Source organism: Bradyrhizobium sp. HKCCYLRH3099, assembly GCF_051167855.1.
Lineage (GTDB): Bacteria > Pseudomonadota > Alphaproteobacteria > Rhizobiales > Xanthobacteraceae > Bradyrhizobium.
In genome coordinates this window covers 112,673-224,674 of sequence record NZ_JBNPTW010000001.1, presented here as the reverse complement: position 1 = coordinate 224,674, position 112,002 = coordinate 112,673, and the positions used below count along the sequence as shown (strand labels likewise).

At 66.3% G+C, this 112,002-nt stretch carries 106 protein-coding genes and 1 pseudogene (2 of these 107 only partly in view); 62 read left to right on the top strand and 45 right to left on the bottom strand.

All coding sequences use genetic code 11. The features are described from left to right. The 3 genes in view from ACQR1Y_RS01065 to ACQR1Y_RS01055 are tightly spaced (at most 8 nt apart) and all read left to right on the top strand, a layout consistent with a single transcriptional unit that may run on beyond the window. Nucleotides 1–94: the 3' portion of a PilN domain-containing protein gene (locus tag ACQR1Y_RS01065; RefSeq protein ID WP_434878231.1), read on the top strand. Its footprint begins 992 nt before the window's first position; only the last 94 of its 1,086 coding nucleotides appear in the window; its start codon lies beyond the left edge, outside the window; its stop codon occupies nt 92–94. After that, entirely contained in the window at nt 91–645 is a 555-nt protein-coding gene (gene gspM / locus ACQR1Y_RS01060) for a type II secretion system protein GspM (RefSeq protein WP_434878232.1), read from the top strand. Before ACQR1Y_RS01065 ends, gspM begins: the two co-directional genes overlap by 4 nt. 8 nt (nt 646–653) lie before the next feature. Next, nucleotides 654–1,325 (top strand): hypothetical protein, encoded by a 672-nt coding sequence (locus ACQR1Y_RS01055; RefSeq protein ID WP_434878233.1) that lies wholly within the window; start codon nt 654–656, stop codon nt 1,323–1,325. Nucleotides 1,326–1,356: 31 nt separating this feature from the next. On the opposite strand, the gene ACQR1Y_RS01050 is transcribed toward ACQR1Y_RS01055, so the two are convergent. Beyond that, entirely contained in the window at nt 1,357–1,659 is a 303-nt protein-coding gene (locus ACQR1Y_RS01050) for a hypothetical protein (RefSeq protein ID WP_434862221.1), read from the bottom strand. A gap of 592 nt (nt 1,660–2,251) precedes the next feature. Between ACQR1Y_RS01050 and ACQR1Y_RS01045 the strand changes: the two genes are divergently transcribed. The 5 genes and pseudogenes from ACQR1Y_RS01045 to ACQR1Y_RS01025 all read left to right on the top strand — a co-directional run. After that, complete coding sequence (locus ACQR1Y_RS01045; RefSeq protein ID WP_434878248.1) at nt 2,252–4,246, top strand: multicopper oxidase domain-containing protein; 1,995 nt, start codon at nt 2,252–2,254, stop codon at nt 4,244–4,246. Nucleotides 4,247–4,658: 412 nt separating this feature from the next. Continuing rightward, entirely contained in the window at nt 4,659–5,117 is a 459-nt protein-coding gene (locus tag ACQR1Y_RS01040) for an FMN-binding protein (RefSeq protein WP_434878234.1), read from the top strand. Next, on the top strand, nt 5,098–5,970 hold the full coding sequence (locus ACQR1Y_RS01035) for an FAD:protein FMN transferase (protein ID WP_434878235.1): 873 nt from the start codon (nt 5,098–5,100) through the stop codon (nt 5,968–5,970). The genes ACQR1Y_RS01040 and ACQR1Y_RS01035 overlap by 20 nt, the downstream gene beginning before the upstream one ends. Next, complete coding sequence (locus ACQR1Y_RS01030; RefSeq protein ID WP_434878236.1) at nt 5,960–6,490, top strand: hypothetical protein; 531 nt, start codon at nt 5,960–5,962, stop codon at nt 6,488–6,490. Before ACQR1Y_RS01035 ends, ACQR1Y_RS01030 begins: the two co-directional genes overlap by 11 nt. A gap of 36 nt (nt 6,491–6,526) precedes the next feature. Then, nucleotides 6,527–6,637, top strand: a pseudogene (locus ACQR1Y_RS01025) (urea carboxylase); the annotation flags it as partial. Between the two features lie 34 nt (nt 6,638–6,671). Here the strand turns inward: ACQR1Y_RS01025 and ACQR1Y_RS01020 are convergent. The 5 genes from ACQR1Y_RS01020 to ACQR1Y_RS01000 all read right to left on the bottom strand — a co-directional run bounded on the left by ACQR1Y_RS01020 (nt 6,672) and on the right by ACQR1Y_RS01000 (nt 17,181). Then, the gene (locus ACQR1Y_RS01020) at nt 6,672–8,072 is read right to left on the bottom strand and encodes an amidase (protein WP_434878237.1); all 1,401 of its coding nucleotides are present in this window, start codon (nt 8,070–8,072) and stop codon (nt 6,672–6,674) included. 506 nt (nt 8,073–8,578) lie between these two features. Then, a complete protein-coding gene (locus ACQR1Y_RS01015; protein WP_434878238.1) occupies nt 8,579–10,408 on the bottom strand; it encodes a reverse transcriptase domain-containing protein in 1,830 nt (609 codons plus the stop codon). Nucleotides 10,409–10,760: 352 nt separating this feature from the next. Further along, nucleotides 10,761–12,455 (bottom strand): SWIM zinc finger family protein, encoded by a 1,695-nt coding sequence (locus ACQR1Y_RS01010; RefSeq protein ID WP_434878525.1) that lies wholly within the window; start codon nt 12,453–12,455, stop codon nt 10,761–10,763. Beyond that, nucleotides 12,452–15,607: a hypothetical protein gene (locus tag ACQR1Y_RS01005; RefSeq protein ID WP_434878526.1), complete on the bottom strand. Its 3,156-nt coding sequence runs from the start codon at nt 15,605–15,607 to the stop codon at nt 12,452–12,454. The genes ACQR1Y_RS01010 and ACQR1Y_RS01005 overlap by 4 nt, the downstream gene beginning before the upstream one ends. Nucleotides 15,608–16,548: 941 nt before the next feature. Beyond that, complete coding sequence (locus ACQR1Y_RS01000; protein ID WP_434878527.1) at nt 16,549–17,181, bottom strand: RraA family protein; 633 nt, start codon at nt 17,179–17,181, stop codon at nt 16,549–16,551. Between the two features lie 117 nt (nt 17,182–17,298). Between ACQR1Y_RS01000 and ACQR1Y_RS00995 the strand changes: the two genes are divergently transcribed. Both ACQR1Y_RS00995 and ACQR1Y_RS00990 read left to right on the top strand, forming a co-directional pair. Beyond that, the gene (locus ACQR1Y_RS00995) at nt 17,299–18,198 is read left to right on the top strand and encodes a LysR family transcriptional regulator (protein WP_434878528.1); all 900 of its coding nucleotides are present in this window, start codon (nt 17,299–17,301) and stop codon (nt 18,196–18,198) included. Between the two features lie 128 nt (nt 18,199–18,326). Further along, nucleotides 18,327–19,235: an amino acid ABC transporter substrate-binding protein gene (locus ACQR1Y_RS00990; RefSeq protein WP_434878529.1), complete on the top strand. Its 909-nt coding sequence runs from the start codon at nt 18,327–18,329 to the stop codon at nt 19,233–19,235. Nucleotides 19,236–19,277: 42 nt separating this feature from the next. Here the strand turns inward: ACQR1Y_RS00990 and ACQR1Y_RS00985 are convergent, their stop codons facing one another. Genes ACQR1Y_RS00985 through ACQR1Y_RS00975 form a run of 3 tightly spaced genes read right to left on the bottom strand, consistent with a single transcriptional unit; the run spans nt 19,278 to nt 22,456 of the window. Beyond that, nucleotides 19,278–20,303: a class II aldolase/adducin family protein gene (locus ACQR1Y_RS00985; RefSeq protein ID WP_434878530.1), complete on the bottom strand. Its 1,026-nt coding sequence runs from the start codon at nt 20,301–20,303 to the stop codon at nt 19,278–19,280. Nucleotides 20,304–20,315: 12 nt separating this feature from the next. After that, nucleotides 20,316–21,185: a TIGR01459 family HAD-type hydrolase gene (locus tag ACQR1Y_RS00980; RefSeq protein ID WP_434878531.1), complete on the bottom strand. Its 870-nt coding sequence runs from the start codon at nt 21,183–21,185 to the stop codon at nt 20,316–20,318. Continuing rightward, nucleotides 21,182–22,456: an FGGY-family carbohydrate kinase gene (locus tag ACQR1Y_RS00975; protein ID WP_434878532.1), complete on the bottom strand. Its 1,275-nt coding sequence runs from the start codon at nt 22,454–22,456 to the stop codon at nt 21,182–21,184. The genes ACQR1Y_RS00980 and ACQR1Y_RS00975 overlap by 4 nt, the downstream gene beginning before the upstream one ends. Nucleotides 22,457–22,636: 180 nt before the next feature. Between ACQR1Y_RS00975 and ACQR1Y_RS00970 the strand changes: the two genes are divergently transcribed. The 11 genes from ACQR1Y_RS00970 to ACQR1Y_RS00920 all read left to right on the top strand — a co-directional run bounded on the left by ACQR1Y_RS00970 (nt 22,637) and on the right by ACQR1Y_RS00920 (nt 36,986). Beyond that, on the top strand, nt 22,637–23,626 hold the full coding sequence (locus ACQR1Y_RS00970; protein WP_434861720.1) for a sugar-binding transcriptional regulator: 990 nt from the start codon (nt 22,637–22,639) through the stop codon (nt 23,624–23,626). A gap of 38 nt (nt 23,627–23,664) precedes the next feature. Further along, entirely contained in the window at nt 23,665–25,104 is a 1,440-nt protein-coding gene (locus ACQR1Y_RS00965; RefSeq protein ID WP_434861625.1) for an extracellular solute-binding protein, read from the top strand. A 105-nt stretch (nt 25,105–25,209) separates the two neighbouring features. Further along, nucleotides 25,210–26,136: a carbohydrate ABC transporter permease gene (locus ACQR1Y_RS00960; RefSeq protein ID WP_434878656.1), complete on the top strand. Its 927-nt coding sequence runs from the start codon at nt 25,210–25,212 to the stop codon at nt 26,134–26,136. Between the two features lie 12 nt (nt 26,137–26,148). Beyond that, on the top strand, nt 26,149–27,006 hold the full coding sequence (locus ACQR1Y_RS00955; protein ID WP_434878533.1) for a carbohydrate ABC transporter permease: 858 nt from the start codon (nt 26,149–26,151) through the stop codon (nt 27,004–27,006). A 6-nt stretch (nt 27,007–27,012) separates the two neighbouring features. Next, nucleotides 27,013–28,116: an ABC transporter ATP-binding protein gene (locus ACQR1Y_RS00950; RefSeq protein WP_434878534.1), complete on the top strand. Its 1,104-nt coding sequence runs from the start codon at nt 27,013–27,015 to the stop codon at nt 28,114–28,116. 45 nt (nt 28,117–28,161) lie between these two features. Continuing rightward, entirely contained in the window at nt 28,162–29,271 is a 1,110-nt protein-coding gene (locus ACQR1Y_RS00945; RefSeq protein WP_434878657.1) for an ABC transporter ATP-binding protein, read from the top strand. Between the two features lie 2 nt (nt 29,272–29,273). Then, on the top strand, nt 29,274–30,854 hold the full coding sequence (locus ACQR1Y_RS00940) for an FGGY family carbohydrate kinase (protein WP_434878535.1): 1,581 nt from the start codon (nt 29,274–29,276) through the stop codon (nt 30,852–30,854). Further along, nucleotides 30,847–31,887 carry a 2-hydroxyacid dehydrogenase gene (locus tag ACQR1Y_RS00935; RefSeq protein ID WP_434861629.1) on the top strand — a complete coding sequence of 347 codons (1,041 nt, stop codon included), beginning with the start codon at nt 30,847–30,849 and terminating at the stop codon, nt 31,885–31,887. The genes ACQR1Y_RS00940 and ACQR1Y_RS00935 overlap by 8 nt, the downstream gene beginning before the upstream one ends. 15 nt (nt 31,888–31,902) lie before the next feature. Continuing rightward, a complete protein-coding gene (locus ACQR1Y_RS00930; protein WP_434878536.1) occupies nt 31,903–32,679 on the top strand; it encodes a class II aldolase/adducin family protein in 777 nt (258 codons plus the stop codon). Continuing rightward, a complete protein-coding gene (locus tag ACQR1Y_RS00925) occupies nt 32,676–34,184 on the top strand; it encodes a glycerol-3-phosphate dehydrogenase (RefSeq protein ID WP_434878537.1) in 1,509 nt (502 codons plus the stop codon). The genes ACQR1Y_RS00930 and ACQR1Y_RS00925 overlap by 4 nt, the downstream gene beginning before the upstream one ends. A 204-nt stretch (nt 34,185–34,388) precedes the next feature. Beyond that, complete coding sequence (locus ACQR1Y_RS00920; protein WP_434878538.1) at nt 34,389–36,986, top strand: ATP-binding protein; 2,598 nt, start codon at nt 34,389–34,391, stop codon at nt 36,984–36,986. 608 nt (nt 36,987–37,594) lie between these two features. On the opposite strand, the gene ACQR1Y_RS00915 is transcribed toward ACQR1Y_RS00920, so the two are convergent. Next, nucleotides 37,595–38,500: a LysR family transcriptional regulator gene (locus tag ACQR1Y_RS00915; protein ID WP_434878539.1), complete on the bottom strand. Its 906-nt coding sequence runs from the start codon at nt 38,498–38,500 to the stop codon at nt 37,595–37,597. 88 nt (nt 38,501–38,588) lie between these two features. Here ACQR1Y_RS00915 and ACQR1Y_RS00910 point away from each other — a divergent pair, with 88 nt between their 5' ends. Beyond that, complete coding sequence (locus ACQR1Y_RS00910) at nt 38,589–39,581, top strand: NAD-dependent epimerase/dehydratase family protein (protein ID WP_434878540.1); 993 nt, start codon at nt 38,589–38,591, stop codon at nt 39,579–39,581. 293 nt (nt 39,582–39,874) lie between these two features. Here ACQR1Y_RS00910 and ACQR1Y_RS00905 read toward each other — a convergent pair whose 3' ends face one another. Next, a complete protein-coding gene (locus ACQR1Y_RS00905) occupies nt 39,875–40,543 on the bottom strand; it encodes a helix-turn-helix domain-containing protein (protein ID WP_434878541.1) in 669 nt (222 codons plus the stop codon). A 209-nt stretch (nt 40,544–40,752) separates the two neighbouring features. On the opposite strand from ACQR1Y_RS00905, the gene ACQR1Y_RS00900 reads away from it, so the two are divergent. The 4 genes from ACQR1Y_RS00900 to ACQR1Y_RS00885 all read left to right on the top strand — a co-directional run bounded on the left by ACQR1Y_RS00900 (nt 40,753) and on the right by ACQR1Y_RS00885 (nt 44,490). Then, nucleotides 40,753–42,249 carry an amidase gene (locus ACQR1Y_RS00900; RefSeq protein ID WP_434878542.1) on the top strand — a complete coding sequence of 499 codons (1,497 nt, stop codon included), beginning with the start codon at nt 40,753–40,755 and terminating at the stop codon, nt 42,247–42,249. 37 nt (nt 42,250–42,286) lie between these two features. After that, the gene (locus ACQR1Y_RS00895; protein ID WP_434878543.1) at nt 42,287–42,637 is read left to right on the top strand and encodes a RidA family protein; all 351 of its coding nucleotides are present in this window, start codon (nt 42,287–42,289) and stop codon (nt 42,635–42,637) included. 16 nt (nt 42,638–42,653) lie between these two features. After that, nucleotides 42,654–43,892 carry an NAD(P)/FAD-dependent oxidoreductase gene (locus tag ACQR1Y_RS00890; protein WP_434861638.1) on the top strand — a complete coding sequence of 413 codons (1,239 nt, stop codon included), beginning with the start codon at nt 42,654–42,656 and terminating at the stop codon, nt 43,890–43,892. Nucleotides 43,893–44,115: 223 nt separating this feature from the next. Next, the gene (locus tag ACQR1Y_RS00885; protein WP_434861639.1) at nt 44,116–44,490 is read left to right on the top strand and encodes a hypothetical protein; all 375 of its coding nucleotides are present in this window, start codon (nt 44,116–44,118) and stop codon (nt 44,488–44,490) included. Between the two features lie 376 nt (nt 44,491–44,866). Here the strand turns inward: ACQR1Y_RS00885 and ACQR1Y_RS00880 are convergent, their stop codons facing one another. Both ACQR1Y_RS00880 and ACQR1Y_RS00875 read right to left on the bottom strand, forming a co-directional pair. Then, on the bottom strand, nt 44,867–46,045 hold the full coding sequence (locus ACQR1Y_RS00880; RefSeq protein ID WP_434878544.1) for a polysaccharide deacetylase family protein: 1,179 nt from the start codon (nt 46,043–46,045) through the stop codon (nt 44,867–44,869). Between the two features lie 235 nt (nt 46,046–46,280). Then, entirely contained in the window at nt 46,281–47,153 is an 873-nt protein-coding gene (locus tag ACQR1Y_RS00875) for a polysaccharide deacetylase family protein (protein WP_434878545.1), read from the bottom strand. Between the two features lie 82 nt (nt 47,154–47,235). Between ACQR1Y_RS00875 and mgtE the strand changes: the two genes are divergently transcribed. From mgtE to ACQR1Y_RS00835, 8 genes are all read left to right on the top strand, one after another. Beyond that, nucleotides 47,236–48,654, top strand: coding sequence for a magnesium transporter (gene mgtE / locus ACQR1Y_RS00870; RefSeq protein WP_434878546.1), 1,419 nt, complete (start codon nt 47,236–47,238; stop codon nt 48,652–48,654). An 82-nt stretch (nt 48,655–48,736) separates the two neighbouring features. Beyond that, nucleotides 48,737–49,021 (top strand): helix-turn-helix domain-containing protein, encoded by a 285-nt coding sequence (locus ACQR1Y_RS00865; RefSeq protein WP_434861643.1) that lies wholly within the window; start codon nt 48,737–48,739, stop codon nt 49,019–49,021. A gap of 75 nt (nt 49,022–49,096) precedes the next feature. Next, nucleotides 49,097–49,915, top strand: a complete 819-nt coding sequence (locus tag ACQR1Y_RS00860; protein WP_434861644.1) for an aldo/keto reductase — start codon at nt 49,097–49,099, stop codon at nt 49,913–49,915. Nucleotides 49,916–50,061: 146 nt separating this feature from the next. Next, nucleotides 50,062–50,970, top strand: a complete 909-nt coding sequence (locus ACQR1Y_RS00855) for a hypothetical protein (RefSeq protein ID WP_434878547.1) — start codon at nt 50,062–50,064, stop codon at nt 50,968–50,970. Between the two features lie 129 nt (nt 50,971–51,099). Further along, a complete protein-coding gene (locus ACQR1Y_RS00850; protein ID WP_434878548.1) occupies nt 51,100–51,759 on the top strand; it encodes a glutathione S-transferase family protein in 660 nt (219 codons plus the stop codon). Nucleotides 51,760–51,980: 221 nt separating this feature from the next. Next, nucleotides 51,981–52,172 carry a hypothetical protein gene (locus ACQR1Y_RS00845; protein ID WP_434861647.1) on the top strand — a complete coding sequence of 64 codons (192 nt, stop codon included), beginning with the start codon at nt 51,981–51,983 and terminating at the stop codon, nt 52,170–52,172. A 302-nt stretch (nt 52,173–52,474) separates the two neighbouring features. Beyond that, nucleotides 52,475–53,461: a hypothetical protein gene (locus ACQR1Y_RS00840; protein WP_434878549.1), complete on the top strand. Its 987-nt coding sequence runs from the start codon at nt 52,475–52,477 to the stop codon at nt 53,459–53,461. A 22-nt stretch (nt 53,462–53,483) separates the two neighbouring features. Then, nucleotides 53,484–53,924, top strand: a complete 441-nt coding sequence (locus ACQR1Y_RS00835) for a DUF1489 family protein (RefSeq protein ID WP_434878550.1) — start codon at nt 53,484–53,486, stop codon at nt 53,922–53,924. Between the two features lie 148 nt (nt 53,925–54,072). Here ACQR1Y_RS00835 and ACQR1Y_RS00830 read toward each other — a convergent pair whose 3' ends face one another. After that, nucleotides 54,073–54,393, bottom strand: a complete 321-nt coding sequence (locus ACQR1Y_RS00830) for a hypothetical protein (RefSeq protein ID WP_434878551.1) — start codon at nt 54,391–54,393, stop codon at nt 54,073–54,075. Nucleotides 54,394–54,710: 317 nt separating this feature from the next. On the opposite strand from ACQR1Y_RS00830, the gene ACQR1Y_RS00825 reads away from it, so the two are divergent. The 4 genes from ACQR1Y_RS00825 (at nt 54,711) to ACQR1Y_RS00810 (ending at nt 58,674) form a co-directional block, all read left to right on the top strand. Then, nucleotides 54,711–55,634 (top strand): division plane positioning ATPase MipZ, encoded by a 924-nt coding sequence (locus tag ACQR1Y_RS00825; protein WP_434861650.1) that lies wholly within the window; start codon nt 54,711–54,713, stop codon nt 55,632–55,634. Between the two features lie 436 nt (nt 55,635–56,070). Continuing rightward, entirely contained in the window at nt 56,071–56,955 is an 885-nt protein-coding gene (locus tag ACQR1Y_RS00820) for an alpha/beta fold hydrolase (RefSeq protein ID WP_434878552.1), read from the top strand. A gap of 133 nt (nt 56,956–57,088) precedes the next feature. Beyond that, nucleotides 57,089–57,847 (top strand): VWA domain-containing protein, encoded by a 759-nt coding sequence (locus tag ACQR1Y_RS00815; protein ID WP_434878553.1) that lies wholly within the window; start codon nt 57,089–57,091, stop codon nt 57,845–57,847. Nucleotides 57,848–57,957: 110 nt separating this feature from the next. After that, entirely contained in the window at nt 57,958–58,674 is a 717-nt protein-coding gene (locus tag ACQR1Y_RS00810) for a DnaJ domain-containing protein (RefSeq protein ID WP_434861653.1), read from the top strand. A 236-nt stretch (nt 58,675–58,910) separates the two neighbouring features. Here ACQR1Y_RS00810 and ACQR1Y_RS00805 read toward each other — a convergent pair whose 3' ends face one another. Continuing rightward, entirely contained in the window at nt 58,911–60,668 is a 1,758-nt protein-coding gene (locus ACQR1Y_RS00805; protein ID WP_434878554.1) for a serine hydrolase, read from the bottom strand. A 429-nt stretch (nt 60,669–61,097) separates the two neighbouring features. On the opposite strand from ACQR1Y_RS00805, the gene ACQR1Y_RS00800 reads away from it, so the two are divergent. Further along, nucleotides 61,098–61,439 (top strand): phasin family protein, encoded by a 342-nt coding sequence (locus ACQR1Y_RS00800; protein WP_012044785.1) that lies wholly within the window; start codon nt 61,098–61,100, stop codon nt 61,437–61,439. An 82-nt stretch (nt 61,440–61,521) separates the two neighbouring features. On the opposite strand, the gene ACQR1Y_RS00795 is transcribed toward ACQR1Y_RS00800, so the two are convergent. Further along, nucleotides 61,522–63,291, bottom strand: a complete 1,770-nt coding sequence (locus ACQR1Y_RS00795; RefSeq protein WP_434861655.1) for a pilus assembly protein TadG-related protein — start codon at nt 63,289–63,291, stop codon at nt 61,522–61,524. A gap of 485 nt (nt 63,292–63,776) precedes the next feature. Between ACQR1Y_RS00795 and clpS the strand changes: the two genes are divergently transcribed. Together clpS and clpA are read left to right on the top strand one after the other, a co-directional pair. Next, nucleotides 63,777–64,109: an ATP-dependent Clp protease adapter ClpS gene (gene clpS / locus ACQR1Y_RS00790; RefSeq protein WP_434861656.1), complete on the top strand. Its 333-nt coding sequence runs from the start codon at nt 63,777–63,779 to the stop codon at nt 64,107–64,109. A gap of 358 nt (nt 64,110–64,467) precedes the next feature. Further along, nucleotides 64,468–66,858, top strand: a complete 2,391-nt coding sequence (gene clpA / locus ACQR1Y_RS00785; protein WP_434861657.1) for an ATP-dependent Clp protease ATP-binding subunit ClpA — start codon at nt 64,468–64,470, stop codon at nt 66,856–66,858. Nucleotides 66,859–66,978: 120 nt separating this feature from the next. Here the strand turns inward: clpA and ACQR1Y_RS00780 are convergent, their stop codons facing one another. From ACQR1Y_RS00780 to bla, 7 genes are all read right to left on the bottom strand, one after another. Beyond that, entirely contained in the window at nt 66,979–67,287 is a 309-nt protein-coding gene (locus tag ACQR1Y_RS00780; protein WP_434861658.1) for a HigA family addiction module antitoxin, read from the bottom strand. Between the two features lie 107 nt (nt 67,288–67,394). After that, nucleotides 67,395–68,141: a sulfite exporter TauE/SafE family protein gene (locus ACQR1Y_RS00775; RefSeq protein ID WP_434878658.1), complete on the bottom strand. Its 747-nt coding sequence runs from the start codon at nt 68,139–68,141 to the stop codon at nt 67,395–67,397. Between the two features lie 24 nt (nt 68,142–68,165). Beyond that, a complete protein-coding gene (locus ACQR1Y_RS00770) occupies nt 68,166–68,579 on the bottom strand; it encodes a hypothetical protein (protein WP_434878555.1) in 414 nt (137 codons plus the stop codon). Between the two features lie 6 nt (nt 68,580–68,585). Then, entirely contained in the window at nt 68,586–70,010 is a 1,425-nt protein-coding gene (locus ACQR1Y_RS00765; RefSeq protein ID WP_434878556.1) for an MFS transporter, read from the bottom strand. 108 nt (nt 70,011–70,118) lie between these two features. Beyond that, the gene (locus ACQR1Y_RS00760; protein ID WP_434878557.1) at nt 70,119–70,436 is read right to left on the bottom strand and encodes a c-type cytochrome; all 318 of its coding nucleotides are present in this window, start codon (nt 70,434–70,436) and stop codon (nt 70,119–70,121) included. A 45-nt stretch (nt 70,437–70,481) separates the two neighbouring features. Further along, nucleotides 70,482–70,643 (bottom strand): hypothetical protein, encoded by a 162-nt coding sequence (locus ACQR1Y_RS00755; RefSeq protein WP_434861661.1) that lies wholly within the window; start codon nt 70,641–70,643, stop codon nt 70,482–70,484. 136 nt (nt 70,644–70,779) lie between these two features. Next, entirely contained in the window at nt 70,780–71,679 is a 900-nt protein-coding gene (gene bla / locus ACQR1Y_RS00750; RefSeq protein ID WP_434878558.1) for a class A beta-lactamase, read from the bottom strand. Between the two features lie 94 nt (nt 71,680–71,773). On the opposite strand from bla, the gene ACQR1Y_RS00745 reads away from it, so the two are divergent. After that, nucleotides 71,774–72,658: a LysR substrate-binding domain-containing protein gene (locus ACQR1Y_RS00745; protein WP_434878659.1), complete on the top strand. Its 885-nt coding sequence runs from the start codon at nt 71,774–71,776 to the stop codon at nt 72,656–72,658. Between the two features lie 16 nt (nt 72,659–72,674). Here ACQR1Y_RS00745 and ACQR1Y_RS00740 read toward each other — a convergent pair whose 3' ends face one another. Continuing rightward, nucleotides 72,675–73,631: a helix-turn-helix domain-containing protein gene (locus ACQR1Y_RS00740; RefSeq protein WP_434878559.1), complete on the bottom strand. Its 957-nt coding sequence runs from the start codon at nt 73,629–73,631 to the stop codon at nt 72,675–72,677. A 194-nt stretch (nt 73,632–73,825) separates the two neighbouring features. On the opposite strand from ACQR1Y_RS00740, the gene ACQR1Y_RS00735 reads away from it, so the two are divergent. Then, nucleotides 73,826–74,842, top strand: a complete 1,017-nt coding sequence (locus ACQR1Y_RS00735; RefSeq protein ID WP_434878560.1) for a carbon-nitrogen hydrolase family protein — start codon at nt 73,826–73,828, stop codon at nt 74,840–74,842. A 7-nt stretch (nt 74,843–74,849) separates the two neighbouring features. Here the strand turns inward: ACQR1Y_RS00735 and ACQR1Y_RS00730 are convergent, their stop codons facing one another. Both ACQR1Y_RS00730 and ACQR1Y_RS00725 read right to left on the bottom strand, forming a co-directional pair. After that, nucleotides 74,850–75,311, bottom strand: coding sequence for a PEGA domain-containing protein (locus ACQR1Y_RS00730; RefSeq protein ID WP_434878561.1), 462 nt, complete (start codon nt 75,309–75,311; stop codon nt 74,850–74,852). Nucleotides 75,312–75,424: 113 nt separating this feature from the next. Continuing rightward, a complete protein-coding gene (locus ACQR1Y_RS00725; protein ID WP_434878562.1) occupies nt 75,425–76,360 on the bottom strand; it encodes a glycine reductase in 936 nt (311 codons plus the stop codon). A gap of 160 nt (nt 76,361–76,520) precedes the next feature. Between ACQR1Y_RS00725 and ACQR1Y_RS00720 the strand changes: the two genes are divergently transcribed. The 8 genes from ACQR1Y_RS00720 (at nt 76,521) to nadC (ending at nt 83,657) form a co-directional block, all read left to right on the top strand. Beyond that, entirely contained in the window at nt 76,521–77,501 is a 981-nt protein-coding gene (locus tag ACQR1Y_RS00720; protein ID WP_434878563.1) for a transglycosylase SLT domain-containing protein, read from the top strand. A gap of 102 nt (nt 77,502–77,603) precedes the next feature. After that, complete coding sequence (locus ACQR1Y_RS00715; protein WP_434861668.1) at nt 77,604–78,350, top strand: AzlC family ABC transporter permease; 747 nt, start codon at nt 77,604–77,606, stop codon at nt 78,348–78,350. Further along, complete coding sequence (locus ACQR1Y_RS00710; protein WP_434861669.1) at nt 78,347–78,691, top strand: AzlD domain-containing protein; 345 nt, start codon at nt 78,347–78,349, stop codon at nt 78,689–78,691. Before ACQR1Y_RS00715 ends, ACQR1Y_RS00710 begins: the two co-directional genes overlap by 4 nt. A gap of 67 nt (nt 78,692–78,758) precedes the next feature. Further along, a complete protein-coding gene (gene tsaA, locus ACQR1Y_RS00705) occupies nt 78,759–79,235 on the top strand; it encodes a tRNA (N6-threonylcarbamoyladenosine(37)-N6)-methyltransferase TrmO (RefSeq protein WP_434861670.1) in 477 nt (158 codons plus the stop codon). A gap of 15 nt (nt 79,236–79,250) precedes the next feature. Beyond that, complete coding sequence (locus ACQR1Y_RS00700; protein WP_434861671.1) at nt 79,251–80,207, top strand: NUDIX hydrolase; 957 nt, start codon at nt 79,251–79,253, stop codon at nt 80,205–80,207. Nucleotides 80,208–80,275: 68 nt separating this feature from the next. After that, nucleotides 80,276–81,262 (top strand): quinolinate synthase NadA, encoded by a 987-nt coding sequence (gene nadA, locus ACQR1Y_RS00695; protein WP_434878564.1) that lies wholly within the window; start codon nt 80,276–80,278, stop codon nt 81,260–81,262. Continuing rightward, nucleotides 81,259–82,812 carry an L-aspartate oxidase gene (locus ACQR1Y_RS00690; protein WP_434878565.1) on the top strand — a complete coding sequence of 518 codons (1,554 nt, stop codon included), beginning with the start codon at nt 81,259–81,261 and terminating at the stop codon, nt 82,810–82,812. Before nadA ends, ACQR1Y_RS00690 begins: the two co-directional genes overlap by 4 nt. Beyond that, on the top strand, nt 82,809–83,657 hold the full coding sequence (nadC, locus tag ACQR1Y_RS00685) for a carboxylating nicotinate-nucleotide diphosphorylase (protein ID WP_434878566.1): 849 nt from the start codon (nt 82,809–82,811) through the stop codon (nt 83,655–83,657). The genes ACQR1Y_RS00690 and nadC overlap by 4 nt, the downstream gene beginning before the upstream one ends. Here the strand turns inward: nadC and ACQR1Y_RS00680 are convergent, their stop codons facing one another. From ACQR1Y_RS00680 to ACQR1Y_RS00665, 4 genes are all read right to left on the bottom strand, one after another. Next, on the bottom strand, nt 83,658–84,083 hold the full coding sequence (locus ACQR1Y_RS00680) for an HIT family protein (RefSeq protein WP_434878567.1): 426 nt from the start codon (nt 84,081–84,083) through the stop codon (nt 83,658–83,660). It abuts the gene before it with no gap. A 60-nt stretch (nt 84,084–84,143) separates the two neighbouring features. Continuing rightward, nucleotides 84,144–85,352 (bottom strand): GNAT family N-acetyltransferase, encoded by a 1,209-nt coding sequence (locus ACQR1Y_RS00675; protein WP_434861675.1) that lies wholly within the window; start codon nt 85,350–85,352, stop codon nt 84,144–84,146. Nucleotides 85,353–85,451: 99 nt separating this feature from the next. Beyond that, nucleotides 85,452–86,204, bottom strand: coding sequence for a glycerophosphodiester phosphodiesterase (locus ACQR1Y_RS00670; protein WP_434878568.1), 753 nt, complete (start codon nt 86,202–86,204; stop codon nt 85,452–85,454). A 30-nt stretch (nt 86,205–86,234) separates the two neighbouring features. Continuing rightward, nucleotides 86,235–86,702, bottom strand: a complete 468-nt coding sequence (locus ACQR1Y_RS00665) for a RidA family protein (protein WP_434861677.1) — start codon at nt 86,700–86,702, stop codon at nt 86,235–86,237. Nucleotides 86,703–86,907: 205 nt separating this feature from the next. On the opposite strand from ACQR1Y_RS00665, the gene ACQR1Y_RS00660 reads away from it, so the two are divergent. Further along, nucleotides 86,908–87,765, top strand: a complete 858-nt coding sequence (locus tag ACQR1Y_RS00660) for a cell envelope integrity EipB family protein (protein ID WP_434878569.1) — start codon at nt 86,908–86,910, stop codon at nt 87,763–87,765. Nucleotides 87,766–87,773: 8 nt separating this feature from the next. Here ACQR1Y_RS00660 and ACQR1Y_RS00655 read toward each other — a convergent pair whose 3' ends face one another. Next, nucleotides 87,774–89,093, bottom strand: a complete 1,320-nt coding sequence (locus ACQR1Y_RS00655) for a DNA polymerase IV (RefSeq protein ID WP_434878570.1) — start codon at nt 89,091–89,093, stop codon at nt 87,774–87,776. Continuing rightward, nucleotides 89,090–89,389, bottom strand: a complete 300-nt coding sequence (locus ACQR1Y_RS00650; protein WP_434861680.1) for a DUF3572 domain-containing protein — start codon at nt 89,387–89,389, stop codon at nt 89,090–89,092. Before ACQR1Y_RS00650 ends, ACQR1Y_RS00655 begins: the two co-directional genes overlap by 4 nt. 218 nt (nt 89,390–89,607) lie before the next feature. Here ACQR1Y_RS00650 and ACQR1Y_RS00645 point away from each other — a divergent pair, with 218 nt between their 5' ends. The 5 genes from ACQR1Y_RS00645 to ACQR1Y_RS00625 all read left to right on the top strand — a co-directional run bounded on the left by ACQR1Y_RS00645 (nt 89,608) and on the right by ACQR1Y_RS00625 (nt 95,439). Beyond that, nucleotides 89,608–89,973 carry a response regulator gene (locus tag ACQR1Y_RS00645; RefSeq protein ID WP_008964019.1) on the top strand — a complete coding sequence of 122 codons (366 nt, stop codon included), beginning with the start codon at nt 89,608–89,610 and terminating at the stop codon, nt 89,971–89,973. Nucleotides 89,974–89,985: 12 nt separating this feature from the next. Beyond that, the gene (locus ACQR1Y_RS00640) at nt 89,986–91,404 is read left to right on the top strand and encodes a PleD family two-component system response regulator (protein WP_434861681.1); all 1,419 of its coding nucleotides are present in this window, start codon (nt 89,986–89,988) and stop codon (nt 91,402–91,404) included. Nucleotides 91,405–93,167: 1,763 nt separating this feature from the next. Next, entirely contained in the window at nt 93,168–93,779 is a 612-nt protein-coding gene (locus ACQR1Y_RS00635) for an ATP-binding protein (protein ID WP_434878571.1), read from the top strand. A 371-nt stretch (nt 93,780–94,150) separates the two neighbouring features. After that, nucleotides 94,151–94,555: a DUF1127 domain-containing protein gene (locus tag ACQR1Y_RS00630; RefSeq protein WP_434878572.1), complete on the top strand. Its 405-nt coding sequence runs from the start codon at nt 94,151–94,153 to the stop codon at nt 94,553–94,555. Between the two features lie 482 nt (nt 94,556–95,037). Continuing rightward, a complete protein-coding gene (locus ACQR1Y_RS00625; protein ID WP_434878573.1) occupies nt 95,038–95,439 on the top strand; it encodes a DUF1127 domain-containing protein in 402 nt (133 codons plus the stop codon). 122 nt (nt 95,440–95,561) lie between these two features. On the opposite strand, the gene ACQR1Y_RS00620 is transcribed toward ACQR1Y_RS00625, so the two are convergent. Beyond that, nucleotides 95,562–95,846, bottom strand: a complete 285-nt coding sequence (locus ACQR1Y_RS00620) for a type II toxin-antitoxin system RelE/ParE family toxin (RefSeq protein WP_434861685.1) — start codon at nt 95,844–95,846, stop codon at nt 95,562–95,564. Then, complete coding sequence (locus ACQR1Y_RS00615) at nt 95,843–96,178, bottom strand: hypothetical protein (protein ID WP_434878574.1); 336 nt, start codon at nt 96,176–96,178, stop codon at nt 95,843–95,845. The genes ACQR1Y_RS00620 and ACQR1Y_RS00615 overlap by 4 nt, the downstream gene beginning before the upstream one ends. A 102-nt stretch (nt 96,179–96,280) precedes the next feature. Between ACQR1Y_RS00615 and ACQR1Y_RS00610 the strand changes: the two genes are divergently transcribed. After that, on the top strand, nt 96,281–96,511 hold the full coding sequence (locus ACQR1Y_RS00610; RefSeq protein ID WP_434878575.1) for a hypothetical protein: 231 nt from the start codon (nt 96,281–96,283) through the stop codon (nt 96,509–96,511). Nucleotides 96,512–96,578: 67 nt separating this feature from the next. On the opposite strand, the gene ACQR1Y_RS00605 is transcribed toward ACQR1Y_RS00610, so the two are convergent. From ACQR1Y_RS00605 to ACQR1Y_RS00590, 4 genes are all read right to left on the bottom strand, one after another. After that, nucleotides 96,579–97,931: a protoglobin domain-containing protein gene (locus ACQR1Y_RS00605; RefSeq protein ID WP_434878576.1), complete on the bottom strand. Its 1,353-nt coding sequence runs from the start codon at nt 97,929–97,931 to the stop codon at nt 96,579–96,581. A 244-nt stretch (nt 97,932–98,175) separates the two neighbouring features. Then, on the bottom strand, nt 98,176–98,343 hold the full coding sequence (gene rpmG / locus ACQR1Y_RS00600; RefSeq protein ID WP_006611239.1) for a 50S ribosomal protein L33: 168 nt from the start codon (nt 98,341–98,343) through the stop codon (nt 98,176–98,178). Nucleotides 98,344–98,461: 118 nt separating this feature from the next. Further along, nucleotides 98,462–99,787 carry an LLM class flavin-dependent oxidoreductase gene (locus tag ACQR1Y_RS00595; protein WP_434878577.1) on the bottom strand — a complete coding sequence of 442 codons (1,326 nt, stop codon included), beginning with the start codon at nt 99,785–99,787 and terminating at the stop codon, nt 98,462–98,464. Between the two features lie 210 nt (nt 99,788–99,997). Further along, a complete protein-coding gene (locus tag ACQR1Y_RS00590; protein ID WP_434878578.1) occupies nt 99,998–101,335 on the bottom strand; it encodes an amidohydrolase in 1,338 nt (445 codons plus the stop codon). 131 nt (nt 101,336–101,466) lie between these two features. Between ACQR1Y_RS00590 and ACQR1Y_RS00585 the strand changes: the two genes are divergently transcribed. Further along, the gene (locus ACQR1Y_RS00585; protein ID WP_434878579.1) at nt 101,467–101,847 is read left to right on the top strand and encodes a Rid family hydrolase; all 381 of its coding nucleotides are present in this window, start codon (nt 101,467–101,469) and stop codon (nt 101,845–101,847) included. 18 nt (nt 101,848–101,865) lie between these two features. Here ACQR1Y_RS00585 and ACQR1Y_RS00580 read toward each other — a convergent pair whose 3' ends face one another. From ACQR1Y_RS00580 to topA, 4 genes are read right to left on the bottom strand one after another with little or no spacing between them, the layout of a single operon-like run. Continuing rightward, nucleotides 101,866–102,624, bottom strand: coding sequence for an NUDIX hydrolase (locus tag ACQR1Y_RS00580; RefSeq protein ID WP_434878580.1), 759 nt, complete (start codon nt 102,622–102,624; stop codon nt 101,866–101,868). A gap of 35 nt (nt 102,625–102,659) precedes the next feature. Next, nucleotides 102,660–103,115 carry a DUF983 domain-containing protein gene (locus ACQR1Y_RS00575; RefSeq protein WP_434878581.1) on the bottom strand — a complete coding sequence of 152 codons (456 nt, stop codon included), beginning with the start codon at nt 103,113–103,115 and terminating at the stop codon, nt 102,660–102,662. Continuing rightward, nucleotides 103,112–105,499 (bottom strand): ribonuclease R, encoded by a 2,388-nt coding sequence (rnr, locus tag ACQR1Y_RS00570; protein WP_434878582.1) that lies wholly within the window; start codon nt 105,497–105,499, stop codon nt 103,112–103,114. Before rnr ends, ACQR1Y_RS00575 begins: the two co-directional genes overlap by 4 nt. Before the next feature lie 4 nt (nt 105,500–105,503). Further along, the gene (gene topA / locus ACQR1Y_RS00565) at nt 105,504–108,251 is read right to left on the bottom strand and encodes a type I DNA topoisomerase (RefSeq protein WP_434878583.1); all 2,748 of its coding nucleotides are present in this window, start codon (nt 108,249–108,251) and stop codon (nt 105,504–105,506) included. A 224-nt stretch (nt 108,252–108,475) separates the two neighbouring features. Here topA and ACQR1Y_RS00560 point away from each other — a divergent pair, with 224 nt between their 5' ends. Then, nucleotides 108,476–108,685 carry a hypothetical protein gene (locus tag ACQR1Y_RS00560; protein ID WP_434861694.1) on the top strand — a complete coding sequence of 70 codons (210 nt, stop codon included), beginning with the start codon at nt 108,476–108,478 and terminating at the stop codon, nt 108,683–108,685. Nucleotides 108,686–108,728: 43 nt separating this feature from the next. Here the strand turns inward: ACQR1Y_RS00560 and ACQR1Y_RS00555 are convergent, their stop codons facing one another. Next, nucleotides 108,729–109,172 (bottom strand): winged helix-turn-helix transcriptional regulator, encoded by a 444-nt coding sequence (locus tag ACQR1Y_RS00555; RefSeq protein ID WP_434878584.1) that lies wholly within the window; start codon nt 109,170–109,172, stop codon nt 108,729–108,731. 125 nt (nt 109,173–109,297) lie between these two features. Between ACQR1Y_RS00555 and ACQR1Y_RS00550 the strand changes: the two genes are divergently transcribed. Continuing rightward, nucleotides 109,298–110,071: an SDR family NAD(P)-dependent oxidoreductase gene (locus tag ACQR1Y_RS00550; RefSeq protein ID WP_434878585.1), complete on the top strand. Its 774-nt coding sequence runs from the start codon at nt 109,298–109,300 to the stop codon at nt 110,069–110,071. Nucleotides 110,072–110,135: 64 nt separating this feature from the next. Here the strand turns inward: ACQR1Y_RS00550 and ACQR1Y_RS00545 are convergent, their stop codons facing one another. Further along, nucleotides 110,136–110,747, bottom strand: coding sequence for an FMN-dependent NADH-azoreductase (locus ACQR1Y_RS00545; RefSeq protein WP_434878586.1), 612 nt, complete (start codon nt 110,745–110,747; stop codon nt 110,136–110,138). 97 nt (nt 110,748–110,844) lie between these two features. On the opposite strand from ACQR1Y_RS00545, the gene ACQR1Y_RS00540 reads away from it, so the two are divergent. Continuing rightward, entirely contained in the window at nt 110,845–111,243 is a 399-nt protein-coding gene (locus tag ACQR1Y_RS00540; protein ID WP_434878587.1) for a winged helix-turn-helix transcriptional regulator, read from the top strand. Between the two features lie 3 nt (nt 111,244–111,246). Here ACQR1Y_RS00540 and dprA read toward each other — a convergent pair whose 3' ends face one another. Continuing rightward, nucleotides 111,247–112,002 carry the 3' portion of a DNA-processing protein DprA gene (dprA, locus tag ACQR1Y_RS00535; protein WP_434861699.1) on the bottom strand. Its footprint extends 363 nt past the window's final position, so only the last 756 of its 1,119 coding nucleotides appear in the window; the start codon falls outside the window, past its right edge; it ends in the stop codon at nt 111,247–111,249.

Below are 112,002 nucleotides of genomic sequence, written 5' to 3'. Positions count from 1 at the left end.
ATTTTCTGCGCCGACCACACGCTCGGCTGACGAGGCCGGCCAGCGTTTCCATATCGAAGCAGGCATCAAGCCTCATTTCGGACCCGGCACATGAGCATCGGATCGCTGTTCACCGCCACTCCGTCGTCGCCCCGTATCGCGGCTGCCGTCTACGCCGGCCTGCTGCTGATGCTGGGCTCAGCCACGGTGCTGCCGGTCAGGAGCCTGCTGGACCAGCGCACCGAGCTGGTGGCGCTGGCCGATACGCTTCGGCTGCTCGATGCGCATAGCATGGCGGTTGGCCGCGAGGACAGAGGCGGCGGAGCCGTTTCCGGATATGCCTTTCTCGACGGTCCCACCGTGACGGTCGCCGGCGCGGCGCTGCTGCAGCGTCTGAACGAGGTCGTGGGCCGCCATGGCGGCAGCGTGTCGTCCTCGCAGCTCGACGTTCAAGGCCCGCGCGCCAGGGATCGTCAGGTCAGCGTCGGCGCGAGCTTCGAGGCTGACCAGACCGCCTTGCAGCCCATCCTCTACGAGCTGGAGGCCGGCATGCCGTGTCTGTTCATCGACGAGTTGGCTGTCGATGGCGGCGCCCCTGCAGCCATGTCAAACGGAAGGCTGCGCATCACGATCATGGTGTCCGGACAATGGCAGGGCCCGCAATGAACGCTCCGATGAAACTCTGTGCCGTCTTGTCCATCAGCGTTCTCGTCGCGACCTCGCGCGACATGTCCGCCGAGGCTGCCGGCCCGGATCTTGCGCTCACGGCCGCGAACGAGCGCGCGCCGGCGGTGGCGCAAGACACGCCGCTCGCATCGAACGGGCAGGCGCGAACGGGCAACCCGCTCTGGGGCATTCCGCTCGATCAGCTCTCCGCGACGCGCGACCGGCCGATCTTCTCGCCGTCGCGGCGTCCTCCGCCGGAAGAGGCGCCGACGCCGCCTGTTGCTGCCGCGCCGGACATTCAGGAGCCGAGCGGGCCGGAGCGGCCGGCGCTCTCGCTGGTCGGCACCGTGGTCAACGGCGAGCGCGGGCTTGCCATCTTTCTCGAGTCCGGCAGCAATACGCTTCTGCGCGTCCGAACCGGTGCGGACTATCAGGGTTGGACGTTGCGCCATGTCGAGGCGCGATCGGCCACCCTGCAAAAGGGCGGGGAGCTCATCGTGCTCTATTTCGCGCAGCAGACGCCGGGGCAGTCGATCATCCCGGTTGCGACGACCATCGCCGACATGCCGTCGACGCCGACTGCGCCGCCATTGGCGCAATCAGGCGCGCCGTTTCTGTCGCCGGAATCGAGACTGCTCCGCATGCATCAGCGGCAAAGGTCGGGACGCCGCCACTTGTGAGAGGTAAGAAAGCCGCCGCGAGGAACTTCGTTCAGCGCTTGCACAACCCGCTTGTCAGGACCCACCCCTTGTCGGTGAGCGCCGCGGAGACGATGTCGAAATACAGCCGCTTGTCGGGATCGTCCTCGGAGACGAACGAGACCTGGCACAGGAAACGGCCGCTTCCGTCGCCCTTGTCGCAGCTCGCCTCGACGATCTTCAGCCCCTTGTCGTGGCGCACGCCGGACGCCGGCGCTTCCTGCTCGTAGGCCTTCTGAATGGTCTCGACGGTCGGCGTGCCGCAGGCGACGCCGGCCACATTGCACGCCCATGCGAGAGCAACAGCAAGCAGCATTCTCAGGCCTCCTTGGCGTGGTCGAAAGATCTACGGGGATCGTCGCGGTGAATCCTGCCGACTCATCAGATCCCGTCGGAAGCGAACTAAGCGGGGTGGTTGTCGTTTTTGTGTCGCCGCACGTGCGGCCTACGCACAGCACGATTGTTTGTCAGCCTGATTAGATCGATTCTTGAAGATCGGTTTTGCGGGTCTCACAAAGCGAAAGAAACGGTCACAAAGGAGACACCCCCCATCCGTAGCCACGAAGCGGGAGGGTGCGATGGCCTCATCGCCGATCATGGGTGAGGCTTCGCGCAAGCGGCATCCGATGAACTGCATCGCGCCGCAACGATCTTTGTCTCGAGCCGAATGGGGATCAGGGATGTCAGTCGGGTGTCCACGCAAACCAACGAGAAAACCAACAATCAGAACATCGCTCTCCGCAGCCGCGCTGTTGGCAGGTCTCGCAATGACCGGGACCATGGCGAGCGCCCATGATCTGGCTGAGCCCACCGTGTTCAGGAGCTCGCGCGGCGTCCTCGATCTCCTGATGATCGCCAAGGCGAAGCCGATCTCGACGATCAGCTATGCTCCGCCGAGCGGCTCGCCGATGAACCCGACCGGCTGGGTCTACGAGATCTGCCGCAGGCCCGCATGGGGCAACACTTGTCCGGCTCATTCCGCAGTAGCGGACTATGGCGGCGTGCGCCTGGCGCTCCAGAAGGGCGACACGCTCAAGATCAAGCTGGTGAACCAGCTGCCGCAGCTTGATCCGGCCAAGGTGAACCACAACACCGACCCCGGCCAGGCCAACCTGTTTCGCAATCCGACCAACCTGCACACGCACGGGCTGATCGTCGAGCCGCGCGCGCCGACGCTCAATGATCCGACCTTCGGCGACTACGTCTTCGTGCAGATCTTCAACTCCGCCAACGGCATGCCGGTGCCGCAGACGACCCATCAGCACGGCTCCAACAAGATGGACTCTGCGGAGTTCCGCATCAACATTCCGCGCAATCATCCGTCCGGACAGTTCTGGTTTCACCCGCACATCCACGGCATCTCGCTGAACCAGGTGTCTCAGGGGCTGGCGGGCATCATCTCGGTCGGCGAGGTCTCCGACTACGCGCATGGCGACGCCAGGGATACGCCGTTTCCCGACGCCAGCGTGCGCCACCTGATCCTGAAGGATCTCCAGGTCGCGCCCGGTGGTCCGGTGCAGTTCGACAGCGGCCCGGTCAACGTCCAGCCGGGCGAGGTGATCAACCAGCAGGATCCGAACTTCTGCGCGCAGTTTCCGGCGGACAGTTCGGAGGTGCGCGAGGGTTCGTGCCCCGGCGTCGACACCTCGGCCGATGGCGGCACCAATTTCAGCGGCGGCAAGTGGTACTTCACGGTCAACGGGCGGACATTCCCGAAGATCAAGGTGACCGACCCGGACGGTGAGGTCTGGCGTCTGACCAACGCGTCTGGCAGCCTGTCCTACAATCTTCAGCTCACGGATGACGAGACGCAGAAGCCGATGATCATGCAGCTGATCTCGGTGGACGGCGTCAGCGTGAACCTGCCGCAGGATACGACGATGGACACCATGGTCCATCTCGGCGGCGCGCGTTTCCGCGTGGTGCCGTGTCCGCCGCTGCCGACGTCGCGTTTCCATTCCAAGCCGGTCTGTGTCACCCAGATGGTGATGATGCCGAGCTCGCGCACGGAGGTGTTCGTCACCTACCGCGATCCGAACACGGGCGCGATCGCGAGTCCCGGACGCGTCGCCTCCGCGACGTTCAAGATGGCCGGGCTGACGATGGGCAGCGGCGATCAGTGGCCGGCGGTCGATCTCGCCAAGGTGCGCTTCCACCAGCACGGCTCGCGCAACCACATCGCCTACGGCCTGGACATCAGGGGCGATGCGCTGGCGACGATGCAGCCGTCCGGCATTCTCGATGCGAAGGTGCCTTATGCCAGCGCCACGCCGCTGCGCAACGGATGCCGTCCCTTGCCGCCCGGTCATCGCCGGCGGATCTTCTTCGGGCTGGCTGATCTGAACGACGATGGCACCTTCGGCCTCGGCTACGAGGAGGTCGATCAGAACGGCAATCCGGTGCCCGGCACCCAGCTCCCGGTGAGCCAGTTCGATCCGTCGCAGAACATCGTCTGTCTGCCGCTGGCCGCAGGGCAGCGCCCCGTGCACGAGACCTGGGAGCTGGTGCAGCTCTCGACCGAGAACCACAACTTCCACATTCACCAGACGCGGTTCCGGACGGTCAACAGCAAGGCGGGCGAGAACACGCCGCTGGCGGTGTCGTTCAACAAGAACATCGGCGGCGGCATGCTGCAGGACAACGTCCCGTTGGGAGTCGCGACCCCCAACGTGCCGGAGGTGATGGACGCTCAGAACGGCGTCTGTACCATCGAGCAGTGGCGCAGCGGGCAATGCACGTCGAAGCCGGTGGTCGTGGACATCCCGTTCTCGCAGGTCGGCGAGTTCGTCTATCACTGCCACATCCTCGAACATGAGGACGGAGGCATGATGGCGAAGATCAAGGTTGTGCCGTCGCCCTATAACGGATCGCCGTGGGAGGCGATGAACCAGATGCCGTGGTAGGCGCAGCCGCGCCGACCTCGACTGAGGATGTCGGCGTCGCGATCGCGGCGCCGACAACGCGATGGAGAAGGGCGCTCGCGCTTGAGCAGTTCGGTCGGCGTGGCAACGGGACCGTGCGGTCAAAGCACAACCGCCAACATCGTAATTTCGCAGCCGCTCCGGCAAATCGCCAACATCGACGCGGCAATTCGCCGCAATCAAACCACTTAATTCATTCGCACTGACAATCAGTCCGGTTTGCAGAAAGTCGCTTGGGTGCGGTTGACGGAAGCCGAACGGAATGACGAGGCTGGCGGACGATCACGCCAGTGTCGTTTCCGTCGCGAAGCTTGAGGACATGATCGTCCGCAAGACGTCGCTGCCGGCTCGCGAGGGAGGATCGTGACATGACAACAAATACGAGGTGGGCGTGATGAGCGGCTGGCTGAAATGGACGGCGCCCGCCGCCGCGATCGTGTCGATGGCCTCGCCGGGCTACGCCATGCAGTACATGAGCGTCGAAGAGGCGCAGAAGGCTGCATTTCCCGGCGCGAGCTTCACCGAGGTGCAGGCCGGCCGGGTCTGGAAGGCGAGCAATGGCGGCTATTTCTATTACGATCATGTCGTCGGAAAACATCTGCTGATCGACTACTCGGTTGCGATCGGCCCGGACGGGCGCGTCCGCAAGGTCGAAATCCTGAACTACCGCGAATCCTATGGCGGCGAGGTGCATGATGCGAGCTGGCTTGCGCAGTTCGTCGGCAAGAGCAGCCAGAACGAGGTTCGCATCAATTCCGACATCCGCAACATATCCGGCGCGACTCTGTCCTCGACCCACGTGACCGAGGGTGTGAAGAAGGTGCTGACCTATCATGCCAGCCACTTCCGCTAGCTTGCGGCGTGCGCGGCCGCTGCTCGGGACCTACGTCGAGATCCACGTCGATGACGCGCGCGCGCACGGCGCGGAGCAGGCGGTCGAAGCGGCGTTCGCGGCCGTCGCCGACGTGCATCGGCTGATGAGCGTCCACGATCCCGACAGCGACGTCTCGCGTTTGAACCGCGAGGCATGCCGTCGGGCGGTTCAGGTGCATCCCTGGACCACCAAGGTGCTGCAGGCTGCGGTCGATATGGCGCGTCTGTCCGATGGCGCCTTCGATATCGGCGTGTCCAGCTGGGCGCGACAGCCTATCGTCGGGAAGGAGGGCTCCGCGATCGAACTGCTCGCCGGTGATCGCGTCCGCTTCCATCGTGCCGAATACAAGATCGACCTCGGCGGAATCGCAAAGGGTTTTGCCGTCGACTGCGCAATCGCTGCGCTGCGGACATACGACATCGCCACAGCCATGGTGAACGCAGGCGGTGACCTCGCCGCGTTCGGCCCGCGTGCCCGGGTCGTCGATATACGCGATCCGCGCTCACCTTGCGGCATCGTCTGCCAATTGGAATTGCGCGACAAGGCGATGGCTTCGTCGGCGCGCCGCTTCGATCCGTTCAGGTCTGTCGAGACGACGGATACCGCGGTGGTGAATCCGGCAACGGGGCGGCCGGCCCAGAATATCCATGGCGCAACGGTCTGCGCGCCCACCTGCATGGTGGCCGACGCGCTGACCAAGATCGTCATGATCACGGGCGAAGCCGCTGCCGGGCAGCTCTCCCGGTTCGGCGCGAGCGCCATGCTCGTCGCGGCGAACGGCGACATCCTCACGACCCCCGATTGGCAAGGAGATCTGCAGCATGCGGCTTAAGGGTGCGTTTCGCCTCGCTCTCTATACGATTTTCGGTCTCCTGTTTGCCAGCGGAGCGCTGTGGATCTACGCCGATCAGATGAAGACCCGCTCGGAGGCGGACAGCGAGGCTTGGCAGCAGGCCTCCGCCATGCTCCTGAGCACGCATGGCGGCACTGCGATGATCACGCTGATGCTGCTGGGGGCGCTCGGTCCGATGCACGTCCAGCGCGCCTGGCGCGCCAGCAGGAACAGAGCGACGGGGGTGCTCAGCGTCGCGCTGTACGGTCTGCTGATCGCAACCGCGTTCGGGCTTTACTACGTCGGCTCGGAAGCACTGCGTCCCTGGATCAGCACCGTCCACATCGCCTTCGGGCTCGGCGTTCCCGTCGTGCTCACGGCCCATATCGTTGTCGGCCGCTCCAGTGTGGCAGCCGTGAGACCGCCTCTGCCGACACAGCACGCGGTCGCCGCCACTCTGGTGCCCGCCGAGACGCCGGCCGACGCCGAGCTGGTGCCTCTGATGAGCAAGGTCAGCTGACGTCATTCGCTTTGCGAGCGCCGTCGAACAGCGGGTGTGCTGTTCGTGATCTCCAACTGCCCGCAGGTCGACAACCGCTGCAACGGCTTCGATCCGACTCGCATACGGGTCGAGATCAGGGAGGCGGCTGCGGCTGAGAGGTTCTGATTCTGCCTGCGGGCCAATCTGATCGGTGGTTACATCAGATCCCGGGGTGACGTTTGTGCCAGTCGGTGACGCGCTGAAACGCATCGCCTGCGCGCACCAGGCTGGCCTCGTCGAAATGACGGCCGACGAACTGGAATCCGACCGGACCGCCATTCGCAGCAAAGCCCCCCGGCAAGGTCACGGTCGGACTTCCCGTCATGTCGAACGGGCATGTGAAACGAAGCAGGCCACCGATCAGCGAAGCATCCTCGCCAAGGGTCGCCATCTTGGTGAGGCTCGGCGCAGCAAAGGCCTGCGCCGGAACCGCCAGGAGATCGACGGTCTCGAACAACATGCGGACTGCGCCGCGAAACGCTTCGCGCCGAAGCACGATCTTCTGATAGTCCATGCCGGATTGCTGCCGGCCGAGATCCAAGAGACCCGCGAGCCCAGGACCGTACTCGTCCTTGCGCGCAGGATAGGTGTCCTCGTGCGCGACCGCGGCCTCGATGCCGCAAAGCGGGAACCAGTCGTCAATCACCGCCTTGGGATCGGGGAAACTGATCTCCTTGATCTCAGCACCGAGATCGGCTGCCACCCGCAGAGCTTCGGCCAGCACCCCGGATGCATCGTTGTCGGTGCCTTCGCTGGTCCAGCGCCTGTCGATCCCAATCGTCAAACCCCGGAGGTCGCCAGAGAGATTAGCAAGATAGTCAGGTACGGGCAGCGGAACCGAGGTTGTATCCTTGGGATCCGCCCCTGCAATCACGCCGAGCATGGCACCGCAATCGGCTGCGCTCCGTGCCATCGGACCAATATGATCGAGCGTCGCTGCGAGCTCGAATGCGCCGTACCGGCTGACACGCCCCCAGGTCGGCTTGAGCCCGGTGACCCCGTTGGCCGCAGACGGGAAACGGATCGAGCCGCCGGTATCTGTGCCGAGCGAGCCGAAGCAGAGGCCGGCCGCGGTGGCGGCTCCGGACCCGCTCGACGATGCGCCGGGCCAGAGATCGGCATTCCACGGATTCTTCGGCGGATCGATCTTCGGATGATGATCCGCGTACGCGCCTTCGGTCTGCTGCAGCTTGCCGAGGATGACGGCGCCGGCATCCTTGAGCCGGGCGACCACCGTGGCGTCCTCAGAGGGACGAAAGTCACGATGAATGGTCATGCCATGCGCCGCCGGCGCGCCCTTGGCCCAGCAGAGATCCTTCACCGCCACCGGCACGCCGTGCAGCGGCCCCCTGATCTTGCCGGAGGCAATCTCTTTTTTAGCTGCGGCTGCCTCCGCGAGCGCGGAGTCGGGCATCACATGGGCAAAGCTCTTGAGCCTGCCGTCGAGCTGCTCGATCCGCCCGAGCATGGCCTCGGTCACCTCGACCGGCGACAACTCCTTGGCCTGGATTTTTCGTCCGATATCGACGAGGCCGAGATAGTGGACATCTGTTGCTGCCATCGTTCGTCATCCTCTCTCGCGATATGACTCATGCTCCGCACTCGGACCTGCGCTGCCGGTCTGGCGACGCGGACGTGTCTCGATCGACAGATCTTGGGCGGCAAACGAAAAAAGCCACCCGTACCTCCCGAATGAGGCAACGAATGGCTCACATGCCGCGTCCATGATTTGTCGTCGAGGGTCCGTCTTCGAACGAAGCACTCGGTGCAAAGAGCTGGACGACATCGGCCAGTTCAACGCACGCCACGTTCGACAGATACCCTACGAAGAAGGTAGTTAACTCCCCATCGCATTGTCAACGACGGAGTGCAATCTAAGAGGCGCCGCCGTGCCGAAGTTTCCGTCAGAACCAGCTCAGCGGCAGTTCCAGGTCGTGCCCTCGGTGCAAATCGACTTCCCGGATGACGAGACGATGCGGATCAGTCACGAAGCCATGTGCCAGGCGCGTTCTGTTCAGAGCCGACGATCGCTGAAGCGCGAGACGTCCTGATCGGCGGCGCGTCGGTTCAGCGCCTCCACCATGTCCGGTAGTAGAAATACAGCAGACCGCCGGCGATCGCGGCGCCGCCGGGAATGATCGCGACGGAGAGCAGCACGGCCGCCAGGATCACCAGCGCCGTGACGTACCATGGCGGCCGCTGCTTCGTGGGCGTGGTCGACGGATTGGCCGAACCGGCCGCCTGCGGCTCGTTCGCGCGTGTCGCGCCCCAGACCGGTGGCGGCACGATCGGCGGGCGCGACGGGCCGGGCGCGTTGGCGCGCGCCTGTGCGGCCTGCTTCTTCTCCTCCTGCCGCGCCAGCGCGACCAGCACCGGGTCCGGTGCCGGCGGCGGCCGCATCGCGGGAGTCCATTGCCGGCCGGGTGGAATCTGACCCGCGGCCGCGGCCTTGCGGAAGGCGCTGCGCGTCGGGCGCCGCGCCGAGCGCGCGGGCGCGTAGCGTGCGGCGAGTTGCTGCGCACGCGCGAGCAGCGGGCCGCCGCGCTCCGGGTCCACCATGACGGCGAAGTGCCCGAAGCCGAGCAGCGAGCGGATCACGTCCTTGCCGGGGCCGAACTGCTTGCCGGCGGGCCCATGGCGCTCGACCTGCTGCAGCACCGCGCGGAAGCGGCGCATCAGGTCGCGCGGCACGGCGACGGCTTCGTTGACGGTGAGGCCGGTGACCTCCTGGCGCGCCGACCGCCGCATCACGCGCGTCTTGTCCGGATGCACCTTGAAGCCTTCGGCCTCGACGATGCCATGGACGGCCTTGAGCAGAGTGCCGATCTTCTTCACCGCCTCGCCCGAGCCGGAGAAGGTCATGTCGTCGGCATAGCGGCTGTAGACGAAGCCGACCGTGCGCGCGAGGCCTGCGAGGCGCCGGTCGAGCTTGCGGCAGATCAGGTTGGTGATCGCCGGACTCGTCGGCGCGCCCTGCGGCAGCAGCCGCGGACCGTCGGCGATGAAGTGACGCTCGCCGTCGAGCGTGACCTCGTCGACCATCGGCTCGGTGCACAACAGCGCAAGCGGAATCGCGACGGACTCGGCATAGCCGAGCGCCTCGAACAGGCCCTTGACGCGGACATAGGTCAGCGTCGGAAAGAAATCCTTGAGATCGAGATTGATCACCACGTCGCGACCGACATGGTTGCGCGCATTGGTCAGGATCGAGCGCTCCGGCGCGAAGCCGTGCGCGGCCTCGTGCAGCGGCACTCGGCCCAGGATGTTGTCGAGCACCCAGTATTGCGCGCGCTTGAGGCGCGGCATCGGCGCCGAGATCAGCCGCTCGCCGCCGCTCTTCTTCGGGATCGTGAAGCGCTGATAGTGATTGACCGACGCCACCTTCCTGTTGAAGGCGAGGAAGCGCAGCTCGGCGAGCGCAATGCCCATCGCATCGGCCAGCGCCTTGGCGTCCGCGAGTGGGGGCAGGCCATCACGCAAGGGCGTGGCATTCGTTCGGCTATGAAGTCCGGGCGAAACATCCTCGCCGAGATAGAGCACGTCGCGCTTGCGCCGCTCGTACCAGGCAAACGCCCGCGTCTGCCGCGCCTCGGCATGGCGACGCCTGGTCTCCTGGCGCCTCGCCATCGCCTCGGCCTTGCGGCGCTTGTGCATTTCTTTCAATGCGCGCACGGGATCGCCGAGCGCGGCGTTCTGACGCTGCAATTCGGCGAGTTCGCGAATGGCCTCCGCACGGTTGCGGATGGCCTCCGCAGCCGGCGCGGGCGCTGCTTCGCCATCGGGCCAGAATCCGAGCCGGATCATCTCTTCGAGAATGACCTCGTCCTTCGAGGATTCCCGGATTCGGTCGTAGAGCTCCTGGCGCGTGAGCTTGCCCGGCGAAACGGTGTCGGTCACGCGGCCGGCCCTCCGGTCAGGAGGGTCGCTGCAGAGCGGTCAAGAGAGATCGGAAGGAGCGCAGGCCGGTTTGCCTTCGTCTTCTCCAAGAACTGGATCGATCCACTCGAAGCCGGGGCGCCCACCCATCCGCAATTGGGTTCAAAGAACCCATTCTGCGATTGCGGATGGGTGGGCAGCCCCGGCCCAGTGAAGATCGGGCCAGTGACGCATGCATGGTCATGGTGCAAGGACGGCGATACGCCGCCCGGATTGCAAGGTCCTGACCGGCCTGCGCTCTTCCGAAGCCAGTGATACGCGAATTGTCGTTGCCGGTTCAAGCCGGGTGGGTCGATGGCGGCTGTCATGTCGGTCATGCGATGGCCTGTCCGCGGTCTTGTGCGTGAGCCTGTGCATCTTGGGCCACGCCCTCGACCTGCGCATGGACGATGCGGCGCAGGGCCAGCATGTGCTCGCACGGACCGCGCGCCATCTTGTTGTGGATGTAGAAGTGACAGCTGCAGCGTGCCTCGACGAGACGGTCGTCGCCGTCGATCACGAGGCTGACCTGCTCGGTGCGGGCGTTGTCGAGCACGCTGCCGGTGACCGCGCGAGCGCCCTGGTTGCGGTCGATGCTGCTGATCGTGACGAGGTTCGCGGCGATCAGGCGGTCGGCCTTTTCCTCCTGCGGGCTGGCAAAGCGGAGCTGGTCCGGCGACAGCGGCTCGCGCGTCAGCTCGCGCAGGCGGTAGAGCGATTTGTCGAGATCGAACATCACGCGTCCGGCCTGGGTGTAGGCGGTGAGCGCGGCATGCACGAGCGGCTCGCCGGTGCCGGTCTGCCGCGACAGCTCGGCGGCGGTCGCCGCATGCGCGCTGCTGAGCGCCGTAAAGATCCGCTGCGCCGTGTCATCATCGACCTTGTGGCGCGGCGCGAGCAGGTCGAACTGTCCGGCCGAGGACCAGTCGTTCGCTGTCCAGCCGGACAGGCCAAGCGTGAAGCGCAGGCCGCCGAAATCGACGACGAAGAACGAGGGCAGGCCGCTGCCGGTCAGGTGCACGCGCACCGACCGCGCCAGTGCCAGTGTGCGCCCGAGGATCGCGAGCCGGCGCCGGCCCCAGATGCGGATCTCGGCGGCGCTCGGGCCGCGATAGATCGAGCGGCGGAAGCGGAGCCGTTCGTTCCATGGCTCGATCACCACCTCCACCGGCGCATCCGGCGTCAGCACGAAGCGCAGCGAGCGCGGGCCGGCCTTCTCCTTCTTCTGCGCGAGCCGGGTGAGGATGTTGGCCATGTCGACGGGATGCAGGTCGAACACATGCGCCGGCAGGGTCATGGCGCTCGACACCTGCAGGAAGCCGCGCACCCAGCTGTCCGGCAGGTCGATCTTCTCCTCGCGAAAATCGGCGTCGCCGCCGGTCTGCACCTCGAAGCCGGAAGGGTCGATCGTCAGCGTCGTGTCGCGATAGGAGCGGATCTTCTGGAATTCGTCGTAGAGCGCGTGGCTGTAGTCGATGTTGGTGGTACCGAACGCCATCTCGCCGAGGCTTTCGAACACGTCGTGATCGCAGGACAGCCGGCCGTAGCTGGACTCGTCGAGGCTGAAGCACTCGAAGAAGATCTCGTCCGGATGCACCGTGATGACCGGATCGAGCACGATCCAGGCATCGCGATCCCGTTTGTAGAGGTAGTCGAAATAGGCCCGCTGCGCCTTCCAGTAGGGCTGCATCAGGACATTGCGCTGCTGGTCCAATCCGCGAATGCGGGCCTGCAGCTCCGCGATGCGCGGCTTCAGCGCTTCGGACTGCGCGGTCGCCTCGGCGAGGAAGGTGGCCTCGTTCTGCTTCAGCCATTCGAAATAGGCGGTGCGATCGCGCGGCTTGAAGCGCAGGTCGGAGACGACGACGTGATGCAGCGCCGAGATCGCCTCGCGGAAGGCGATGTGGCGCGCGACCTTGCCGGTGAAGAAGGTCGGCTGCCGCAGCGTGTCCGGCGCAAAAGCAAATGACGACGCGGCGGCATCGGATGAGGCGCTGGTGCTGCCGAGAAAACGATAGGCGAAATTCATGCGGCGCTTCCGCTGAGATGCGAGCCGCCCTCGGGGCTGCGCCCGGCGCGGGCCACGGTGACGGGCAGCGTCAGATCCGGCCAGGCGCGGGCGATGTCGCGCAGGATCAGCAGCGCGGGCGCCTTGTCGCGAAGCGTGACGCTCAGGGTGAAGTCGTGCAGCAGCTGCGCGATCTCGGCGGCGCGCTCGCGGTGCGCCAGCGCCTCGTGGCGCAGCGCCGTGAAGATCCGGTCCTTGGCCACGCGGCCGCGGTTGATCTGCATCAGGATGATGCGCGCCTGGGTCATGAACTTGGCGAACACGGCAGGATCCGACAGCGCCGCGCCGGTGAGCAGCTCGGTCACGAAAAGATGGAAGCTGCCCGAGGGATGCTCAAGCACGCGGCCCAGCACGTCGGCGATGTCGCCGTCGGACAGGCTGCGCCGCAGCAGCACGCGGGCGCTGTCCTGCACCGCTGCTACGGTGGAATCCGCCATCACCGCCAGCGCCGAAGCCGGCAGCGCCTCGCTCGGCCAGGCCGTCAGCCGGTTCACTGCGGCGGCTCGGACATCCTCCCACTCGCTCTCGACCAGCAGCACGGCGTTCTCGGGATCGGCGCGGAAGCGGGCTTCGTCGGCGGCGAAGGCCTGCAGCACGAAGCGGCGCACGGCGACCAGTGCATGGTTGCCGAGGCGGGCGAGCTGGCGGACCGAGAACTGCGCGGGATCGCGGCTCCCGAGCAGCTTCGCGCCGAGCATGCGGGCGCCTGTCGCGCGGGCCTGCAGAAGGCGCCACAGCGTGCCGTCATCGACGTCGGCCGCCGCCGGCGGCAGAGCCGTGGTAAACAGCGCGACCATGTCGACGGCATGGCCTTCGACCGGCTCGGAACGAAACAGGATGGCCATCAGCAGGTCGCGCACCCTCATCGCGAACGCCGAATCCGCCGCCGCGAGGCGCGCGAGCAGGGGTCGCGCCGCCGCGCGCAGGCCGGCATGAGTGCCGGTGGCCGCGAGCACGATGCCGTCGCGATGCTCCGCCAGCGCAGCGTCGTCGAGCCGGCCCAGCAGGCTCATCGCGGCGGCGCGGATCTCGGGCGCGTCGGCCAGCAGGATTGCCTGCAGGAAGGCCGGGGGCAGGTCAGCGGGCTTCGTCGGCGTGACGGCGATGAGCTGGATGCTCGCCGCCTGGACCTCAGGGCTGCCATGGCCGGTGAGGCCTTCGATCACCTCCGGCTGCAGCGGGCAGTCGCGATCGGGCCAGAGCTGCGGCAGCAGGGCGACGGCGGCTGACAGGCCGGCGCGCTGGAGGTCGTCGAGCTCTGCCGGCAATTGCGCGAGCCAGGCCGCGAACGCCTCCGTCGCCAGCGCGCGCTGCTCGCGTGACGGCGCACGGTCGCGCAGCCAGGCGCGGGCCCGGCTTTGCACATGCTCGTAGGGGCTCGTCAGCGTAGCCAGCGCAAGGTCTGTGTGGCCCCAAGGCCAGTCGGCGCGATCGTCGATGGCGCGGATGGCGAGGTCGCGCATCTCCTGTGCGCCCGTCGCGAGCAGCGCCGCGATCAGGACCGCATCGGCCTTTCCGGCGTCGATCAGACGCCGCGCGATCCCCGCTGCGAGCGTGGTGACCTCCGGATAGGGCGAGGTCAGCAGGCCGCCGATGGCGGCGATGTCCATCGCTTCCGGCCGTGGCGCACCCTGCTGCAATGCCAGCGCGGCAAAGCGTGCGGCATCGTGGTTGCGCGCCAGCGCCGCGATACGGAGCAGGGATTGCGGCTGGGCATCCCACAGCGCCGGGAAGGCCTCCTGGCGCCGGCCGGCGATGCGCGCGCCGACATGACGATGCGTCAGCGCCTTGTCGTTGAAGCGGCTGGTCTCGGCCGCGCCATACAGCAGATGGCTGGCGCTCCAGACCCGGCTCAGCGCCTCGGTGGCGTGCGGAACGGACTGATAGCGGCCGTCGATGGCGACATAGCCGGTCCATTCCACCGGCTTGCTGCCGTCGGCGTCGGTGAAGGCGAGGAGGAGCTCGCTCGCCATCGCCGTGAAGGCGTCCTGGCCGAGCTCGGCGCGCTTGCGCAGCATGCGCCAGGCGCGCCGCTTGAAGTAGAACAGGGTCTGGTCGGACAGCGCGAGCCGCGGCACGGCGCTGGCTTGCTCCTCGCTGAGCTTCAGCGGCTGGCGCAAGCCGGGCAGCCAGACCTGATCGCGATAGACGTGGTCGCGGCGATACATCGGCGTCGCCAGCTCGAACTGCCGCGCCGTCGCGGCGAACAGCGGGCCGTCGTCGGTGAGATCGGCATATTTGAACAGCCGCCGCAGCACCTGCACGTAAGGTGGACGGGGCGTCATCGCGCGCACGGCCGACAGCAGCGTGCGGCGCGCGGCGGCGTCGGCGAGCGCGTGATGGGCGAGGGCGATCAGGTACTGATTGCCGAAGGTCGGCTGCGATGCGCTCGCCGTCGCCAGCGCCTGCAGCAGCGCCGCGCCATTGCCGCCTGCAAGCGCCGCCTCGATGTCGCCGTTGGCGGCCGCATCGCTGGTGCGCGGCAGCGACGGGCGCGGCGGCGAGCGCTGCGCGCCCATCAGCTCGCTCGCCAGCGCATAGGCCGCGTAGTCGCGGGTCACGGGACTGACATTGGTCTCCGCGCAGCTGCGCAGCAGGTCGGCGGCGCTTCCGCCGCCGCAGCGCGCCAGCGCATAGACCAGGCTGTAGCTCGCATTCGCCGCGCCGGCCTTCTGCGCGAAGGCGGCGAGTTGCGGATAGGCGGCGGCCAGCCGGATCACGCCGAGACGCCAGAACAGCCGGTCGCGCTCCGCGTCGCTCCAGCCGCCGCGGATACAGAGCGCGAGCTGTTTCAGCAACGCCGTATCGCGGCCGTCATTGGTGGTTCCGGCGTTGAGCTCCATCAACGGCGGCGCGTCGCCATCGACGCGGCGATAGCCGCCATTGATCTTGGACACCACGACGCTGTCGAACAGCTTGTCGGCGTTGGCGCGGGTGACCGGCGACGTCGTCTTGGTGCCGTCGCGCAGCGAGCCGCCGCGACGGCCATAGCGGAAATTGACCAGATAGCGCGCGTCGCCGTCGCCGCGTTCGAGATCGACGAGATCGACTTCGTAGACCTTGTCGGACTTGCCCTCCTTCATCCAGAGGCGCACCGAGCGAATGACTTGCATGGACTGCCCCTGGGAGGTTCGGGCGGCCTACATGGCAAGCCGGGCACGCCGCGTCAACGGGCGGGTGCGCCGATGCCACACGAGGGCAATGTGGCATGGCGGTGGCAACGGCATCGCGCCATTGGCGCGTTGAAAGCCGGAGACCGCGCTGTGTCGCCGCAGCCGCCATCGTATCGGCGTCGCCTGATATTGGGGCAATCGGTGCTCTGAGCAAGAGGTTGACGGCGCAGACAATGTTTCGCCCTTTCAGAGCAGCCGGAATCGCTGAACGAAATTCGACTCCGTTTGTGGCTTTTTCTGGCGTGGTTTCATCTGGCGTGACTTCGCAGCCCCGCGGCGCGACGGCGTCCGGGTCGTGCTGGTCATTCGCCCTCGAATCAGGAGAGGGCGCGGGGAATGCCGGGCGCTGGCCGCACCCATGGCCCGCCTGCAGAAAAAAAGCAGGCGGCAGTCACCACAGGTTCAGCCGAGACATCCCGGCATTCCCCGCGCGATGGTTGGGCGGCTTATACGTCCTCTCCCCGGGGACCGGGCTTTTTTGCCCCCGTCACGGACGGATCATCATCACCATCCGCTTGACCTCAGCATCGGGAGGCCAGGACCCTACGATTTCGCCGGCGCATCGGGCTCGTTCGTCCACATGGCCCAAGGCCATGCTGCGAGCCGACACACCCACCGCATCCCACCCCACGCGTCGTGACGATCGCGATGCGCCCCTCTCGGCGAGGCGGGACAGGGGCATCCAAGCAGACTTTCGTAGAAAGCGAAATCGATTTATTTTTTGTGAGACGACTGGACACAGGTCATCTGACTGAGACGACGGAAGAAATCAGTTTTCCGGCGCACGGCTTTGGCTTGCCCGGCGGGTACAGGTGAGAGTCTGCGCGAGGCATGAGTCGCCCGTCGGGCTCGTGTGCAGGCCCGACTGCCGCCGCCCGCGGCTATTTTCCGTAGGCTCCTTGGTAGCGGCCCGCGCGGATGCTCGCCAGGATGTCGGCCTCGCGCTGCTCCTGCGCGCGCGTCATCTCCAACAGCAGCGAAGCGCGTTCCGGCGCGAAGGCCACGACGCCGTCGGCATCGCCCACCACGACGTCGCCGGGTGCCACCACCATGCCGCCGATCGAGACCGGCTCGTTGATGGTGCCCGGCCCGTTCTTGTAGGGGCCGCGATGGTTGGCGGCGCGCGCGAACACCGGAAACGGCGACGCCATCAGCACGGCGGAATCGCGGATGGCGCCGTCGAGCACGATTCCGGCCGCGCCGCGTTGCTCGGCGATCGCGGCGATGATCTCGCCGACGAGGGCGCGCGTCTCGTCGCCGCCGCCATTGATCACGAGCACATCGCCGGGCTTGATCAGATCGAGCGCGCGATGGACGAACAGATTGTCGCCCGGCGCGGTGTCGACCGTGAGCGCGATCCCGGCCATGGGCGTTCCCTTGTAGAACGGCTTGAGGCCGATCGCGCCCGGCAAACGCTCGAGATTGTCGCTGATCACGGCCGTCGGAATCTGCCTGAAGGCGGCAATCCGGCCGGGATCGACTGTCGCAACCGGCGGCCGTTCGGTGTCACTCATTGTCGCTCTCCTCGATGCGTGCCGTCGGATGGCTGCGCAGCCACGGGTGTAGGACTCGCGCTAAATTCAGAAAACAGATAAATGACGATGTCATATCATCGCTTTTGAGAATGTCTTATGATCACGCTGAAGCAGCTCGAGGCGCTGCATTGGATCGCGGAGCTCGGTACGTTCGAGCGCGCCGCGGCGAAGCTCAACACGACGCAGTCGGCGATCTCCAAGCGGGTCCAGGAGCTCGAAGCGTCCGCGCGCGTGCCGCTGTTCGACCGCCGCCAGCGCGGTGCGCGGCTGACCGAGCGGGGCGAGGAGATCCTCGCTCTGGGCCGCCAGATGCTGACGCTGCAGGAGCAGATCCTGGCGCTGAGGGACGGGCGGCAGTCCCCAGCCCGCCGGCTGCGCCTTGGCGCCACGGAACTGTCGGCGCTGACATGGTTGCCGCGCCTCGTCTCGGCCATTCGGGAGCAGCATCCTGCCGTGGTGATCGAGCCTGAAGTGGAGACCACCCGCACGCTCTACGATCGCCTGATGGAAGGCAGCATCGACCTGATCGTGGTCCCTGAGGTGTTTTCCGATCCGGATGTGACCTCGGTCAGGCTCGCGGAAGTACAGAACGTCTGGACCGCGCGCCCTGGTCTGGTTCGGTCGCGGCGGTCGCTCGGCTTCGAGGAACTCGGGGAATACACTCTCCTGATGCAGGGCCGCCGCTCCGGGCAGGGGCTCTACATCAATCGGTGGCTGACGGCGAACGGTGTCGCCTTCAAGCGGGCGATTACGGTCGACAATCTCACCGCTCTCGTCGGTCTCGCCGTGGCCGGCCTCGGCATCAGCTACCTTCCGCAACGTTGCTTCCGGCCGCTTTTTGCCGAGGGAAAATTGTCCGTCGTACCGGTCAAGCCGGCGCTTCCCGCCGTGCCGTATTCGGCGATGTATCGCAACGACAGGCCGTCGGCGCTCACGGCCGTCGTGGCCGAACTGGCGCGCAGGACCTGCGACTTCAGCCGGCAGCTCCAGGGCTAGAGCTCCGAGATAGACATCACTTTTTGGAATGGACCCAGAAGCGTTTTTATCCCTTTTCATCGCAGTCGGCCGAAGCGAGGCTGCGGCCCGCTGCACCATGCAGGGAATGACGACGAGGAGAGGCTTCGATGCGCCGATGGGGATGCGTACTGGCACTGGTTCTGGCGGCACATGCGGCTAGCGCCGAGGAGTTGACCGGCACGCTGCAGAAGATCAAGGAAACCGGCAAGATCGCGGTCGCCTTCCAGGAAGCGGCGGTGCCCTTCAGCTATCTCGACGGCAACCAGAAGCCGGTGGGCTACGCGCTCGACATCTGTGCGCGGATCGCCGACGCCGTGAAGCGGGAGCTCGGGCTGCCCAACCTCGTGGTCGAGACCGTTCCGGTCACCTCGTCCACCCGCATTCCGCTGATGACCAACGGCACCATTGACCTTCTCTGCGCCTCCACCACCAACAACGCGGAGCGCCAGAAGCTCGTCACCTTCACCAACACGCATTTTCTCAGCGCAACGCGGTTCGCCGCCAAGGCGTCGAGCTCGCTGCGGCGGATCGACGATTTGAAGGGCAAAACGGCCGTTGCGATCGCCGGGTCGACCAACATCGCGCAACTGAACAAGGTCAATGTCGAGCGCAAGCTCGGGATCACCATCGTTCCCGCCAAGGACCAGGCCGAGGCGTTCCTGATGCTCGAGACCGACCGGGCGCAGGCCTATGTGCTCGACGACGTCCAGCTTGCGGTCGCGATCGCGCGCTCCAAGGAGCCGGCCGCCTATGTCATCAGCGAAGATGCGTTCTCCAAGGCCGAGCCATTCGGCATCATGCTGCGCAAGGATGATGCCCCGTTCAAGGCCATCGCCGACCGCGTCACCGCCGAGCTGTATCAGAGCCCGGAGATCGAAAAGCTCTACAAGACCTGGTTCGAATCGCCGGTGCCGCCGACCGGGACCAATTTCAACTATCCGATGCCGGCTGCGTTGCGCGCTGCGTTCAAGAAGCCCAGCAGCAGTCCCGATCCGGATGCCTATGCAGCCGAATGAAGCCATGGATCGCGTCGGCTGATCCGAACTGATGCGGCCGATCTACCCGCGACTCGCCGTCAGCTGCTGCCGGTAGCGCTCGGCGTCCCAGTTGAGCAGCATCTGCTCATGCTGTGACGAGAGATAGCTGATCTCGGCCGACAGCGGCAGGCGGCTGGTGACCAGCGCGAGGCAGCTCAGCATGGCCTCCGCGCCGGGACTGGCATCGTTGCGGATGATGGCGCCGAGACCCGGCGCCAAGGCCGCGACGGGCGCGGGGAGGCCGGCTGCGCGCGCGCGCGACAGCAGCGTGGCGAGACCATCGGCACCTTCGATCGTCGGCAGGCCCGGGCCGAGAAACACCACATGGTCCGGATACAGCGAGCCGCCGGTCGCGACCGCGCGGCTGAACGGATCGGTGGCGATGCCATGACAGCCTGCGTCGGCCGGCAGGCGATACTCGGTGCCGGCGCAGAGCCGGCGCAAGGCGGCATCGTCTGCCGCTTGTGTTGCGCGCACCGGCAAGGACAGCCGCGTCTCGATGTCGCGGACCAGCGCCTCGGCGTCCTCGCAGGTCTCGGCGCCGACGACCAGGCCGTGATTGCCGAGGATGAGCACGTCGACGCTCTCGCTTGCGACGATCGCGCCGACCGCGCGCGCCAGCGGCAGCCCCGGATGGACATAGTCGACATGACGCCAGGCGAGCCCGTCGAGCCGCGCGGCAAATTCATCGCGCGCGTCGCGGCGCGCCGCCCAGGCGATGGTGTTGACGGCATGCACATGCAGCACGACCCGGTGCGGCATCAGCGCGTGCAGCGAGGTCTCGATCGACGCGCGCAAGGCACCGGGCGCGGCCAGCGGGATGCGCTCGTCGTCGCGGGCCAGCGCCTCGCGCGCCGCCGTCAGCAGCACCGGCACGAAGATGTCCTTGTCATTGGCGTCGGACAGCCACGTGCCGGAGGCCTTGACCCAGAGGACATCGTCATCCTTCACGGAGGAATTGCCGCCGGCGCCCTGCACGAGCAGCATGTTGCAGCCGACGCGCGCCGACATCCGGCGCAACGCATCAAGCTCGGCGGGTTCGCGCATGGTCGGTCTCCTTCACCAGCTCAGTTGCTGCATCGTCCAGTTCGGCATGCGGCGCGTCGACGCCGCGAGCTTTCGCGTGGCCGCAGCAAGATCAGGCGCGCCGGCCAGCGCGGTGCGATGCACGCCATCGGCAAGCAGCAGGGTCTGCAACCCCATGGCACGCGCGCCGGCGACGTCGTGGTCGAGCGAGTCGCCGATCATCAGGACACGCCGCGGATCGGGACGCCCGAGTTGCTCCAGCGCCGCCTCGAAAATCGGCGCATGCGGCTTGCCGACGAAGGTTACCGCGCCGCCGAGCCACGCATAGGCGCGCGCCAGCGTGCCGGGGGCGGGGACGAGGCCGCTCGCACCGAACATCATCAGGTCGGGATTGGCGCAGATCATCGGCACGCGGCGCGCCGCCGCTCGCGCGAACTGGTCCCGCCAGAGATCGGGCTCGGCCAGATCATCGTCGAGCCCGCCGAGCAGGATGAAATCGGCCTCGCGCATGTCGTCGACGGTCACGATGTCCAGGTCCTCGATCAGGGAGCGGTCGCCGCCGCGGCTGATCAGGAAGCAGGTGTCGCCGCAATCGGTGAAGGGCGCGCGCGTCCGGTCGCGCAATCCGGTCCAGGTGACTTCGCCCGAGGTCAGAATGCCGTCATAGGCCGCGCTGTTGACACCGAGCCGCGCCAGTCGCTCGGCATTCGAGCGCGCCCGTTTGCCGGAGTTGGACAGCACCAGGGTCGGCTTGTGCGCCCGCTTCAGCCTGGCGAGGCACTCCAGCGCCGCGGGAAACACGGTGCGCCCATCGTGCAGCGTGCCCCATTGATCGAGCAGCACGTGATCGAACCGGTCGGCAATCGCGGAAAGGCCGCTGATCTCACACGCCGCGGCGGTCATTGCGGCGGCCCCTGCAAGGCGAGCAGGGCGGTGCCGTAGCTGGCCTCCGTCTGCGCCGCGACGCTGACGGGCACGCCGATGACGCGCTCGCGCATCCGCATCCAGGCGTGGTTCCTGGCGCCGCCGCCGATGCTGATGACCCGCCGCAATGTCGGCGCGCCGAGCGCCTGCAGGCGCCGATAGGCCAGCGCCTCGACATCGGCGATGCCCTCGAGCAGCGCCTGGAAGAAGCGATGATCCTCCGCCGGCCGCGGCGTAATCCGCGGCGCCAGCGCGGGATCGGCGATCGGGAAACGCTCACCGGGTTTCGGCAGCGGATAATAGCCGAGCCCGATGGGCTCGTCGGGGCGCAGTAAGGGTGTCATGCGGTCCATGTCGTCGGCGGAGAAATGCGCGAGCAGCGCGGCGCCACCGGAGTTCGACGCGCCGCCGGCGAGCCATTTGTCGCCGAGCCGGTGCGAGTAGACGCCCTGATCGGCGGCAAAGATCGGCTGGGTCGCGATCAGCTTGACCACGAGCGTGGTGCCGAGCGAGGTGACGGCATCGCCCGGCGCGTCGGCGCCGGTGGCGATGAAGGCGGCCACGCCATCGGTGGTGCCGGCGACGATGCGCGCGGAGGACCCGATGCCGAGCGCGCGCGCGATCGCGGGATCGATCTCGGCGAACGGCGTGCCGGGCACCAGGATGGTCGGCAGCACCTCGCGCGGCACGCCGAGCTGATCGAACCAATCGGGAAAGCAGCGCTGCACCGGATCATAGCCGAGCTTGAGCGCGTTGTTCTCGTCGCTGACGCCATGACGGCCGGCGAGCCGGCCCGCAATCCAGTCGGCCTGATGCGCGACGCGGACAGCGCCGCCGGTCGACGCCAGCAGATGCATCAGTTTCGCGAGCGGACTACTGGTGCCATGCGCGCCGCTCTCCGGCGGTGCGACCGCGGCAATCCGCCTGGCCTCATCGACGGCGCGTGCATCGTTGTACATCAGCCCCAGGGAGCGGGGACGTCCGTCGCCGTCGATCAGCAGCAGCGTGCCTGACGTGCCGTCGACCGCGATGCGCGCGGCGGCGCGCAAATCGACGGCTTCGCCGAGCTTGCCGAGCGCCGATGTGGTCGCCCGCCACCACAGCTCGGGATCCTGGTCGATGGCTGCGCCATCCTGACGCGGCGATGCGAGCGGCACAGAAGCTGCGCCCTGGATCGCGCCACTGGCATCGATCGCGCAGGCGCGCACGCCGCTCGTTCCGACATCGATGCCGACAAACAACTCCCTCATGCGACCTCTTCTCGTTGTGACCAGGCGAGCATGCCTGCCCGCGCGATCCCGTCAGTCCCTGACGCGCTGCAGCACGTTTGGGGGATTGACGGCCGGATCGGTGTCTGCAATTTTTTGCAAGACGTGAAGAAATTTGCAAGCAGGCAATCGCGCGTGACGACAGCTTCCGACAGGGCGCCCATGGTGGACGGCGAGGCCTCGCTGGCGACGCGCGCGGCGTGGCTGTATTTCGCGGCCGGACTGACGCAGTCGGAGGTCGCCGACCGCCTGAACATCCAGAGCACCAAGGCGCATCGGCTGATCGCGCGCGCCAGCCGCGAGGGCATGATCCGCGTCTTCGTCGAAGGGCCCGTCGCGGAATGCGTCGCGCTGGAGAACGCGCTGGCCGACCGCTATGGCCTCGACTTCTGCCGCGTGGCGCCAGATCTCGGCGAGGGCGATCTGCCACTGAAGGCGCTGGCGCTGGAGGGGGCGAGCTTCCTGCGCCAGGTGCTTGAGCGCGGCGACGACAAGATCATCGGTGTCGGCCACGGCCGCACGCTCGCGGCCGTGGTGGCGCAACTGCCGCAGACGCCGGCGCGCGACGTGCAGTTCGTCTCGCTGCTCGGCGGCCTCACGCGCAAGTTCGCGGCCAATCCGTTCGACGTGATCCACCGTCTCGCCGAGCGCACCGGCGCCGAGGCCTATCTGCTGCCGGTGCCGGTGTTCGCCAACTCCGTGGCCGACCGCCGCGTCCTGATGCAGCAGTTCGGCATATCAGACGTGTTCGCGCTGGCGCAGCAGGCCTCGCTGCTGTTCGTCGGGATCGGCCAGATTCACGCCGACGGCTTCCTGGTGTCGAGCGGCATGATCAAGCCCGACGAGGTCGTCGAGCTGAAGCGCGCCGGCGCCTGCGCCGATCTGCTCGGCCACTTCTTCAACGCCGACGGCGAGTTGCTCGATCTCGATCTCTCCGCGCGCGCGACCTCGATGGCGGCGAGCGAGCTGAAGAAACACCGCATCGTCGCCATCGGCGGCGGCGAGGCAAAACTCACAGCGCTGCGGGCGGTGCTGCGCAGCGGCTTCCTGAACGGCCTCATCATCGACGAGGTCACGGCTCAGGCACTCACGACCGACAAGCCGGAGAAAACATCCGGTCACTCCAAGAAGAAAAGTCGGAAGGGCAGGTAACGCGAACAAGTCTCATCATAAAAAATAGGGAGGGTTGAATGTACGATCGTGAGAAGAATCTCTTTGCGTCCTATGCGGGCAAGCGCATCAGCCGGCGCGATCTGCTCGACGGCGCTGCCAAGCTCGGCATCGCCGGCGTGGCCGCCAATGCCGCCTTTGCCTCGGCGATGTCGAAGGCGATGGCCGCCGACTTCAACTGGAAGGCCCACAGCGGCAAGACCGTCAAGCTGCTGCTTAACAAACATCCTTACGTCGATGCGATGATCGGCGACATCGAGGCGTTCAAGAGCCTGACCGGCATGAACGTCACCTACGACATCTTTCCGGAGGACGTCTATTTCGACAAGGTCACGGCGGCGCTGTCGTCGAAGTCGGATCAGTACGATGCCTTCATGACCGGCGCCTACATGACCTGGACCTATGGTCCGGCCGGCTGGATCGAAGACCTCAACACCTACATCAAGGATCCGGCCAAGACCAATCCGGCGTTTGCCTGGGACGACGTGCTGCCGGGCCTGCGCTCCTCGACCGCCTGGGACGGTGTCGCCGGCTCCGAGCTCGGCTCCGGCAAGGCGAAACAGTGGTGCATTCCGTGGGGCTACGAGCTCAACAACATCACCTATAACCGTAACATCTTCAGCAAGGTCGGCGTCAAGCCGCCGACCAATCTCGACGAGATGCTGGAGGTCGCGGCCAAGATCACCAAGGATGCCGGCGGTCCCTATGGCGTCGGCGTGCGCGGCTCGCGCTCCTGGGCCACGATCCATCCGGGCTTCCTGTCGGCCTATGCGAATTTCGGCCAGAAGGACTTCGTGATGGAGGGCGGCAAGCTCAAGGCCGCGATGAACACCAAGGCCTCGAAGGACTTCCACGAGAAGTGGGTCAAGATGATCCAGGGTTCGGGTCCCAAGAACTGGTCGACCTATACCTGGTACCAGGTCGGCACCGATCTCGGCGCCGGCGCGTCGGGCATGATCTTCGACGCCGACATTCTCGGCTACTTCATGAACGGCGGCGAGAACAAGGAGCGCGGCAATCTCGGCTACGCGCCGTTCGCGGCCAATCCGGCCGCCAAGGCGCCGACGCCGAACGTGTGGATCTGGTCGCTCGCGATGTCGAGCTTCTCCAAGCAGAAGGATGCGGCCTGGACCTTCATGCAATGGGCGGCCTCGGTCGAGCACGACCTGTTCGGTGCGCGCAAGATGGACTTCGTCAATCCGGTCCGCACCTCCGTGTGGAAGGACAGCGAGTTCCGCGACCGCATTGCCAAATCCTATCCGGGCTATCTCGAGCAGCATGACCTCTCGGCGCCCGGAGCCAAGATCTACTTCACGGCGCAGCCGCTGTTCTTCGATCTCACGACCGAATGGGCGGCGTCGCTGCAGAAGATGGTGGCCAAGGAGATCACCGTCGACGAGGGCCTCGACAAGCTGGCCGACAGCATCAACCGTCAGTTGAAGCAGGCCGGCCTCGGCTGAGGCTGGACGCGCACTCTCCATGACCACCCGCCGGTCCGGCCGCTCCCCACAAGCGTCCGGACCGGCCCATCTCCCTGCGACGATGTGATCACGCCTGTCATGAGCATGGCCCAACTTGTCGAGACCGAAGCGGCGCCGCGCCGCACGAAACGCTGGCGCGGGCGGCTGCTGCCGTATCTCCTGAGCCTGCCGGCGCTGCTGGTGTGCATCGCCATTCTGGTGCCGTTCGTCACTGCCGCGGTGTATTCGCTGCAGCGCTACCGGCTGAACCTGCCGTATCTGCGCGGCTTCATCGGCGTCGACAATTACATCGACTTCCTGTCGGATCTCGCGTTCTGGAATACGCTGCGGATCTCTCTCGTCTACACCGCGGTGACTGTCATCGCCGAGCTGCTGCTCGGTCTCGGCATCGCGCTCTTGCTGCGGCGTCCCACGCGCTTCCACAACGCGGTCTCGATCATGCTGCTGCTGCCGCTGATGACGGCGCCGGCGATCGCCGCGCTGATGTGGAAGCTGATGACCAATCCGAGCTTCGGCATCCTGTCCTATCTGGTCGGGCTGCTCGGCGCCCACGACTTCAAATGGGCGTCCGACCCGTCGACCGCGCTGTTCACGGTCGTGCTGGTCGACGTCTGGGTCTACACGCCCTTCATCATGATCCTGCTGCTGGCCGGCCTGCGCTCGCTGCCGCGGCAGCCGTTCGAGGCCGCGGCGCTCGACGGCGTGCCGGCGAGCTTCGTGTTCTTCCGCATCACCCTGCCGATGCTCGCGCCCTACATCATCACGGCCTCGCTGTTCCGGCTGCTCGACTCGATCCAGCAATTCGACATCGTCTATGCGATGACCCAGGGCGGGCCAGGGGACCGGCTGATGGTGTTCCAGGTGCAGGCCTATCTGGAGTTCTTCCAGTACACCAATGTCGGACGCTCCGCGGCGCTGCTGATGATCCTGTGGCTGATCACCAACATCCTGTCGAACATCTTCATCAAGAATTGGCTGCGGCTGCGCGAACGCGCCCACGGTCACGCCTGAAGGAGGCCGCTGATGGATCACTCCAGTCTCATGGGGCGCATCTTCCGCGGCGTTGCGCTCGCGCTCGTGCTCGTATTCTTCATGTTTCCGATCGTCTGGATCCTGCTGATGTCGTTCCAGACCAACGAGCAGATCCTGCGTATTCCGCCGCGGGTGTTGTTCGAGCCGACGCTCGCCAATTACGAGGCGTTGATCTCCGGCCAGCTCAAGACCGCCGCCGGCAATCTGCAGATCTCGTTCATGCGCAATCTGATGAACAGCTTCCTGCTGTCGAGTGCGTCCGTGATTCTGGCGCTGCTGCTCGGCGTGCCCGCGGCCTATGCCTTCGCGCGCTTCAAGTTCAAGCTCGGCGAGACCATCGCGTTCACGCTCTTGTCGTTCCGATTCGCACCGCCGCTCCTGGTGCTGCTGCCGCTGTCGCTCTACTACCAGCAGCTCGGCCTCAACGACACCTATTTCGGCATCGTCTGGGTCTATCAGCTGATCGCGCTGCCACTCATCCTGTGGATCGTGCGCGGCTATTTCGAGGACATCAGCCCGGATATCGAGCATGCCTACCGGCTGGCCGGGCATTCCTGGCGCGAGGCGTTCACGCGAATCGCGGTTCCGCTTGCCGGTCCTGGCATTGCGGCAGCGGGCCTGCTGTCGTTCATTTTCTGCTGGAACAATTTCGTCTTCGCGCTGATCCTGGCCTCGGCCGACAAGCAGCCGGTGACGGTCGGCGCGCTGGCCTTCGTCACCGCGTCCGGCATCCAATACGGCCAGATCGCGGCGGCAATCGTGCTGTCGGTGACGCCGACCCTGCTGCTCGCGCTCTATGCGCAGCGCTATCTGGTCGAAGGTCTCTCGCTCGGTGCAGTGAAGGGTTGAGCAGTCATGGCGCGTCTCGAACTCAAATCCGTCGACAAGAGCTTCGGCAGCGTCAGTTGCGCCAAGGGCGTGTCGCTGACCGTCGAGCCCGGCGAGATCGTCGCGGTGTTCGGTCCCTCGGGCAGCGGCAAGACCGTGCTGTTGCGCATGATCGCAGGCATGTTCGAGCCTGATGCAGGGGATATCCTCGTCGGCGGCCACTCGATCGTCGACGCGCCGCCGGAGCAGCGCGGCATCGGCATGGCGTTCCAGAACTTCGCGTTGTTTCCGCACATGACCGCGCGCGACAACATCGCGAGCGGTCTGCGCGCGAGCGGAGCGGCCGACGTAGCGGCAAAGGTGGCGGCGATGAGCCGGCTTCTGAAGATCGAGCATGTGCTCGGCCACAAGCCGCGCGAACTGTCCAACGGGCAGAAGCAACGCACGGCGCTGGCGCGTGCGCTGATCGGCAATCCCGAGGTGCTGCTGCTCGACGATCCCCTGCGCAACGTCGATGCCAAGCTGCGCTACGAGATGCGGCTGGAGCTGCCGAGCCTGTTGCGCCGGGGCTCTGCCGCGGTGCTCTACGTCACGCAGGACTATCGCGAGGCGATGGCGATCGCCGATCGCATCGTCGTGCTGTTCAACGGCCGTCTCGTCCAGGTGGCGCGCCCGGAGGAGATCTATTCCCGGCCGGCCTCCGTCGCGGTGGCGCGGCTGTTCGGTGACCCCAGCATCAACCTGTCCGAGGTCACGCCGCGGGCCGAGCAGGGCCGTGTGATCGCCGATCTCGCGGGAACGCAGATCCGGCTCGACGCCGAAGATGCCTCGGCCGTCGTCGGCCAGCGCTGCTGGCTCGGCGTGCGGCCCGACGATGTCATGGTGACGCGACAGGCCGGAGACGGGGCGCTTCCCGCGCGGCTGGTCGCGGTCACGCCGATCCATGAGCGCGCGGTGGTGCTGTTGCGCTTCGCCGATGGCTCGGAATGGCTGGCGGCCCTGACGCCGGACGCGCTGCAGGCCGGCGCCGATGAGGACGTCTACGTGCGGTTCGCGCCCGAGACGGTGCTGCTGTTCGACCATGCGACGGGCGAGCGCATCGGCCTCTCGCCGCGGCGGCAGGCCGCTTGATGATCTGGCCTTTGAGAGCTTGGCATTTGAGAGTTTGGGATGGGCATGCTCGAAATCCGTGACGTCGACAAGGTCTATCACACCCGCGGCAAACCGCCGGTTCACGCCGTGCGCGCGTTGAACATGGATGTGAGAACCGGCGAGATCGTCGCGCTGCTCGGCTCGTCCGGTTGCGGCAAGACGTCCACGCTGCGGATGATCGCGGGCTTCGAGAGCGTCAGCACGGGGTCGATCGCATTGGCGCAGCGTCCGATTCATGATCTGCCGCCGGCCAGGCGCAGGGTCGCGATGGCGTTCGAGGGCTATTCGTTGTACCCGCCGCTCACCGTGCGCGAGAACATCGCCTTCGCGCTGAAGGCCCAGCAATTGTCGCGGGCCGAGATCGCAGCGCGCGTCGACAGCATCGCGCGCCTGGTCGAGATCGAGGACATCCTCGATCATCATCCGCGTGCGCTGTCCGGAGGCCAGCAACAGCGCGTGTCGCTCGCCAGGGCCCTGGTGCGCGACGCCGACCTCTATCTGCTGGACGAACCGATGGGGCAGCTCGAACCGCAGCTGCGTGCGGTGCTCCGCGGCCGCATCAAGGGCCTGCTCGCCGAGCGGGGCATGACCGCCATCTTCGTCACCCATGATCAGACCGAAGCGAGCGCGCTCGCCGATCGCATCGCGGTCATGGAGGACGGCGTGCTGCAACAGTTCGCGAGCGAAAGAGAGCTGAAGAACCGTCCGGCCAATCTGTTCGTCGCAAGCTTCATCGGCGAGCCGCCGATGAACCTGCTGGACACCGTGGTGGCGCAGCAGGAGGGCGGTTTCCGTCTCTCGGCTGGCGCCGACATCGCCTTCAACATTCCCAGCCAGTCCCTCGATCCGAAGGCGCAGCAGACGCTGGCGCAGGCCGAGCGCATCAAGGTCGGCATCCGGCCGCAGCGGATCGCGATCGGCAGCGGCGAGGCGCGGCTGCGCGTCGTGTCCAACCAGTGGCTCGGCGACCAGTCGCATATTGCCGGCGAATGCGCCGGGCATCTGCTCGTCGCGGTGACGTCGCGCAAGATCGCCGCGCGGCCGGGCGATGTCGTGCCCTGCGGGCTGGAGGCCGGCCATCTTCATCTCTTCGGCGCCGATGGCGTCTGCATCCGCCATGCGGAGGCGCGCTGATCATGGTGTCCGCCTCCGCCCGCGACGTGATCATCGGCATCGACGCCGGCACCTCGGTGATCAAGGCGGTTGCGTTCGCGCGGGATGGCCGGCAGCTCGGCGACTTCGCAATTCCCAACAGCTACACGACGGCGCCGGGCGGCCGCGTCGAACAGGACATGGACAGGACCTGGACAGACACGGTGGCGGCTCTGCGCGGCCTGACCAAGGCGCTGCCGGATGTGGCCCCACGCGTGGCCGCGATCGCCGTGACCGGGCAGGGCGACGGCACCTGGCTGATCGACGCCGATGGCCGTCCCGTCGCGCCCGCGCTGCTGTGGCTCGATTCCCGCGCGGCCGGCTTCGTCGAGTCCTTCCGCGGCAGTGAGCGCAACGCGGCGCATTATCAGCGCACCGGGTCGGGGCTCAACGCCTGCCAGCAGGGGCCGCAACTGGCCTGGCTGCAGGTGAATGACGCAGCAATGCTGGCGCGCGCCAGCACGGCGTTCCACTGCAAGGACTGGCTGTATTTCAAACTGACCGGCGAGCGCGTCACCGATCCGTCGGAGGCGACGTTCTCCTGCGGTGACTACCGCAAGCGCTGCTTCGACAGCGAAGCGGCGCGGCTGATCGGGATCGCCAGTTCCGAGCGGCTGTTTCCGGAGATCGTCGATGGTGTCGTGACGACGCATGGTCTGTCGGCAGCTGCCGCTGCGGAGACGGGATTGCCGCAAGGCGTGCCGGTGTCGCTCGGCTATGTCGACGTGATCTGCAATGCACTCGGCGGCGGACTCTACGACCAGACCCCGGACGTCGGCTGCAGCATCATCGGCTCGACCGGCATGCACATGCGCCTCGCGGCGCGGGCCGAAGATGTTCAGCTCAATGCCGAGGCGACCGGCTACACGATGCCGTTTCCGGTGACGGGTCACTACGGGCAGATGCAGTCGACGATGGCTGCGACCCTGAACATCGACTGGCTGCTGGATGTCGCGCGCGGCGTGCTTGCCCTGGAGGGCATCGCGCGCTCGCGCAACGATCTGATCCGGCGTCTCGACCAGCGTGTGCTCGAAGCGAAGGCGTGCGAGCTGCTGTATCATCCCTTCATCTCCGATGCCGGCGAGCGTGGGCCGTTCGTGTCTCACGAGGCCCATGCGCAGCTGATCGGACTGCGCACGCGTCATGGCTATTGGGACCTGATGCGCGCGGTGATGGAGGGGCTCGCCTTCGCCGCGCGCGATTGCTACGCGGCGATGGGCTCGCTGCCGGCGGAGATTCGGCTGACCGGCGGGGCCGCGCGCAGTCGCGCGCTGGGCACCATTCTCGGCGCCGTGCTCGGGAGCACCATCCGGGTCTGCCGGCGCGAGGAGGCAGGCGCGTCGGGCGCCGCGATGATGGCGGCGGTCGCGACCGGACTTTATTCGAACATGATGGACTGCGCGGAGGGATGGGTGAGACCGTATCTGGATGAGCCGCAAGCGCCGGATGCGGCGCTGGCGGAACGCTATGCGCAATTGTTTCCAACCTATGTCGAGGCCCGCCTCGCGGCGCGGCCGGTGTGGAAGCAGCTCGCTGCACAGCGTGCGGGAACCAATCATGTCTAGCTCCATCGCCATCATCGGCGACCGCTTCATGCTGCCCTCGGTGTTCGCCGAGCGCATCACCGCCACGTGCGGCGATGCCATCGACATCCGCATGCTCGAGCAGCCATGGCCGGACGAGCCGATGGAGCACGGCTATGCCGGCTCCAAGCTCGACGGCCTGAAGGAGTTCATGGGCGACCCCGACGAACTCGCCGACTTCATCGGCGAAGCACCGCTCCTGGTGACGCATCTCGCGCCGATCTCGCGGGCGATGCTGCAGCGGCTGCCCAGCCTCAAATTCATCGCGGTGTCGCGCGGCGGCCCGGTCAATGTCGACATGCAGGCGGCGCGCGATCACGGCGTGCTCGTGGTCAACACGCCCGGACGCAATGCCAGCGCCGTAGCCGAGTTCACCATCGGCGCGATGCTCGCCGAGACAAGGCTGATCCGCAGCGGCCACGAGTCGCTGCGCGGCGGCGAGTGGCGCGGCGATCTCTACCGCGCCGACCGCACGGGGCGCGAGCTCGGCGAGATGACGGTCGGCATCGTCGGCTATGGCGCGATCGGCACGCGCGTGGTGAAGCTGCTCAAGGCGTTCGGCTGCAAGATCCTGGTGACGGACCCTTACGTCCAGCTCAGCGTCCAGGACCGTAATGACGGCGTCGAGCACGTCGCGCTCGCCGAGCTGCTGGCGCGCGCCGATGTCATCAGCCTGCATGCCCGCGTCACCGCCGAGACCACCGGGTTCATCGACCGCGCGGCGCTGGAGAAGATCAAGCCGGGCGCGATCCTGATCAACACCGCGCGGGGGCCGCTGGTGGACTACCAGGCGCTCTATGATGTGCTCAGCTCGCAGCGCCTGGCCGGCGCCATGCTCGACACCTTCGCGGTCGAGCCGGTGCCGCCGGATTGGCCGCTGCTGCAATTGCCGAACGTGACCTTGACGCCGCATATCGCCGGCGCTTCGGTGCGCACCGTCACCTTTGCCGCCGACCAGGCGGCCGAAGAGGTTCGCCGCTATCTCGCCGGCGAGCCGCCGCTCAATCCCTGCTGACGAAAGGTTTTTGCAATGAACCGCGAGGAACGACAGATCCGCGAGAACATCATCGCCAAGTGCCGGTGGATGAACGCGTCGGGTCTGAACCAGGGCACGTCGGGCAACATCTCCGCTCGCCACAAGGACCGGATGCTGATCACGCCTTCGGCCACGCCCTACGACTCCATGACGCCGGAGATGATCGCGTCGATGCCGCTCGACGGCGAGTACGGCTCCTGGGAAGGACCGCTGAAGCCCTCGACGGAGTGGCGTTTTCATCTGGACATCATGCGCGGACGCCCTGACGTCGGTGCCGTCGTGCACACGCATTCGACCTATGCGACCGTGCTCGCGATTGCCCGCAAGCCGATCCCGGCTTGCCACTACATGATGGCGGCGTTCGGCGGCACCGATGTCCGTTGCGCCGGCTATGCACGCTATGGCACGGCCGAGCTGTCCGAACTCGCATTGGAGGCGCTGGAAGGACGCAACGGCTGTCTGCTCGCCAATCACGGCATGATCGCCGTCGGCGCCAATCTCGACAAGGCGATGTGGCTCGCGGTCGAGCTCGAGACCATCGCCAAGCAGTATTATCTGTCGCTCGCCCTCGGCCAGCCGCACATCCTCGGCGATGCCGAGATCGCGGAGACCGCGCAGGGCTTCTCGACCTATGGGCTGCAGGAGCCCAAGGCCAAGAAGAACGCCAAGGTTGCGAAGCCCGTCAAGAAGGCGGCCGCAAAGTCCGGCACCAGGACGCGGGCCGCAGCGGCAGGCCGCAGGCCCGAGGCGAAGCGCAGCGGCGCGCGATGAACGTCGCGGTCTCACGCAGCGGAACCGATCACGGTCTGGTGGACCTCGCCGTGATCGGCGGCGGCATCAACGGCGCCGGTATCGCCCGTGATGCCGCCGGCCGTGGCCTGAAAGTGTTGTTGTGCGAGAAGGACGATTTCGCCGAAGGCACGTCGTCGCGCTCGGGCAAGCTGATCCATGGCGGCCTGCGTTATCTCGAATATTACGAGTTTCGCCTGGTGCGGGAGGCGCTGATCGAGCGCGAGGTGCTGCTGGCCTCGGCGCCGCACATCATCTGGCCGATGCGCTTCGTGCTGCCGCACTCGCCCGAGCAACGCCCGGTCTGGCTGGTGCGCACGGGGCTGTTTCTCTACGACCATCTCGGCGGCCGCAAGCAGTTGCCGGCGAGCCGCAGCGTCGATCTCGCGCATGAGCCGGAGGGCGCGCCGCTGCGCCCTGAATTCCGCCGCGGCTTCGAATATTCGGATTGCTGGGTCGACGATGCCAGGCTCGTGATCCTCAATCTGGTCGATGCCGCGCGCAAGGGAGCCATCATCCTGCCGCGCACCCGCGCGATGAGCGCGCGCCGCGAGGGCGATTGCTGGCGGCTGGAGATGCGCTCCGAGACCGGAGAGCTGTGCACGGTGCGCGCCAAGGCGCTGGTGAATGCCGCAGGCCCCTGGGTGCAGGATGTCGTGCAGGGCGTCGCCGGCCTCAACTCCGCGCACAGCGTGCGGCTGGTCAAGGGCAGTCACCTCGTGGTGCCGAAATTCTGGAGCGGCTCGCAGGCCTATCTGCTGCAGAACACCGACCGCCGCGTCATCTTCGTCAACCCTTATGAGACGGACCTGGCGTTGATCGGGACTACCGACATCGTCCATGACGGCCGCGCCGAGGACGTCGCGATCGACGGCGGCGAGATCGACTATCTGCTCGCGGTGCTCGATCGCTATTTCCGCGCCGCGCCCGGCAAAGCCGACATCGTCCATGCCTTCTCCGGCGTGCGGCCGCTCTACGATGACAATGCCGACAATCCCTCGGCCGTGACGCGCGACTATGTGTTCGAGGTGCACGGCACGGCGGAGCAGCCGCCGCTGCTGTCGATCTTCGGCGGCAAGATCACCACGTTCCGCAAGCTTGCCGAGCACGCGATGGAGCGGCTCGCGCCGTGGTTTCCGCAGATGGCGCCGGCGTGGACGGCGGGCGCCTGTCTTCCCGGCGGCGATCTCGGCGCGCCGTTCACGCAGTTTCTCGCCGAGCTCGGCGCCGACTATCCGCTGTTGCCGCCCGAGACCGTGGCGCATTATGCCCGGCTCTACGGCAGCTGCGCCCGTGAGCTGCTCGGTGCGGCCCGCCGCACCGATGACCTCGGCCGGCATTTCGGCGGCACCTTCTATGAACGCGAGCTTGCTTATCTGCGTGAGCGGGAGTGGGCCGTGACCGCCGCCGACGTCCTGGACCGCCGCACCAAGCACGGCCTGCATCTGACGCGCGCACAGCGCGAGGCGTTCGAGCATCAGCTCTGACCGGACCGGTTGTCGCGGCGATCGTTCGTCGCCCGGCGCAGGTGCTGCTCTGGCAAGGATGACATCTTCCGGCGGAACTGCTATCGGGACGTCGCGAGCCCGCCCGAGATGCCGGATCAAGCCGAGCTGCGGACGATCGGCTGACGGTGCCGCGCCGATCCACAGAAATTGGAACGGCTCGACGATTTCCGAAGCCGTGACGTCATGTTGGACCAATCTCAATCGACCATCGACGAACGGCACGGTCGACGGCCGCGGGGCGACAAGACGGCCAGGGCCGAGGCTCGCGCGGCGCGCGACCGGCGCTGGACGCCGAGGATCATCGTTCTCAGCGGCCTCGTGCTCGCGATCCTGTGCGATGCCTTCGTCGCGCACATGCTCTCGGTCAACTACTGGGAGACCCAGCGCACCACCGAAGCCGCCAACGGCGATCTCGCGCGCGCGCTCGAAGAATACATGCTGCGCAATATTCAGGCCGTCGACCTGCTGTTGAACACGACGATCGATAATCTCAGGCAGAACCCGTCGCTGCTCACACGCGGCAACCTGGACCTGATCGATGATCTCAAGAAGCGGGTCAAACCCTATCCGGTCGCCGGAGGCATCGTCGTTCTCGATGCGGAGGGGGAGCTGATCGGCGACAGCGCAGGCAACGGCGTGCCAGGGCGTGAGAACAATTTTTCCGACCGCGCCTATTTCCAGGTTCAGCGCGACGATCCCGGCCGTGGGATCTTCATCGACGTGCCGGTGACCTCGCGCGTGAACAAGGGCGTCTTCATTGCGGTCAGCCGCGCCTTCCTCACGAGCGACGGACGTTTTGGCGGTGTCGTCGTCGTGCCGCTGGATTATGAGAACCTCAGAAGGTTCTTTCTGTCGCTGAACGTCGGCCAGCGCGGCACCGTGACGTTGTACCGCGATGACGGCACGATCCTGCTGCGCACGCCCAACGCGGACGCCTTCGGCGGGCGCAACGTGCGATCGAACTGGCTGTTCACAAAATATCTTCCCCAGGCGCCGAGCGGCAGCTTCGAAGGCAGCGGCATCACCGATGGCGTGTCCCGCACCATCAGCTACCGGCGCGTTGCCGGCCTGCCGCTGGTCGTGACCGTCGCGCGGCATCCGGTGGAGTACCTGGCCGGTTGGAAGAACAATGCGCTCTATTACAGCGCCGCCGCGGCCGGGCTCAATTTGCTGATCGTCGGGTTCGGTTTTGGCCTTGCGCGCCAATGGCGGCTGCGCGCCAACTCCGAGCAGGCGCTGCGCGACAATTTCGAGCAGCACAAGCTCGTCACCGAGAACGTTCCCGCGCTGATCGTCCGCGTCGACGCCGACGGCCGCATTCGCTACGCCAATCGTATCGCGCATGAATGGTACGCCGATGCGTCCGCCGCCGCCAAGCGCAGCCGCAGAATCGACAGTTTCATCGATCCCTCGCGGGAGGTGGAGGGGAAGCAGAAGATCCAGGCCGTGCTGGCCGGCAAGACCATCCGCGGCGAGGAGAAGCTGGTCTTTCCCGACGGCCGCGAGCGCTGGTGCGAGATCATCCGCGTGCCCGATCGCAGTCCTGACGGCACCGTGCGCGGATATGTCGTGCTGTCGGTCGACATCACCGAGCGCAAGCGCATCGAGGACGAGCTGCGCCAGGCGCAGAAGATGGAGGCGATCGGCCAGCTCGCCGGCGGCATCGCGCACGACTCCAACAACATGCTGGCGGCCACGCTCGGCAATCTCGACATGCTGCTCGACACCTTGCCGCCGGGCCCCGAAGTCTGCCGCGGCATGGTCGAGCGGGCGATCGAGGCGGCGGAGCGCGTCGCCGATCTCAATCGCCGCCTGCTCGCCTTCGCCCGCAAGCAGACGCTGCGGCCGCAGATCACCGACGTCAACGAGCTGGTCGGCGGCATGACGACGATTCTGCAGCGGACGCTCGGCGAGACCATCGAGATCGCGCTTGCGCAGGACCCGATGCTGTGGCGCTGCCTGATCGACCCGACGCAATTGCAGAATGCGCTGCTCAATCTCGCGCTGAACGCGCGTGACGCCATGTCGGGCAGCGGCTGCCTGACGATCGCGACCGAGAACGCCGTACTCGACGAGCCGCTCAACGACGGCGACGAGCGCATCGCGGCCGGCGAGTATGTGACGATCGCGGTGTCGGACAGGGGCACGGGTATGCCGCCCGACATCGTCCGCCGCGCCTTCGAGCCGTTCTTCACCACCAAGGAGTTCGGCAAGGGCAGCGGCCTCGGCCTCAGCATGGTCTACGGCTTCGCCCGGCAGTCCGGCGGCACCGCCGTGATCACCAGCGAAGTCGGGCAGGGGACGCGCGTCACGCTGTATCTGCCGAGCGCGGGGCCGGGCGTGGCCGATCCGCCGCGCGCCGCCGTGGCGCGCCCGTCGCGGCCGGAGACCGGCGAGCGGATCCTCGTCGTCGAGGACAATGCGCTGGTCGGCGTCATGGCGTCCACCATGCTCTCCTCGCTCGGCTACAGCCCGCTGGTCGTCAACAACGTGCCCGCGGCGCTCGCCGCGCTGGCGCGGCCGGATCCGGTCGCCCTGCTGCTGACGGACATCCTGCTTCCCGGCAGCATGACCGGCATCGAGCTGGCGCGCGAGGTCCGCCGCCGCTGGCCCAGCCTGCCGATCCTCTTCATGTCCGGCTTCGCCGATCCCTCGCTGGTGCCCGAGGAGTTGCGCGAGACCAGCCGGCTGATCGCCAAGCCGTTTCGCCTGGGGCAATTGTCCGACGCGATCGTGGCGACGCTGGCCGGGACCGGTGCGGGAAAGGCCGCCAACACCTGATCACACCTGGTCGCGATCATGGATCGTGATCCCCTCGGGTTTGCCGACCGGCGTGCAGCGACAACAGATGACGGCCTCGCGGCGCGCAGGGCGTCCGAGCTGTGCGGGTCGTTTCACCCTCGACACGTCGAGGGCGCAGGGAATGCCGGGCGCTGGCCGCACCCATGGCCCGCCTGCAAGAAAAAAGCAGGCGGCAGTCACCACAGGTTCAGCCGAGACATCCCGGCATTCCCCGCGCGATGGTTTTCCGGCTTATACGTCCTCTCCCCGGGGACCGGCTGTCTTGCCCCCGTCGCGAATGATGATCGTCACCATCCGCTTGGCCTCAGCACCGGGAGGCCAGGACCCTACGATTTCGCCGGCGCGCAATCCCGTTCGTCCGCATGACCAGCATGCTGCGAGACCCGCGCGCCCACCGCATCCCACCCCGCGTGCCGTGACGATCGCGATACGCCCCTCGTGCCGAGGCGGGATGGGGAGATACAATCATGAATTCCGATAATGCGAAAGATATTTATTTTTTACGGCGGGACTGGACAGAGGTGATGTCGTTGCGGCGCCACGTGAAATGAGTTTTTTCGCGCAGGGTTTTTCAATGGCGCGAAGCGTCACGCTCTGCCTTCGCTGATCCACTCGGCCAGCCCCTCCGCCAGCCCGTCGAACATCACGCGGATCGGCGGGGAATCCTTCTGGTCCTCGTGCGCGGCGAGCCAGCAGTCGAGCTCGAAGGCAATGTGATCGGCGAGCACCGGGACCAAAGACGGATTGCGCCTGGCGAGCGCCGTCTGCATGCCGCCGATGCCGAGGCCGGCTTCGATGGCCGTGACCTGGGCGACGTCGGAATCGGTGCGGTAGGAGAAGAGTTCGCGCGAGATCGGGAGCTGTGAGCTCGCCACCGAGCGCGCCGAGTGATCGTCGCGGTCGAAGCCGATGACGTGGTGCGCCTCGAGCGCCTCGACCGTCTCGGGCTTACCGAAGCGGGCGATGTAGTCGCGGTGCGCGTAGAGCCCGAGCGGGACGCTGCCGAGCCGGCGCGCGACCAGGCCGTCCTGTTTGGGGCGGATCATCCGCACGGCGATGTCGGCGTCGCGCCGCAGCAGGTCGTCGGTGCGGTTGTTGAGCACGAGCTCGATGACGATGTGCGGATGCCGGTTGCGCAGGCCGGCGAGGATCGGCGGCAGCACATAGGTGCCGACGATCTCGCTCGCGGAGATCCGGACCACGCCGCGCGGCTGCGCCGTGTCGCCGCCGGTCCTGGCGCTGCGCACCAGCGCGGCGAACGCCGCTTCCATCGCCTCGGCATGCGGCACCAGCGCCGTCGCCGCGGCGGTCGGCAGCAGGCCGGCCTGCGAGCGCGTGAACAGGGCGACGCCGAGACCCGTCTCGAGCTCGTCGATGTGGCGGCCGACGGTCGGCTGCGTCAGCCCGGTCGCGCGCGCCGCCGCCGACAGGCTGCCGCGCCTGACGACGGCGAGGAACGATCGGAGCAGGCTCCAGTCCGAGGGCTCATTCATACAAAAACGTATAGCATCTCTAGGAAGATCGGCAATTTCCGTTTTGAAACAGAAGGGCGAGAGTGCCGGGGACAGCAGGAGATCGACCATGTCCACCAGCCCATCCGCTTCCACCGTCCTCGTCCTCGGCCTGACCGGCGCCATCGGCGGGGCCATCGCCAAGGCGTTGGCGCGCCGCGGCTTCTTGATCCGCGCCCTGACGCGCCGGCCCGCGGCCGAGCGGCCCTCGTTCGGCTTTCCGGTGGAGTGGCGCGACGGCGATGCCCGCGATGCGGCTGCGTTGCGTTTGGCCGCCGAGGGCGCCAGCCTGATCGTGCACGGCGTCAATCCGCCGGGCTATGCGCGCTGGCGCGAGGACGCGCTGCCGATGCTCGCCAACAGCATCGCCGCCGCCAAGGCGGTTGGCGCCACCATCGTCTTCCCGGGCAATGTCTACGTCTACTCATCCGCATCGCCTGCGGTGGTGAGCGAGACGACGCCGCGGCAGCCGACGACGCGGAAGGGGCAGGTGCGGCTGGAGATGGAGGAGATGCTGGAGCAGGCCGCGCGCGAGCACGGCGTCCGCGTCATCGCCATCCGCGCCGGCGATTTCTTCGGCCCCGGTGTGACCAATTCCTGGTTCGCGCAGGCGCTGGCGAAAGGCGGCATGGCTGCGACCTCCGTGCAGCGTCTGACCAGGCCGGGTATTGGCCACGCCTGGGCCTACGTTCCCGATCTCGCCGAGGCTTTCGCCCGCCTGGTCGATATCCGCGCCGATCTGCCGAACTACACGATGCTGAATTTCGCCGGGCATTACGATGCGACCGGGCATGACATGACCGACGCGGTCCGCCGCGTCCTCGGCCGTGCTGATCTGCCGGTGAAGTCGTTTCCGTGGATTATCCTGTGGCTCGCCGCGCCGTTCGTGCGCTTCATGCGCGAGGCGATCGAGATGCGCTGGCTGTGGAAGCAGAGCCTTGCGCTGGACAATACACGGCTCGTCGGCTTGCTCGGCGCGGAGCCGCATACGCGGCTCGATGAGGCGGTGAGGACAGCGCTGGACCCCGCGATTGCACGTGAGTCTCAGGGCTTAGCTGCTTAGCGATACTCTCTCCACGTCATTGCGAGCGAAGCGAAGCAATCCAGAGTCGTTTCCGCAGTCCTGGATTGCTTCGTCGCGGAGCCTGTCATCGGGTCGCGCTTTGCGCGGACCCGTTGGCTCGTCGCAATGACGGGCAGAATAGTAGCCAGAATGAGCGGAAGCAGAGCCCGGAGGCAGACGCGATATCCGGGTTCTCACGAGCCGTCGCCGGTGAACCCAGATGTCGCTATCGCCGACGCCGAAGGGACGTCGGCTGGCGCTCATCTACGAGGAGTTGGCGCCGAAGCAGCCCCTCACTCCACCGCATCCTTCCGCGCGATCCGGTGCAACTGCTCGAACAGATCCGCCTGTTCGCTCGTACACAGACACACGCCCTGCGCGGACTCGGTGTCGCCGGCGTTGAGGTAGGCGTGGCCCATGGTGCTGTCGAGATACATGCCGTCGCCCTCGTGCAGGATCTCCGGCGCGTAGAACTCGGTGTGGACGGCGATGGTGCCGCGGGTGACCAGGAAGTATTCCTCGCCGCTGTGGCGGAGCAGGGGGCCGAACTCTTCCAATGTGCGCGCGCGCACTTCGGTGATCATCGGCACCATGCGTTTGCCGATCAGGTCGGTGCATTGATAGGTGTAGGTGTAGAACTTGGTATTCACCACCTGGCCCTGGCCGGCGCGGCTGATGCTGCGGCGGGCCGTCACTGCGCGTCCCGGTTCGGGCTTCGGCGCGGCCGGGCTGAACAGCTCGGCGATGTCCATCTGCAAGCCTGAGGTCAGCTGCAGCAGCTTGTCGTAGGTCAGCGACATCAGCCCGTTCTCGACCTTCGACAAGGTCGACAGCGCCATCCCGGTCTTCTCCGCGACCTGCTTCAGGGTCAGCCCGCGCGTCTGCCGGGCCGCCTTCAGGCAGTGGCCGAGCTGGGAATGGGGGCCTTCGGACGCATGGTCGCTGACGGCGGTGTCGGTCACTTCAGGGCTCCGGAAAATCCGTTAGCGGATCGGGTTGTCTTCGGCGCGGCGGCAGTCGGGTAATGTCGCCCGAAAGGGGCTGATCAATCAACAAGCTAGGCCGGCGGCTCACGGTCATGCGTGAAGCGCGGTGGAACATTGCGTTTTCAAGTCGTGCATTCGATTTCTTATGTGCTAAATAGTTTTCCGAAACGGAAAAGAGAAGCCCTGTGGAATCGATCTGCGATCAAACTGCCGGCGAGCTGGTCAAGCTCTTGAAAACCAAGGCGATCTCGCCGGTCGCGTTGCTCGATTCGTGCCTGGAGCGGATCGCGGCGGTCAATCCGGCCGTCAATGCGGTGGTGACGCTGGACGAGCCGGGGGCCCGGGCGGCGGCGAAGGCCGCCGAGGCGGAGCTCGCGCGCGGCGAGGACAAGGGTCCGCTGCACGGGCTGCCGGTGCTGATCAAGGACACCCAGGACACGGCCGGGATGCGCTCGACCTATGGCAGCCCGATCCTGGCCGACAATGTCCCCGCGACGGACCAGGCGTCGGTGGCGCGGCTGCGCGCCGCCGGCGCGATCATCTTCGGCAAGACCAACACGCCGGAATGGGCGGCGGGCGGCAACACCCGCAATCCCGTGTTCGGCGCCACCGGCAACCCGTTCGATCCGCTGCGCTCGGCGGCGGGCTCGTCCGGCGGCTCGGCCGTGGCGCTGGCCTGCGGCATGGCGCCGCTCGCCTCCGGCTCGGACACGGGCGGCTCCTTGCGCAATCCGGCCGGGTTCTCCGGGATCGTCGGCATGCGGCCGTCCTACGGCCTCGTCGCCAGCGAGAAGCGCGCCCATGGCTGGTCGTGCCTGTCGACCGACGGGCCGATGGCGCGCAATGTCGCCGATACCGCGCTGATGCTGTCGGTGATGGCGAGCGACGATGCGCGCGATCCGCTCGCCTATACACTGCCGGGCGAGGCGGTGCGCGGGCAGCCCGCGCGCTGGGCCGTGCCGCCGCAGGTGGACTTGCGCAAGCTCAAGCTCGCCTTCACCGAGGATTTTGGTTTCGCCCCGACCGAGCAACTGATCCGCCGCGCCTTCCGCGCGCGCGTGACGCGCATCGCGCCGCTGTTTGCCGACGCGGCCGAGAGCGCACCGGATTGCAGTGGCGCCGATGAGACCTTCGCGGTGCTGCGCGCCTCGCTGTTCCTGACCCAGCACGGCAAGAACTATCGCGAACGCCCTGGCATGATCGGGCCGAACGTGCGGGCCAATGTCGAGGAGGGGCTGTCCTACAGCCTTGAGGATTTTTCGCGCGCGGCCGCCAACCAGACCCGGATCTACCGGTCCTATCAGGCCTTCTTCGCTCAACACGACGTGCTGATCAGCCCGACCATTACGCTCAGTCCGCGACCGTGGGCGGAGCTGTATCCGGCCGAGATCGACGGCGTGCCGACGAAATCCTACTTCCACTGGCTGGCGCTCGCCTATGCTGTGACCTTGGCCGGCCATCCCGCGCTCAGCCTGCCGCTCGGCGTCGATGAGAACGGGCTGCCGTTCGGGCTGCAGATCGTCGGCCCCCGCGGTGGCGATGCGCTGGTGCTCGGCGTGGCCGCGGCGCTGGAAGCCGCTTTCGCCGACGATGCCGAACTCAGGCGGCCGCAGCCGGATCTCGCCAAGCTCGCCAGCCTGCCGCCGCTGGCGCAGACGCCGGGCTTCATGGCCTGGGATTGAGCAGCGCCGCCATGATCAACATTATCCGGAGCTAACAATGTCCGACGCGTCCTCATGGCCGTTCTCGCTGGTGCGCCGCGCCGGCGGACTGGTGTTCCTGTCGGGCGAGATCCCGGTCGCCGATGACGGCAGCATTCCCGAAGGCATCACCGCGCAGACGGACCTCGTGTTCAAGCACATCTCGGAGACGCTGGCGGGCGAGGGGCTTTCGCTCGACGACGTCGTGTCGTGCATGGTGCACCTCGCCGACAAGGCCGATTTCGCCGAATACAACGCGGCCTATCGCAAGCACTTCAAGGATCCGCTGCCGGTGCGGACCACGGTGCAGGCCCAGATGATCGCGGACGTGAAGCTCGAGGTCACCGTCGTCGCGGCGGCGCGGACCTGAAACAGGAGACATGACAATGCGTAGCGCGATCGTTCTCGGCGGAGGCATGGTCGGTGTCGGCACGGCGCTCCATCTGCAGAGCCGCGGCTGGTCGGTGGCGCTGGTGGACCGCCGCGAGCCCGGCCGCGAAACCAGCTATGGCAATGCCGGCATCATCCAGAGCGAGGCCGTCAGGCCGTATGCGATGCCCTATGATCTCGCCGGCGTGCTCGACATCGCGCTCGCGCGCACCAACGACGTGCATTACCGGCTGATGGCCTTGCCGTATCACGTCAAGCCGCTGCTGCGTTACTGGTGGAATTCGTTTCCCGCGCGCCATGACGTGCTGACCCGCACCTACGCGCAACTGATCGGGCGGGCGACGCTGGAGCACGAGCCGCTGATCGCGGCGGCCGGTGCCGGCAATCTGGTGCGTCGCGACGGCTTTCGCGTGCTGCACCGGACCCAGGCGCAGTTCGACAAGGAGGCCAGGGAGGCCGAAGCGGTCGGCAAGGCCTATGGCGTCAAGTTCAAGCTGCTCACATCGGCAGAGCTCGGCAAGGCCGAGCCCGGCCTGACCGATACCGGCATCGGCGGTCTGCATTGGCAGGAGCCGTGGACCGTGTCCGATCCGGGAAGCCTGGTCGCGTCCTACGCGGACCTGTTCGTCAAGCGCGGCGGCAAGCTGCTGACGGGCGACGCGACGACGTTGTCGCAACAGGGCAGCGGCTGGGCAGTGACGACGAGCGAGGGTCGCATCGAGGCCGAGGCCGTGGTCGTCGCGCTCGGCCCGTGGTCGCCGGAGTTTTTGACGCGGTTCGGCTACGACATCCCGATGGTGCGCAAGCGCGGCTATCACCGGCACTATTCGGGCGGCGCGCCGCTCGACTTGCCGCTGCGCGATGCCGCGTTCGGCTACCTGATGAACCCGATGGCCAAGGGCGTGCGCATCACGACCGGCGCGGAGCTGTCGTCGCCGGATGCGAAGCCGACGCCGGTGCAGCTCGGCAAGGCCGAGGCCGCCGCGCGTCAGCTGATCGATCTCGGCAAGCCGGTCGAGCCGGAGCCGTGGGTCGGCACGCGGCCGTGCATGCCGGACATGCTGCCGGTCGTCGGACAGGCGGCGCGGCACAAGGGCCTCTGGCTGCATTTCGGACACGGCCATCAGGGCTTCACGCTGGGGCCGGCCACCGGTCGTATCCTCGCGGAGCTGATGAGCGGTGAGAAGCCTTCCGTCGACGTCGCCGCGTGCGCGCCAGCGCGCTTCGGTGCGTAGTTCACGAGAGCCGCTGCAGTCCTGCAATCGCCGGCTGTAGCGGCTTGTCCCCAGCAGCGTCTTGTTTACCAACGACGCCCGTTTTGCGGTGCAAAATTCCGTACTTCACACATTCGCAAGTCCGCGCTCCTACGGTGAATCCGGTTGGAGCAGAATGCGGGGCGAGGCGCTAGTCGCAGGTTCTGTCGTCCACCGGTGATCCGAACATCCTGTGGGGGAGCAGATGAATTTCGCGGGCCTGGCCTACCGCTTCGTGTCGAATTTCGTATTTCTCGGCGCGGTCTATATGAGCCTGAACTACATCGAGAACTATCAGAACCGCGCGGTTCTGGCGCTCGTCATTCTGGTCTATTCCGGTATGCGCTCGTACACCGTCGTGCGCTCGTTTCATTTCTTCGGCCGCATCGAGAAGCTGGAGGCCGACGTTCGCCGGTTGTCCGGCATGCTAGGTGAAGGCCCTGTCGGCCAGGTCGTCAACAAGCAGACGATGAACGAAGTCGGCTCGCTGCGGCGCGACGGCGAGAAGATGTCCTACATGGACCTGTTCTTCCTGGCCGCGGCGGTCATTCTCTGTGTCAGCAAGCTGGTGACGAAGTAGTCGAAGTAGCGAGAGCATGATGTGCTTCTTCGGAAACGCATCATGGCCGCATGACGCACCTTTCCGATCCTGCAGTGCGCAGCTTTGTCGCAACGAACGATCCTATAAGTTAGTGACTCCGCCATGCCCGGGCTTGTCCCGGGCATCCACGTCGTTCCCAGCATGCCGGCCGACGTGGATGGCCGGGACAAGCCCGGCCATGACGACGTGGAGAGAGACGAGCACAAAACGGCGATCGCCACATGCGATTGCCCTGCCCTCCAGGGGAGGGTGACGGAATTCGCGGCCTTCCGTCGTCCTTATCGGTACGTTGGCGACGAGGGCATGATGCGTTTCCACGGAGTCGCATCATGCTCTAGCCGCGCGCATGTGGCGCTCAGCGCTTCCGGAGACTGGCCAGCCGAACCGGCCGAGCGGCCAGTTTCGCCACGGGAGCCTCGAGGCGGGCGAGATGATGCCGTCCGGCCGAGAACGGGGCGACCGGAGGCCATGCGAACAGGTCGGCCGCCGGCGCGGGAAGGGCCGGCGCATTCGCGATCCGCGCAGCGACCGCCGGGCGCGGCCATGCCGGCTTCGGCAGGCTCACGGCCCCGGCCGGCCGCATCTCCAGATTGCCGAAATCATCCAGCCTGGCGCGGATGCGCGTCTCGGCGCCGGCGAGATTGACCGGCGTGATCGCCGGCCAATGCGCGACCGGCGTCTCGTCGGACGGCCGGTGCACCAGCCAGTCCTGCGGATCCGTCGGCGTCGCCGGCCGGTCCGGCGTCGCCGCCACGACGTGCACGACGCGGTAGTTCTTGGCCTTGAGGTCGGCGAGGATCTTGGGCAGCGCGGCGACCGTGCGCGCCTGGATGTCGTGCAGCAGCAGGATGCCCTTGCCGCGCGCCTCCAGCCGCTTGATCGCGAGCTCATGGACCTTGGCGCCGGAAATGCTGCGCCAATCGTCGGCGAGGAAATCGGCGCTCCAGACCTGCAGGCCGAGCGAGGCGGCGTAGCTCTCGACGGCGTCGCCGCGCAGCAGGCCTGGCACCCGGAAGAACGGCGACAGCGCCGATGGATCGGTCAGCGCGGCCTTGGTCCAGGCGATGCCCTGGTCGACCTCGGGCTGCACCTGCTCGAGCGTCATCCGGTTCATGCTCAGCGGATGGTTCTGGCTGTGCGTGCCGATGCTGTGGCCGGCCGCGGCGAGCTTGCGCACGCCCTCGGGATCGGCCTTGGCCTGGCGGCCGATGGTGAAGAACGTCGCCTTGACGCACTGGTCGGCGAGGATCTGCAGCACCTGATTGCTGTACTTCGGCAGCGGGCCGTCATCGAAGGTGATGACCACCTCGTGATCCCGGAGCGGAAGCGTCTCCTTGTACTGCATGGCGCCGAGCCGCGGATGCTCGCGCGGGTCGACCACCAGGGTGCGCGACGTGCCGAGCGCGTTGGGATGTCCGGGGCAATCGGCGGCCGACGCGGCCGATGCGACACTCAAGGCCGCTCCGGCAACGCTGCCGAGCAGCACTGCGAGCCGTGTGGGCCGCCCGACGCAAGCAGACTTACGATCACGCATCACGCTGCTCGATTCCCTTCACCGGGCCGGGTCCTTCAGCCCGGCGCTTCGATGGTCCATGATCGGTCGCAGCCATGCTGGCAAGCGCCCACCGAGACATAGCAGGGATGTTGAGCCGTCGCGACATCACATCATCCCAGGTTCCGCTTTACCGGTGGCTGTTGCCGGATTGCAATCGGCTGGAAGCGTCACTCACTGCGACAGTCAAGCGTAATCAGCGGCCCTGAACGCAGGATTAACCGCCGCCATGCGGCTCGGCGGGCGGAGGGCTGCCGCTGTGCTGTTCGCCGCTGTGCTGCTCAGTGTGCGGTTCCACCGCCTGCTCGGATTTCGCCGGCACGATGTGGACGATGCGATAGCCGTTGTCTTTCAGATAGCGCAGGAACGCGGGCAGCATCGCGACCGTGCGCGGCTGCGGGTCGTGCAGCAGGATGATGCCCTTGCGCGCCTGGCTCAGGCGCTTGACCAGCAGCTTGAAGGTCTGCTGCGGCGACATCGCCGTCCAGTCGCTGGCCCAGAGGTCGGCGCCGAACACGGCAATGCCGCGCGATTGCAGCAGGTCGAGGGTCGCTTGCGTCGATTCGAAGTAGGGGAAGCGGAAGAACGGCGTCGACGGGGTCGTGGTCTCGACGCCGTTGAGCGCCTTCTCGTCGGCGGCAATGCCGCGATCGATCTCCTCGACCGCCTGCTCCGGCGTGATGTGGGCGAGATGCGCGTGCGTGTAGGTATGATGGCCGACCGTGTGGCCTTCGGCCGCGATCTTCCGCACCAGCTCGGCGCGGCCCGACGCGGGCTGGCCGACCAGGAAGAAGGTCGCGCGCACGCATTCCTTGGCGAGCGTTGCGAGCACCTTGTTGGTCATCGGCGGCGAGGGGCCATCGTCGAAGGTCAGCACCACCTCGCCGTCTTCGAGCGGCAGGGTATCGGGAAAGCTCTTCAGGCCGACGCGGGGATAGTTCTTCGGGTTCACGCTCAGCACGCGCGAGGTGCCGAGCGTGCCTTCGCGCGGACATGCGGCGGGGGCGGCCATCGCGACATCGGCCGCGAGCAGCGCGGCTGCGACCGCGGCTACATTTACCCATCCCGTGATCGGCCGAGGATGTCGCATCTTTTCCCGTTGCACTCGCTGTTGCCGATTATGTAATGCACGAAAGCACAAATCACACCATTTTGCGCTCGTGAGGCACGTCATGAACGAGACATCGGACGTTGCCCTTGCTGATGCCACTCTAGCCGGTCATGCGCCGATGCGCACCGAGGCCGGCGAGATCCGTCCCGAATTCCTCAGCGCCATCGCGGCGGCGATCGCCGCCGAGGACGAGGCGTTCCTGCGCGCCGAGGTCGCCGAGCTGCACGAGGCCGATCTCGGCGATTTGATCGCGGCGCTGGCGCCGGACGACCGCGTCAGGCTGGTCGAGCTGACCGGCACCGATTTCGACTTTTCGGCGCTGAACGAGGTCGACGATTCCGTCCGCGAAGAAATCCTCGAGGAGCTCGAGCCGGAGACGGTGGCCGAGGGCGTCCGCGAGCTCGAATCCGACGACGCCGTCGAGCTCTTGGAAAGCCTCGACGAGGAGGACAAGGAGGAGATCCTCGAGCGCCTGCCGCCGTCCGAGCGCGACGTTCTCGAGCGCAGCCTCGATTATCCCGACGGCTCCGCCGGCCGGCGCATGCAGAGCGAGTTCATCGCGGTTCCCCTGGGCTGGACCGTGGGCGAAGCCATCGACTACATGCGCGAGACGCCCGATCTGCCCGAACGCTTCTATGAGATCTACGCCGTCGACGGCGCGCGGCACTGGCAGGGTGCGGTGTCGCTCGACACCTTGCTGCGCGCGCGAAGGCCGGTGCCGCTCGCCGACCTGATCGACGAGGACCGCCGGCGCGTGACCGTCACCGACGATCTGGCCGAGGTCGCCCGGATGTTCGGCAAGTACAATCTGGTGGCGGCGCCGGTGGTCGATGCCGACAACCGGCTCGCCGGCGTCATCACCATCGACGACGTGGTCGACGTCATCGAGGAGGAGGCGGACGAGGATTTCAAGGCGCTCGGCGGCGTGTCCGGCGACGAGGAGCTCTCCGACAGCGTCTGGACCATCGCCAAGGGCCGCTTCAACTGGCTGCTGGTCAATCTCGCGACCGCCTTCCTCGCCTCCTCGGTGCTCGGTCTGTTCGAGGGCCAGTTGCAGCAGATGGTCGCGCTCGCCGTGCTCGCGCCGATCGTGGCCAGCCAGGGCGGCAATGCCGCCACCCAGACCATGACGGTCGCGGTGCGCGCACTGGCGACGCGCGAGCTCGGGCCGAACAACGCGACGCGCGTGGTCCTGCGCGAGGCACTGGTCGGGCTGGTCAACGGACTGGCGTTCGCACTGATTACCGGTATTGCCGCGGTGGCCTGGTTCAAGACGCCCGGCCTCGGCATCGTGATCGGGCTCGCCATCATCTGCAATCTGGTGGCCGGCGCGCTCGGCGGCATCCTGATCCCGATGGTGCTCGAACGCGTCCGCGCCGATCCGGCGGTGGCCTCGGGGACCTTCGTCACGACGGTGACGGACGTCGTCGGTTTCTTCTCGTTTCTGGGCATCGCCACGCTGTGGTTCGGCCTGAAATAGGCGAGGCGCCTGAACGGCTTATATCGTTAATCCGGCCTTAACGCGGATCAGTGACACTCCTCGTCGAGACGGAGCTGGACCGATGCAACGCTTGCGGCTGAAGGCAGATGGACGAATCGTGGAGCTGCGCGACGGCGGAGAATTCCCGCTGGCGCCATCGGCCCCCGCAGCTCCCGTCGAGGTGCGCGATCTCCGCCGCCGGGTGCAACTGACGCAGCAGGAATTCGCCGCCAAGCTCGGCGTGCCCGTCGAGACCATCCGCAACTGGGAGCAGGGCAAGCGCATGCCGCGCGGTCCCGCGCGGGCGCTGCTCACCGTGATCGCGCATGCGCCGGAGACGGTATTCGCGGCCTTAGCTAAGACTTAAGCTCAAATCCGATCGTGCGTGGCACGTTGGGCGTGTGGCGTGCATAATGTTGCACGCGGTCTGGAGTGCACGGCCATGCTGATGATCGAGGCCAATGGTGCGAAGATTCCCGCTTTGGGTCTGGGGACCTGGGAGCTGCGCGGACGCACTTGCGCGCGCATCGTCGAGCAGGCGCTGACCCTCGGCTACCGTCATATCGACACCGCCCAGGTCTATGAGAACGAGAATGAGGTGGGCGAGGGCCTGCGCGCCTCCCGCGTCCGGCGCAACGAGGTGTTCCTGACCACCAAGGTCTGGACGACGCATTTCGCGCCCAACGATCTCGAACGCTCGACCAAGGAAAGCCTGGTGCGCCTGCGCGTCTCCGAGGTCGATCTCCTGCTGCTGCACTGGCCGAATTCGCACGTGCCTCTCGCGGAGACGCTCGGCGCGCTGTCGCACGCCAAGACGCTCGGGCTTGCCCGCCACATCGGCGTATCGAATTTCACGGTGGCTCTGCTCGATGAGGCGGTCGCCGTCTCGCCCGAACCGCTGGTGTGCGACCAGGTCGAGTATCATCCCTATCTCGACCAGACCAAGGTGCGCGAGGCCTGCGCGCGCCACGGCCTTGCGGTCGTCGCCTATAGCCCGATCGCCCGCGGCAAGATCAAGAACGATCCGACGCTGACGCGCATCGCCCGCGCTCATGGCAAGAGTCCCGCCCAGATCTGCCTGCGCTGGCTGGTGCAGCAGAACGCGGTGGCGATCCCGCGCACCTCGAAGATCGAGCGCCTGTCCGAGAACCTCGACGTGTTCGAATTCGAACTGTCCGAGCAGGACATGGCCGACATCTTCGCGATGGGGAGCCCCGAGGGGCGGATGACCAACTTCGCCTTCGCGCCCAAATGGGATTGAGGGCGGCGCCCGCGCGATTATGCTAGACTGCGACGGGGCAGGGTGCGGCCGGCGGGCCGCTGGGCGGCGCGTGCTGCAACTCTGCCGTTGATCGGCGAAAGCGGGCGGGATCCGTTCTCGATCGGGCGCGGGCACAGTGTAGCAGCATGGAACGTTGGCAGTTCATCCGTTGGGGCATCGCCGCGTCCGTGCTTGCGCATCTCTTGATCGCCGGGGGCGTCGTCGTCTCCACGACGGTCCGTCCCTACGAGATCCCCAAGAGCAATGAGATCGCGGTCGACATCGTCGATGCCGAGGAGCCGCAGAAGACGCCGGAGCCCGAGCCGACGCCGTCTCCGTCGGTCTCGCCGTCGCCCGAACTGACGCTGCCACAGCCGGCGCCGACGCCTTCACCAAATCCGTCGCCAGCCGCCTCGGCGCCGCCGCCGGTTCCGCAGCCATCGCCGACCATGGAGGCCAAGGAGGCGCCGAAGCCAGCGTCCTCTCCGTCACCGCCGCCGCAGCGGCCGTCCCCGAAAGCGCCTGCGAAGATGGCTGCCAAGTCCGAAGCTAAGCCCGAAACCAAACAGGAGGTCAGGTCGGTGCTCCGGCCGATGCCGGCGCAGCCGCAGAGCTATGTGCCACCGGAGCCGGACATCACGGTGAAATACGGCGTGCGGCTCGGGCTGCCCGATCCGCTCGATGCGTTGCCGTCCGGCAGCGACCAGGAGGTCGGGTCGACCGCCACCAAGGCCGTCGCGGCCGATCTCGAGGCGGCGCTGCGCCAGCGCTTCAAATCCTGCGCCCGGCTGCCGGCCTCGCTGTCGCGCTCGGACGACATCTTCGTGAAGCTGCTGGTCGCGATGCGGCCCGATGGCCGGCTCGCCGCCGAGCCCGAACTGCTCGGAGGGCCCGCCGTGGCCGATCCCGAGAAGGTCGCCAAGGTGATCCAGCTCAAGCAGAGCGCGCTCGCCGCTCTCGATGCGTGTCAGCCCTATTCGATGCTGCCGCCGGACCGCTACCGGGAGTGGCAAGTGCTGGAGATCTCGTTTCGCCCGCAGGATTTCGGCGGCTGAGCTCTCTCGCGCCGTTGTCGACGCACCGCCCTCTGATCCTGTATGCGTCGCACGAGCCATGGGTGCGGACGCGGGGCCGGCGATCGAGATCGGCCGACGCCATGGACTCGAACACGGAGACGGCAGGACATGACGCTGAAGCTGGTGATCGGCAACAAGAACTATTCCTCCTGGTCGATGCGGCCGTGGCTGGCGCTGCGCGGCGCCGGCATCGCCTTCGAGGAGATCGTCATCCCGCTCTATACCGACGATCCCGCCGACAAGGCGCGCATCCTCGCGCATTCGCTGGCCGGCAAGGTGCCGGTCCTGATCGACGGCGCGACGACGGTGTGGGACTCGCTCGCCATCATCGAATATGCGGCCGAGCGCTTCCCCGAAGCCGGGCTGTGGCCGGCGGACGCCGCGGCGCGGGCCCATGCGCGATCCGTCTGTGCGGAGATGCATTCCGGCTTCCAGGCGCTGCGCAACGAATGTCCGATGAACCTGCACCGGCCGGTGCGGCCGGTGGAACTGTCGGCTGACGCCAAGGCGAACGTCGCCCGGATCGAGGAGATCTGGCGCGACTGCCGTGCGCGCCAAGGCGCCGGGGGGCCGTTCCTGTTCGGCCGGTTCGGCGCGGCTGACGCGATGTTCGCGCCGGTGGTCACGCGGTTCCACAGCTTTGCGGTCCCGGTCGCGGCGGAGACCCGCGCCTACATGGACACCATGATGGCGATGCCGGCCTTTGCCGAATGGGTGCAGGCCGGGCTCGCGGAGACCTGGATCATCGCGCGGGTCGAAAACGTCTGAGCGGTGTTTCGTCAGGGCTGCCCCGGACGGCCGCGCGGTTCGTCCGGGAATACCATTCTTGACGCCATCTCGTTGAAGAACCTTGCAATCTTCCGGCCTGCTATGTCGCGAGAGGCTGGCCAGTGCGGGCCTCGGCATGCTATAGGACGCTACTTATAAAGACACGCCGGCCCAGGCAGCGGGACCAGGGGCTCGTGCCGGCATGCGAGCAGGAGAGGGCGTTGAAACACAAGTTCCCGATCGGAGCCACGGTCTACTTCACCACCAGCAATGTCTCGCGTCCGGCGGCGACTGGCACGTATGAGATCATCCGCCAGCTTCCGACCGAAGGCGATGACTGCCAGTATCGGATCAAGAGCTCCACGGAAGCCTTTGAGCGGGTTGCGAGAGAGAGCCAATTGGCCCTGTCGTGACGGCGGGGTCTCGACTGGCCTCGTCTTGAGCCTGTGCGTCGATGTGACGTGTCGAGAGGGAGGATCGTGCTGGCCACGAGGGCGTGGCGGGGGACCTAAACGAATGTTGCGCGATCCCTTTGGGGATAGCGGGTAGCTCCACACCATCCTGTGCCCACGGGGCCCATGGAATCGTCGTATTGTCGCCGGTGGGGCTGCCAAGGTTTTGGGTGATCATTTGAATTTGATGATCGTTTCGCGGCCGTCCCCTGTAGGGACGCCATCGGGCCGTCGTTGTTGGCCCGCGTCAGGAACAAGCGCGCATGAATTCGACCTGGCCTTCCTCGCTCGACCAGCTTCTGAACTCGCCGGCCTTCCCGATGTGGCTGACCGTCGCGGCCGCCGGCTTCTTTGCGCTGGTCGTCCTGATCACGCTGCTGCGCGCCGAGAAGTCGGTCGCCAATGGCGCGCTCACCGTGATCACTCTGCTCGCGGTCGGAATTGCTGTCGCGTCGATGATGCGAACCCAGGACGCCGCGCAGCGCAACCCCAATGGCGATCCGCAGACGACGGCGTCGGTCGGCCTTACGCCCCCCGCGCTCGCGTGCATCGACGATCTCGCCGGGGACCTGGTGCTGTCGAACTGTGAGCGAGCGCTGTTCGGCTCGCCGGACATGACGGCCGCCGCGGTGAGCTATTCGGCCGGGCTTCTCAGCCGGCTGTCGCAGGCGGGCGATCTCGCCAACGCCAACAAGGTGATGACAGCCGAATTGCTGGCGCTGCGCCGTGCCGTGGAGCGCGATCGCTATGGCCTGATGGCCTATGTGCTGCTGACGCGCGACCGCTGCACGCCGAATGATTGCGTCATGTTCCGCGCCGTCGGCGACCGCCAGCAACTGGTCAACAACATGGAAGGGCGGACCTATGAGGGGCTGGTGACGCGCTACGCCTCGCAGTGGAACGCGCCGCAGCCGCCCCAGGGTCAGCCGGCGCCGGTCGGGACCTTCGCGGGCCTCGCGCCGTCACAGCCGACCGGCAAGCCGACCACGGCGGAGTTTCCGAGCTCGGCCAACACCCCGCCCGTAAGCATCATGAATCCCGAGCCGACAGCCTCGACTCGTTCGGCGGCGCCGGCAACGGCCGCTCCGAAGCCGCCCACGCAGCTCGCGCCGCCCGCGCCGGCTTCCGTGGCGGCCAGCCATGCCCAGGCTCCCGCCGCGGCCAAGAAGGCGGCACCGAAGCCGAAACCGGCCGCGCCCGCACAGCAGGCGGCGCCCGAGGCTGCCGAGCCGGCAGCGAACAACGAATAGCTCCGCTGGTCCAACCGCCCTCATGCCCCTGCACCTGATCAAGCTGGCCGTCGGCTGCGAGTCCGTCACGGACCTCAAGGAGTGGATCGCCGAGCGCATGCTCGCCGCCAAGAAGAAGGGCCTGCCGCAGCAGCACGTCCACGTGACGCGGATGACGCCGAAGCGTGTCGAGGACATCCTCGGGGGCGGATCGCTTTACTGGGTGATTCGCGGCGAGGTCGCCGCGCGCGAGAAGATCATCGGCATCGAGCCGTTCCGCGACGGCGACGGCATCGGCCGTTGCCGCATCATCATGCAGCCGAAGGTGATCGCGGTGTCGCCGCGGCCGATGCGCCCGTTCCAGGGCTGGCGCTACCTGACGGCGGAGGATGCTCCCGCCGATCTCGGCAAGACCAGCGCGGCCGGCGTCGAGGCGATGCCCGAGCCGCTGCGCCGCGAGCTGCGTGATCTCGGGCTGCTGTAGCAGTCTCCCGCATGTGGACCGTCTCGAAGGGCGGCGTTGATCGGCCGCGCGCCCGCAAGCGCGCCGCACCTCTGCACCAAGATGGACATTGCGACGGCGCGCGACGACATCTCACGCGCGGTTGCGTTCGTGCACCGTACGCGAGCCGTCAATGCGAAAGCCGGGAGCGACGTCGCGCTCCGCCCGGGACGGCGTCGTCGAGCGGCTGATAGTCCGTCGCAGCGACGATCGCGCGCGGATGACAGACCAGATCGACTCTCTCCGCCTGCCAGCTTGGAACGTCCTCCTCCCAGGTACGCCGGTAGGACCCGAAAAATCTTCCGAGCGGCGAACTGAGTCGCACGGACGAAGATCGACGAGCCATTTCGTCGGCACCGTGCGTCGCCCGCCGAACGGGCGACAGGCGGTCGTCACGCCGCGCGCCGATCGTCGGCACGCGCGCGACGCTCGCCTTGAGGGCGGATGACATCGGGCTCGCGGCGCAGTGCGGAGATGATGCGGGCGATACTCGGATGTCGTGACATTTTTGCTCGATCTTCCGGCGAAAAAGCGCGGAGTCAGTGTTCGGCCTTGACGCTCGCGCGGTCGCCTCTCACAACACGGGACAAGCCGCTCAGCTTCTTCGATCACGCCTGTTAGCACCTCTCCGCAGCAAAATGCGGAGTTGGTAAACGCGCGCATCAAGTAGTAGCGGAGGATGCGTCCCCCCGTGGATTCACGATGAAGATGTATTTCACTTGACCACGGACGACCGTGACTCGAAGATGATCGTAAGGGGTCGAAATCATGCTGGTGCAGACTAGCCAAGGACAATCGGGCTCTGCCCACGTGGTTGTGCTTGGGAACGAGAAGGGTGGGTCGGGCAAGTCGACCACCGCCCTGCACATCGCCGTGGCGCTTCTCAAGGCAGGCCAGCGCGTCGCCACGATCGATCTCGATTGCCGGCAGCAGAGCTTCACCCACTACATCAACAATCGCAGCGCCTGGGCGCGCCGGACCGGCCTGCGCCTGGAGCTGCCGACGCACTACTGCATCCAGCTCGGCCAGACGCTGCAGATCGACGAGAATGAGAACACCGAATTCCAGCAGTTCATGGAGGCGGTGAGCGCGGTCGAGCGATCCTTCGATTTCATCGTCATCGATACGCCGGGCAATGACAGCTATCTGATGCGGCTGGCGCATTCGATGGCCGACACGCTGGTCACGCCGATCAACGACAGCTTTCTCGATTTCGACGTGCTCGGAACCGTCGATCCGGCGACCTATGCGGTGACCGGCGAGAGTCACTATGCCGAGATGGTGCGTGACGTCCGGCGAAAGCGGCGCCAGGTCGACGGCGTGATGACCGACTGGATCGTGGTCCGCAATCGCCTCTCGATGCTGGGCTCGCGCAACAAGCAACTGGTCGCGGACGGCTTGAAGGATCTGTCGCTCCGGCTCGGCTTCCGCGCCATCGACGGCTTCGCCGAGCGCGTGGTGTATCGCGAGTTCTTTCCGCGCGGCCTGACGGCGCTCGACGACATCGACGAAGCGACCCTCGGCACCCGTCCCAATCTCGGCCACGTCACGGCGCGGGAGGAGGTCACCAGCCTGCTACGTCAGCTCAAGCTGCCGCTCGACGAGCGCGGCCGCCGCCGCGCTGCCAACCGGGCGGAGTGGTTCGCCCAGGTCGACAAGCCGCTCGACCTGCACGACATCATCAGCGCCTGAGCGGGGCGCCGGCGAGGCGTCCGGTGCCACCGACTGAGACATTGTGCGCTCTGGGCGCCCCCCCTGCAGCGCCGGTAACATCCCAAGTCGTCGGAGCTCGGCAGCCTGCTGGCCGCCGGGGTCAGACAGAAGGCAGTTCTCTCAGGTCGCAGTTGTTTCTGGTCGCGGTTGTCTCAGGTCAAAGCGTCGCCGATTTCGCTCGATTACCGTCAAATTCGTGACTGATTTGAACCTGACGTTCAGCCTTCCCGTCACAAAGGAGGGGCGCGGCGCCGCTTATGTTGCACAGCAACTAGGTGCGCCGCACAACGAACGGGCGGCGGATACACAACATTTAGCCTTTCTGTCACAGCGCGGTTACATATATTAAACAGAACGGGTCGCGAGAGTCTTACAGGTCTGAAACTACCTTTGATTGTGCTCCCGAGGGACGAACATGAAGCGTGGAATAACCGTTCTTGTGTCTGTCAGTATCCTGGCGGCCGTCGGCTACTTCACTGCGAGCAAGTGGGCGATCCGGCACGAGACGATCAGGTTCTATGACGCCTCCCGCGGCAACCGCCTCGTCGAGGTCGCCGTCGCGGTCCGCCGCGACAAGGAGATGCAGGCCGAAGCCGGCATGATCAAGCTGCCGGTCGCCATCCTCAATCACGGCAACACCGTGAAGTTCACCGAATACTCCTTCCTGGCCAACGTGCTCGCGGCGCGCGGCTACATGGCCGTCAGCATCCAGCACGACCTGCCGACCGATGCGCCGATGGTGACCAAGATCGGCGAGCCCTATGTCGGCCGCCTGCCGCAGATCCAGCGCGGGGTGGCCAATATCCGCTTTGCGGTCGAGCAGATGCGCCAGGTGCAGCCGAACGCCGACTATGACCATCTGACGATGGTCGGGCACTCGATGGGCGGCGACATCTCGATGTACTTCGCCAAGCAGTATCCGGATGATGTCCGCAAGGTCGTGACCCTGGACAATCTTCGTGTTCCGTTCGTGACCGACGGCAAGTTCAAGATCCTGTCGTTCCGCTCCAAGGATCCGCACTTCAAGACCGATCCTGGCGTGATTCCGAGCGACGATATCTGCGAGAAGGAGGGGATCACGGTCGTGAACACCGACTTCCAGCACAATGACATGCGCGATACCGGCCCTGACGAGGCCAAGTCGTCGATCCAGGCCATGCTGGACAAGTTCCTGGCGGACAGCGACAGCTCCAGCATCGGCCCGGTGAAGTCGAAGACGCCGCTGCTCGACCCGGGCCCGGTCGCGCCCTATGCGCCGGTCGCCAAGGCCGCCACGCCGGCCAAGCCCCTGACGCATTGACGCCGGACGCCGCTTCCTCGTCTCGCCGCCGCACCAAGCGGCGGTCGAGACGTGTCCGACTACTGCTCCCCCACTGTCATTGAAGGCCGGGGCTCACCTGCCCACATGATGCGCATCGCAGCAGGTGGTGCGCATGGCCGATCGTCCCTCGAAGTCTCGTTCCGCACCCGCGGCGTCGCCTGACGCAGAGGCGCGGCCGCAGCGCTTGCCGGAAACGGAGCGGTCTACGGCGGATGCGATCGCGGCGTTTGTCGCGCAGGCCAAGGCCATGGCGCCGCAAGCCCAGGGCACTCGGGGCCGGCTGATGTTTGCGCTCGACGCAACGCTCAGCCGCCAGCCGACCTGGGACATGGCCTGTGCGCTACAGGCCGAGATGTTCCGCGAGGCCGCCGCGCTGGGACGTCTCGACATTCGCCTGGTCTATTATCGCGGCTTCAACGAATGCCGCGCCACGGGCTGGATTTCCGACAGCGCCGAGCTGGCGCGGCTGATGAGCAAGATCGATTGTCGCGGCGGTGAGACCCAGATCGGCAAGGTGCTCGCGGAGGCGCGGCGTCACGCGACGTCGGCCGGCATTCGCGCCGTCGTGTTCGTCGGCGATGCGATGGAAGAGAATGTCGACGAGCTCTGCGCCAGGGCCGGTGAACTCGGCCTGTTGAAGGTGCCGTTGTTCATGTTCCAGGAGGGGCAGGAGCCACGAGCCGAACAGGCCTTTCGCGACATGGCGCGGCTCTCCGGCGGAGCCTGGTGCCGGTTCGATCCCGGCGCAGCCGCGCAGTTGCGCGAACTTCTCCGCGCGGCAGCGGCCTATGCGGCGGGCGGCCGCGAAGCGCTGCTCCGGCTGGCGGGCCGCGAAACCGGGGCGGCCTTCCTGATCGATCAGATGAAATGACGGCGGATCCCGCTTTTCGGCGGCGCCTGCGGTAAGGCGAGGGTCCGACTGCGGCAGTCCCTCGCACGGCCGATCATGCTTTTTGGGACGACACGCCCTATATTCGGCGCATGACCCTGATCGCTGGCGCCGTCGCCGTCATCACCCTCTATTTGCTGCTGCAAATGTTCCGGAACGCCAATCCGGCGGCCTTGGCGCGAATCGTCAAGTTTGCCGGCGGTGTCGCCTGTCTTGCCGTGGCGGCGTTCACCGGTCTTCGGGGCGAGCTGGTGGTGGCGATCCCGATCGGGCTGTTCGGAGCAGGGCTGCTGGGCTGGTCGCCGGCTGGGATGGGCCCTGTCGGCAATTTGTTCGGGCTCGGCGGGCAACGTTCGGCGGGACAGAGCTCGCAGGTGCGCTCGCCCCTGATCGAGATGAGGCTCGATCACGACACAGGCCAGATGCAGGGGCGCTTCATTGCCGGCGCTCATGCCGGCCGGTCGCTGGATGACTTCGATCTGCCGCAGCTCGTGGCGATGGCCCCGAGCCTCGACGCCGACAGCCTGGCGCTACTTGAAACGTATCTGGACCGCCGGTTTCCCGCTTGGCGTCAGGACGCGCAGGGCGACGCGGCAGGGCGGCAGCGCCGCGCGGCGTCGAGTTCCAAAATGACGGACGAGGAGGCCTATCAGATCCTTGGCCTGCAGCCGGGCGCGGGGCGCGACGAGATCGGGCGTGCCCACCGTGCGCTCATGAAGAAACTGCATCCCGACCAAGGGGGGTCGACGTATCTCGCCGCCCGGGTGAACGAGGCCAAGGATACTCTGCTTCGTACGCATCACGGCTAACTCCGACAACGCTACCAACGCCCCGATGACGACCCCGTCGTGATGGCCGTTGTGTCGGCCCCGCAGGCTTTCGCCCTCGTCACGCACCATCGTTCGTCATGGTGAAGAAGTTCTAGCGGCAAATCCTTGACGAGTGGTTTGCACCCGCGCCGCCGGCCATCGGTCGCGCGAGGCCCAAACGAAAAGGCCCGCGCTGTGTCGCGCGGGCCTCACCGTCCAAAGTGTCAGTGACGTTGTTAGTTGTGCACGGTCATGCAGGAGATGTCGGCACGCTTCAGCTTCTTGCACACGGCCTCGGCCTGATCGCGATCGAGGCCGGCGAAGCGGGCGCGTATCAGAGTCTTGTCGCCCTTGGACACGGTCTCGGTGAAGGGATCGGCCTTGCTCAGCAGGCCCTGGGCGGAGCTGCGCGCCGCCTCGATGCGCTTCTGAGCTTCGGCCTCGCTGTCGAGCGCGCCAACCTGGATGATCCAGCCGCTGCGCGCCACGGCCGACTTGCTCGGAAGTTCGGGCGCGGGGCTGGCGGACGCGAGCTGCGTGGGTTGCGGCGCCGGAGCGGGAGGAGCGGCATAGGCCATCGCCTGAGAGGAACCCGCCGGCAGGCTGGAAGCCGGCAGCACGCCGAGAATGCCGTTGCCGGTGCCGTGACCCGCCGGCTGCGGCGGCATTTCGGGACGCGGCGCGTCGGCGCGGGCGATCGGCGGAGCCGGCTCGATCGCCTCGACGCGCTGGGCAAACGGAGCGGGAGCAGGGGCGGCCGCAACCGGCTGCGGCGCAGCGGTCGCGAGCTTCACGGCGCCGGCCTTGACCTGGACCGTCCGGACCTTGACCGGCTTCATCGGCTCGGTGGAGCCCGGAACGAGCGAGATCGGATTCTGAATCACGCCTGAGGTCATCGGCGCCGGCTCGGCCTTGGCTTCCTTCGGTGCCGACGGCGGCAGCGCGGCTGTGGCCTCGGAGAGGGTGGAGATCAGCTTGGCGGCACGGCTCGGGGCCGGCGCGGCCTCAGGCGCCGCCGAGGCGAGCTGCATTGAGCCCTGGTCGGCGTCGCCGTTGTCCGAGCTGCCGCGCTCGCTGATCGCCGCCACGGTGCGGCGGGTCGCGCCCTTCTCGAGATTTTCGGCGAGCAGATTGCGCATGATGGCGTCGCGCGAGCCACCGCTGCGGCCTCCCAGCACGACGCCGACCAGGAAGCGGTTGCCGCGGCGGATCGAGGTCACGAGATTGAAGCCGGACGCGCGCGTGTAGCCGGTCTTGATGCCGTCGACACCCTCGACGCTGCCGAGCAGGTGATTGTGGTTGCGGATCGACTGGCCGCGATAATTGAAGACCTCGGTCGAGAAGTAGCGATAGTAGCGCGGGAACCGGTCCTGGATGGCGCGGCCCAGGATCGACTGGTCGCGGGCGGTCGTGATCTGCTCGTCGGCCGGCAGGCCGGAGGCGTTGACGTAGGTGGTGCGGCTCATACCCAGCGCGCGCGCCTTGCGCGTCATCAGCTTGGCGAAGTCGTCTTCGTCGCCAGCAATCGCCTCGGCGATGACGACGGCGGCGTCGTTGGCCGAGCGGGTGACCAGGCCCTTGATCGCGTCCTCGACCCGGATGCTCTGGCCGGGACGCAGCCCGAGCTTGGTCGGCGACTGCTCGGAGGCATGCTCGGAGACCGGCATCTCAGTGTCGAGCTTCATCTTGCCGGACTCGAGCCGCTCGAACAGCAGATAGAGCGTCATGATCTTGGTGAGCGAGGCAGGATGCCGCAGGGAGTCCGGATTGGTCGCCGTCAGCGTCGCGCCGGAATTGCCGTCGACGATGATCGAGGCGAAGGCCGGGCTGTAGCTGCCCTCATCATTGTGCGGCGAATGGCGTGCGTGATGATGCCGGTGGCGGCGCCGCGCTTCTGCGCTGTCGACCGTGACCACTGCTGCCGTCGCGAGGGTGATCAGTCCGTAGACGCCGACCCGCCACAGGCGCGAGGAAGCCATTTTTGTGCGAAGCATGAAATCCCCGTCCAATTTCTGACGTGATCACCGGCTCGTAAGGCGAAATTGTGCCGAACGCCCTGTGATCGTGCCTGCCGGACCCTCCAGAACCGCGCCGTACCGCGGCACCGCATCGAAAGGCCCGAACTGAGGTTTTGTTAAGACGCTGTTTTAGAACAGCTTTACGGTTCGGCCGACGCTGGCCGGGACCATCGGGGAGGTTAGGACGGTCGAGTTGCCAAAGTATTAAAGAAATCTTGCCTCGACACTCCGGATTTCTGCTGATTCGATCCGCGACGGGGCAGAAATCCCTGTATTCCGCGGCAATGCCTGCAATGGTGCATTGCACAAGATTCTTGCTTTTATTGTGCGGTGCACTATATTGGTGCCGCGTCAGGGAACCGGGGCTTCCCTGTGGGCGCTCAAAGTCAGGGAAAGGAATGCCACATGTTTAAGGTTGAAGACTTTCAGAACTACGGCAAGGAGCAGTTCGAGACCGTCGTGAACTCCGCGACCACCGTCCAGAACGGCCTCCATGCGATCGCCACCGCCTACGGCGACTATACGAAGAAGTCGTTCGAGGACACCAAGTCGTTCGTCGAGAAGCTCCAGGGCGTGAAGTCGCTCGACAAGGTGCTCGAGGCGCAGACCGAGTTCGCCAAGTCGGCTTACGAGACCTTCGTCGCGGATTCGCAGAAGATCGCCGGCCTCTATTCGGATCTCGCCAAGCAGGCGTTCAAGCCGCTGGAAGGCATCGCTGCGAAGTTCACCCCGCCGGCCGCGCACTGATCGCGTTCGCGCCCGCAGGGAGCACAAAGCCCGGCTCGCGCCGGGCTTTTTTGTTGGCTGAATGCGTGGGGCGCCCGCGCCGCTATCTGGCGACGCGCAGCTTCGACAGGGCCGTGCCGATCGAATTGAACGTGGTCACGATCTGGCTCGAACTCGTCAGCATGTAGAACTTGTCGGGACTGCTGGCGCAGTTTTGCAGCACGGTCGAGGTGGGGTCGGCAGGCGAACTCGTGTTCACCTGGATGGTGTAGATCGTGTACATCGCGTTCCCCTTCGAATCCTTGGTGTTCTTCAGATTCGAGCAGAGCAGGGCCTGACGTGCGTCGATCGGATTGCCCGAGGCCTGCGACGAGCCGTTGCCGTATTCGGGCCAGCGGTCCTCGGTGTTCAAGCCGTCCGACAGCAGGATGATGACGCGGTTGTAGGTGGTGTTGGCATCTTCCGACGGTGCGCCGAGCACGCCGTTCGGGATCAGCGATTGCACCGCCCATGCGAGCCCGATCGCCTGGTTGGTGCCGCCGGTCGGCTGCATGGCGTTGACGGCGCTCTTCAGTGAACTCCAGCTGTAGCTGAGCGGGACGATCTGCGCGAGCTTGGTCGAGGCCGTGCTGCTGCAATATTGGGTGTTGTTCTCCATGTGCTGGTTCGTCGGGAACAGCGTCTTGACGTCGGACGCCACCGGCGAGACCGCGGTCGCGTCGTTCGGCTGGGTGCGGTCGGCGACGCAGCCGGTCCAGCTGCTGAAGGCGTTCGCCACCCAGGTCTTGGTGTAGGTGTTGACCTTGCAGGTGTAGCCGCTGGTGCCGGATGTGCCCGTGCAGCTGCAGCTCTCATTGGCGCCGTTGCTGCACTTGCAGCTCGAGCCGGTGCAATAGGTGACCACCGTCGATGTCTTGGCCGTCGTCCAGCAGCCATTGTAGTAGCTGTGCGAGGCTGAGTCATAACCGGGGCAGACCTGGCCGGCGTTGGCGTCGCCGGTCTTCGGGATCGTCGAGGTGCTCGCGCTGCCCGAGGTCGGACCGCTGACGCAGCCGAAATAGTAGCCATTGCCCGAGGTGAACGGGCAGGCGGATCCCGGCCCGACCATGTCCCATTGCGCCTGGGTCAACTTCGTATTCGGGATCGCGGCCTGGTAGGAGCCGTTGTTGGGCTGAATCGTGGGCGGGTTCTGCCAGTCGGTCCAGTCGAGCCAGCTCTGGCTGTAATTGCTGGCGCCGACATTGACGACCTTGGCGAAGGGAACGACCGAGATGTAGACGTCGCCGGGCGTTTTCGCGAGGCCGCTGAGCTGGTCGATCAGCCCGCCGCTGCCGGCCACCGCGTTCTGCAGCGCGGTCATCTTGCCGCTCGAGGCCATCGAGCCGGTGTTGTCGAGCGCCAGCGCCACCCGCATTTTGACGTCGCCCCAGGTGGTCGTGCCCTTGACGCCGAAATCCATGGTGGGGAAGCCGACGATCTTCATAAACTGGGTGACGATCTGGCCCGAGGCCGACAACTGAATGTTGGAGGGTGAGGAGCTCGTCGATGCGGTATAGCTGACGTTCACGGTGACGTTCTGGGCATCGGCGCTGGTGTAGAGCGCCTTGAAATAGGCCGATGCCTTCGCCGGGACGTCCGACGCTGTGATCGTGCCCTGCGACAGGTCGCGCGACAGCATCAACGCGGCGGAGTCCAGCGCCCCCTGCATCGACGTCCTCGCCGCATTCACCCGGCTGTAGTCGATGCCGGCGCCGATGAAGGCCAGGATCGGAACGAGCGCGATGGCGAACAGCATGGAGATGTTGCCGCGGCGGTCGCGGACGAACTGTGGCACGACGCGGCGGCAGAAGCGGAGCGGGGAAACGGCGGTCATGTCGCTCACCAAAAGTGGTTTCTGCAGGTGATTTCCGCGGCCGGTCGATAAAGGCAGGTGAATCCGAAACCGGAAAACCGCAGGTGTGCCCGCAGCCCGGCACCGCTCCCCCGGCGAATCCGGTTCCCTGTCAATGCCCAGTGAATGGGCTTTGTAAAATGCGGTCGGTTTGATTAACCTTCGGTGCCATCGCCGGGGCAGGGAATCGGTCCTGCCGGGGCGCCGTGTCCCTCGCGGTCATGCGCTTGCGGCAGACCCGTCACTGACCCATATTCCTGGTGTCGGTCCGACCGGACCGGTCGGCTGGGACAGGCGATCTGGAAAGCAGGACCGGGTGGCGGAAGCGGCCCGGCCGGGGACAGGACGGGGCAGCCCTTATTGAGACACCCTCTCCAGGGAAACTCTTTATTGGTGTCCTCGTCGCCATATCTAACGCGTGCAAGATGTCGCAGCCAACTTCCAGATTGAACCGATCCGCGCCCAGGATGAGCAATAACGACAATAAATCGGGTGGTCCGGGTGGCCCCGTCACCTCGGTGATCACCAAGGTCAAGCCGAAGACCAAGCGTCCCAATCTCTATCGGGTCCTGATCCTCAACGACGATTACACGCCGATGGAGTTCGTGGTTCACGTCCTGGAGAAATTCTTCAACAAGGACGTCGAGGCCGCGACCAAGATCATGCTTCACGTGCACCATCACGGCATCGGCGAGTGCGGTGTCTTCACCTACGAGATCGCCGAGACCAAGGTGACGCAGGTGATGGACTTCGCCCGCAAGCACCAGCACCCGCTGCAGTGTGTGATGGAGAAGAAGTAGCCGCGTCTCCCGATCCGGGGGCCGCGATGATCGCTCAGCCGATGATCGGACGCGCGTCGGCTGATGGAGCGTGAGGGCAATTGCCGCATCTTCGGCGTGCCCGGAGAGTGCTTCGTCCGCAGAATTACGGCCGATCCGGTCCCGTCTCTTTGGGGACTCAGAACGGCTCTTCCCGTCGGTTGTCGAGGCTGGGTTCGCCTCAATCGGAACGGGTTTTGCATTAACGATCCGGTGAACCCGTAATCGAGACGCTCGGCCGGTCTTTTGTCGCACTCGGTTATAACTATATTTGACAAAGGTTGTTGTTGCCTGACCGGGCGGCGGCGATCATGATGGCAAGGGGCCACAGAGGACGCGCATGCCGACTTTTTCTCAAAGCCTTGAACAATCCCTGCATCGTGCGCTGGCGATTGCCAACGAGCGTCATCATCAATACGCGACATTGGAACATCTCCTCTTGTCCTTGATCGATGACAGCGATGCAGCGGCCGTGATGCGCGCATGCAGCGTCGACCTCGACAAGCTGCGCGGCAGTCTCGTCAATTATCTCGAAACCGAGTTCGAAAATCTGGTCACGGACGGCAGCGACGACGCCAAGCCGACCGCCGGTTTCCAGCGCGTGATCCAGCGCGCGGTGATTCACGTTCAGTCCTCGGGCCGCGAAGAGGTGACCGGCGCCAACGTGCTGATCGCGATCTTCGCCGAGCGCGAGAGCCACGCCGCCTACTTCCTGCAAGAGCAGGACATGACGCGCTACGACGCCGTGAACTACATCAGCCACGGCATCGCCAAGCGCCCTGGTGTTTCCGAAGCGCGCCCGGTTCGCGGCGTCGACGAGGAGACGGAGACCAAGGGCAACGAGGACTCCAAGAAAAAGGGCGAGGCGCTGGAAACCTATTGCGTCAATCTCAACAAGAAAGCCCGCGACGGCAAGATCGATCCGGTCATCGGCCGTAACTCCGAGATCAACCGCGCCATCCAGGTGCTGTGCCGCCGGCAGAAGAACAACCCGCTGTTCGTCGGCGAAGCCGGCGTCGGCAAGACCGCGATCGCCGAAGGCCTGGCGAAGCGCATCGTCGACAGCGAGGTTCCCGAGGTGCTGTCGGCTGCGACCGTGTTCTCGCTGGACATGGGAACCTTGCTGGCGGGCACGCGCTATCGCGGCGACTTCGAGGAGCGCCTGAAGCAGGTGCTGAAGGAGCTCGAAGCGCATCCGAACGCGATCCTGTTCATCGACGAGATCCACACCGTGATCGGTGCTGGCGCGACGTCAGGCGGGGCGATGGATGCCTCGAACCTGCTGAAGCCGGCTTTGGCCTCGGGCTCGATCCGCTGCATGGGCTCGACCACCTACAAGGAATATCGCCAGCACTTCGAGAAGGACCGCGCGCTGGTGCGCCGGTTCCAGAAGATCGACGTCAACGAGCCGTCGGTCGAGGATGCGATCGCGATCCTGAAGGGCCTCAAGCCTTACTTCGAGGACTATCACCGGCTGAAGTACACCAACGAGGCCATCGAGGCCGCGGTGCAGCTGTCGTCGCGCTACATCCACGACCGCAAGCTGCCGGACAAGGCGATCGACGTGATCGACGAGTCGGGTGCGGCGCAGATGCTGCTCGCCGAGAACAAGCGCAAGAAGACGATCGGCATCAAGGAGATCGAGACCACGATCGCCACGATGGCGCGGATCCCGCCGAAGAGCGTGTCGAAGGACGACGCGGAGGTGCTGAAGAACATCGAGCAGACCCTGAAGCGGGTGGTGTTCGGCCAGGACAAGGCGATCGATTCGCTGTCGGCCTCGATCAAGCTGGCGCGGGCCGGCCTGCGCGAGCCGGAAAAGCCGATCGGCTGCTACCTGTTCTCGGGTCCGACCGGCGTCGGCAAGACCGAGGTGGCCAAGCAGCTCGCGGCGACCTTGGGCGTCGAGCTGCTGCGCTTCGACATGTCGGAGTACATGGAGCGGCATACCGTGTCGCGCCTGATCGGCGCGCCTCCCGGCTATGTCGGCTTCGACCAGGGCGGCCTCCTGACCGATGGCGTCGACCAGCATCCGCATTGCGTGGTGCTGCTGGACGAAATCGAGAAGGCGCATCCGGATCTGTACAATGTGCTGCTGCAGATCATGGACCACGGCCGGCTCACCGACCACAACGGCAAGCAGGTCAACTTCCGCAACGTCATCCTGATCATGACGACGAATGCGGGCGCGGCGGACCTCGCCAAGCAGGCATTCGGCTTCCATCGCTCCAAGCGGGAAGGCGACGACCACGAGGCGATCAACCGGCAGTTCGCGCCGGAATTCCGCAACCGCCTCGATGCCATCGTCTCGTTCGGCCATCTCTCGGTCGACGTGATCGGCATGGTCGTCGAGAAGTTCGTGCTGCAGCTGGAGGCCCAACTGGCCGACCGCGACGTCACGATCGAGCTGTCGGAACCGGCGAAGGCCTGGCTGATCCAGCACGGCTATGACGAGCAGATGGGCGCGCGCCCGATGGGCCGCGTGATCCAGGAGCACATCAAGAAGCCGCTGGCCGACGAGGTGCTGTTCGGCAAGCTGAAGAGCGGCGGCCACGTCCGTGTCGTCCTCGTCAAGGACGAGTCCGGTGTGGACGAGAAGATCGGCTTCGAGTTCGTCGACGGCCCGGTCTCGCCCAAGTCGGAAGTGCCGGCGGCGCGCAAGCGCAAGCCGAAGTCCGGCGGCAGCGGCCCGAAGGGCCCGGCGCCGAAGGGACCGCTGGTCAAGGCGTGATGGCCGGACCAAACCAATGAATGAAAAGGCCGGCTTCGCGCCGGCCTTTTCTATTTGGGTCTGTTTTCTTCAGTGGGTCTTTTCTTCAGGCCTCTTCTGCTCAGGCCTCGTCTGTCTCGCTCACGCCGCTGAATTGAGCGGCTTCGCGCGGTCGATCCGCTTGCGTTCACGTGGCGAATGCAGGGCGTTCCACAGATCGGTGCGGCGCTGGACGTTGAGCCAAAACTCTGCGCTGTTGCCGAACACGCGGGCGAGGATGAGGGCGGTGGCGGCGGTGACGTTCCGCTTGCCGTTGCAGAGTTCGTTGACGTGCTTGCGCTGCACACCCATCGCTGCCGCCAGCGCGGTCTGCGTCAGCCCGAGCGGCTGCATGAACTCCTCGACCAGGATCTCGGCTACTGTCGCCGGCTTGCGTTTCGTCATCAGCATGGATGCGCTCGCTGGTAGACTGCACCCATATCTCTGAGGGATCACGTTACGGACTTTGGAACGCACCCGATAAGGGGTCAAGCAGGTGGTCGACAAGGATCTCGCGCTCAGGCCGGCTTGATGAAGAAGTACACCGTCAGCCCGCAGCCGACCGCGATGATGAAGCGGCGCACATAGGCCGGCGGGATGATCCGGCCGAGGCGGGCGCCGACGAAGCCGCCGAGCATGCCCGTGCACATCATCGTCAGCGTCTCCAGCCAATGCACGCGGCCGGAGAAGGCGAAGATGATCGAGGCCATGATGTTCATCAGCGCGGCCAGCCAGATCTTCAGGCCGTTCATGGCGCGGATGTCGCGCATTCCGTAGAAGACGAGGGCTGCGAGCATGAGGATGCCGATGCCGCCGCCGAAATAGCCGCCGTAGATCGCGATCACGAACTGCACGGCCTGGATGGTCAGCGGCCCCAGCCAGGGCTTGCCGTCCTTCGGCGTGAAGCGCATGCCGAAGGCGAACACGACGGTGGCGAACAGGAGGAGCCACGGCACCAGGCGGCTGAAGGCTGCCGACGGCGTGACGAGCAGCAGGACGGCTCCGAGCGTGCCGCCGACCAGGCTGATGATCGACAGCCGCACCAGGTCGCGCCGCCACGACGCCTCGGTGTCTCTCAGGATGTCACGCGAGGCGAAGGCGCTGACGAACTGCCCGGGACAGAGCGCGACCGTGCTCGAGGCGTTGGCGTCGATCGCCGGAATGCCGGCGGCCAACAGGGTGGGGAAGGTCAAGAAGGCGCCGCCGCCGGCGAGCGCATTGACGATCCCCGAGCCGAAGGCAGCGAGCGCAAGCAGGGACAGCATCGTGAAGTTGGTCGTCCACACAGGTTATGCTTCCGTCGTTCGTAAAACATAGCCCGGGCTGTCGCTTCGGACTTCCCTCCTGTAAACCCTCTTCGGATCACCGTTTCGTAGCCCGAGCGAACGGGCCGTCTCCAGTCCCTCCAGTGCCAATGCGCCCGCGACCAACTCAGCAAGGCCGTCGAGGCTCGCCCGCTCGCCTTCTGACAGGCCATGCGGAGCACTGAGGGTAAGCCAGTATCGATAGTCGCTGAACTCCGCATAGTCGGTCAACGCCAACTTGACGGTGATGCCCAGTGCCTCACCAACGATGTATGTGTTCTCCACGTAGAACGAACTCTCGCGAATCTCCACGAACCTCACATTCAGGCGACTGAAAATCGACAGAGCGAATTCGGCTAGATTCAGTGACTCATCGTCCCGAATGAACACTTCACTCATCTGCCGCTACTCGCCCTTCAGCCGCTGGCCATCATGAACGCGGACATGCTCGGCACCGCGCGCGCCAGCCGGCGACAGCCGGAGCATGCTCAGGAACGCGCCGACCAGCGCGAAGCCGACACCGGTCAAGAGCGACAGCCGCGTGCCGCCCGAAGGGTCGAGCGCCAGGAACATCGCGACCAGCGCCGCACCGGTGGTCTGACCGAGCAGCCGCGCAGTGCCGAGCATGCCGCTGGCGCCGCCGGCGCGTTCGCGCGGCGCGGCGGCGATCATGGTGCGGTTGTTCGGCGTCTGGAACAGGCCGAAGCCGCAGCCCGCCAGCGCCATTCGCCAGACGACGTCCCAGGATGACGGCTGTTGCGGCAGCAGGCCGAGCGTGAGGAGTCCGGCTGCGAAGATGACCAGGCCGATGCCGCCGAGCAGACCGGCCGGCACGCGCTCCACCAGCCGTCCGGCGATCGGCGCGGTCAGGCCGACCGCGATCGGCCAGGGAGTGATCAGGAGGCCCATCTGCACCGGCGAGTAGCCGAAATGGCTTTCGAGATAGAACGGGATCGCGACGAAGGCGAGCATCTGGCCGCAGAACGACGAGATCGAGGTCGCGATCGACAGCGCGAACACAGGGATGCGCAAGAGGTCGAGCGGCAGCAGCGGCGAGGCCATATGGGTCTGGCGATAGACCAGCCAGACGCCGGCGATCACGGCGACGACGAACTCGATCGCGCAGGTCACCAGCGCCTCGCCATGGCCGAGGCTGTCGACCGCGGCGATGAGGAAACCAAACGTCACCGCGCTCAGCGCCGCACTCTGCCAGTCGAACATGTGCGGCGCGCGCGGCGTATGCGGCAGGAAGCGGAAGCCGAACACGAAGGTGACGATGCCGAGCGGCACGTTGATCGCGAACAGCCAGGGCCAGCTGCCGATGGCGAGGATGCCGGCCGCGATCGTCGGTCCCACCGCGGCGGACACCGCGACCACCATCGCGTTGACGCCGATGCCGCGGCCGAGCAGCGCCTGCGGATAGGTGAAGCGCACCAGCGCCGAGTTGACGCTGAGAATGCCGGCGGCGCCGAAGCCCTGCAGGATGCGCGCGAGCGTCAGCAGCAGCAGGCTGTCGGACAGCGCGCAGAACGCCGACGCGGCGGTGAACAGCACGAGACCTGCGAGATAGACCCGGCGATAGCCGATGATCTCGCCGAGCGAGGCCAGCGGCAGCAGCGAGATCGTCACCGCGAGCTGATAGCCGTTGACGATCCAGATCGAGAACGCCGGGCTGGCGTTGAGATCCCGGGCGATGGTCGGCAGCGCGACATTGGCGATGGCGCCGTCGACCACCGCCAGCACGATCCCGAGCGCGATCGTGACGATCGCCCAGGTCCGCTGCGGCAGCGGCAGGCCGTCGGCATGCACCATCGTGGTCGTAGAGTTCATTGCGCAGGCTCCCGCCGCAGCCGGGCCGCGGATGAGGGACGGGCACGGTCAACCGCACCGCACAATCCGCGTTCCATGCGCTCAGGCGGGACCGAGGCGTCAGCGCCTTCAACGGACCTGAATGGCCTTGAGATAATTGACCACGGCTTCCGCGTCAGGCCGGTCGAACTGGAAGCTCGGCATGTCCTTATGGATGGTGGAGAGGCCGTTTTGCAGCCGCTGAGCAAAATCCTCGTCGTAGAGCTTGCTGTCACCGAAGGTCCTGAACGGGGGCGCGTCCGGGTGCGGGCTGGCGCCGGTGGGACCTATCGCATGGCATCGGCTGCAAAGGCTTTGCAAGAGCGCTTTTCCACGCTTCTGCTCGCTGTCCAGCGCATGGCTGGCGGTGGATGCCAGCGCCAGCAGCAGCAGGCAGGCGGATCCCATTCGTCGTCTCATAAACGCGTGTCTCGCTTGGACTTGCGCCCAGGGCTACCAGCGGCCCTCGGCCTTGCCATAGGCATACAGGGCCACGAGCCCGATCGTCACCAGGGTCGAGCCGATCAGGACGATCCGGTCCCAGCGCAGCTCGGTCTCCTCGTCGCGCTGCAAGGTCAGCAGGGAGAACAGGGCCTTCATGGCAAAGCGGCGCATCGGATCGGTCCCGGCAGCGGCCCCGCATTTCGATGATGTGGGCCGGTGCCACTTTAGCCCGCCCGGTCGGTGCCCCGCCATGACGAACATCGCGTGGGCCGAGCCCTCGAGGCTGAACGGAAGCACGGTGCCCGAACTAACCCGCCTGTCCGAGCACGACGTCCGCGACCGCGCGCGCGACCTTCGCGATCGTGGCGTTGCGCTCCTCCGGCGAGGCTTGCGAGCCGGTCAGATAGGCCGTGACCAGAACCGGCTTGCGGCCTGGTGGCCAGAAAACGCCGATGTCGTTGGCCGTGCCGCGCTCGCCAGAGCCGGTCTTGTCGGCGGTGCGCCAGTCACGTGGCACACCGGCCCGCAATCGGGTGTCGCCAGTCTTGTTGGCGAGCATCCAGCCCGTCAGCCTCTCGCGCATGGTCGTCGACAGGACGTCGCCGAGCAGCAGGCGGCGCAGGTTCTGCAGTATGGCGGCCGGACTGGTCGTGTCGCGGGGATCGTCGGCCTTCGCCTCGTTGAGCTCGACTTCCCAGCGGTCCAGACGGGTGACCTCGTCGCCGATCGATCGGACGAAACCTGTCAGTCCCGAGGGACCGCCGATCTGCCGCAACAGCAGATTTCCCGCGGTGTTGTCGCTCTGCGTGAGCGCAGCTTCGCAGAGTTCGGCGAGGGTCATGCCGCGGCCGACATGCTCCTTCGTCACCGGCGAATAGGTCACGAGATCCTTCGCCTCGAACGCAATGCGCGTGTCGAGCTGCAAGTCGCCGGCGTCGACGCGCTTCAGAACCGCTGCGGAGGCCAGGCATTTGAACGTGCTGCACATCGGAAAGCGCTCGGCCGGACGCAGGCCCGCCTCGAACCCGGTCTGAGAGTCGAGCACGGCGACGCCGAGCCGTCCGAGACTCTCGCGTTCGATGCGGGCGAGTTCCTGTTCCAGGCGCGCTCTTCGGTGGTCCGCCGCGTTGGCCGCTGGCGATCGCAGCCAGCTCGCCGAAGCCGCGATGCCCAGCATTCCAAGACCGAGATGACGTCGCGTCAGCATGTTCATTCTCCCGTGACGGCGCGAACCTGCCGAACGGGGTGACGACTGACAAACGATCATTTATGCGTCGAGCCATGAGCAGAACTTGGCCATCATGCCCATCCGCAACCATCTCCCGTTGAACGCTCTTCGCGCCTTCGAAGCGTCCGCGCGGCATCTGAGCTTCACCAAGGCGGGCTTGGAACTCAGGGTCACGCAGACCGCGATCAGTCACCAGGTGAAACAGCTCGAGCAGATGCTGGGCGCCAGCCTGTTCAGGCGGCTGCCGCGCGGCCTCACGCTGACCGACGAAGCGCTTGCTCTGTTTCCAGTGCTCAACGACGCGTTCAGTCGCATCAGCGGCGCGATCGATCGCATCGAGACGAAGGGAGCCCGCGAGGTCGTGACCGTCGGTTGCGTCGGCACCTTCGCCACCGGATGGCTGCTGCAACGTCTCGACGGCTTTCGCGAGATGCACCCCTATATCGATCTGCGCCTGCTCACCAACAACAACCGCATCGATATCGCTGGCGACGGGCTCGACATCGCGCTTCGCTTCGGCGACGGCTCCTGGCATGGCACCGAAGCTCTCCATCTGATGTCCGCGCCGCTGTCGCCCGTCTGTCATCCCGACGCCGCGAGCCGTCTGCGCGCGCCGTCGGATCTCGCGCGTGAAAATCTGCTGCGGTCCTACCGCGCCGAGGAGTGGCCGCTCTGGTTCGCGGTCGCGGGTGCTCCGTGCCCGATGATCCAGGGGCCGATCTTCGACAGCTCCGTCGCGATGGCCGAAGCGGCCGCGCGCGGCGTCGGCGTCGGGCTGGTCCCCATCGCCATGTTCGAGCGCGAGCTTCAGACCGGTCGGCTGGTCCGGCCGTTTGCAGCCGAGGTCGCCGCCGGCTCGTATTGGCTGACCTGGTTGAAGTCCAAGGAGCCGACGTCCGGCATGCGCGCGTTCCGTGACTGGATCATCGATGCCTTGCGCGCCGGTACGCCGGCCTGATCGCGGGCGTGGGCGTTCAGCGCTTCACGGCGCTGCGCCGCCACTCGCTCGGCGTCAGGCCGAACTGCTCGCGGAATACGCGGCCGAAATGCGAGAGATCGTTGAAGCCCCAGGAAAACGCGATCTCGCCGATCTGACGATGCACCAGCGACGGCGAGCCGAGGTCACGCCGGCAGTGCTTGAGGCGCTCGGCCAGAACGAAGCGTTGAAACGAGAGTTGCTCGTCGGAGAACAGGTCGTTGACGTAGCGCGCCGACAGGCCGAGTTCGCGCGCGATCGCCTGCAGCGACAGATCCGAATCCGACAGCCGCGTCCGGATATGTGCCTTGATACGGTAGAGCAGGGCCGCGCGATGGCTGGACGACGGCAAGGGCTGCGTGCTGAGCCGCTCGGTCAGAGTCATCGCAAGCAGGTCGGCGGCCTGATCCGCGAGGTGCTCGGCATGCTCGACGCCGATGTGATCGGCGCGCTCGCACAGCTTGATAATGAAGTCATAGGCGAGCGGCTGCAGCGGGCTGTCGCCGCCGAAGGTGATCGCCGTGACTGCCTCGGTCGCGCCGATCCTGCGCTGCAGCATCTCGCGCGGCAGCTTGAACACGGTCTGCCGGAAGACCGCGTCGAACTGCAGCTCATAGGGCCGCGTCGTGTCGTAGATCGCGAACTCGCCGGGCCGGATCACCGTGTCGCGGCCGTCCTGGGTGACGCCGCCGGAGCCCTCGCGTCCGAGCGCGACCAGCACGTAGTCGGCATCGGCCCGCGCGATGCGCTGCGTTGTCCGGCGGACGCGCTGCTGGTCGGAGGCCACCTCGGAGCAGACGGCCCGGCCCAAGGTTGTGTGCGTCACCGCGCCGCGAAACGCGCTGCCGAGATCGGACGTGCAGTCGAGACCGACATAGACGTCGCAGACGATATCCTGCCACAGCGCCAGCCGGCGGTGGCCCGGGCTTCCCTCCGTGGTGAACAGGACCGGCATCGCGCGGCCTCCCCTTGCACCTGTGCCAATGGACGGTCGGAAATGCAGCAAATTCCGGGCCGGCAGGCCGCCTTGCGCCGGCCGCAGTCGAGTTTTCGTTCCCGCCAAGACGAGCGCGAATGGCGGCCGAGGTCAATACTCCCTGGCGAGGCGCGGCGCTGTGCGCCGCCGATCCGGCAGAGGGGAGACGAGCGATGGGACTGGCACATCCGAAATACAAGGTCGCGGTGGTGCAGGCGGCGCCTGCCTGGCTCGACCTGGACGGTTCGATCAAGAAGACGATCGCGCTGATCGAGGAGGCGGCTGACAAGGGCGCCAAGCTGATCGCCTTCCCGGAGGTCTTCATCCCCGGCTATCCGTGGCACATCTGGATGGATTCGCCGGCCTGGTGCATCGGCCGCGGCTTCGTGCAGCGCTATTTCGACAATTCGCTGGCCTATGACAGCCCGCAGGCGGACGCACTGCGCGCCGCCGTGCGCAAGGCGAAGCTGACGGCCGTGCTCGGCCTGTCCGAGCGCGATGGCGGCAGCCTCTACATCGCGCAATGGCTGATCGGCCCGGATGGCGAAACCATCGCCAAGCGCCGCAAGCTGCGGCCGACCCATGCCGAGCGCACCGTCTACGGCGAGGGCGACGGCAGCGATCTCGCCGTGCATGACCGTGCGGATATCGGCCGGATCGGCGCGCTGTGCTGCTGGGAGCACCTGCAGCCGCTGTCGAAATACGCGATGTACTCGCAGAACGAGCAGGTGCACGTCGCGTCCTGGCCGAGCTTCTCGCTGTACGATCCGTTTGCGCCGGCGCTCGGCGCCGAGGTCAACAACGCCGCCTCGCGCGTCTATGCCGTCGAAGGCTCCTGCTTCGTGCTGGCGCCCTGTGCGACGGTCTCTCAGGCGATGATCGACGAACTCTGCGACCGGCCCGACAAGCACGCGCTGCTGCATGTCGGCGGCGGCCATGCCGCGATCTTTGGCCCGGACGGCAGCATGCTCGTCGAGAAGCTGCCGCCGGAGCAGGAGGGATTGCTGATCGCCGAAATCGACCTCGGCATGATCGGCATCGCTAAGAACGCCGCCGACCCGGCCGGGCACTATTCGCGCCCCGACGTCACGCGGCTGCTGCTCAATAAGAAACCGCTCAATCGCGTCGAGGCGTTCGCACTGCCCGTCGATGCGGTAGCGCCCGGCGAGGCTCAGGCTGCCGCCGGCTGACGGCGCGCTAGGTCCCGGCCTCCGGATGTGCCGGCGGCGGCGCCGACCGGCGCGGCGGCCGTTGGGCTCGCGCCACGGGGGCCGCCATTTTCGGCTGCAGGGTGACGATCACCGGATTGGGCTTGTGGTCGGTCGCCGCGCCGGTCGCAGCGTCCACACCCATGCCGATCAGGCCGCCAGCGATGATGTTGCCGGCAAAGCCGGCGGCGCCTGCCGCGGGGATGTCCTTCGTCAGCGGAATGATCTGGGTCTCATAGCCCGGCTTTTCGACGGTGACGGAGATATCCGCATTGCGCTTGGCGACGAACGAGCACGGGGTCGTGCAGGTCATCGGCGCCTCGAGGCCGGAGACCGTCGCCTCCGCCCCTGACGGCGTCGAGGCCACGCTGATCGTCTCGGTCGTGCCGCGTGTGACGGACGCACAACCACCCAGGGCGGCGCACAGCGCCACCAACGCTACAACTCTCATTTGGTACTGCCCCCTTGAACTCGGCGGAACTCAAGCTCAACTGGGACGGGAGAGCAAGCGCAATCAGCTTTTTCCGAAGGAAAATGCCGCTGAGTCCGGGGCAGGTGTGTCTTTCACGCCTGCTTTTCCCGGATCCCGCGCGCGATCGCCTTCTGCGCGTCGAACTCGGCGCGCCGCCGCGCGAGTTCGTCCGGGGCGAGCATGGCAGGATTGCTGTAGTCGCGCTTCCAGCCGTGATCGTCGCTCCATTGCAACGGCGATTGCACGGTCGTCCGTGCGGCTGGTGAACCTTCGAGAACACGCAACGCGAGTTCGAGCGTGAAGGCTTGCGACGCCGGGTCGTGCGGCTTGCCGGCGGAATTGCCGAGCGGAAAATCCGAGAACAGGAAGCGCGGCGCGGCCGCATGCTCGACGATATCTTTCGCGCAACCCACCACGACGGTGGCGATGCCGTTGGCTTCGAGATGCCGCGCGACCAGGGTCACGGTCTGGTGGCACACCGGGCAGTTCGGCACCAGCACGACGGCGTCGACGGCGTCGGCGCGGCAGCGTGCGAGAATGTCGGGCGCATCGGTCTCGATCGTCACACGCTGGCTGCGATTCGTCGGCGCGCCGAAGAAGCGTGGCCCGACCGCGCCGATGCGTCCCTCGCGTGCGAGCCGGATCAGTTGCGGCAGCGGAAACCAGGTGCCGGAATCCTCCGCCGACGTATGCGCGCGGTCATAGGCGATGTGCGAGATGCGAAGATCGTGCTGCGCCGACGTGTCGCCGTCAAAGACCGAGTAGAACTTCGCGCTTCCGTTATAGGGCGCTCCCGGACCTTGATCGCCCTTGGCCGGGTCGAATGGCGAGGCCGTGGTGATGATGGTGACTCGCGAGTCTGCCAGCGGCTTGCGCAAGGGCTGGAACGGCGCCGAGGTGTAGTGGGCCCAGCGATAGGGCGTATCGTAGCCGATCGCGAGATAATAGTCGCGCGTGCGGGCCATGTAGGCCAGCGGCGCGGCGTCATCGGGCGCAAAGCCGAGCTTGTCGTCAGTCGGGGCGGTCATCGGGGGCGCTCCATGAAGCCATGATCGATTTGCTAGCGGCGTGGGCCCGTGTGTCAAGGCGCCGCGCCCTCGCGGCCTCTTGGAACCGGATCGCCTCTGAGGCTTTGTCTGTCCGCGTTGGGGTTCGCCGGCAGCTGGCCGGCCATTTCTCATTGTGTCCATGCCCATTTCGTTGTCGGCCGCCTTTCAGTCTCTGAGCGTGGTTATCTGTCTCCTTGTCGCGACGATCTCTGCCGTCGCGGCCAATGAGGGCGAGACCGTCTGGCCGTTGGTGGACGGTGCCCCTCCGGCAAAGAGCGATCTCAAGGACGCCGCCGAAAAGACCCCCGAGCCGAAGGAGAGCGGCACGCGCGAGGCGATCTGCCTGATGATCGAATCCGCGGCCAAGGCGAACGATCTGCCGCTCGAGTTCTTCGCCCGCGTGATCTGGCAGGAGAGCCGCTTTCAGACCGATGCGGTCGGGCCCGTCACGCGGAGCGGCAAGCGCGCCCAGGGCATCGCGCAGTTCATGCCGGGCACGGCCAGCGAGCGGCAACTGCTCGATCCGTTCGACCCGGTGCAGGCGCTGCCGAAATCGGCGGAGTTTCTCGCTGAGCTGCGCACTCAGTTCGGCAATCTCGGCCTCGCAGCCGCCGCCTACAATGCCGGCCCGCGCCGGGTGCAGGATTGGCTCGGCGGCAAGGGACAGATCCCCTGGGAGACCCGCAACTACGTCTCCGCCATCACCGGCTCGTCGATCGACGATTGGGCGGCAGCAGGAAAGGGCGGCAAGACGCCGCCGAGCGCGCGGCCGACCTCGTGCCATCAGCTGATGGCGCTGCTGAAGCGCGCGCCCAACCCGTTCGTGACCCAGCTCGAGCAGCATGTCGCGGTGGCGGCTGCGAAATCCTGGGGCGTGCAGCTCGCGGCCGGCTTCGATCGCAACAGGGCATTGGCGATGTATGCGCGGGCGATCAAGGGGCTCGGCTCGGTGATCGGCGATCGCGATCCCAGCCTGCTGTCCTCGGTGATGCGCACGCGCGGCAACCGCGCCTTCTACCAGGTGCGGATCGGCGCCGACACGCGTGCCGAGGCGGATGCGCTCTGCAACCGTATCCGCGGCGCCGGCGGCGCCTGTTTCGTGCTGCGCAACCGCGCTTGAGGGCAGGTGGCTTGCGCCGCGTGCAGAGCCGCGCGCGTGCCGCGGCGGTTGACGGGGGGCGTTTTCGCCAGCCTTATCGCGCTCCGTTCCGCTGGGCCGCCCGTGACACTCCCTCCGCTCGATTCGCCGCAATGGCATGGTTCGCTGAAGGCCTTCGGCTGGGGCCTGCGCGCGACGTCGGCGACCATCCTGTCGGTGGTGCTGTTCGTCACCTTCATCGGCATCGGCGCGCTCGCCCACGACACGCATTTCAGCATGCTCTGGGCGATCCTCTCGACGGTGCTGGTCTGGGCCGGGCCGGCGCAGATCATCCTGGTGTCGACGCTCGGCTCCGGCCAGACCATCCTGCAATCGGCGATCGCGGTCACCATGAGCGCGATCCGGCTGTTTCCGATGGTCGTGGCGGTGCTGCCGCTGATCCGCTCGCCCCACACCAAGCGGCGGCATCTGGTGCTGATCGCGCATTTCACCGCGGTCACCTTGTGGGTGGAATGCTATCGCTTCCTGCCGCATGTGCCGCGCGAGCGCCGCATCGCTTTCGTGCATGGGCTCGGCTCGGGGCTGATGGGCGTCGCGCTGGTCGCGACCGTCATCGGCTATCTGCTCGCGGCCAACCTGTCGCAGACCTTCGGCGCGGCGGTGCTTCTGCTGACGCCGCTGGCCTTTCTGTTCTCCACCTTGCGCAACGCCAAGGAACTCGCCGACGTGCTGGCGCTGGGCCTCGGTCTCGTGCTCTATCCGCTGGCCGCGCGGCTCAACAGCGGCGTCGACATCCTGGTCAGCGGCGTGGTCGCCGGGACGCTCGCCTTCGCCGTCCACAAATGGCGCGAGCGGCGGGAGGCGGCATGAGCGACTTCATCGGCGACTGGCACGCTCTCCTTGTGCTGCTGGTGGCGGGCGTGATCCCGAACCAGATCTGGCGCCTGCTCGGCCTGTGGTTCGGCAGCGGCCTCGACGAGGGCTCGGACCTGCTGATGTGGGTCAAGGCGGTGGCGACCGCGATCCTGGCCGGCGTCATCGCCCAGATCCTGGTGCAGCCGCCGGGCGCGCTGGCCAGCGTGCCCTGGGGCCTGCGCTACGGCGCGGTCGTCGCCGGCCTCGCGGCGTTCCTTGTGACCCGCCGCTCGATCTTCGCCGGGGTGGTCTGCGGCGAGGCTGTCATGCTGGCCGGAAAATGGTGGCTCGGCTGAATTGCGCGGCCGCAATTGCGGCGCCGCAGGCTTCGGCTAGATTGCCGGGAGACCTGAGGATTCCGGAATGACCACAGATACCGATCTGCGCCCGGGCGAAGTCGCCGTCGACGTGCCGCAGCCGCGAGACGCTTCGCTGTATTTCATCGGCCGCATCCGCACGCCCTGGACCTCGCGGCTGGAGACGCCGCGCCAGGGCAGCTTTGAGGGGCCGGTGTGCCGGCTCGAGATCTTCGAGCCCTGGGTGCCGGCGCTGCAGGGCATCGACGGCTTCAGCCATCTCCAGGTGCTGTACTGGCTGAACCGCGCCCGCCGCGACCTCGTCAAGCAGAGCCCGCGCCATCATGACGGCGAGACCCGCGGGACCTTCGCGCTGCGTTCGCCGGTGCGACCCAATCCGATCGGCGTCTCGACCGTCCGCTTCGTCGCGCTGGAGGGGAGCACCGTGCTGGTGCGTGGCCTCGACTGTCTCGACGAGACGCCGCTGATCGACCTGAAGCCGGATCATTGCGTGTTCACGCCTGGGGCAGGCGAGGACAAATAGGACCAGCGATCCCCGATGGCGAACGTGAACAAGCGGCCGCAGAAGACCGTGACTGCGCTGGATGCGATCACTGCGGATCTCGTCGCCGTGCTGGTCGCGGTGACCGACGGCGATCCCCGGATCATGACGATCGAGCACGCGTCGGCGTTGCCGAGCGGGCCGTTCCAGTTCGCGCACCGCTCGCTGCAGATGGGCCTGCGCGCATGGGTCGAGGCGCAGACCGGCCATCCCCTCGGCTATGTCGAGCAGCTCTACACATTCGCCGATCGTGGCCGCTCGGGGGATCCGGAGGCGCCGCACCGCATCTCCATCAGCTATCTCGGACTGACGCGCGAGGAAGAGGGGCGAGAGGGCGTCGATGCGCAATGGTCGTCCTGGTACGAGTACTTCCCCTGGGAGGATCATCGCGACGGTCCGCCAGGTATTCTTTCGAAGATCATCGCGCCGAAGCTGAAGGCCTGGGCGCGCTCAGCCGATGATCCGGCGCAGCAGAAGACGCGATGGCGTCGCGCCGCCATCACTTTCGGGCTCGATGGCCGCGAGTGGAACGAGGAGCTGGCGCTGCAGCGCTATGAGCTGCTGTACGAGGCGGCGCTGATCCCGGAAAGCGTGCGCGAGCAGGGCGGCGAAGCGGTCGTGCCCGGCCGCGCGATGACGGGCGATCACCGCCGCATTCTCGCCACCGGCATCGCGCGGCTGCGCGCCAAGATCAAATATCGTCCGGTCGTGTTCGAGCTGATGCCTGACGAATTCACGCTGCTGCAATTGCAACGCAGCGTCGAGGCGCTGGCCGGACGGCTGGTGCACAAACAGAACTTCCGCCGCCTCATCGAGCAGCAGGAACTCGTTGAGGAAACTGGCGCAATGGCGGCCGACACGATCGGCCGGCCGGCCAAGCTGTTCCGCTTCCGCCAGGGCGTGCTCGCCGAACGCGCGGTGGTCGGAACCAAGCTGCCGCTCTCGCGCTCGTGATCTCCAGCCCTTGACACGACTTATGCTCAGAATAAGTATAAGTCATCTTATGCTCATGGAGAGTATAAATGGCCGAGCTTGTTCTGCCCGCGATCGCGCCGACGTCGCCTTTCCCTGACCGCCTGCGGCGTGTGATCCCTCCGCCCGAATGGGCCGTTTTCGAAGAGGATGTCGAAGCCATCCTGGCGCTCAAGCGCCGGCGCAACGCGGTTGTGCTTGCGCACAACTATCAGACACCCGAGATCTTCCACGGCGTCGCCGACATCGTCGGCGACAGCCTGCTGCTGGCGCGCGAGGCGACCAAGGTCGACGCCGAGGTGATCGTGCTCGCCGGCGTGCACTTCATGGCGGAGACGGCGAAGCTGCTCAATCCCGGCAAGACTGTGCTGATTCCGGACCTCGATGCCGGCTGCTCGCTCGCCGAATCCATCACCGCCGCCGACGTCCGACTGATGCGCGCGCGCCATCCCGGCGTGCCGGTGGTCGCCTATGTCAACACGTCGGTCGCGGTGAAGGCGGAGTCCGATATCTGCTGCACCTCGGGCAATGCACTTGCGGTCGTGGAGTCGCTCGGCACGGATCACGTGATCATGCTGCCGGACGAGTATCTCGCCCGCAACGTGGCCGCGCAGACCAAGGTGAGGATTACGGCCTGGAAGGGCCACTGCGAGGTGCATGAGCGCTTCAGCGCCGAGGATGTCCGCACGCTGCGCGACACTCATCCCGGGGTGACCGTGCTCGCGCATCCGGAATGTCCGCCGGAGGTGGTGGCGGAAGCCGACTTCGCCGGCTCCACCGCGGCGATGTCCGACTATGTCGGTCTCAAGCGGCCGGCGCGGGTGGTGCTGCTGACGGAATGCTCGATGAGCGACAACGTCGCGGTCGCGTATCCGGACATCGAGTTTGTCCGGCCCTGCAACCTGTGCCCGCACATGAAGCGGATCACGTTGAAGAACATCCGTCATGCGCTCCAGACCAACACGCATGAGGTGACGATCGATCCCGGAATGGCCGTGCGCGCGCGGCGTTCGGTGGAAAGGATGCTGGCGCTATGAGTATCAATCTGTCTGATCTTGTTGGTTGTCCCGTGATCATCGGCGGCGGAGCCGCCGGTCTGATGACGGCGCTGCAACTCGCACCAGAACCCGTCGTGCTGTTGTCGAAATCGCCGCTCGGTGCGGAGGCGTCGAGCATGTGGGCGCAGGGCGGCCTCGCCGCCGCTGTCGGCGACGATGATGCTCCGGCGCTGCATCTGGCGGATACGATCGCTGCCGGCGCGGGCCTGTGCGATGAGGCCTCGGCGCGCCGCATCATCGACGCGGCGCCGGCGGCGGTCGATCGCCTCGCGCAACTCGGCGTCGCGTTCGACCGCGAGGCCGACGGCCGCTGGCGCCTGGGCCTGGAAGCCGCGCACAGCCGCAACCGGATCGTCCACGCCACCGGCGACGGCACCGGGCGCGAGATCATGCGCGCGCTGATCGCGGCTGTCCGGCGATGTCCCTCGGTGACGCTGCTGGAAGGCGTCGAGGCGCGTCGGCTGATCGTCGAGAGCAATGCGATCCAGGGCGTCGTCGCAGTGCGCGGCGAGGAGCCGATCATCCTCGCCACTTCGCGCGTCGTCATCGCGACCGGCGGCATCGGCGGCCTGTTCCTCGACAGCACCAATCCATCGGGCTGCTTCGGGCAAGGCTTGGCGCTGGCAGCGCGGGCAGGGGCGGTGCTGTCCGACCTCGAATTCGTGCAGTTTCATCCCACCGCCTTCGACGGCCCGTCGCGGCCGCTGCCGCTGCTCACCGAGGCGATCCGTGGCGACGGCGCGGTGCTGATCGACGGGACCGGCATGCGTTTCATGGCCGACGAGCCCGGCGCGGAATTGGCGCCGCGCGACGTGGTGGCGCGGGCGGTTTGGCGTCATCGCGCGGCGGGTCACCGGACGTTCCTCGATGCGCGGGAGAAGCCGGGTGCGGCGTTCGCCGCGCGCTATCCCGTCATCACCGCGTTCTGCCGCATGGCCGGGATTGATCCGGCCGTCGATCCGATCCCGGTGCGGCCGGCCGTGCACTACCATATGGGCGGCGTCGCCGTTGATGCGATGGGGCGCAGCACCGTCGATGGTCTCTGGGCCTGCGGCGAGGCCAGCCGCACCGGCCTGCACGGCGCCAACCGGCTCGCCAGCAACTCGCTGATGGAAGCGATCGTCTGCGCACAATGGGTGGCGGGGAGCGTAGCGGGCACGCCGCCGCACGCAGCCAAGCCCGTAGAGGCCGCAGCCATCCCAGCCGCATCCGATCCCGCAGCCATACGTCCATTGCTATCCGAAGCGCTCGGCGTGCTGCGTGACCGCGAGGGCATGGCAGCCGCAATCCAGGGATTGCTCCCGCTCGCATCGGTTGCAGGGGCGGCCGCCGATCCAGCCCTTGTGGGCCTGATGATGGCCGTCGCCGCCCATGCGCGCGAGGAGAGCCGCGGCGGGCATTGCCGCACCGACTGTCCCGACACGCTGCCCGTCGCGCAGCCGTCCCGCCTCACGTTGTCCTCGGCGATCGCCGCTGCGCGGGAGATCGCCGAGACCGAGCGTCCCTCGTTCAGGAGCGTCGCATCATGACCCTCAATCCACTCTCGCCCTTGCTCTATGAGCCGCTGGTCCGCATGGCGCTGCTGGAGGATCTCGGCCGCGCCGGCGACATCACCACCGATGCGATCGTGCCTGCGGAGCAGCGTGCGTCTCTCAAGCTGAAGGTACGCCAGCAAGGCGTGATCGCGGGGCTTGACGTTGCGCGTTGCGCGTTCCAGACCGTCTCGCCCGAGGTCCGCATGGAGATCATCCGCGGCGACGGCAGCGCCGTCGCGCCGGGTGACGTCATCGCCACCATCAGCGGCCCGGCGCGGGCGCTGCTGACCGGCGAGCGCGTTGCGCTCAACTTCCTCTGCCATCTCAGCGGCGTTGCCACCGCGACCGCTTCGCTTGTCGCGGCAGTGAAGGGGACGCGGGCGCAGATCGTTTGCACCCGCAAGACGACGCCGGGGCTGCGCGCGCTGGAGAAATATGCCGTGCGCGCCGGCGGCGGCGGCAACCACCGGTTCGGGCTCGATGATGCCGTGCTGATCAAGGACAACCACATCGCCATTGCCGGCGGCATCGAGGCGGCGATCACGAGGGCGAAGGCTCATGCCGGCCATCTCGTGAAGATCGAGGTGGAGGTCGACAACCTCGCGCAACTCGAGGAGGCGCTGGCGCTCGGCGTCGACGCGGTGCTGCTCGACAACATGACGCCGGCGGAGCTCGATCGCGCGGTCGGCATGGCGCGCGGCAAGGCGATCACCGAGGCCTCGGGCCGGATCAATGTCGACACCGCGCCGGCGATCGCGGCAGCGGGTGTCGACCTGATCTCGGTCGGCTGGATCACGCATTCATCGGCCGCGCTCGATATCGGCCTCGACGACGCCTGATCAGCCCTTGAGCGCCGCGATCAGCTTCGCGGCGTTCTCCTCCAGCACCTTCGGGTCCTCCTTGCGGCTCGCCGGCGGCAGCAGGCTGTCGCCGTTGTGGCGCGGCATGATGTGGACGTGGAGGTGGAACACCATCTGGCCGCCGGCATGCTCGTTGAACTGCTGCACGGTGATGCCGTCGGCGGCAAAGGCGGTCTTTGCGGCGCGGGCGATGGTGCGCACGGCGCGGCCGACGTGGAGGTAGTCCTCCTCGGTGATATCAAGGATGTTGCGGGCCGCCGCCTTGGGGATCACCAGCGTATGGCCGGGGACGCGCGGCATGATGTCGAGGAAGGCCAGCACGTGGTCGTTCTCATAGACCTTCACGCAGGGGAATTCGCCGCGCAGGATCTTTGCGAACGGGTTTTGCGGATCGTAGGCGGTCATCGGCAGGTCCTTCAGCGGTTCCTCGTTATGCGCCTTACTCTCATTGCCCCATGCCGCCGGTCAAGATTGCTCGTCCATGCCTTTGCGGAACGGGCCGGATTCGGCAAGCTCGCGGCCGGCCTGCTCGACATAGGCGCGCTCGCGCTTGAGATAATCGTCAATCGCGCGGCGCAGGCCGCGGTCGGCGATGTAATGGGCGGAGTAGGTGGTCTGCGGCAGGTAGCCGCGCACGATCTTGTGCTCGCCTTGCGCGCCCGCTTCGACCACGGCGAGCTTGTGCTGGATCGCGAAGTCGATGGCCTGGTAGTAGCAGACTTCGAAATGCAGGAACGGGTGGTGCTCGATGGCCCCCCAGTTGCGGCCGAACAAGGTGTCCGAGCCGATGAAGTTGATCGCGCCGGCGATCCAGCGTCCCTCGCGCTTGGCCATCACCAGCAGCACGTCTTGGGCCATGCTCTCGCCGATCAGCGAGAAGAACTTGCGGTTGAGATACGGCCGGCCCCATTTGCGCGAGCCGGTGTCCATGTAGAAGTCGAAGAACGCGTCCCAGGCGTCCTCGGTGATGTCCTTGCCGGTCAGCCAATGGATGGTGATCCCCGCGGCCAGCGCATCGCGCCGCTCGCGCTTGATCGATTTGCGGTGGCGCGAGTTCATCGTCGCCAGGAAATCGTCGAAGGTGGAGAAACCCTGGTTATGCCAGTGGAACTGCTGGTCGGTGCGCTGCAGGAAGCCCTGCGCGGCGAGCAGCTCCCACTCGGCTTGGCGTGCAAACGTGACGTGGACCGAGGAGGCCTCGCTGATCCCGCACAGCGCCTTCAATCCTTGTGCGAGCGCGTTGCCGATCACGTCCCGGTCCTGGTCGGGACGGATCAAGAGCCGTGGCCCGGTCGCAGGCGTAAAGGGCACGGAGACCTGGAGCTTTGGGTAGTAGCGGCCGCCGGCACGCTCATAGGCATCGGCCCAGCCGCGGTCGAAGACATATTCGCCCTGCGAATGCGATTTCAGATAGCACGGCACGACACCGAGGACCTCGTCGCCGAGCTTCGCCACCAGATGCCGCGGTGCCCAGCCGGTGCGGATCGTCGCCGAGCCGGAGGCTTCGCAGGCCGACAAAAAGGCGTGGGAGACAAACGGGTTGTACGAGGGGCCGCAGGCGGCGGATGAGCCGGCCGGGAGGCGGCCGGCAGGATTGGCGCAGGCGTCCCAGGCTTCCGCCGGAATCTCGCTGATCCCGGGAACGGCTTCGAGCGTGATCTCAGGTGCTGCCATCGAACCCTTGAAAAAGCGTCTGGCAAGGAACGCTCGTCGGAGACGTCCGGATTGCTCTGCTCAAGATCGTGCATCGCAGCACCGACTTCAAGACCGACGTCACGTCTCCGGCGTAAACCCTTCGAAGATCATCTGATCCGCATACCGCGCGGCGGTGGCGCGCTGCTCCGGGGTACGGACCGTCCAGGTCAGCAGCGGACAGCCGAACACGTTGCGCGCGATCCAGGGAGCAGGGGCCGGCAACTGCTCGACCCAATAGGCGACGAAGTGCGGCTGCGTGCTCATGCCGTGCTTGAGATGCAGCATGCTGTCGCGCTGCTCCCGGGTGAGCTTGGCCCAATAGCCGTCCTGATAGGTACGCTGGGCGACGATGCCGCGGGTCAGGCTCGGCATGGTCTCGCGCAGCGCCAGCACCTGGTTCGGATCGAACGACATGCCGACGACCGGGCCGGAATAGGCCGACAGCACCTCCGCCATGCGCCGGACCAGACGGCGATCGCCCTGGAACGTGCTCTTGACCTCGACCACCAGCGGGACGCGCCCGCCGATCAGGTCACAGAGGTCCTTAAGCGTCATCATGCGCTCGTCGGTCTGCTTGAATCTGACAGCCTTCAGCTCCGCCGCGGTTTTCTCGATCAGGTAGCCGGAGCCTTCGGTCAGGCGGCCGAGCTCGTAGTCGTGATGCACCATCGCCTCGCCATCGGCCGACAACTGAATGTCGCATTCGATGGCGAAGTTGCCCGCGACGGCGCCGCGGGCGGCGGCCGGCATGTTCTCGATGATGCCCCGGCTTGCATCATGAAGGCCGCGGTGGGCGACGGGGCGGGCCGTCAGCCAGTCAGGTGCGCGCATTCGCCCCGTCCATTGTCTTTCAGTTCAATCTCACGCGATCTCGAACACGCCTTCGACCTCGACCGCCGCATCCGACGGCAGCGACGAGACGCCGACCGTGGTGCGGGCATGGCGGCCCTTGTCGCCGAAGGCGGCGACCATCAGGTCGGAGGCGCCGTTGAGGACCTTCGGCCCATCGACGAAGTCGGGGGCCGAGTTGACGAAGCCGCCGAGCCGGACCACGCGCACGACCTTGTCGAGATCGCCAACGGCCGCCTTCACCTGCGCCAGCAAATTGACGCCGCAGCCCTTGGCGGCCGCATAGCCATCCTCGAGCGACACGCCGGCGCCGAGCTTGCCGGCTGCGATCAGCTTGCCGTCACCGCCGAGGCAGACCTGGCCGGAGACGAACAGCAGGTTGCCGGTGCGTACGAACGGGACATAATTGGCCACCGGAGCTTTCGGCGCCGGCAATGTGATGCCTTGTGCCGCCAGAGTCTGTTCAACCGTACCCGCCATCTCAAATCCCCATTCTGTCGCGTGAGCGCCGGTCCCGTGCCGGACCGCGGCCCTGTTTGGCGCAGTTGCCAGTGACATGCAAGCAGCCCGAGCCGTCGTTAACTTGGTGCCGCTTTCGCACGTTTCCGTGAGCCAGCCGCAGTTGCGACGTATTGCGGCGGTCTTTAATGTGACGGTTCAACGATACGTCCCCCGAGGAAAACTCATGGCTCATTCGTTTCGACTGTCGATGGGCGCGCTGGCGATCGCGGCGGTTACACTTGGTCCGGCCCAGGCCGGGGCGGCGGTGCCGTTCCTGCCGCATCAGGCGCTGTATGATCTGAGCCTGGTGAAGTCGCGTGGATCGAGCCCGGTCAACAGCGCCCGCGGACGCATCCTCTACAATTTCACGGGCAATGCCTGCACGGGCTACACGTCGGAATTCCGTCAGGTCTCCGAGCTCGACCTCGGCGAAGGCAAGGTCACCCTGAGCGACCTGCGCTCGACCGCCTGGGAGGATGGCGCCGGCAAGAGCTATCGCTTCAAGATCGACTCGCGGATGAACGACCAGGCGTCGAGCCCCGTCGACGGCATGGCCGAGCGCACCGGAGATCACATCACGGTCAAGCTCAAGCAGCCGGAAGCAAAGACCTTCACGCTCGACGGCTCTACCGTGTTTCCGACCGAGCAGATCCAGCGCATCATCGCCGCCGCGCGCGAGGGCAAGTCGCTGCTCGAGCTGTCGGTCTATGACGGCTCCGACAATGGCGAGAAGGTCTACAACACGCTGACCGTGATCGGCGCGGCCGTGCCCGGCGACAAGGCGGCGGCCAAACCCGATGCCTCGACCGACAACAGCGAGATGAAGACGCTGACGCGCTGGCCGGTCACCGTCAGCTATTATGACCGCGACGCCAAGCGTACCGAGGGCGAGCAGACGCCGGTCTATGCCATGTCGTTCGAGCTGTACGAGAACGGCGTCTCGCGCGCGCTCGTGCTGGACTACAACGACTTCGTCATTTCCGGCGCGCTTGGCAAGTTCGACGTCAAGGACGCGAAGGACGCCAAGCCCTGCAGCAACTGAGGCGGGCCTCATTCCGTCTCCTCTGCGGTCTCCTCCGGCCCATCATAGGCAATGCCGCGGATGACCGCGGTCTGGCCGAACTTCTTGCGCAAGGCATCCATCGCGCGCTCGGCTGACGCCGAGCGGCGGTCGAGCATGTCGGTGTCGGACGCCTCCGAGCCCGGGCACAGCGCGCTGACACCGGCGCCCATCAGGCGGAACGCCGTGCCGTCGGTCTCGCGCGCCAGCATCTCCTTGCAGATGGCGAAGATCCTGCCGGCGAGCTGGGTCGGCGCGGCGATCGACTGTGAGCGGGTGCGCTGGCGAAAGTCTGATGTCTTCAGCTTGAGCGTGATGGTCGAGCCGGCGAGCTGACTCGCCTTCAGCCGCGCGGACACCTTCTCCGACAGGCGCCACAGCACCTTCTCCAAGGTCGCGTAGTCACGGATGTCGCTGTCGAAGGTGGTCTCGTTCGAGATCGTCTTGGCGCCGCGGTCGGCCACCACCTTGCGGTTGTCGAGGCCGCGCGCCAGTCGCCATAGCCGGCGACCCTCGCCGCCGAACTGCTTCATCAGGTCGATCTCGTCAGCGCGCTGCAGGTCGGCGATGACCCGGAAGCCGTGGTTGGCGAGGCGCTGCTGCGTGGCGGGACCGACGCCGAAGATGAAGCCGACCGGCTTCTCCGCCAGCATCGTCACGGCCTCGTCCTGGTCGAGCGCGGCGAAGCCGCGGGGCTTGTCGAGGTCGGAGGCGATCTTGGCGAGGAACTTGTTGCAGGACAGTCCGACCGACACCGTGATGCCGATGGACTGCTCGACCTCGCGGGCGAAGCGCGCCAGCACCTTCGCCGGGATCATGCCGTGGACGCGCTCGGTGCCGGAGAGATCGAGGAACGCCTCGTCGATCGACAGCGGCTCGACCAGCGGCGTCAGCGCCAGCATCGCCTGCCGCACCTCGCGGCCGACGCGGACATATTTCGCCATGTCCGGGCGGATCACCACCGCCGACGGGCAGAGTTCGAGCGCCTTGAACATCGGCATCGCCGAGCGCACGCCATAGGTGCGGGCGATGTAGCAGGCCGCCGACACCACCCCGCGCTTGCCGCCGCCGATGATCACGGGGCGATCCGCCACGTCCGGATTGTCGCGCTTCTCGACGGTGGCATAGAACGCGTCGCAGTCGATATGGGCGAGCGTCAGCGTCGCGAGGCCGCGATGTCGCACCAGCCGGGGCGAGCCGCAGGCGGTGCAGCGGCGGGCGGCAGGGCCGAGGTCAGACAGACAGTCGCGGCAGAAGCAGGCCGGCCCGGACACCGCGCGCGACGCTGCCTCTGGCGCGGGCGTGCTCACGGCACGTCGCGCTCCCACTGCCGGTCGCCCAATACCTGCCGCGCGGCCATGATATTGGTGGGATGTAACTTGGAGCTTTCGGCAAAAGCCTTTACCGTCTCGTCGTCTCGCAGCACGAAATCGAGCACGCTGGCCAGGAAATTCGGGTCGGCCGCCGACGAGCGCAGGGTTTCGGGCCCGATCCCGGTCTCGGCCAGAAAACGGCCGATCCGTTCGGGTTCCGAGGCCAGGAATGAAAGGGCCTGAACCGCAACGATTTCAGCGACTTCGCGCGGATTTTGAGAACGCTTTTTCAACTTGGCATTTGCCTTTCCATTAACTTGTCGTCTCTACTTTGCGGGCATCATGCCCGAGTCTTCTGAGTTGGTTCAAGCAAGTGGAAACCATCCGGGGGGAAAGATCGAATACCGACTTAACGGCTTAGAACGAATCTGGGGCTAGTTTGAATTAGATCAGTAGCGGTGGACAGAGGTCCACCGGAGGACATGCCGGTGTCAGTGATTCGGAGGGGCGGATGGGCAAGACCGTCCTGATCGTGGAAGACAATGAGCTCAACATGAAGCTCTTCCGCGATCTGTTGGAGGCCCACGGTTACCAGACGTCCGGCACCTCCAGCGGCGTGGAGGCGCTCGACATCGTGCGCCGGACCCGGCCCGACCTGATTTTGATGGACATCCAGTTGCCACAGGTCTCCGGCCTGGAGGTGACGAAATGGATCAAGGACGATCCCGATTTGCGCGCGATCCCGGTGGTCGCGGTGACAGCTTTTGCCATGAAGGGCGACGAGGAGCGCATCCGCGAGGGTGGCTGCGAAGCCTATCTTTCTAAACCGATTTCGGTCGGAAAATTCATAGAAACCGTGCGACGTTTTATCGGCTGAGGAGTTTCTGCAGTGTCCGCGCGCATCCTTGTGGTCGACGACGTCCCCGCCAACGTCAAGCTGTTGGAGGCGCGGCTGTCGGCCGAATATTTCGACGTGCTGACCGCCTCGAACGGCGCCGAAGCGCTGCAGATCTGCCAGCGCGCCGAATGCGACATCATCCTGCTCGACGTCATGATGCCGGACATGGACGGCTTCGAGGTCTGCCGCCGGCTGAAGTCGAACCCTGCGACGCATTTCATTCCGGTGGTGATGGTGACGGCGCTCGACAGCCCGTCCGACCGCGTGCGCGGCCTGGAGGCCGGCGCCGACGACTTCCTGACCAAGCCCGTCTCCGACGTCGTGCTGATCGCCCGCGTGCGCTCGCTGACCCGGCTGAAGATGATGACTGACGAGCTGCGCATGCGCGCGCTCACCTCGCTGGAGATCGGCGTGCAGGCGCCGGAGCGCAATGCCGTCGCCGATACGGGCAAGGGCGGCAGGGTGCTGCTGGTCGACGATCGTCCCTCGTCCTACGAGCGGCTCGGCCCGATGCTCGCAGCCGAGCATTCCGTCGATGTCGAGCCCAATCCGGCCGAGGCCGTGTTCAATGCCGCGGAGGGCAATTACGACCTCGTCATCGTGTCGCTCGATTTGAGCGACTTCGACGGCCTGAGGCTGTGCAGCCAGCTCCGCTCGCTGGAGCGGACCCGTCACGTGCCGATCCTCGCGATTGCGGAGGCCGAGAACAATTCCCGCCTGCTGCGCGGCCTCGAGATCGGCGTCAACGACTATCTGCTGCGTCCCGTCGACAAGAACGAGCTGATGGCGCGCGCCCGCACCCAGATCCGCAAGCGCCGCTACACCGATCATCTGCGCGACAACGTCCAGAACTCGATCGAGATGGCGATCACCGACGCGCTCACCGGCCTGCACAACCGCCGTTACATGGAATCGCATCTGGCGACGCTCGCCGACCAGGCCGCGAGCCGCGGCAAGCCGCTGGCGCTGATGATGCTCGACATCGACTACTTCAAGTCGATCAACGACACTTACGGCCACGATGCCGGTGACGACGTGCTGCGCGAGTTCGCGATGCGGGTGCGCAAGTCGATCCGCGGCATCGATCTCGCCTGTCGCTATGGCGGCGAGGAGTTCGTCATCGTGATGCCGGAGACCGATCTGCACGTGGCCGGCATGGTCGCCGAGCGCCTGCGCCGCTCGGTCGCCAACGAGCCGTTCTCGGTGCACAAGGGCGAGAAGCGCATCGAGGTCACGGTCTCGATCGGCATCTCCACGTTGGAGCAGAAGGGCGAGCCGGTCGCCGACGTCATGAAGCGTGCCGACAATGCGCTCTATCGCGCCAAGAACGAAGGCCGCAACCGCGCGGTCGCGATCGCGCCGACGCATCAGCCGTCGTTCCTGCCGCAGGCCGCGGGCAGGGGTCGATAGAGGGCAGGGCTTCTTCATCGCCAGAACGCTGCTGCGTATGCGGTGGTCGCGAGTGGCCACCACTGTCTCCCCATCGTCATTCCGGGGCGCGCGTAGCGCGAGCCCGGAATCCATAGCCACGAACCGATGTGTGTCGCGAGGTGCCAGTGGCGACTGCCTTCGCCAAACCACGGCTCGGGAGTATGGATTCCGGGCTCGCCCTTCGGGCGCCCCGGAATGACAGCGGGTGTGTGGCAACAGACTGCAGGACATAGCTCATCATCCTCGCCGCGCCTCCGCGCCCGAGTTGTGCCCATCAAAACCCTCATCGAGAACAGAGGGCGCAGGGAAGGCCGGGTGCGGGTCGCACCCATGGTCCGCGTGCAGCAAAAAAAGCACGCGGCAGAACCACAGGTACGGACCGGACATCCGGCCCTCCCTGCGCGATGGCTTTACGGCTTACTCCGCGCTCTCCCCGGGGACCGGCGTTTTTGCCCCCGTCATCAGCGCGCTCGTCGCAAGCGCCGACTTGGCCTCAGCGTCGGGAGGCCAGGACCACACGGCTTCACCGTGCGCACCAGGATGTTCGTCCGCGCGGATCAACCACGCTGCACCCCGACACGCCCACCGCAACCCACCTCACGCTCGTGACGATCGCGATGCGCCCCTCTTGGCGAGGTGGGATGAGGGAGGGATAGCATGAATTCTGTAAAAACGAAACAAGAATCTTCGGCTGACGGCGGCCGATCAACATGATCCAGTTGATGCGATTGAGAAAATGAGTTTCTCGGCGCAGCGCTCGTTCATGCCGGTCCGGCAGGGAGCCGATGCTGGAGGGTTGCTTCGATTTCGGCCGATGTCGTGCGGCGGGCGACTCCGTGAGTGATCTGTTTTGCCCGTCGTGCTAGATTTGCCCGGAGCGCCACATGTTCTCAGGAGGTGGGCGTATGAGACCGATCCGTGTGAGTGTTTTAGTTGGTGCCCTGACTGGCGTGCTGATGTTGTGCGGCGTCCTGATCCTCGAAGCTTTCAGTGTTCAGAGCAATGTCTCGACGTTGGCACTCATGGGAGGCGTCGCGGGGTGGTTGGCCGTCTTCATCGTGGATCGTTTTAGACCCGCCCGGGCGGCGCCGTAGGTCCGCAGACCGGACGATGCTGCGCTCGTCTGTCCTGGAGGTCTCCGTCGAGTTTGGTGGAGGCGAGACAGCTGTGTAGGACGGATCAGCGCTGCGCGATCCGCTGGACCAACTGCAAAGCGATATTCGGGCCAGCTGGCACCGCATCACGATGTCTGATTGTATCTCTTTAGCAATCCACCAAACAAAGGTCGTCGCTGCTTTGCTCGATGACAAGCAGCGGCGTGCAATGGCGGCACTGCTACGCAATCGCCTCGGCGCGAATGTTCTCAGTCATGCGCCTTGGGACAACCTCGAGGCGCCTCAAGGCCTGCACAGTACAGAGGGATGGCAACTCATTCCGACCTATGTCGGCAGGAGCGAATGTGTGTTGTTTGTGGCGCGGGCGAGCGCGTGGTGGACATTCCGTAGCGGTGCGGATCTGCTACGTGTCCTGGAGGAGTGCCCGCCAATGGAATTTTACGTCTCCGACAGGGATGCCAGTTACCTCCTCTGCCATAATCACCACGACTTCGTCGTCGGTTGGGGCGATGCTGCGAGGTGGGTTGCAAGCGGATGCCCCGAACGACCGTTGGGTCGGTAGGACAGATTATTATCGCAGCGTAATCGGTAGCGTCCTTTTGACGACAATCGCGATGGGTGGATCACATGGCTTTGGATGGTATCGACGTCGTCCAACGACGCCCCGGGATGTATGTCGGCGATACGACCGACGGCACGGGGTTGCACCGGATGATCGAAATCCTGGTCGACAATGCCGTGGATGAGGCGCTCGCCGGGTTCGGTGATCGGCTGGACGTTGCTCTGAATGCCGACGGTTCGGTGACGATCCGCGACAATGGCCGCGGCATTCCGACCGAAATACATCCATCGGAAGGCATCCCAGCCGTCGAATTTATCATGACGCGTCTTGACTACGCGTTCCGTCAGCCCTCGTGGCTTCTCGTGGTCAATGCGCTGTCGGAGTGGCTGCAACTGCGCATCTGGCGGAACGGCAAGGAGCATGGCATGCGCTTCCGCCGCGGCCGTTGCGAGGCGCCGTTGACCATGGTCGGAGACGCGGAGATCGTGGATGGCACGCCCAGGCGTGGGACGGAAATCACGTTCTGTCCGAATGCGGAGGTGTTTTCCAATGGGGCATTCGATCTGGCCAGGATCGAGCACCACCTGCGCAAGCTGCCGGTGTTCAAGGCTGGAGTGACGGTGACGCTATCGGATCGGCGGAATGGCGGCAACCACGAGATCAGTCTGCAAGTTTGATCATCAGCGCCGTAGGGCGGATGAGCAGAGCGTAATCCGCCGCTTGTCTGGCCGTGAAATGGCGGACTACGCAAACGCTCATCCGCCCTACGACACGTCGCAAAGTCATCAGCTCGAAATACTCCCGCCAGAGATGTGCCGTCATGCGGAACATCTCTTGATTTTGTCCGATATCGGTGGTATCCAGGTCTCATGAGCACATCGACCCGCATCGCCCACTTCGATCGCATGACCGGCTTCGGCCGGGCCATGGAAGGAGTCGCGCGCTAGGAGATCGACGACGCGATGTTCTCACCAAGGCCCCGCCGGCATCGGACGGGGCCTTTTCGTTTGGCCCTTGCTCCCTGCCGGCACAACAGCAGGAGCGTAGGATGCTACCGCATCAGATCAACCCGGCGATCGACTCCGGGCACTTGTCAGGACTCAATGTCGATCTCTCGATCGCTTCAGCCACCGACGCGATCAGTAGTTTGCAGCCATCGACGCAGCCCGACGCGCCGATCGCAGCCTTGCGAGAGGTGTTGTCGGAAAAGGACGCGGCCGGCCCGCCGGCCAGGCCGACCTGGCTCATCATCCGCCTGATCGGCTGGTGCTGGCGCGCCATGCAAGAGTGGCAACGCCGGGAGAGCGTGCGGGCAAGTCTGTACGAGCTGAGCGAACGCGAGCTCACCGACATCGGCCTCACGCGCGCCGAGATCGAACACATCAGTGCGTTGCGGACGCTCGAGAGCTTGAGGGACAACCCGCGACATCTGGTCTCGCGCAGGGGAATGTAGCCGGCTGCGGACCGTAGAGATGCAGAGCTAGGGATGGTTGGCCGATAGCGCGAGATGCTGAGCCACGACGTCATTGCGAGCGAAGCGAAGCAATCCAGGGTCCCGCCCACGCCCCTGGATTGCTTCGCTGCGCGCTGCGCTCGCAATGACGGAGGTGAGATCACGCTCTTCTCTCGGCACTCTTCTGCTGGAGAGATCGTTTGCGCGCAGCTCGGCGGGATACGAGCCTCGCATGGCTGCTCAGTTGTGCGCGCAGGAACTACATGGCTTGATCTCGATCAATTCTCGTGGTACTTGCAAATCATGATCAACGTCGTGCGCCATTCCTACCGCAAAAATACGACCCGCCGTAGCCGGGCCGTGGGAGGAGTCGTGCGCTAGGATTTCGACGACACGATCATTCCACCAGGCCCCGCCGGCATCGGACGGGGCCTTTTTGTTGGGCCACGCTCCCTGCCGGCATCACAAAGCAGGAGCGACCGATGCCACCTCAGACCCATCTCACCGCCGGGACCGCGCGCGATGCTGCGCCGCTCAGTGTGGTTCGTCATGTCATCGCCAAAACGAACGCGACGGGCGCTGCCCAAGCTGCGCCGCGCCCCAACGCGCCCACCCCGGCGCTGCGTGTCGTGTCCGACAAGGATGCGGCGGCGCCGCCAGGCGCAGCGGCAGGCCTCATCAGTTGGCTCGGGCAGTCCTGGCAGGCATTTCAGGAGAGCCGCCGGCGGCGGAAGTTGAGAGCCCATCTGCGCGACCTGAGCGAGGCCCAATTGCTGGACATCGGCCTGAGCAGAAGCGACATCGAGCACCTCGCCGCGCACCGCGCGCTCGAACGGCTCAAGTACGATACGACGCATCTGATGATGTCCCGTGGCGTGATGTAGCCGTGATCTCAGCTCTGCGTGTTTCAATCGTCTCACGGCGGATCAGCGTCGATCCGCCGTGATAACGCGCCCGTCACCAGGCGATCCGTTCGCCACAGGCTCATTCGTAAGGGACTGTGGTCTCAGCTCCGCGCCTCGCGACCATGCCAGACGCGAGTGATCAGGATATCGTTCGACTGCGGCATGAGAGCATAGCGAACAATATAGCCAGATGCCCCAAACCGCACGACGATCTGCCTGATGTCGGCATCTCGCGTTGGTTGCCCCATGTCAGGAAACTCCTGCAGCCGATCGATCGCCGTCCAAATCGCAGAGAGTGCACGTCGTGCCGCGTCGCGATTGCGCTCGTCGAGAAACGTTCTGACGCGCTCGAGGTCCGATATGGCCTCGGGCGCAAACAGGATCATCGAAGCTTTCGCGGAGCCGGAGGTGTCAATTCCTCTGCCGATCCCCAGCTAGCGACCCACGCCTTTACCTCATTCAGGGGCACGGCGAGACCCGTTTGCTTGAATGTATCGAGGCGCCGCCGGTCCTCGGCAATATCGGGACCTGCGATGTCGATCACGGAATCAAGCAGCGCCACGGCTTCCGCAAGAACTGCGGCGATGTCCTGGCCGCGCTCGGCCGCCATCTCGGACAGGCGAGTATCGGTGGTTGCGTCGATCTCGATGGTACGGCGGACGAGGTTCATGCAGCAAAGATAGCGGTGCCGGCACAGGCTGTCGAGGAAGCTGATCACCGCGCCGGATGCAGACGAGCTCCCGAACCCGTCTTCGATGGCCCTTTGCGCGGGAACCGGCCGCCGGGGCGGGCGTTTGTCTTCCTCAAAGGAGGAGACCTCATGAAGAAGCTGGTGTTTGCGGCTGCGGTATCGCTGGTTGTTCTGCCGTCGCTCGCGTTGGCGCAGGGCCACATGGGCACGCCGCAGGAGCAGAAGGCCTGCGCGCCCGACGCCAAGCGCTTCTGCCGTGCTCAGCTCGGCGATGATTTCGGCGTGCAGAACTGTCTGACGCAGAACCGGGCCAAGCTGAGCAAGCGCTGCTCGGCGGTGTTCTCCAGCCACGGCATGTAAGCCGTCGCGCACGCCTTCTCGACGTGACAGGGCGGACGGCTGACGCTGGTCCGCCCTTCTTGCGTGATCAGGCCGTGCGCACCTTGCGCAGGAATTTGTCCAGCTCGTCCTTGAGGTGATTGCTCTCGCGCGACAGCGAGTGCGCCGAGGCGAGCACCTGGGACGAGGCGTTGCCGGTCGCGTTGGCGCCCTCGCTGACGTCGCCGATGTTGCCGGCGACGCGGGCGGTGCCGCTCGCAACCTCCTGGACGTTGCGCGAGATCTGACCCGTGGCGGAGCCCTGCTGCTCGACGGCGGCGGCGATGCCGGCCGCGATCTCCGAGATCTGCTGGATGGTGCCGCCGATCTGCTTGATCGAGGTCACCGAGGCCTGTGTCGCGTTCTGGATGCCTTCGATCTGCTGGCCGATCTCCTCGGTCGCCTTGGCGGTCTGCGAGGCCAGCGCCTTGACCTCGGAGGCGACCACGGCGAAGCCGCGGCCGGCTTCGCCCGCCCGTGCCGCCTCGATGGTGGCGTTCAAGGCGAGCAAATTGGTCTGGGCGGCGATCGAGGTGATCAGCTTCAGCACGTCGCCGATGCGCTCGGCGGTGCGCGACAGCTCGCTGATGCCGGCGTCCGTCTGTTCGATCTGGCGCACGGCTTCCCTGGCGATGGTGGTCGATTCCGTGACCCGGCGGCCGATCTCGTGCACGGAGGAGGTCATCTGCTCGGCGGCCGAGGCCACGGACTGCACGTTGGCCGAGACTTGGCCGGAGGCGGAGGCTGCGCTCGTCGACAGCTGCTGTGTCTGCTCGGCGGTCTTGCTGAGGCTGTTCGCCGACACCTCCAGCGTGCGCGCGTCGGAATGGACCTTGTTGATGATCTGTCCGACGGTGGCTTCGAACTCGTCGGCCATGCGCTTCATCGCGGCGTGCTGCTCGGTCTTGGCAGCATCGAGATAGACCGAGATCGCGAGGTCCATGTCGATCATCGCGGCCTTGGTGATCGCCGCCTGCAGCGCCGCCTTTTTCTCGCGCGCGGCGGCGCCCGCAAACCAGCCGTCCGACAGCTCGGTTTCGATCGCCTTCTGCAGGCCGGTGACGATCAGCGAATAGCCCGCGATGTACCAGCGCGGCTCCAGTCCCATGCGGTGATGGGCCTGGCCGATGCGGGTGACCGACGTCACATAGGCGTCGTCGAATTTGGCGGTCGCCAGCGACATCCAGTGATCGAACTGAGCCTGCGAGGCGTGCTTCATCGCGGCCTGGCCGGAGAACATCTTCGCCAGTTGCTGGTACTTGCCGACATGGGCGTAGAACTGCTGGAGCAAAGCGGGCAGCACCTTGCCGATCAGCGGCCGCAGTTCGCGCAGGCTGTCCCGCGTCGCATTGTCGATCCCGATGAAGTCGAGACGGGATTGCAGGGTGGCAAGATCGGTCATCGCTGGTCAGCCCGTGAAGCCAAGACGCGTGGGTGAGCCCGCGCTGCGGGTGCGTTGCTACCCTTCAGGATTGCACGATTTTGGTTGATGGTTCCTTACGAAGGAACCGAGAACTTTACTGATTTTGGGTCCGAGAGCTGGACGCCGTCGACGGTATTGGCGGGTGCCGGCGTGAACGGGGCAATAAAAAACGGGGCCGAAACGGCCCCGTTGAAGTCATAGCGTCCGCGATCTACTTGATCTTTTACTTGATCTTGGCTTCGCGGAATTCGACGTGCTTGCGCGCGACCGGGTCGTACTTCTTCTTGACCATCTTGTCGGTCATGGTGCGCGAATTCTTCTTGGCAACATAATAGAAGCCGGTGTCGGCCGACGACACGAGCTTGACCTTGATGGTGACCGCTTTGGCCATGTCTTGAACCTCTGGAATCGGGGATAGGGTGGGCACCGGCCAAAGAGGGGGCGCCGTTGGCCGGCAAACTACCCAGCCAGCCCCCAAAGTCAAGGTTGCCGGGCCAGATTCTGGGATCCTAGGTCTCGAAGAAGCGGTTTTTGGGCCGGGGAAGCCCGAGATTGTCGCGCAAGGTGGGGCCTTCGTACTCGGTCCGGAAGATCCCGCGGCGCTGCAGCTCGGGAATCACCTTTTCGACGAAGTCGTCGAGGCCGGCGGGCAGGAACGGGAACATGATGTTGAAGCCGTCCGAGCCGCGGCTTTCCAGCCAATCCTGCATCTGGTCGGCGATCGTCTTGGCCGTGCCGACGAAAGCGAGCCCGCCATAGCCGCCGACCCGCTGCGCCAGCTGCCGCACCGTGAGCTTGTCGCGGGCGGCGACGTCGACCAGGCGCTGGCGGCCGCTCTTGGAGGCGTTGGTCTCGGGGATCGGCGGCAGCTGGCCGTCGGGATCGAAGCCGGAGGCATCGGTGCCGAGGATCACCGAGAGCGAGGCGATGGCGCTGTCGTAGTGCACCTTGCTGTCGAGGAGCGCGCGCTTCTCCTTGGCCTCCGCATCGCTGTCGCCGACCACGACGAAGGCGCCGGGCAGGATCTTCAGATGCTCGGGGTTGCGGCCGACCTTCTCCATGCGGCCCTTGATGTCGGCGTAGAGCTTCTGGCCATCGGCGAGACTGCCGCCGCCGGTGAACACGGCTTCCGCGGTCTCGGCCGCGAGTTGTTTGCCGTCCTCGGAGGCGCCGGCCTGCACGATCACCGGCCAGCCCTGCACCGGGCGGGCGATGTTCAGCGGTCCCCGCACCTTGAGATATTTGCCCTTGTGGTCGAGCACATGCATCTTGTCGGGATCGAAGAACAGCCCGCTCTCGACGTCGCGCACGAACGCATCATCGGCGAAGGAATCCCACAGGCCGGTGACGACGTCGTAGAACTCGCGGGCGCGCTTGTAGCGCTCGGCGTGCTCCATGTGGTCGTCGAGGCCGAAATTCAGCGCTGCGTCGGGGTTCGAGGTGGTGACGATATTCCAGCCCGCGCGGCCGCCGGAGAGATGGTCGAGCGAGGCGAAGCGGCGGGCAACGTGATAGGGCTCGTCGAACGTGGTCGAGCCCGTCGCGATCAGGCCGATGTTCTCCGTGACGGCCGACAATGCCGAGAGCAGCGTGAACGGCTCGAACGAGGTCACCGTGTGGCTGCGCTTCAGCGCATTGATCGGCATGTTCAGCACGGCCAGATGATCGGCCATGAAGAAGGCGTCGAACTTGCCGGCCTCGAGCTTGCGGATCAGCTGCTTAAGATGCGCGAAATTGAAGTTGGCGTCCGGCCAGGCGCCAGGATAGCGCCACGCGCCGGTGTGGATCGAGACCGGGCGCATGAACGCGCCGAGCTTGAGTTGACGAGGGGCCATGGGGGCGTCCGCGGATGGTTGCTGTCTTTCAGCAGATAGGAACTTCGCGGGCGCGTGTCAGCAAGCCGGCGCAGAACACGATTTCGTTTTCAATGCCGACAGAGAACGTTCATGCCAATGAGGGCCGAGCAGGCAGTCCAAACAACGGTGTCGTCCCGGCCTTGAGCCGGGACCCACTCCGTGAAGGTTGGGATGCCGTCGCCGCTCCGCCTAATTCCCCTTTGCGCGTTCGTCGAACGCCGAGAGCACGGCGAGCGTCATGGCCGTGATGCCGGTCTCGATGGTCGGCTTCGGCACCGGCGCGAATTGCGGGGAGTGGTTCGGCGCCAGTTGCGGGCCGGTGCCGTTGCGGGCTGCGGCGACGCGCTCAGGTTCGTAAACGCCGATGCCGAAGAACATCGAGGGCACGCCGGCCGCGACGAACTCGGAATAGTCCTCGCTGGTCGTGGTCGGCGGGACCAGCATCAGCTTGTCGCCGAAGGCCGCCCGCAGCACCTTCTCGCCGGCCGCAACGACAGCAGAATCATTCATGACGCCCTTGGCGCCCTCGGTGATCTCGATCTGCGGCGACGGCGCATCCGCCATGGCGGCGACGGCCTTGGCCGTGCGCTCGACGCCGGCCACGATCTTCGCGCGCACCTCCGGCTTGAAGGTCCTGATCGTGCCGGCGACGAAGGCGTTGTCGGGAATGATGTTGCCGGCGGTGCCGCCATGGATCGCGCCGACCGTGACGAGGCCGAACTCGGTCGGGTCCTTCTCGCGGCTGATCACGCTCTGCAGGTCGACCACGAAGCGCGCCGCCATCATCACCGGATCGATCGTCTGGTGCGGCGCCGCGCCGTGGCCGCCGCGGCCGTGGAAACGAACGAACAGTCCGTCCGCACTGGAGGAGCCGATACCCGTGCGGTAGGTGAGCGAGCCGTAAGCGAAGCCACCATCATGCAGGGCGAAGCCGACATCGGGTTTCGGGAAGCGCGTGAACAGGCCGTCGGCCAGCATCGCCTTGGCACCAGCGACTTCTTCCTCGGCCGGCTGGGCGATGAACATCAAGGTGCCCTTCCACTTGTCCTTCAGGCCGACCAGCGTCTTGGCCGTGCCGACCCAGCTCGCCATGTGGATGTCGTGGCCGCAGCTATGCGCGACGAAGGTCTCGCGCCCGTTCCAAATGGCCTTGTCGCGGCTCGCATAGGGCAGGCCGGTCTTTTCCTCCATCGGCAGCGCGTCGAGCTCGGTGCGCACCATGATCGTCGGGCCCTCGCCATTGCGATAGAGCGCGACGAGGCCTGTCTTGCCGACCTTCTCGGTGACTTCGAAGCCGAGCGCGCGCATCTGCTCCGCAAGCTTCGCCGCGGTTTTGACTTCCTGGAAAGCAAGCTCGGGATGGGCGTGCAGATCCTTGTAGAGCACGTCGAGCGCGGGATAGTCGCGTTCGAGCGACGCGGTGATGGTGCTCTTCAACGCCGCGAGATCGAGATCTGCGCGAGCCTGTGCCGAGACCAGGGTGGACGATGCAACTGACGCGAGCAGGGCGACGAGAAACTGCTTCATGGAGGGGCTCCCAATGAACGCCGTCATTTAATACCTTTCGGCGGTCGACGACCAGCAGGCCCGTCGATCTTGCGCATCAAGGCGAGCGCGTCGGGTGTGATCTCAAACCCGCTCGCGAGGGAGCATTCGAGGTGTCAGAACGGCTCAATATCTCCTCTGGCTATCCGTTTGAAGACCGCTACGGCTATGCACGCGCCGTTCGCGTCGGCCAGCAAATCTTCGTCTCCGGAACGACCGCGCGAGGTCCTGATCTGGATCGCGATGCCTATGTCCAGGCGCAAGGCGTGATCGGCATCATCGCCGAAGCGCTGGAGAAGGCGGGAGCGGAGCTTCGCCATGTGGTGCGGACGGTCGTTTACGTGACCGACATGGCTGACATCGATCATGTTGCTCGCGCCCACGGCGAAGCCTTCGGCACGGTGCTGCCGGCTAGCACGCTGGTACAGGTCGCCGGTCTTACGCCCGCGAACGCTCGGGTCGAGATCGAGATGACAGCGATCATCCATGACTGATGACCGCGCTGGAGCGCATCATCCGCCCAGCACGTCCTTCTGCATCCTGCCGCCGTAGAAGTGGAAGAACGGCACCGGGGCGTCGTGGCGGAGCGGGCCGGTGGCGAGGCGCTTGTCGAGCTCGTGGAGGACGTTCTTGGTCATCGGGTGCAGATCGGCGAGCGGCTTGGAGCCGAGCTCGACCCAGACCAGCTCGACCAGCTCGGCATCGGCATGGATCACCCCCTCGACCCGGTGGGTGATGGCGGAGGCATCGGCCGTGAAGAAGCGGGTGTCGAAGCGCTTGATGCGGCCGGGCGGGGTGATGGCGCGGGCGATCAGGAACAGGCCGGAGGGATCGGGCAGCAGGCCCGCTTCAGTAAACGGCGCCCAAGGACCATCGAGCTTCGGCGTAGGGCCGTCGACCTTGCGTCCCAGGCAGAGACCCGTTTCCTCGCAGGCTTCGCGGATCGCGGCGACGGCGAGCGATTTCGCCCGTGACGCTGATGTCTGCGGCTTGCCCTTGAACAGATTGGCTTCGAGCTCGGCCGGCATCGGAGCTGCGACCGGAATGCGGTGATCGGTCTTGTCGACGCGGCCGCCGGGAAAGACGAACTTGCCGGGCATGAACACGACCTTGTCGTGGCGCTTGCCGACCAGCACTTTCGGCACGGCGCCGCTGCGGTCGACCAGGATCAAGGTCGCGGCGTCGCGTGGCTTGGTGTAGGGATGATGGTCTGCTTCCTTCTCGGCGGGCTTGCCCGCCGGCGCGCTCGTCGCCTGTGCCGTCTCGTTCATATCCTCCCCTTCTTCTTATTAGTTCTTGAAGTCGCTCACACCGGCGGAATGCCTTCCACCGGATTGTCGTCGAAGCCGTGCATCCGGAACGCCCATTGCAGCCCGACGACGGCGCCCTTGACCGGCTGCAGCAGCGCGAGCGAGGCGATCAATGTCACCGGCAGGTAGATCGCGAGCTGCAGCGCCACGGGCGGCGCGTAGTTGGTCTCGATCGACAGCACCAGCGGCACGATGATGTGGCCGACGATGACGATCACGAGATAGGCGGGCAGATCGTCGGCGCGATGGCCGGAGAAATCCTGGCCGCAGCGGTCGCAATTGTCGGCGACCTTCAGGAAGGCGCGGAACAGCTTGCCCTCGCCGCAGCGCGGGCAGCGGCCGCGCAGGCCGTGCTTCATCGCCGTCCAGACGTCGCGCTTCTCGGCAAGACCAGTGTCGCGGGTCCAGGTCTGCGGCAGCGGCTGTGGCATTGCGCGGGGCGTAGAACTCATGGCGTCCATGATTGGCCTTTCTTCGACGTGCCGGGCTTGCGTTTTGCCCCTGCCTTTTGGCTTTTCTTACGGCTCTTGTCTTTATGCTTCGTGCGCGCTTCGGATTTGCCCCGCTTGGCCGCCTTGTGGGTCGCCTTGGCGTTCGTCCCGACGGTATTCTTGCGCCTGGGGCCTGCGCCGCGCGGATGGCGCGACACCAGCACGTCGGCCTGCGTCAGCAGCTCGAAGCGCAGCGCGCCGGCCACCGGTTGAGCTTCTACCAGACGCACGTCGACGACGTCACCGAGTCGGTGCATGGCACCACTGCGCTGGCCGATCAGCGCGTGGCGGGTCTCGTCGTAATCGAAATATTCCGTGCCGAGGGTTCGGATCGGAACCAGGCCGTCGGCGCCGGTGTCGTCGAGCTTGATGAAGAGACCCGCGCGGGTGACGCCGGAGATGCGGCCCTGGAAGGTGGCGCCGACGCGATCGGCGAGATGGTGCGCGATCAGCCGGTCGGCGGTCTCGCGCTCGGCCTTCATCGCGCGGCGCTCGGTCACCGAGATCTGCGCCGCGACCTCCGCCAGATGATCCGGCGTCTCGCTGTCGGGCAGGGCGCCGTCGCCGAGCCCCAGTGCGCGCAACAGGCCACGGTGCACGACGAGGTCGGCGTAGCGGCGAATGGGAGAGGTGAAGTGCGCGTAGCGGCGCAAATTGAGGCCGAAATGCCCGTAATTTTCCGAGGAGTACTCGGCTTGCGCCTGCGAGCGCAGCACGACCTCGTTGACGAGCTTCTCGTAGTCCTGGCCGGCGACCAAGGTCAGCACGCGGTTGAACAGTGACGGCCGCAGCGCGCCCGACTTCGCGAAGGGTACGTCGAGCGTCTTCAGGAAGTCCTGCAGCGCGTGTACCTTCTCGACCGTGGGCTCGTCATGCACGCGATAGATCAGCGGCAGCGCCTTCTTCTCCAGCGCCTCGGCGGCTGCGACGTTGGCGAGGATCATGAACTCCTCGATCAGCCGGTGCGCGTCGAGGCGCTCGGGCACGACAACGCGGTCGACGGTGCCGTCCGGCTTCAACAGGATCTTGCGCTCGGGAAGGTCGAGGTCGAGCGGATCGCGCGCGTCGCGGCCGCGCTTGGCGACCTCATAGGCGGCATAGAGCGGCTTGAGGATCGGTTCGAGCAGGGGGCCGGTGATGTCGTCCGGCTTGCCGTCGATGGCGGCTTGCGCCTGCGCGTAGGACAGCTTTGCGGCCGAACGCATCAGCACGCGGTGGAACGAGTGCGACCGCTTGCGACCGTCGGCGCCCAGCACCATGCGCACGGCGAGCGCGCCGCGCGGTTCGCCCGGCACCAGCGAGCACAGATTGTTGGAGATCCGTTCCGGCAGCATCGGCACGACGCGGTCGGGGAAGTACACCGAATTGCCGCGGATCAGCGCGTCGCGATCGAGCGCCGAGCCGGGCCGCACATAGTAGGCGACGTCGGCGATGGCGACGTGAAGGATAAAGCCGCCGGCATTGTTCGGATCGGAATCCGGCTCGGCATGGACCGCGTCGTCATGGTCCTTCGCATCGGGCGGATCGATCGTGACCAGCGGCAGTTCGCGCCAGTCCTCGCGGCCCTTCAGGGTCGCCGGCTGCGCGGCTTCGGCTTCCGCGACGGCCGCGGCCGAGAAGTCCATCGGAATCTCGTGGGCGTGGATCGCGATCAGGCTGATCGCCTTCTCGGTCGCCACCGAGCCGTAGCGCTCCTTCACGCGGCCCGCCGGCAGGCCGTAGCCCCGGCCGCGCAACAGGTCGACGCTGATGAGATCGCCGTCCTTGGCGTCGCGGGTATCGCCCGGCGCAATCGACAGCTCGCGGCCGGCCTGCTTCTTGTCGACGGGGATCAGGCGACCGCCGCCATTGGGATTGCTCTTGAAGATGCCGAGCACGCGGTTGCGCGCCTGGTCGATCACCTTCAGCACGCGGCCGCGATAGGCGACGCCATCGGTATCGTTGATCGGCTCGACGCGGAGCAAAGCGCGATCGCCGACGCCTGCAGTGGCGCCTGGCTTGGCGAGGCGAGACGCGTAGATACGGATGCGTGGCGGCTCGGACTGTTCGGCCTCGTCCCACTCGGCGGGTTTTGCGATCAGCTCACCATCGCTGTCGCGGCCGGTGATGTCGGCGACCAGTGTCGCCGGCAAGGTCGCGGGCTCGACGATCTTCTTGCGGCCGCTCTTCTTGACCGTGCCGTCGGCGACGAGCTCGCGCAGCAGCTCCTTGAGTGCTGCGCGATCGGCGTTCTTCAGGCCGAACTCGCGGGCGATGTCCTTGGTGCCAACCTTGCCCGGATTGGCGCGGATGAAGGCGACGATGGCCTCCCGCGGAGGGAAGCCGATGTCGCGCTTTTTGATCATTTTCTCATCCGCGGGCCTTGCCGGCGCTCTTCTTGGGCGTGGCCTTGGTCGCAGGCTTCGCCGATGTCTTGGCGGCCTTCGCAACCGGCGCACGCGCCTTGCTGGTGGAGTCTGATTTCGGCTTGGCCGCCGCCTTCTTCGCCACGGCCTTCTTGGCCGGCTTCGGCGAGTCGTCGTCGCCGCCCGCCTTCGGCTTCGCGGCGGCCTTGGGCTTCGCAGCCTTCTTTGCCGCCTTTGGCTTACCGCCGCCCTTGGCGGCGCGCTCATCGATCAGCGCGATCGCCTCGGCGAGCGTAATCGTGTCCTTTTCCTTGTCGCCGGGGATTGTGGCGTTGACGCCTCCCGCGGTGACATAGGCGCCGTAGCGGCCAGCCTTCACGGCGACCGGACCGAGCGACGGATGATCGCCCAGCGCCTTGCCGGGATCGGCGCCGAAGCGCTTGCTCGGACCCTTGGCGACCTTCTCGGCAATCAAGGTGACGGCGCGATTGAGGCCGATGTCGAACACCTCGTCGCCGGCCTCAAGGCTCGCATAGGTCTTGTCGTGCTTCACGAACGGCCCGAAGCGGCCGAGGCCCGCCGTGATCGGAAGACCCGTCTCCGGATGCTTGCCGATCTCACGCGGCAGCGACAGCAGCTTCAGCGCCAGATCGAGATCGACGTCCGACGGCTGCGTGCCCTTCGGGATGCCGGCGCGCTTCGGCTTCTCGCCTTCGGCATAGTCCTTCTGCTCGCCGAGCTGGATGTAAGGCCCGAACCGGCCGGCCTTGACGGCGACCTCGAGGCCCGAGTCCGGATCCTGGCCGAGCATGCGATCGGCCGCGGCCTCGCTGTCGGCCGCGAGCGGACGGGTGTAGCGGCATTCCGGATAGTTCGAGCAGCCGACGAAGGCGCCGAACTTGCCGGCCTTCAGATTGAGCCGGCCGGTGCCGCAGGTCGGGCACTGCCGGACGTCGCCGCCGTCCTCGCGCGGCGGATAGATGTGCGGGCCGAGCATCTCGTCGAGCGCGTCGAGCACCTGCGCCACGCGCAGGTCCTTGATGTCGTCGACGGCGCCGATGAAGCCGGTCCAGAAATCCTTCAGAACCTGCTGCCAGGCGATCTCATTGTTGGAGATGCGGTCAAGCTGCTCCTCCAGATCCGCCGTGAAATCATACTCGACATAGCGGCGGAAGAAGTTCTCCAGGAACGCGATGACGACGCGGCCCTTGTCCTCGCCGTGCAGGCGCTTCTTCTCGAGCTTCACATAGCCGCGCGCCTTCAGCACATCGAGGATCGAGGCATATGTCGAGGGCCGGCCGATGCCGAGCTCCTCCATGCGCTTGACCAGCGAGGCCTCGGAGAAGCGCGGCGGCGGCTCGGTGAAGTGCTGGGTGACGGCCAGGTTCTGGCGCTTCAGCGCCTCGCCCTGGCTCATCTGTGGCAGCCGGCGGCTGTCCTCGTCCTCCTCGTCGTCGCGGCCTTCCTGGTAGAGCGCGAGGAAGCCGTCGAACTTGACGACCTGGCCGGTGGCGCGCAGCTCCAGGGTGCGGCCGCCTGCCTTTGCGGTGATGTCGACGGTGGTGCGCTCGAGCTCGGCGGATTCCATCTGGCTGGCGATGGTGCGGGTCCAGATCAGCTCGTACAGCTTGGCCTGGTCGTCATCGAGCCGCTTGCGCAGGTCGGCGGGCTTGCGCGAAAGATCGGTCGGGCGGATCGCCTCGTGGGCTTCCTGGGCGTTCTTGGCCTTGGTCTGGTACTGCCGCGGGCTGTCCGGCACGTATTTGTTGCCGTAGATCTCGCCGATCACCTTGCGCGCCTGGGTGATCGCGGAGCCGTCGATCTGCACGCCGTCGGTTCGCATATAAGTAATGAGACCGGTGGTCTCGCCGCCGATGTCGATGCCTTCATAGAGCCGCTGCGCGATGCGCATCGTATGCGCCGGCGCGAAGCCGAGCTTGCGGCTCGCTTCCTGTTGCAAGGTCGAGGTGGTGAACGGCGCCTGCGGATTGCGCCGCGCCGGCTTGGCGTCGACGGTCGCGACCGTATAGGTCGCCGCGTTCAGCGCGTTCTTAAAGTCCTCGGCTTCCGCACCGGTGCCGATGTCGAGCCGCTGGATCTTCTTGCCGTCGGCGCCCACGAGACGGGCTTCGAACGTGTCGCCGCGCGGCGTCGCCAGGGTGGCGATCAGCGACCAGTATTCGCGCGGGACGAACTTCTCGATCTCGAGCTCGCGGTCGCAGACCAGGCGCAGCGCCACCGACTGCACGCGACCCGCGGAGCGGGCGCCGGGCAGCTTGCGCCACAGCACCGGGGAGAGCGTGAAGCCGACGAGGTAATCGAGCGCGCGGCGCGCCATGTAGGCGTCGACCAGCGCGCCGTCGATCTCGCGCGGATGCTTCATCGCGTCCGAGACGGCTTGCTTCGTGATGGCGTTGAACACGACGCGCTCGATCTTCTGATCCTTCAGCGCGCGCTTCTCTTTCAACACTTCCAGCACATGCCAGGAGATCGCCTCGCCCTCGCGATCAGGGTCGGTGGCGAGAATCAGGCGGTCGGCGCCCTTCACGGACTTGGCGATCTCGTTGAGTCGGCCTGCCGCCTTGGGGTCGACCTCCCAGATCATGCGGAAGTTTTCTTCCGGATCCACGGAACCGTTCTTCGCCGGGAGGTCGCGGACATGACCAAAAGAGGCCAGAACCTCGTAGGAGGAGCCCAGATACTTATTGATCGTCTTGGCCTTGGCAGGCGACTCCACGATGACGATATTCATGTATTTCCAATGGCTTAGTGGAAGGATTGAAGCCGGTTTCGCGGGATTCGCGGTGGGCTCCTTGACCCGAACATGGGTGGTGAGGGGGTTCCTGTCAAATCGCGCGGCGGTGAAAGTCGATTGCGTCTGGCCGGCGAAGTACCTATCAGGTTGTAGGGAGCGCTACTGGGACCGTGCTCGTTTTGCGATGATTTCCGTCAAAAACCCGACTTTGGATAAAGTTATTGACCAAGGAAGCGGACAAACGCGACCCAGATATAGAAGAGTCGGTGGAGGATCCCGATGCCGCGGCAGCGCTGATTGCCGAGGTCACGGCAAACCTGTCGGAGCTGGCCCAGCGGCATAACCTCGACATGCTCGACTATCTCTTGCGCATGGCAAACCTCGAGGCCGAAGAGCACCTCCGGCTTCGAAGCCGGCGCAGGCTGTCCTGATCCACGGGCCCGCCACATCTGCAGGCTTGCCTGATCGATCGGCTCAGCGTCCGGCCAGGGTGGTCTGCTCGGCCGTCAACGGCGTCCCGTCGTCGGCGGCCAGGAGAAGCTTGCGCACGGGCCGCCGGTTGACGCGGTCGACCAGCGTCGTGGTGATCTGCTCCGGGTGATCGTCGAATTCCTCGCTCCACTGCCGCAGAGCGACGAGGATGGGAAACAGGCCGCGTCCCTTCGCTGTCAGCACATAGTCGTGATAGGCGCTGCCGTCAGCGGCAGGCTCGATCGCGAGAATGCCGCGATCGACCAGCGCCCGCAGCCGTACCGTCAGGATGTTCTTGGCCAGTCCAAGGCTGCGCTGGAACGCGCTGAAGCGGCGGACGCCCAGAAACGCATCGCGGATGATGAGGAGCGACCACCAGTCGCCGATCGCATCCAGCGACCGGGCGATCGGGCAGGGATCTCCCTCCAAACTCGTCCGCTTCACCATCAGATGCCCCTCCGCTGCGGGATCGCTCGTCGCCCGAGCAACGCCATACCACGGTTTAGTTGCATAATGAAACCAAAGTGCATATGTCGATTGTGGTTTAATAAGGCAACCACATGGAGGCGGGCGTGAGACTCGAGAACAAGACGGCTCTGATTACCGGCGGCAGCAGTGGCATCGGCTTCGCGACCGCCCGGAGGTTTGTCGCCGAGGGTGCCAAGGTCGCCATCACCGGACGCGACAGCGGGCGCCTGGAGGCGGCGGCGCGGGAACTCGGGCCCAACGCCCTCGCGCTCGTGGCCGACGCGACGGATATCGCTGCGACCGAGGCGGCGATCGCCCGCGCCTCGGAACGGTTTGGCAAGCTCGACATCCTGTTCGCCAATGCCGGGATTCCCGGCGCAACGCCGGCCGGCGCGACCAGGCTGGAGGTGTTCGAACAGGTGATCCGCACCAATCTGACGGGCGTGTTCTTCACCGTCCAGGCCGCGCTGCCGCATCTCAAGGATGGCGCTTCGATCATCCTGAACGGCTCGGTGATCTCGGTCCTCGGCAATCCCGGCTATTCCGCCTATGCGGGCAGCAAGGCCGGCGTTCGCGCGATGGCGCGGGTGCTGGCGTCCGAACTGTCGCCGCGCGGCATTCGCGTCAACGTGGTCGCGCCGGGCGCGATCCGCACCCCGATCTGGGGCGCTGCTGTAGCAACACCGGAGGCGGAGAAGGCGTTCGAGGCGCGGATCGCGGCGACGACGCCGCTCGGCCGGATCGGCGAGCCCGACCACATCGCCGGGACCGTGCTGTTCCTGGCGTCGGACGACGCGGCCCATATCCAGGGCCAGGAGCTGTTCGTCGACGGCGGCACGACCAGCTCGCCGGCGGGCGCACCGATCTATCGAGGCTAAGGAATGAGAGACGACCGGGGTAGGCGTGATGCCCGCCCCGGTCCGGGGATCATGCTGGTGGACCTCAGGCCGCGAGACGGCCGGCTGCGTCGAGCGCATGAGCCAGCGCCTGCGCGCGGTGCTCCGGTCCCATCTGCACGCCATCGGCGGCAATGAAGGTGAGATCCTTGACGCCGATGAATCCGAAGACGCTGCGCAGATAGGTCTCGACGTGCTCGAGGGCAGCCATCGGCGTTTCAGCACCGTAGCGGCCGCCGCGCGAGATCGCGACGATCACGCGCTTGTTGCCGGCGAGGCCCTCCGGGCCGTTCGGGCCGTATGTGAAGGTCTTGCCCGCCACCGCAATGCGGTCGATCCAGGCCTTGAGCTGGCTCGGCACCGAGAAATTGTACATTGGCGCGCCGATCACGACGATGTCGGCGCTGAGAAACTCGTCGAGAACCGCCTGGCCCGTGGCGACATCGGCGGCGATGGAGGGATCCATGTCAGCCCCGCCACGCATCGTCGCGACGTGCGCGCCCGACAGATGCGCAAGCGGCGCCGCGGCGATGTCGCGATAGGTCACGTCGAGTCCCGGCGTCATCTGGCGGACTCGCGCCACGATCGCGGCGGACACCTCGCGGCTGACGGAATTCGGGCCGAGCACGCTGGAATCGATGTGGAGCAGATGGGTCATAGGTCAGTTACCTCGGTATCGGTTTGTAACTGGCGCACTATGAGTGACTGTGCTGTAACCCCACAAGAACGCACATTCTTGAAACCCGGGCACATCCGTGACACCTCGTGACAGCACTGATACCGACGCTCTGGCCGGTCCGGAGCACCATGACTGCCGCGGCGTCGCCGCAATCCTGGCCCGCGTCGGCGACAAATGGAGCGTGTTCGTCATCATGATGCTGCAGGACGGGCCGAAGCGCTTCAACGAGCTGAAGCGGCTCGTGGGCGGCATTTCACAGCGCATGCTGACCTTGACCCTGCGCGGTCTCGAACGCGACGGGCTGGTGACGCGGACGGTATTTCCCACCATTCCGCCGCGGGTGGACTACGAGCTCACCGATCTCGGCCGCGGCCTGTCGCAGCCCGTTCAGGCGCTCGGGGCCTGGGCGATCGAGCACCGGGAGCAGATCGAGCAGGCGCGCAGCCGCTTCGACGCGTCGCGGGATGCCGACTGAGGGCTAGCTCAGCGACACCATGCCGCCGCCGTGCCGCTCCAGCCGGCCCGCCAGCTCGAGTTCGAGCAGCACCGTGCGGAGCACGGCCGGCGACAGGCCGCTGATCCTGATCAGGTCGTCGATCGAGACAGGCGTCGGCCCGAGCAGGCTCAGGATCTGCGCGCGGTCGTGGTGCTCCGGATCGGGCGCGAACAGGTCTTCGTCCGGCTCGCGCAGCGACAGCGGCAGCGGCCGCTCCAGGATCGGCCCAACGGCCTGGATGATGTCGGCGGCTTCGGTGACCAACGTCGCACCCTGCTTGATGAGATCGTTGGTGCCGGCCGACCGCGGGTCGAGCGGAGAGCCCGGGACGGCGAAGACTTCGCGGCCCTGCTCGCCGGCCATGCGCGCAGTGATCAGCGAGCCCGATTTGTGCGCAGCCTCGACCACGACGACGCCGAGCGAGGCGCCGGAGATCAGCCGGTTGCGCCGGGGAAAGTCGCGGGCGCGGGGCTCGTGGCCGAGCGGCATCTCCGAGATGGCCGCGCCGCTGCCGCCGACGATGGCGCCGAGCAGATCGACATGCTCGGGCGGATAGATCCGGTCGTGGCCGCCGGCGAGCACGGCGACGGTGCCGCTCGCGAGCGAAGCGCGATGCGCCGCCTGATCGATGCCGCGCGCCAAGCCGGAGATGATGACGAAGCCGGCCTGGCCGAGCTCATGCGCGAGCTGGCCGGCGAATTTGAGCCCCGCCGCGGACGCGTTGCGCGAGCCGACGAT

Bases quoted from the DNA above. Each gene is read 5' to 3' on its own strand.
- gspM (WP_434878232.1), top strand. From the start codon at position 91: ATGAGCATCGGATCGCTGTTCACCGCCACTCCGTCGTCGCCCCGTATC.
- ACQR1Y_RS01055 (WP_434878233.1), top strand. From the start codon at position 654: ATGAAACTCTGTGCCGTCTTGTCCATCAGCGTTCTCGTCGCGACCTCG.
- ACQR1Y_RS01050 (WP_434862221.1), bottom strand. From the start codon at position 1,659: ATGCTGCTTGCTGTTGCTCTCGCATGGGCGTGCAATGTGGCCGGCGTC.
- ACQR1Y_RS01045 (WP_434878248.1), top strand. From the start codon at position 2,252: ATGAACCCGACCGGCTGGGTCTACGAGATCTGCCGCAGGCCCGCATGG.
- ACQR1Y_RS01040 (WP_434878234.1), top strand. From the start codon at position 4,659: ATGAGCGGCTGGCTGAAATGGACGGCGCCCGCCGCCGCGATCGTGTCG.
- ACQR1Y_RS01035 (WP_434878235.1), top strand. From the start codon at position 5,098: ATGCCAGCCACTTCCGCTAGCTTGCGGCGTGCGCGGCCGCTGCTCGGG.
- ACQR1Y_RS01030 (WP_434878236.1), top strand. From the start codon at position 5,960: ATGCGGCTTAAGGGTGCGTTTCGCCTCGCTCTCTATACGATTTTCGGT.
- ACQR1Y_RS01020 (WP_434878237.1), bottom strand. From the start codon at position 8,072: ATGGCAGCAACAGATGTCCACTATCTCGGCCTCGTCGATATCGGACGA.
- ACQR1Y_RS01010 (WP_434878525.1), bottom strand. From the start codon at position 12,455: ATGAATTTCGCCTATCGTTTTCTCGGCAGCACCAGCGCCTCATCCGAT.
- ACQR1Y_RS01005 (WP_434878526.1), bottom strand. From the start codon at position 15,607: ATGCAAGTCATTCGCTCGGTGCGCCTCTGGATGAAGGAGGGCAAGTCC.
- ACQR1Y_RS01000 (WP_434878527.1), bottom strand. From the start codon at position 17,181: ATGAGTGACACCGAACGGCCGCCGGTTGCGACAGTCGATCCCGGCCGG.
- ACQR1Y_RS00995 (WP_434878528.1), top strand. From the start codon at position 17,299: ATGATCACGCTGAAGCAGCTCGAGGCGCTGCATTGGATCGCGGAGCTC.
- ACQR1Y_RS00990 (WP_434878529.1), top strand. From the start codon at position 18,327: ATGCGCCGATGGGGATGCGTACTGGCACTGGTTCTGGCGGCACATGCG.
- ACQR1Y_RS00985 (WP_434878530.1), bottom strand. From the start codon at position 20,303: ATGCGCGAACCCGCCGAGCTTGATGCGTTGCGCCGGATGTCGGCGCGC.
- ACQR1Y_RS00980 (WP_434878531.1), bottom strand. From the start codon at position 21,185: ATGACCGCCGCGGCGTGTGAGATCAGCGGCCTTTCCGCGATTGCCGAC.
- ACQR1Y_RS00975 (WP_434878532.1), bottom strand. From the start codon at position 22,456: ATGAGGGAGTTGTTTGTCGGCATCGATGTCGGAACGAGCGGCGTGCGC.
- ACQR1Y_RS00970 (WP_434861720.1), top strand. From the start codon at position 22,637: ATGGTGGACGGCGAGGCCTCGCTGGCGACGCGCGCGGCGTGGCTGTAT.
- ACQR1Y_RS00965 (WP_434861625.1), top strand. From the start codon at position 23,665: ATGTACGATCGTGAGAAGAATCTCTTTGCGTCCTATGCGGGCAAGCGC.
- ACQR1Y_RS00960 (WP_434878656.1), top strand. From the start codon at position 25,210: ATGGCCCAACTTGTCGAGACCGAAGCGGCGCCGCGCCGCACGAAACGC.
- ACQR1Y_RS00955 (WP_434878533.1), top strand. From the start codon at position 26,149: ATGGATCACTCCAGTCTCATGGGGCGCATCTTCCGCGGCGTTGCGCTC.
- ACQR1Y_RS00950 (WP_434878534.1), top strand. From the start codon at position 27,013: ATGGCGCGTCTCGAACTCAAATCCGTCGACAAGAGCTTCGGCAGCGTC.
- ACQR1Y_RS00945 (WP_434878657.1), top strand. From the start codon at position 28,162: ATGCTCGAAATCCGTGACGTCGACAAGGTCTATCACACCCGCGGCAAA.
- ACQR1Y_RS00940 (WP_434878535.1), top strand. From the start codon at position 29,274: ATGGTGTCCGCCTCCGCCCGCGACGTGATCATCGGCATCGACGCCGGC.
- ACQR1Y_RS00935 (WP_434861629.1), top strand. From the start codon at position 30,847: ATGTCTAGCTCCATCGCCATCATCGGCGACCGCTTCATGCTGCCCTCG.
- ACQR1Y_RS00930 (WP_434878536.1), top strand. From the start codon at position 31,903: ATGAACCGCGAGGAACGACAGATCCGCGAGAACATCATCGCCAAGTGC.
- ACQR1Y_RS00925 (WP_434878537.1), top strand. From the start codon at position 32,676: ATGAACGTCGCGGTCTCACGCAGCGGAACCGATCACGGTCTGGTGGAC.
- ACQR1Y_RS00920 (WP_434878538.1), top strand. From the start codon at position 34,389: ATGTTGGACCAATCTCAATCGACCATCGACGAACGGCACGGTCGACGG.
- ACQR1Y_RS00915 (WP_434878539.1), bottom strand. From the start codon at position 38,500: ATGAATGAGCCCTCGGACTGGAGCCTGCTCCGATCGTTCCTCGCCGTC.
- ACQR1Y_RS00910 (WP_434878540.1), top strand. From the start codon at position 38,589: ATGTCCACCAGCCCATCCGCTTCCACCGTCCTCGTCCTCGGCCTGACC.
- ACQR1Y_RS00895 (WP_434878543.1), top strand. From the start codon at position 42,287: ATGTCCGACGCGTCCTCATGGCCGTTCTCGCTGGTGCGCCGCGCCGGC.
- ACQR1Y_RS00890 (WP_434861638.1), top strand. From the start codon at position 42,654: ATGCGTAGCGCGATCGTTCTCGGCGGAGGCATGGTCGGTGTCGGCACG.
- ACQR1Y_RS00885 (WP_434861639.1), top strand. From the start codon at position 44,116: ATGAATTTCGCGGGCCTGGCCTACCGCTTCGTGTCGAATTTCGTATTT.
- ACQR1Y_RS00880 (WP_434878544.1), bottom strand. From the start codon at position 46,045: ATGCGTGATCGTAAGTCTGCTTGCGTCGGGCGGCCCACACGGCTCGCA.
- ACQR1Y_RS00875 (WP_434878545.1), bottom strand. From the start codon at position 47,153: ATGCGACATCCTCGGCCGATCACGGGATGGGTAAATGTAGCCGCGGTC.
- mgtE (WP_434878546.1), top strand. From the start codon at position 47,236: ATGAACGAGACATCGGACGTTGCCCTTGCTGATGCCACTCTAGCCGGT.
- ACQR1Y_RS00865 (WP_434861643.1), top strand. From the start codon at position 48,737: ATGCAACGCTTGCGGCTGAAGGCAGATGGACGAATCGTGGAGCTGCGC.
- ACQR1Y_RS00860 (WP_434861644.1), top strand. From the start codon at position 49,097: ATGCTGATGATCGAGGCCAATGGTGCGAAGATTCCCGCTTTGGGTCTG.
- ACQR1Y_RS00855 (WP_434878547.1), top strand. From the start codon at position 50,062: ATGGAACGTTGGCAGTTCATCCGTTGGGGCATCGCCGCGTCCGTGCTT.
- ACQR1Y_RS00850 (WP_434878548.1), top strand. From the start codon at position 51,100: ATGACGCTGAAGCTGGTGATCGGCAACAAGAACTATTCCTCCTGGTCG.
- ACQR1Y_RS00840 (WP_434878549.1), top strand. From the start codon at position 52,475: ATGAATTCGACCTGGCCTTCCTCGCTCGACCAGCTTCTGAACTCGCCG.
- ACQR1Y_RS00835 (WP_434878550.1), top strand. From the start codon at position 53,484: ATGCCCCTGCACCTGATCAAGCTGGCCGTCGGCTGCGAGTCCGTCACG.
- ACQR1Y_RS00830 (WP_434878551.1), bottom strand. From the start codon at position 54,393: ATGTCATCCGCCCTCAAGGCGAGCGTCGCGCGCGTGCCGACGATCGGC.
- ACQR1Y_RS00825 (WP_434861650.1), top strand. From the start codon at position 54,711: ATGCTGGTGCAGACTAGCCAAGGACAATCGGGCTCTGCCCACGTGGTT.
- ACQR1Y_RS00820 (WP_434878552.1), top strand. From the start codon at position 56,071: ATGAAGCGTGGAATAACCGTTCTTGTGTCTGTCAGTATCCTGGCGGCC.
- ACQR1Y_RS00815 (WP_434878553.1), top strand. From the start codon at position 57,089: ATGGCCGATCGTCCCTCGAAGTCTCGTTCCGCACCCGCGGCGTCGCCT.
- ACQR1Y_RS00810 (WP_434861653.1), top strand. From the start codon at position 57,958: ATGACCCTGATCGCTGGCGCCGTCGCCGTCATCACCCTCTATTTGCTG.
- ACQR1Y_RS00805 (WP_434878554.1), bottom strand. From the start codon at position 60,668: ATGCTTCGCACAAAAATGGCTTCCTCGCGCCTGTGGCGGGTCGGCGTC.
- ACQR1Y_RS00800 (WP_012044785.1), top strand. From the start codon at position 61,098: ATGTTTAAGGTTGAAGACTTTCAGAACTACGGCAAGGAGCAGTTCGAG.
- ACQR1Y_RS00795 (WP_434861655.1), bottom strand. From the start codon at position 63,291: ATGACCGCCGTTTCCCCGCTCCGCTTCTGCCGCCGCGTCGTGCCACAG.
- clpS (WP_434861656.1), top strand. From the start codon at position 63,777: ATGAGCAATAACGACAATAAATCGGGTGGTCCGGGTGGCCCCGTCACC.
- clpA (WP_434861657.1), top strand. From the start codon at position 64,468: ATGCCGACTTTTTCTCAAAGCCTTGAACAATCCCTGCATCGTGCGCTG.
- ACQR1Y_RS00780 (WP_434861658.1), bottom strand. From the start codon at position 67,287: ATGCTGATGACGAAACGCAAGCCGGCGACAGTAGCCGAGATCCTGGTC.
- ACQR1Y_RS00775 (WP_434878658.1), bottom strand. From the start codon at position 68,141: ATGCTGTCCCTGCTTGCGCTCGCTGCCTTCGGCTCGGGGATCGTCAAT.
- ACQR1Y_RS00770 (WP_434878555.1), bottom strand. From the start codon at position 68,579: ATGAGTGAAGTGTTCATTCGGGACGATGAGTCACTGAATCTAGCCGAA.
- ACQR1Y_RS00765 (WP_434878556.1), bottom strand. From the start codon at position 70,010: ATGAACTCTACGACCACGATGGTGCATGCCGACGGCCTGCCGCTGCCG.
- ACQR1Y_RS00760 (WP_434878557.1), bottom strand. From the start codon at position 70,436: ATGGGATCCGCCTGCCTGCTGCTGCTGGCGCTGGCATCCACCGCCAGC.
- ACQR1Y_RS00755 (WP_434861661.1), bottom strand. From the start codon at position 70,643: ATGCGCCGCTTTGCCATGAAGGCCCTGTTCTCCCTGCTGACCTTGCAG.
- bla (WP_434878558.1), bottom strand. From the start codon at position 71,679: ATGCTGACGCGACGTCATCTCGGTCTTGGAATGCTGGGCATCGCGGCT.
- ACQR1Y_RS00745 (WP_434878659.1), top strand. From the start codon at position 71,774: ATGCCCATCCGCAACCATCTCCCGTTGAACGCTCTTCGCGCCTTCGAA.
- ACQR1Y_RS00740 (WP_434878559.1), bottom strand. From the start codon at position 73,631: ATGCCGGTCCTGTTCACCACGGAGGGAAGCCCGGGCCACCGCCGGCTG.
- ACQR1Y_RS00735 (WP_434878560.1), top strand. From the start codon at position 73,826: ATGGGACTGGCACATCCGAAATACAAGGTCGCGGTGGTGCAGGCGGCG.
- ACQR1Y_RS00730 (WP_434878561.1), bottom strand. From the start codon at position 75,311: ATGAGAGTTGTAGCGTTGGTGGCGCTGTGCGCCGCCCTGGGTGGTTGT.
- ACQR1Y_RS00725 (WP_434878562.1), bottom strand. From the start codon at position 76,360: ATGACCGCCCCGACTGACGACAAGCTCGGCTTTGCGCCCGATGACGCC.
- ACQR1Y_RS00720 (WP_434878563.1), top strand. From the start codon at position 76,521: ATGCCCATTTCGTTGTCGGCCGCCTTTCAGTCTCTGAGCGTGGTTATC.
- ACQR1Y_RS00710 (WP_434861669.1), top strand. From the start codon at position 78,347: ATGAGCGACTTCATCGGCGACTGGCACGCTCTCCTTGTGCTGCTGGTG.
- tsaA (WP_434861670.1), top strand. From the start codon at position 78,759: ATGACCACAGATACCGATCTGCGCCCGGGCGAAGTCGCCGTCGACGTG.
- ACQR1Y_RS00700 (WP_434861671.1), top strand. From the start codon at position 79,251: ATGGCGAACGTGAACAAGCGGCCGCAGAAGACCGTGACTGCGCTGGAT.
- nadA (WP_434878564.1), top strand. From the start codon at position 80,276: ATGGCCGAGCTTGTTCTGCCCGCGATCGCGCCGACGTCGCCTTTCCCT.
- ACQR1Y_RS00690 (WP_434878565.1), top strand. From the start codon at position 81,259: ATGAGTATCAATCTGTCTGATCTTGTTGGTTGTCCCGTGATCATCGGC.
- nadC (WP_434878566.1), top strand. From the start codon at position 82,809: ATGACCCTCAATCCACTCTCGCCCTTGCTCTATGAGCCGCTGGTCCGC.
- ACQR1Y_RS00680 (WP_434878567.1), bottom strand. From the start codon at position 84,083: ATGACCGCCTACGATCCGCAAAACCCGTTCGCAAAGATCCTGCGCGGC.
- ACQR1Y_RS00675 (WP_434861675.1), bottom strand. From the start codon at position 85,352: ATGGCAGCACCTGAGATCACGCTCGAAGCCGTTCCCGGGATCAGCGAG.
- ACQR1Y_RS00670 (WP_434878568.1), bottom strand. From the start codon at position 86,204: ATGCGCGCACCTGACTGGCTGACGGCCCGCCCCGTCGCCCACCGCGGC.
- ACQR1Y_RS00665 (WP_434861677.1), bottom strand. From the start codon at position 86,702: ATGGCGGGTACGGTTGAACAGACTCTGGCGGCACAAGGCATCACATTG.
- ACQR1Y_RS00660 (WP_434878569.1), top strand. From the start codon at position 86,908: ATGGCTCATTCGTTTCGACTGTCGATGGGCGCGCTGGCGATCGCGGCG.
- ACQR1Y_RS00645 (WP_008964019.1), top strand. From the start codon at position 89,608: ATGGGCAAGACCGTCCTGATCGTGGAAGACAATGAGCTCAACATGAAG.
- ACQR1Y_RS00635 (WP_434878571.1), top strand. From the start codon at position 93,168: ATGGCTTTGGATGGTATCGACGTCGTCCAACGACGCCCCGGGATGTAT.
- ACQR1Y_RS00630 (WP_434878572.1), top strand. From the start codon at position 94,151: ATGCTACCGCATCAGATCAACCCGGCGATCGACTCCGGGCACTTGTCA.
- ACQR1Y_RS00625 (WP_434878573.1), top strand. From the start codon at position 95,038: ATGCCACCTCAGACCCATCTCACCGCCGGGACCGCGCGCGATGCTGCG.
- ACQR1Y_RS00620 (WP_434861685.1), bottom strand. From the start codon at position 95,846: ATGATCCTGTTTGCGCCCGAGGCCATATCGGACCTCGAGCGCGTCAGA.
- ACQR1Y_RS00610 (WP_434878575.1), top strand. From the start codon at position 96,281: ATGAAGAAGCTGGTGTTTGCGGCTGCGGTATCGCTGGTTGTTCTGCCG.
- ACQR1Y_RS00605 (WP_434878576.1), bottom strand. From the start codon at position 97,931: ATGACCGATCTTGCCACCCTGCAATCCCGTCTCGACTTCATCGGGATC.
- rpmG (WP_006611239.1), bottom strand. From the start codon at position 98,343: ATGGCCAAAGCGGTCACCATCAAGGTCAAGCTCGTGTCGTCGGCCGAC.
- ACQR1Y_RS00595 (WP_434878577.1), bottom strand. From the start codon at position 99,787: ATGGCCCCTCGTCAACTCAAGCTCGGCGCGTTCATGCGCCCGGTCTCG.
- ACQR1Y_RS00590 (WP_434878578.1), bottom strand. From the start codon at position 101,335: ATGAAGCAGTTTCTCGTCGCCCTGCTCGCGTCAGTTGCATCGTCCACC.
- ACQR1Y_RS00580 (WP_434878580.1), bottom strand. From the start codon at position 102,624: ATGAACGAGACGGCACAGGCGACGAGCGCGCCGGCGGGCAAGCCCGCC.
- ACQR1Y_RS00575 (WP_434878581.1), bottom strand. From the start codon at position 103,115: ATGAGTTCTACGCCCCGCGCAATGCCACAGCCGCTGCCGCAGACCTGG.
- rnr (WP_434878582.1), bottom strand. From the start codon at position 105,499: ATGATCAAAAAGCGCGACATCGGCTTCCCTCCGCGGGAGGCCATCGTC.
- topA (WP_434878583.1), bottom strand. From the start codon at position 108,251: ATGAATATCGTCATCGTGGAGTCGCCTGCCAAGGCCAAGACGATCAAT.
- ACQR1Y_RS00555 (WP_434878584.1), bottom strand. From the start codon at position 109,172: ATGGTGAAGCGGACGAGTTTGGAGGGAGATCCCTGCCCGATCGCCCGG.
- ACQR1Y_RS00545 (WP_434878586.1), bottom strand. From the start codon at position 110,747: ATGACCCATCTGCTCCACATCGATTCCAGCGTGCTCGGCCCGAATTCC.